The sequence below is a fragment of the [Flexibacter] sp. ATCC 35208 genome, from assembly GCF_001975825.1.
Lineage (GTDB): Bacteria > Bacteroidota > Bacteroidia > Chitinophagales > Chitinophagaceae > Chitinophaga.
In genome coordinates, this window is sequence record NZ_MTKN01000011.1 from 1 (window position 1) to 115343 (window position 115343).

The 115343-nt window shown below is 44.7% G+C and carries 85 protein-coding genes (1 of these 85 running past the window's edge); 51 read left to right on the forward strand and 34 right to left on the reverse strand.

Annotation, left to right across the window (positions count from 1 at the left end; all coding sequences use genetic code 11):
- Nucleotides 1–265 precede the first annotated feature (265 nt).
- Together BW716_RS36690 and BW716_RS08820 are read right to left on the reverse strand one after the other, a co-directional pair.
- Nucleotides 266–421: a hypothetical protein gene (locus BW716_RS36690; protein WP_179091052.1), complete on the reverse strand. Its 156-nt coding sequence runs from the start codon at nt 419–421 to the stop codon at nt 266–268.
- A gap of 364 nt (nt 422–785) precedes the next feature.
- The gene (locus tag BW716_RS08820; RefSeq protein ID WP_083722172.1) at nt 786–1319 is read right to left on the reverse strand and encodes a gamma carbonic anhydrase family protein; all 534 of its coding nucleotides are present in this window, start codon (nt 1317–1319) and stop codon (nt 786–788) included.
- A 111-nt stretch (nt 1320–1430) separates the two neighbouring features.
- On the opposite strand from BW716_RS08820, the gene BW716_RS08825 reads away from it, so the two are divergent.
- The 5 genes from BW716_RS08825 (at nt 1431) to BW716_RS08845 (ending at nt 5596) form a co-directional block, all read left to right on the forward strand.
- Nucleotides 1431–2615, forward strand: coding sequence for an aspartate aminotransferase family protein (locus BW716_RS08825; protein ID WP_083722173.1), 1185 nt, complete (start codon nt 1431–1433; stop codon nt 2613–2615).
- Nucleotides 2616–2812: 197 nt separating this feature from the next.
- A complete protein-coding gene (locus tag BW716_RS08830; RefSeq protein WP_083722174.1) occupies nt 2813–3457 on the forward strand; it encodes a hypothetical protein in 645 nt (214 codons plus the stop codon).
- Nucleotides 3458–3509: 52 nt separating this feature from the next.
- The gene (locus tag BW716_RS08835) at nt 3510–3815 is read left to right on the forward strand and encodes a transcriptional regulator (RefSeq protein ID WP_235643568.1); all 306 of its coding nucleotides are present in this window, start codon (nt 3510–3512) and stop codon (nt 3813–3815) included.
- Nucleotides 3816–3868: 53 nt separating this feature from the next.
- Nucleotides 3869–5227 (forward strand): cell envelope integrity protein CreD, encoded by a 1359-nt coding sequence (creD, locus tag BW716_RS08840; protein WP_083722175.1) that lies wholly within the window; start codon nt 3869–3871, stop codon nt 5225–5227.
- 15 nt (nt 5228–5242) lie between these two features.
- On the forward strand, nt 5243–5596 hold the full coding sequence (locus BW716_RS08845) for a diacylglycerol kinase family protein (protein WP_083722176.1): 354 nt from the start codon (nt 5243–5245) through the stop codon (nt 5594–5596).
- Nucleotides 5597–5681: 85 nt separating this feature from the next.
- On the opposite strand, the gene BW716_RS08850 is transcribed toward BW716_RS08845, so the two are convergent.
- Nucleotides 5682–9107 carry a hypothetical protein gene (locus tag BW716_RS08850; RefSeq protein WP_235643570.1) on the reverse strand — a complete coding sequence of 1142 codons (3426 nt, stop codon included), beginning with the start codon at nt 9105–9107 and terminating at the stop codon, nt 5682–5684.
- Between the two features lie 56 nt (nt 9108–9163).
- Here BW716_RS08850 and BW716_RS08855 point away from each other — a divergent pair, with 56 nt between their 5' ends.
- Entirely contained in the window at nt 9164–9799 is a 636-nt protein-coding gene (locus BW716_RS08855) for an MBL fold metallo-hydrolase (protein ID WP_083722177.1), read from the forward strand.
- Nucleotides 9800–9906: 107 nt separating this feature from the next.
- On the opposite strand, the gene BW716_RS08860 is transcribed toward BW716_RS08855, so the two are convergent.
- Nucleotides 9907–11427 carry a lipopolysaccharide biosynthesis protein gene (locus tag BW716_RS08860; RefSeq protein ID WP_083722178.1) on the reverse strand — a complete coding sequence of 507 codons (1521 nt, stop codon included), beginning with the start codon at nt 11425–11427 and terminating at the stop codon, nt 9907–9909.
- A 25-nt stretch (nt 11428–11452) separates the two neighbouring features.
- Entirely contained in the window at nt 11453–11851 is a 399-nt protein-coding gene (gene arfB / locus BW716_RS08865; RefSeq protein WP_083722179.1) for an alternative ribosome rescue aminoacyl-tRNA hydrolase ArfB, read from the reverse strand.
- Nucleotides 11852–12010: 159 nt separating this feature from the next.
- Here arfB and BW716_RS08870 point away from each other — a divergent pair, with 159 nt between their 5' ends.
- The 5 genes from BW716_RS08870 to BW716_RS08890 all read left to right on the forward strand — a co-directional run bounded on the left by BW716_RS08870 (nt 12011) and on the right by BW716_RS08890 (nt 16770).
- Nucleotides 12011–13282: a hypothetical protein gene (locus tag BW716_RS08870; protein WP_143708789.1), complete on the forward strand. Its 1272-nt coding sequence runs from the start codon at nt 12011–12013 to the stop codon at nt 13280–13282.
- 15 nt (nt 13283–13297) lie between these two features.
- Nucleotides 13298–13750: a D-aminoacyl-tRNA deacylase gene (gene dtd / locus BW716_RS08875; protein ID WP_083722181.1), complete on the forward strand. Its 453-nt coding sequence runs from the start codon at nt 13298–13300 to the stop codon at nt 13748–13750.
- A 249-nt stretch (nt 13751–13999) separates the two neighbouring features.
- Nucleotides 14000–14326: a nucleotide pyrophosphohydrolase gene (locus BW716_RS08880; protein WP_083722182.1), complete on the forward strand. Its 327-nt coding sequence runs from the start codon at nt 14000–14002 to the stop codon at nt 14324–14326.
- A gap of 25 nt (nt 14327–14351) precedes the next feature.
- The gene (locus tag BW716_RS08885) at nt 14352–15302 is read left to right on the forward strand and encodes a YihY/virulence factor BrkB family protein (protein WP_083722183.1); all 951 of its coding nucleotides are present in this window, start codon (nt 14352–14354) and stop codon (nt 15300–15302) included.
- A 37-nt stretch (nt 15303–15339) separates the two neighbouring features.
- On the forward strand, nt 15340–16770 hold the full coding sequence (locus tag BW716_RS08890) for a glycine--tRNA ligase (RefSeq protein ID WP_083722184.1): 1431 nt from the start codon (nt 15340–15342) through the stop codon (nt 16768–16770).
- A 109-nt stretch (nt 16771–16879) separates the two neighbouring features.
- Here BW716_RS08890 and BW716_RS08895 read toward each other — a convergent pair whose 3' ends face one another.
- Nucleotides 16880–17605 carry a ferredoxin--NADP reductase gene (locus BW716_RS08895; RefSeq protein WP_083722185.1) on the reverse strand — a complete coding sequence of 242 codons (726 nt, stop codon included), beginning with the start codon at nt 17603–17605 and terminating at the stop codon, nt 16880–16882.
- Nucleotides 17606–17708: 103 nt separating this feature from the next.
- Here BW716_RS08895 and mfd point away from each other — a divergent pair, with 103 nt between their 5' ends.
- Nucleotides 17709–21083 carry a transcription-repair coupling factor gene (gene mfd / locus BW716_RS08900; protein ID WP_083722186.1) on the forward strand — a complete coding sequence of 1125 codons (3375 nt, stop codon included), beginning with the start codon at nt 17709–17711 and terminating at the stop codon, nt 21081–21083.
- 100 nt (nt 21084–21183) lie between these two features.
- On the opposite strand, the gene BW716_RS08905 is transcribed toward mfd, so the two are convergent.
- Nucleotides 21184–23109: a PKD domain-containing protein gene (locus tag BW716_RS08905; protein WP_083722187.1), complete on the reverse strand. Its 1926-nt coding sequence runs from the start codon at nt 23107–23109 to the stop codon at nt 21184–21186.
- A 94-nt stretch (nt 23110–23203) separates the two neighbouring features.
- Here BW716_RS08905 and BW716_RS08910 point away from each other — a divergent pair, with 94 nt between their 5' ends.
- The gene (locus BW716_RS08910) at nt 23204–23905 is read left to right on the forward strand and encodes an SIMPL domain-containing protein (RefSeq protein ID WP_143708790.1); all 702 of its coding nucleotides are present in this window, start codon (nt 23204–23206) and stop codon (nt 23903–23905) included.
- 45 nt (nt 23906–23950) lie between these two features.
- Here the strand turns inward: BW716_RS08910 and BW716_RS08915 are convergent, their stop codons facing one another.
- The 5 genes from BW716_RS08915 to BW716_RS08935 all read right to left on the reverse strand — a co-directional run bounded on the left by BW716_RS08915 (nt 23951) and on the right by BW716_RS08935 (nt 33210).
- Nucleotides 23951–25345, reverse strand: coding sequence for a SusD/RagB family nutrient-binding outer membrane lipoprotein (locus tag BW716_RS08915; protein ID WP_083722189.1), 1395 nt, complete (start codon nt 25343–25345; stop codon nt 23951–23953).
- Nucleotides 25346–25355: 10 nt separating this feature from the next.
- The gene (locus BW716_RS08920; RefSeq protein ID WP_083722190.1) at nt 25356–28400 is read right to left on the reverse strand and encodes a SusC/RagA family TonB-linked outer membrane protein; all 3045 of its coding nucleotides are present in this window, start codon (nt 28398–28400) and stop codon (nt 25356–25358) included.
- A 243-nt stretch (nt 28401–28643) separates the two neighbouring features.
- Entirely contained in the window at nt 28644–29033 is a 390-nt protein-coding gene (locus tag BW716_RS08925) for a hypothetical protein (protein WP_220388731.1), read from the reverse strand.
- Nucleotides 29034–29400: 367 nt separating this feature from the next.
- A complete protein-coding gene (gene gyrB, locus BW716_RS08930) occupies nt 29401–31380 on the reverse strand; it encodes a DNA topoisomerase (ATP-hydrolyzing) subunit B (RefSeq protein WP_083722192.1) in 1980 nt (659 codons plus the stop codon).
- 150 nt (nt 31381–31530) lie between these two features.
- The gene (locus BW716_RS08935) at nt 31531–33210 is read right to left on the reverse strand and encodes a hypothetical protein (protein ID WP_143708791.1); all 1680 of its coding nucleotides are present in this window, start codon (nt 33208–33210) and stop codon (nt 31531–31533) included.
- Nucleotides 33211–33605: 395 nt separating this feature from the next.
- Here BW716_RS08935 and BW716_RS08940 point away from each other — a divergent pair, with 395 nt between their 5' ends.
- A complete protein-coding gene (locus tag BW716_RS08940) occupies nt 33606–34517 on the forward strand; it encodes an AraC family transcriptional regulator (RefSeq protein ID WP_143708792.1) in 912 nt (303 codons plus the stop codon).
- 508 nt (nt 34518–35025) lie between these two features.
- On the opposite strand, the gene BW716_RS08945 is transcribed toward BW716_RS08940, so the two are convergent.
- The gene (locus BW716_RS08945) at nt 35026–35490 is read right to left on the reverse strand and encodes a PepSY-like domain-containing protein (RefSeq protein ID WP_083722195.1); all 465 of its coding nucleotides are present in this window, start codon (nt 35488–35490) and stop codon (nt 35026–35028) included.
- Nucleotides 35491–35752: 262 nt separating this feature from the next.
- Between BW716_RS08945 and ileS the strand changes: the two genes are divergently transcribed.
- Both ileS and BW716_RS36075 read left to right on the forward strand, forming a co-directional pair.
- Nucleotides 35753–39103 carry an isoleucine--tRNA ligase gene (gene ileS, locus BW716_RS08950; protein ID WP_083722196.1) on the forward strand — a complete coding sequence of 1117 codons (3351 nt, stop codon included), beginning with the start codon at nt 35753–35755 and terminating at the stop codon, nt 39101–39103.
- Between the two features lie 4 nt (nt 39104–39107).
- Nucleotides 39108–40160: a TraR/DksA C4-type zinc finger protein gene (locus BW716_RS36075; protein WP_143708793.1), complete on the forward strand. Its 1053-nt coding sequence runs from the start codon at nt 39108–39110 to the stop codon at nt 40158–40160.
- Between the two features lie 96 nt (nt 40161–40256).
- Here BW716_RS36075 and BW716_RS08960 read toward each other — a convergent pair whose 3' ends face one another.
- A complete protein-coding gene (locus BW716_RS08960; protein WP_083722197.1) occupies nt 40257–42086 on the reverse strand; it encodes an ABC transporter ATP-binding protein in 1830 nt (609 codons plus the stop codon).
- 145 nt (nt 42087–42231) lie between these two features.
- Here BW716_RS08960 and rbfA point away from each other — a divergent pair, with 145 nt between their 5' ends.
- The gene (gene rbfA, locus BW716_RS08965; RefSeq protein ID WP_083722296.1) at nt 42232–42606 is read left to right on the forward strand and encodes a 30S ribosome-binding factor RbfA; all 375 of its coding nucleotides are present in this window, start codon (nt 42232–42234) and stop codon (nt 42604–42606) included.
- Between the two features lie 17 nt (nt 42607–42623).
- Nucleotides 42624–43850 (forward strand): FtsX-like permease family protein, encoded by a 1227-nt coding sequence (locus BW716_RS08970; RefSeq protein WP_083722198.1) that lies wholly within the window; start codon nt 42624–42626, stop codon nt 43848–43850.
- A gap of 143 nt (nt 43851–43993) precedes the next feature.
- Here the strand turns inward: BW716_RS08970 and BW716_RS08975 are convergent, their stop codons facing one another.
- Nucleotides 43994–44830, reverse strand: coding sequence for a transketolase (locus BW716_RS08975; RefSeq protein ID WP_083722199.1), 837 nt, complete (start codon nt 44828–44830; stop codon nt 43994–43996).
- Nucleotides 44831–45256: 426 nt separating this feature from the next.
- On the opposite strand from BW716_RS08975, the gene BW716_RS08980 reads away from it, so the two are divergent.
- Both BW716_RS08980 and frr read left to right on the forward strand, forming a co-directional pair.
- Nucleotides 45257–46180: an MraY family glycosyltransferase gene (locus tag BW716_RS08980; protein WP_255373862.1), complete on the forward strand. Its 924-nt coding sequence runs from the start codon at nt 45257–45259 to the stop codon at nt 46178–46180.
- A gap of 158 nt (nt 46181–46338) precedes the next feature.
- On the forward strand, nt 46339–46902 hold the full coding sequence (gene frr, locus BW716_RS08985) for a ribosome recycling factor (RefSeq protein WP_083722201.1): 564 nt from the start codon (nt 46339–46341) through the stop codon (nt 46900–46902).
- 119 nt (nt 46903–47021) lie between these two features.
- Here the strand turns inward: frr and BW716_RS08990 are convergent, their stop codons facing one another.
- Nucleotides 47022–47885, reverse strand: a complete 864-nt coding sequence (locus BW716_RS08990; RefSeq protein ID WP_143708794.1) for a DMT family transporter — start codon at nt 47883–47885, stop codon at nt 47022–47024.
- Between the two features lie 91 nt (nt 47886–47976).
- Here BW716_RS08990 and BW716_RS08995 point away from each other — a divergent pair, with 91 nt between their 5' ends.
- From BW716_RS08995 to BW716_RS09035, 9 genes are all read left to right on the forward strand, one after another.
- Nucleotides 47977–48723 (forward strand): PPK2 family polyphosphate kinase, encoded by a 747-nt coding sequence (locus BW716_RS08995; RefSeq protein ID WP_083722203.1) that lies wholly within the window; start codon nt 47977–47979, stop codon nt 48721–48723.
- 152 nt (nt 48724–48875) lie between these two features.
- The gene (mscL, locus tag BW716_RS09000; protein WP_083722204.1) at nt 48876–49316 is read left to right on the forward strand and encodes a large conductance mechanosensitive channel protein MscL; all 441 of its coding nucleotides are present in this window, start codon (nt 48876–48878) and stop codon (nt 49314–49316) included.
- 166 nt (nt 49317–49482) lie between these two features.
- Nucleotides 49483–50424 (forward strand): DUF3078 domain-containing protein, encoded by a 942-nt coding sequence (locus tag BW716_RS09005; protein WP_083722205.1) that lies wholly within the window; start codon nt 49483–49485, stop codon nt 50422–50424.
- A 70-nt stretch (nt 50425–50494) separates the two neighbouring features.
- Nucleotides 50495–51283: a ScpA family protein gene (locus BW716_RS09010; RefSeq protein WP_083722206.1), complete on the forward strand. Its 789-nt coding sequence runs from the start codon at nt 50495–50497 to the stop codon at nt 51281–51283.
- On the forward strand, nt 51280–52179 hold the full coding sequence (locus BW716_RS09015; protein ID WP_083722207.1) for a helix-turn-helix domain-containing protein: 900 nt from the start codon (nt 51280–51282) through the stop codon (nt 52177–52179). The genes BW716_RS09010 and BW716_RS09015 overlap by 4 nt, the downstream gene beginning before the upstream one ends.
- A 167-nt stretch (nt 52180–52346) precedes the next feature.
- On the forward strand, nt 52347–52874 hold the full coding sequence (locus BW716_RS09020) for a YceI family protein (RefSeq protein WP_083722208.1): 528 nt from the start codon (nt 52347–52349) through the stop codon (nt 52872–52874).
- Nucleotides 52875–53168: 294 nt separating this feature from the next.
- Nucleotides 53169–53579: an OsmC family protein gene (locus BW716_RS09025; RefSeq protein ID WP_083722209.1), complete on the forward strand. Its 411-nt coding sequence runs from the start codon at nt 53169–53171 to the stop codon at nt 53577–53579.
- Nucleotides 53580–53743: 164 nt separating this feature from the next.
- Complete coding sequence (locus BW716_RS09030; RefSeq protein WP_083722210.1) at nt 53744–54220, forward strand: Dps family protein; 477 nt, start codon at nt 53744–53746, stop codon at nt 54218–54220.
- A gap of 269 nt (nt 54221–54489) precedes the next feature.
- A complete protein-coding gene (locus tag BW716_RS09035; protein WP_083722211.1) occupies nt 54490–54864 on the forward strand; it encodes a hypothetical protein in 375 nt (124 codons plus the stop codon).
- 71 nt (nt 54865–54935) lie between these two features.
- On the opposite strand, the gene BW716_RS09040 is transcribed toward BW716_RS09035, so the two are convergent.
- Together BW716_RS09040 and dxs are read right to left on the reverse strand one after the other, a co-directional pair.
- On the reverse strand, nt 54936–55970 hold the full coding sequence (locus BW716_RS09040; protein WP_083722212.1) for a flavin reductase family protein: 1035 nt from the start codon (nt 55968–55970) through the stop codon (nt 54936–54938).
- 113 nt (nt 55971–56083) lie between these two features.
- A complete protein-coding gene (gene dxs, locus BW716_RS09045) occupies nt 56084–58042 on the reverse strand; it encodes a 1-deoxy-D-xylulose-5-phosphate synthase (RefSeq protein WP_235643574.1) in 1959 nt (652 codons plus the stop codon).
- A 463-nt stretch (nt 58043–58505) separates the two neighbouring features.
- Between dxs and BW716_RS09055 the strand changes: the two genes are divergently transcribed.
- Together BW716_RS09055 and BW716_RS09060 are read left to right on the forward strand one after the other, a co-directional pair.
- Entirely contained in the window at nt 58506–59543 is a 1038-nt protein-coding gene (locus tag BW716_RS09055) for a sensor histidine kinase (protein WP_083722215.1), read from the forward strand.
- Nucleotides 59544–59607: 64 nt separating this feature from the next.
- Nucleotides 59608–60336, forward strand: a complete 729-nt coding sequence (locus BW716_RS09060; protein ID WP_083722216.1) for a LytTR family DNA-binding domain-containing protein — start codon at nt 59608–59610, stop codon at nt 60334–60336.
- 141 nt (nt 60337–60477) lie between these two features.
- Here BW716_RS09060 and BW716_RS09065 read toward each other — a convergent pair whose 3' ends face one another.
- The gene (locus BW716_RS09065; protein ID WP_083722217.1) at nt 60478–61233 is read right to left on the reverse strand and encodes a geranylgeranylglyceryl/heptaprenylglyceryl phosphate synthase; all 756 of its coding nucleotides are present in this window, start codon (nt 61231–61233) and stop codon (nt 60478–60480) included.
- 1118 nt (nt 61234–62351) lie between these two features.
- Here BW716_RS09065 and BW716_RS09070 point away from each other — a divergent pair.
- Nucleotides 62352–62921, forward strand: coding sequence for a hypothetical protein (locus tag BW716_RS09070; RefSeq protein WP_143708795.1), 570 nt, complete (start codon nt 62352–62354; stop codon nt 62919–62921).
- A gap of 22 nt (nt 62922–62943) precedes the next feature.
- A complete protein-coding gene (locus BW716_RS09075) occupies nt 62944–63423 on the forward strand; it encodes a YcxB family protein (protein WP_179091053.1) in 480 nt (159 codons plus the stop codon).
- Between the two features lie 155 nt (nt 63424–63578).
- Here the strand turns inward: BW716_RS09075 and BW716_RS09080 are convergent, their stop codons facing one another.
- From BW716_RS09080 to prs, 4 genes are all read right to left on the reverse strand, one after another.
- A complete protein-coding gene (locus BW716_RS09080; protein WP_179091054.1) occupies nt 63579–64301 on the reverse strand; it encodes a DUF2490 domain-containing protein in 723 nt (240 codons plus the stop codon).
- A 108-nt stretch (nt 64302–64409) separates the two neighbouring features.
- A complete protein-coding gene (locus BW716_RS09085; protein WP_083722221.1) occupies nt 64410–65870 on the reverse strand; it encodes a SusD/RagB family nutrient-binding outer membrane lipoprotein in 1461 nt (486 codons plus the stop codon).
- A 13-nt stretch (nt 65871–65883) separates the two neighbouring features.
- The gene (locus BW716_RS09090) at nt 65884–69507 is read right to left on the reverse strand and encodes a SusC/RagA family TonB-linked outer membrane protein (RefSeq protein ID WP_083722222.1); all 3624 of its coding nucleotides are present in this window, start codon (nt 69505–69507) and stop codon (nt 65884–65886) included.
- 397 nt (nt 69508–69904) lie between these two features.
- The gene (prs, locus tag BW716_RS09095; protein WP_083722223.1) at nt 69905–70831 is read right to left on the reverse strand and encodes a ribose-phosphate diphosphokinase; all 927 of its coding nucleotides are present in this window, start codon (nt 70829–70831) and stop codon (nt 69905–69907) included.
- 136 nt (nt 70832–70967) lie between these two features.
- Here prs and BW716_RS09100 point away from each other — a divergent pair, with 136 nt between their 5' ends.
- The gene (locus BW716_RS09100) at nt 70968–71738 is read left to right on the forward strand and encodes a carboxypeptidase-like regulatory domain-containing protein (RefSeq protein WP_083722224.1); all 771 of its coding nucleotides are present in this window, start codon (nt 70968–70970) and stop codon (nt 71736–71738) included.
- A gap of 45 nt (nt 71739–71783) precedes the next feature.
- On the opposite strand, the gene BW716_RS09105 is transcribed toward BW716_RS09100, so the two are convergent.
- The 3 genes from BW716_RS09105 to BW716_RS09115 are packed head-to-tail and all read right to left on the reverse strand — an operon-like array spanning nt 71784 to nt 77280.
- Nucleotides 71784–73097, reverse strand: a complete 1314-nt coding sequence (locus BW716_RS09105; RefSeq protein ID WP_179091056.1) for a TolC family protein — start codon at nt 73095–73097, stop codon at nt 71784–71786.
- Nucleotide 73098: 1 nt separating this feature from the next.
- On the reverse strand, nt 73099–76182 hold the full coding sequence (locus BW716_RS09110) for an efflux RND transporter permease subunit (RefSeq protein WP_083722226.1): 3084 nt from the start codon (nt 76180–76182) through the stop codon (nt 73099–73101).
- Between the two features lie 12 nt (nt 76183–76194).
- Complete coding sequence (locus tag BW716_RS09115) at nt 76195–77280, reverse strand: efflux RND transporter periplasmic adaptor subunit (protein WP_083722227.1); 1086 nt, start codon at nt 77278–77280, stop codon at nt 76195–76197.
- Nucleotides 77281–77642: 362 nt separating this feature from the next.
- Here BW716_RS09115 and BW716_RS09120 point away from each other — a divergent pair, with 362 nt between their 5' ends.
- Genes BW716_RS09120 through rnc form a run of 3 tightly spaced genes read left to right on the forward strand, consistent with a single transcriptional unit; the run spans nt 77643 to nt 79884 of the window.
- A complete protein-coding gene (locus BW716_RS09120) occupies nt 77643–77879 on the forward strand; it encodes an acyl carrier protein (RefSeq protein WP_012788038.1) in 237 nt (78 codons plus the stop codon).
- A 24-nt stretch (nt 77880–77903) separates the two neighbouring features.
- Entirely contained in the window at nt 77904–79157 is a 1254-nt protein-coding gene (gene fabF / locus BW716_RS09125) for a beta-ketoacyl-ACP synthase II (RefSeq protein WP_083722228.1), read from the forward strand.
- Between the two features lie 4 nt (nt 79158–79161).
- A complete protein-coding gene (rnc, locus tag BW716_RS09130; protein WP_083722229.1) occupies nt 79162–79884 on the forward strand; it encodes a ribonuclease III in 723 nt (240 codons plus the stop codon).
- Between the two features lie 12 nt (nt 79885–79896).
- On the opposite strand, the gene BW716_RS09135 is transcribed toward rnc, so the two are convergent.
- On the reverse strand, nt 79897–80514 hold the full coding sequence (locus BW716_RS09135) for a GyrI-like domain-containing protein (protein ID WP_083722230.1): 618 nt from the start codon (nt 80512–80514) through the stop codon (nt 79897–79899).
- 113 nt (nt 80515–80627) lie between these two features.
- Nucleotides 80628–81602 carry a YafY family protein gene (locus BW716_RS09140; RefSeq protein WP_083722231.1) on the reverse strand — a complete coding sequence of 325 codons (975 nt, stop codon included), beginning with the start codon at nt 81600–81602 and terminating at the stop codon, nt 80628–80630.
- A gap of 592 nt (nt 81603–82194) precedes the next feature.
- Here BW716_RS09140 and BW716_RS09145 point away from each other — a divergent pair.
- The 8 genes from BW716_RS09145 to BW716_RS09185 all read left to right on the forward strand — a co-directional run bounded on the left by BW716_RS09145 (nt 82195) and on the right by BW716_RS09185 (nt 93097).
- Nucleotides 82195–82743 carry an RNA polymerase sigma factor gene (locus tag BW716_RS09145; protein WP_083722232.1) on the forward strand — a complete coding sequence of 183 codons (549 nt, stop codon included), beginning with the start codon at nt 82195–82197 and terminating at the stop codon, nt 82741–82743.
- Between the two features lie 75 nt (nt 82744–82818).
- The gene (locus BW716_RS09150) at nt 82819–83883 is read left to right on the forward strand and encodes a FecR family protein (protein WP_083722233.1); all 1065 of its coding nucleotides are present in this window, start codon (nt 82819–82821) and stop codon (nt 83881–83883) included.
- A 296-nt stretch (nt 83884–84179) separates the two neighbouring features.
- A complete protein-coding gene (locus BW716_RS09155; protein WP_083722234.1) occupies nt 84180–87578 on the forward strand; it encodes a TonB-dependent receptor in 3399 nt (1132 codons plus the stop codon).
- Nucleotides 87579–87598: 20 nt separating this feature from the next.
- Entirely contained in the window at nt 87599–89491 is a 1893-nt protein-coding gene (locus tag BW716_RS09160) for a RagB/SusD family nutrient uptake outer membrane protein (RefSeq protein ID WP_083722235.1), read from the forward strand.
- 10 nt (nt 89492–89501) lie between these two features.
- Complete coding sequence (locus BW716_RS09165) at nt 89502–90218, forward strand: DUF3823 domain-containing protein (RefSeq protein WP_220388732.1); 717 nt, start codon at nt 89502–89504, stop codon at nt 90216–90218.
- Between the two features lie 67 nt (nt 90219–90285).
- Entirely contained in the window at nt 90286–91308 is a 1023-nt protein-coding gene (locus tag BW716_RS09170; protein ID WP_083722237.1) for a family 43 glycosylhydrolase, read from the forward strand.
- A gap of 705 nt (nt 91309–92013) precedes the next feature.
- Nucleotides 92014–92211, forward strand: coding sequence for a hypothetical protein (locus BW716_RS09180; protein ID WP_083722239.1), 198 nt, complete (start codon nt 92014–92016; stop codon nt 92209–92211).
- Between the two features lie 19 nt (nt 92212–92230).
- Entirely contained in the window at nt 92231–93097 is an 867-nt protein-coding gene (locus BW716_RS09185) for a cupin-like domain-containing protein (RefSeq protein ID WP_083722240.1), read from the forward strand.
- Here the strand turns inward: BW716_RS09185 and BW716_RS09190 are convergent.
- Nucleotides 93084–93785, reverse strand: coding sequence for a response regulator transcription factor (locus tag BW716_RS09190; protein ID WP_083722241.1), 702 nt, complete (start codon nt 93783–93785; stop codon nt 93084–93086). The two genes, BW716_RS09185 and BW716_RS09190, sit on opposite strands and share 14 nt — an antisense overlap.
- 13 nt (nt 93786–93798) lie before the next feature.
- Nucleotides 93799–95298 carry a sensor histidine kinase KdpD gene (locus tag BW716_RS09195; protein ID WP_083722242.1) on the reverse strand — a complete coding sequence of 500 codons (1500 nt, stop codon included), beginning with the start codon at nt 95296–95298 and terminating at the stop codon, nt 93799–93801.
- Nucleotides 95299–95861: 563 nt separating this feature from the next.
- Between BW716_RS09195 and BW716_RS36695 the strand changes: the two genes are divergently transcribed.
- From BW716_RS36695 to BW716_RS09215, 5 genes are all read left to right on the forward strand, one after another.
- Nucleotides 95862–96029, forward strand: a complete 168-nt coding sequence (locus BW716_RS36695; RefSeq protein ID WP_179091057.1) for a hypothetical protein — start codon at nt 95862–95864, stop codon at nt 96027–96029.
- Nucleotides 96030–96111: 82 nt separating this feature from the next.
- Nucleotides 96112–96363 carry a hypothetical protein gene (locus tag BW716_RS09200; RefSeq protein WP_083722243.1) on the forward strand — a complete coding sequence of 84 codons (252 nt, stop codon included), beginning with the start codon at nt 96112–96114 and terminating at the stop codon, nt 96361–96363.
- Between the two features lie 284 nt (nt 96364–96647).
- Nucleotides 96648–98078, forward strand: coding sequence for an NAD(P)/FAD-dependent oxidoreductase (locus BW716_RS09205; RefSeq protein WP_083722244.1), 1431 nt, complete (start codon nt 96648–96650; stop codon nt 98076–98078).
- A gap of 143 nt (nt 98079–98221) precedes the next feature.
- Nucleotides 98222–100819, forward strand: a complete 2598-nt coding sequence (locus BW716_RS09210) for a T9SS type A sorting domain-containing protein (protein WP_083722245.1) — start codon at nt 98222–98224, stop codon at nt 100817–100819.
- 152 nt (nt 100820–100971) lie between these two features.
- On the forward strand, nt 100972–101826 hold the full coding sequence (locus tag BW716_RS09215) for a polysaccharide lyase (protein ID WP_083722246.1): 855 nt from the start codon (nt 100972–100974) through the stop codon (nt 101824–101826).
- A 78-nt stretch (nt 101827–101904) separates the two neighbouring features.
- Here the strand turns inward: BW716_RS09215 and BW716_RS09220 are convergent, their stop codons facing one another.
- From BW716_RS09220 to BW716_RS09235, 4 genes are all read right to left on the reverse strand, one after another.
- Nucleotides 101905–102651 (reverse strand): tetratricopeptide repeat protein, encoded by a 747-nt coding sequence (locus BW716_RS09220; protein ID WP_083722247.1) that lies wholly within the window; start codon nt 102649–102651, stop codon nt 101905–101907.
- A gap of 31 nt (nt 102652–102682) precedes the next feature.
- Nucleotides 102683–105478, reverse strand: a complete 2796-nt coding sequence (locus BW716_RS09225) for a PAS domain S-box protein (RefSeq protein WP_143708797.1) — start codon at nt 105476–105478, stop codon at nt 102683–102685.
- 31 nt (nt 105479–105509) lie between these two features.
- Nucleotides 105510–109496, reverse strand: a complete 3987-nt coding sequence (locus BW716_RS09230) for a DEAD/DEAH box helicase (RefSeq protein WP_083722249.1) — start codon at nt 109494–109496, stop codon at nt 105510–105512.
- Between the two features lie 96 nt (nt 109497–109592).
- Nucleotides 109593–110009 (reverse strand): response regulator, encoded by a 417-nt coding sequence (locus tag BW716_RS09235; RefSeq protein ID WP_083722250.1) that lies wholly within the window; start codon nt 110007–110009, stop codon nt 109593–109595.
- Nucleotides 110010–110174: 165 nt separating this feature from the next.
- Between BW716_RS09235 and BW716_RS09240 the strand changes: the two genes are divergently transcribed.
- Nucleotides 110175–115343, forward strand: partial view of a HAMP domain-containing protein gene (locus BW716_RS09240; RefSeq protein ID WP_179091058.1) — the 5' portion only. Its footprint extends 921 nt past the window's final position; 5169 of the gene's 6090 nt are visible here — the first part of the coding sequence; it begins with the start codon at nt 110175–110177; its stop codon lies off the right edge, out of view.

Consider the following 115343-nt stretch of genomic DNA (forward strand, 5'->3'; position numbering starts at 1 on the left):
AAGTGTAAACAACTTCAAAAGGTAAAAGCAATTGGTCCTATCCTTCAGAAAAAATAAAAACCTTTTACATGTTTTCCGAAGGAAATCCCTCAAACAGCATTCAACTAATGCTTGTTCTTCTTATGATGCTTTCCTTGCATCTCATCCAATATCTTCTCAGCCCCCCAGTTACTCCTCGGTTGCGGACATCCCGTCTTCCTTGTCCTACAGGAACTAAACCCCATCAGGGTAAGCACGAACATGCAAATAAAGAATGTACGGATCATTAGAATACCCTGTTAGACATTTGTTTGGAAGAATGCTTATTCTGCTTGATATTCCTATTAGAGTAGTAATTGCTGCTAGGACAGCCTTTTTGCTCTGATTGACAGCTGATAGCTAAAATGCTACCCAGCACCAGGAGTAATATTAATTTCTGCATAGGGTAAGGATATTAAATGCAAGATAATTAAAATATGTCATTAAAAGGTTATGCATTTACCTGCTTTGGGGCACAGATATTCTCAAACCATGAGGTTTTGCCTTAGACAAAACCTCATGGTTTGCTATTTGGCATAGCATTCATCAGCGACTGCTTATTTGCCTTCTACCGGCAGATCCTTGAACCAGCAGGAAACGATGCAATAACCATTTGCCTTCTACCGGCAGATCCTTGAACCAGCAGGAAACGATGCAATAACCTATTTCCCTTCTACCGGGAGATCCTTGAACCAGCAGGAAACGATGCAATAACCATTTCCCTTCTACCGGCAGATCCTTGAACTAACAGGAAACGATGCAATAACCTATTTCCCTTCTTCCGGCAAATCCTTGAACCAGCTGGAATACATGCCGTAATTATTCGCGATCCTGCTGATCTCTCCGCTAATCAATGACTCACTAATATTCTTAACCTTTTTAGCAGGTACTCCTGCATAAATAGCACCCGCTTCTACCTGTGTATTTTCCAGCACCACAGCACCTGCGGCGATAATGGTATTGCTGCCGATATGTACATTATCCATCACAATAGCACCCATCCCTATCAGTACATTATCTTCCACGGTACAGCCATGCACAATCGCATTATGACCAATGGATACGCTATTCCCAATGATAGTTTTTGTCTTTTCGTATGTAGCATGAATACAGGCACCATCCTGTACATTTACTTTATTACCTAAACGGATACTGTTTACATCTCCTCTGATCACAGCATTGAACCAAACGCTACAACCATCCCCCATAATCACATCACCTACGATTGTCGCATTTGGGGCTATAAAACAGTCCTTTCCCATTTCAGGCATTACTCCTTTTACCGGCAGAATGTATGGCATTTCCTTTTGTTTTGCTGGCAAATTACCACTTACAATTGATTAAACTCATGCTCCGGATCAGGTATACTATTAATACGCAGGGGCATATCATTTTCGTATTTTTGCAGGCAAATGAATAACAGGCAACTTTTTTTAAGACACGTAGCGCAATTGTCAGACGCGCCGTTGGGCATTGATATGGTGAAGGCATCAGGCATGTACATGTGGGATGTGGATGGGAAGAAATTATTGGACCTGATAGCGGGGATTAGTGTATGTAATGTAGGACATTGCCATCCGGCGGTGGTGGCGGCTATACAGGAGCAGGCCGCGACATATATGCACCTGCTGGTGTATGGGGAGCTGGTGCAGTCGCCACAGGTAGCATTTGCTACTTTGCTCACACAGCATTTACCATCTTCTTTAGATAGTGTATACTTTACGAATTCCGGTGCAGAAGCGGTGGAAGGCGCGATGAAGCTGGCAAAGCGATTCACAGGCAGAACGGAAATTATTGCATTTGAGAATAGTTACCATGGTTCCACGCAGGGAGCCATGAGTATAATGGGAGATGAAGAATGGCGGAATGCGTATCGTCCTTTATTACCAGATATCCAACACCTGAAATATAATACCTGGGAGGCGATAGATCGCATCACCGAAAAGACGGCCTGTGTGATTGCAGAAACAGTACAGGCCGAAGCTGGGGTGATCGTACCGCAGCAGGAATGGATGAAGGCCCTGCGGGAGAAATGTACACAAACAGGTACCCTGCTCGTATTAGATGAAATCCAGTGTGGGCTGGGTAGAAATGGCTCCCTCTGGGGCTTTGAGCAATTCGGTATTGTACCTGATATTCTCTTATTAGGGAAAGCTTTAGGTGGTGGTATGCCAATGGGGGCTTTTATTGCCAACAGAGAAATTATGTGGACCCTGACCAATAACCCTGTCTTAGGACACATGACCACCTTCGGTGGCCACCCGGTTATCTGTGCTGCTGGTATGGCGGGTTTCAAAGCATTGCTGGAAGAAAAACTCACAAACACCGTCAGGGCAAAAGAAGCCTTGTTTCATAAATATCTGCAACACCCTGCTATCAGAGCCATCCGCTCTCAGGGCCTGATGATGGCCGTTGAACTGGAAAGCTTTGCTGTGAATAAAAAGGTGATCGATGCCTGCATTGAGAAAGGTGTCATGACAGACTGGTTCTTATTTGCGCCGCAATGCCTCCGCATTGCCCCTCCCCTGATTATCACAGAAGACGAAATCAAATTCGCCTGCGATACTATAATTGCGGTATTGAATGCTGTTGCTTAAGAACTGGCTCGCACAAAAGCAGGGAATCAGGTTTGGCCGTCAGGCCAAACCTGATTCCCTGCGCTAACCCTGGGGAAAATCACTTCGCGATTTTCCCCAGGGTTAGCGCCTCATAACAGCCTTTTTTACCAAATACCAATAAAATAATTTTATAATTCCAACCTAAATCCTAACTTTGAATTCCAAAGTACTTTAGTATGACTGATCAGCAACATCTATCTACCTTAAGTGATATTAAACGTATCATGGACCGCAGCAGCCGCTTCATCTCCCTCAGTGGACTAAGTGGCGTATGCGCCGGCATCGCCGGCCTCCTGGGTGCTGCTATCGCCGATGTCTGGATCAGTGAATACTACAACCGCTGGAACACCTCTGGCATATTCGTAAGAGAAGATTTCAATTTATTAAAAATAAAACTCACCATCCTCGGCCTCATCGTCATGGGCATTGCATTGGCTGGCGGCATCTACTTTACCTGGCGCAAAGCCAATAAAGATGGCGCTTCCATCTTTGGCAAAACCTCCCGCAACGTTTTCTATAGTGGACTCATCCCCATGGTAGCCGGCGCTGCATTCATAGCCGGAATGGTCTATAATAATTTTGAAGTACTCGTGGCCCCCGCCTGCCTCCTCTTTTATGGACTGGCACTGGTCAACGCCAGCAAGTATACATTCAGAGATATCAAATACTTTGGGATCGCTCAAATCATACTGGGGATAATCAATGTTTTCTATTTGCGTCGTGGTCTGTATTTTTGGGCCCTCGGTTTCGGTGTATTTCACATCGTATACGGCGTGATGATGTGGTGGAAGTATGAACGCAATGCTGAATCAGAAGAGTAATCACTCTCTGACAGCAAGGCTATATTAATTGAACTTTTGAATCTGTTAAGCAGTGGCCATAAACAATCCCATAGGTAATCTGAATAAAATCTTCGACAGCAGGATCCGTCTTGGTGTCATGAGTATTCTTATAGTCAATGAGGAAGTCAGCTTCAACGATTTGAAACAAATGTTGGAACTCACCGACGGTAACCTGGCCTCACACCTGAATACACTGGAAGAAAACGGTTATCTCAAAGTGCACAAAGGCTTCATCGGCCGCAAAACAAATACAACTTATCAAATCACCAAAGCAGGCGAAAAAGCTTTCAAAGGCCACCTCGCTGCGCTTGAAAATATGATTCGCTCTATCGAGTAAATTTTTTTTATCCCTATACTTTGAAATTCAAAGCACTTTAAAAGAAAATAATCATGGAACATCAACATCTTGCAAATGCAGGACAGGAGAGCTATTCTCCTGCCCCAGGGGGAGATATTTTACCTGGAAAAACCTCCTTTATGAAAAGATACGCTTACGCTATCAAAGCCGTCATCATCGGCTTCCTTGTCCTCGTACTCCTCATTCCCACTGCTATGATCATGAACCTGATCAGGGAAAGAGAACAACGTAGTGACGAAGCAACGGCCGAAATCAGTAGTAAATGGGGCGAAGCCCAAACCCTCACCGGCCCTATTATCATCATTCCATATCTAGATACCCCTGGTCATCGCGCTTACGCCCTCTTCCTGCCCGATAAACTGAGCATCAATGGCGAACTGCTACCCGAAATGCGCCACCGTGGCATTTATGAAACCGTTGTATACAGTTCTCATCTTCAGGTGAGTGGCAACTTTGCGCCCCTTACCACAGACATTCCTGCAGATAAATTGCTGATCAATGAAGCTGTCATTGCTGTAGGCGTCAGTGATATGAGAGGTATCAGTAACCAACCAAATATGCAGCTCAATGGCAAAGACTACCTCTTCTCTCCAGGTGTAACCATCCAGAGTGTATTTAATAATGGGATGCAGGCAAGAATACCATTGACCAAAACTGATAGTGGCTGGACGGCAGGTAATTTTTCTATAAATCTTGATCTTCGTGGCTCCGGTCAGGTGCACTTCTCTCCTGTTGGTAAAACTACCCAGGTCAATATCACCTCCAACTGGGCCAATCCCCAGTTCGATGGTCAGTTCCTGCCTGTGAAATCCGTTGTCAAATCTACCGGCTTTACCGCCGCCTGGCAGGTATCTCACCTGAACCGCAACTTCCCCCAATCTCTGACCACAAAAGATGAGGTCAACCTCCGTAGCTATGATTTTGGTATCAAGCTGTTCCTGCCTGTCGATGGCTATCAACAATCTACCCGCGCGGTAAAATACGCTATCCTCATTATCGGCCTTTCATTCCTTGTTTTCTACTTTATTGAATTACTCCAGCGTCTGTATGTACATCCACTACAATATATCCTCATTGGGTTTGCGCTCGTGCTTTTCTATACCTTATTAATCGCCCTGGCAGAACAATTGAATTTCGGTATTGCCTACCTGATTGCAAGTGGTATGACCATTGTTCTTGTCACCGCATACACCGCAAGTATCTTTAACAATTTCCGTGTTGGTAGTGGCATTGGTGGAGTATTAGTTATATTGTATGGGGCCATTTATGTCATTCTCCGTGCCGAAGACTTGTCTTTACTGATGGGTAGCCTTGGATTATTCATTATACTTGCTATCGTAATGTTCTTTAGCCGTAAGATCAAATGGAAAGAGCTGAAGGGTAATGAATAAGATTACTTTAAAACTATGAGTTATCTCAAAAAACGACTGCGCAGTTTTGGATTTGCGATTGCTGGTATTATCGCGTTTGTTCGCTCTGAACCACACGCCCTGCTGCACTTCATTGCAACGATTATCGTTGTTGGTGCAGGCTTTTATTTCCGCATCACAAACATGCAGTGGATTGCCATCCTCATCATGATAGGAATCGTTTGGATCACCGAAATGATAAATACTGTGCTGGAAAAGGTAATGGATCACGTAGCACCCGACTATCATCCCCGCGTGAAATGGATAAAGGATGTAGCGGCAGGGGCCGTATTAATCGCAGCCATCATCGCCATCATAGTCGGTGCGCTTATCTTCATCCCCTACTTTTAAGCCGGCCGCTGGCCGGACCCGCCTAAAATAAAAACGCTTTTGCCGCAAGGCAAAAGCGTTTTTATTTGCAATATTATCAGGAAAATCAGAAGTCAACTCCCATACCAAAATACCAGATCGGACTTCCTCTAAAGAACGCAATCGCCGGCCATCCCGCATCAACTCTCAGGAAATACCCTGCAATGGTTGTTCTCGCACCAAATCCATATCCTCCTACAAACGGCCCAAGGAAACCTTCTTTCACCTTCACACTAATCGTTCCATCACTACCAGTATAATAAGTATAATTCGCATCCTTAAAGCTCAGCTTCTCATTCCATGCTGTACCAATATCAATAAACTGTGTCAGCTGGAAGTTCCTCAACAACGCTGAGTTAATCGGCCTTTGCAGGAATGTTGCAAACACTGGCAAGCGTAACTCAGAGTTAAACACCATCACGTTATTACCATTCTTTGCATTCTGCTTATATCCACGCAGCGGCGTAGCCAGCGTCTGATAAGCATAACTTGCATTTGTCGCTACCGGTGTATTTGTATTGATCTTAGGATTCAGCCAGTTGTCCGTACCACCTAAATAATACAACAGCTTCCTGGTACCCCATGACACATCCATAGAGAAACGGGTGGCCCAGATAAAGTTACGATAGATAGACTCATAGTGACGGGCATCGATCCCCATGTTGTAAGTAAATCTACCCTTGCCGGTGGCATCTGTTGTTCCAAACGCCTCATTGATATTACCCGCTATTTTCGCCCATGCTTCACCATAGATCTTATACCTCGTACCATGCCAGATGTTGATGGCAGGATTGATGGTATTATCATACACATATTCCAAACGGCTCAGTACATATTTATCCTGGTAATCAGGCCATTTCAATGAGTTCTGGTCAGAAGCTGCAATCACAAACTTATCTACACGGTAACCTACCTGCAGACGAATGCTGCGTGCTTCGTCAAACGGATATTTCACCTCTACCTGCCACAGGTTTGTCTTCATCTTGGCAGGATAATCAATCAGCACAGTTCCTGAACTATCTGTACCAGTACCTGTATATTTCGCCACCTTACGGTAGTAAGTGAATTTATAGTCAAAGCGTTTTTTCAGATAAGAAGCAGAGAGGAAGTACTCTGTACCATCCAGTGAAGATGGAATGCGGAAACCACCATTGATCTTGATATCTTCCATCAGGTCACTCACTCCTAAACGGATCATACCATTCAGCGGATCTGACAACTGGATCGGACCAGAAGGCTGCCCGGTAAACGGCTGATACCTGTTCACCAATACAGAGTTATCCAGTTGCAGGATGAGGTAGTCAGAAGCAAATTTCCACTTGTAAGGCAGCAGCTTCGCTTTCTTCAGCAATGGCTCAATAGGTATTTTGATCGGATTACCATTGCCAGACATATCTGCGGTTGCATTGTTGCCGGTAAGATTTCTATTGGTAGTATCCTGCGGCTCATTGCCAAACTCACTCTGGAAGAAGTCATTATGTTTTACTGTATCCTTCTTAGGCGCCTGTGGACTTTTGTAAGTAGGCAGTCCCAGCCGGATACTATCCTGGTGCATTACATACGCACGATAAGCCGTAGGGCGATCGCTCACATTACGCTTCTTTAGGGAAATGGTATCTACTTTCAGCTTCTGCAGGATCTTATAGCCATATTGCTGGATCACCTGGGAAACCTCGCTTTGATCGCCGGCGCCCCTTGTTTCCTTAATACCATAAGAATAGTTGCTGAGTGGGAAAGTATAAGTAGAGTCTTTCGTAATAGATACCGCCATCACACTATCTGGTGCATTGGCACCATATTCCTGCAGGGCAGAATCCAGTTCCAATGGATCCGGGTTATGCAGGATCTCATTACCTACAAAGAAGAGGGAGTCAACTCCGGCTCTTTCTGTCCTGAAGAAACCGGCATAACGGTTACGGATACCGTTAGCGTCGGATACAAAGGTAAAGTGTGTGGTATTATATTGAAGCGGGTTGCGTGCATCACCATATTTCATATTGGAAAGCTGGGTGATTTGTTTGTCCGCGCTCTTGTTCCAGTTGTCAACCAGGAAGATGTTGTAATGTCCTGCCGGCAGGGTGGTATCACCACCTTTGGCAGTAGGTGAAGGCCTGTTGGAAGAGAAGATGATACCGCTCTTACCTGGGAAGGCTACGAAAGACGGATCGAGGTCGTCATACACATCGTTAGTAATCTGTTCGATCGTATTCTTGTTGATGCTGTAAACGTAGATATCAGTATGACCATTTTTCACAGCGGAGAGCAACAGTGAGTTATCGAATTCGAAGAAGTACTTCATATCGATCACCCTGTCAAACTTATTCAGGTCATATTTCATTCTTGTTTTGGTGATCAGGTCATATACCATCAGTTTGGTCATGCCTTCTGATTCGTATACGATAGCGAGGCGGTTACCTTTCTGGTTCCATGCCAGCAGCGGGTAGTTAGGATCCATTTGGTTTGCCTGCATACGCACACCGTTCTTCAGCAGGGTGGTAGGATTGTCTTCACCCGTCTGCAACTGTACTTTGTAAAATCCTTTGGTATAAGATACAACAGCAAAGCTGGCATTCTTAGGATTGGCCTGGAAGCGGAAGTAATCGGTTTTACCCAGTTCTTTCACGGCAATGGTACGGCCTTTGGTCGATTGGCGACGGCGGCGGTTATCGTCCTGATAGCGCTTGGTGTTGTATACGAAGAAGTCTTTCAGGGCAGCTTTAGGCTTGGTGTTCAGCACCTGCTCAAAGCCTTTTTTCAGACCCCTGTTAATGCGGGAGATATACATGAGGTAAGGAACAGCGTCTTTACCATATTTACTTTCTACATAATACCAGAACGCATGGCCAGCTAGTAGAGGTTGTTCGTAGGCGAACTGGTAAAAGTTTTTATACTTGTTGGACTGTACAGCATCTTTGAGCTGATCGTCGAGGGTGGTGTTCCAGTTTTCAGCAGCATATGCAATGAATCCATCTGTGTACCACTTTGGAAAGTCGATCAGTACTGCATTGCCTGCGAACTCACCAATATCTTCTCCGAACAGGAGGTTTTCAAGCATCACACGGGCAATACCCTGGCGGATGAGGGAACGCAGGTGCTCATGGTTGCCATCAAAGTATACTATCAGCTTATTCCCCACCAGCTTGGTTACCCCACCGGTGTTTTGCCAGTCAACGCCAATGCCTATATTTGATTGCTTCATTTCCCCAAAGGAATTGTATACAACGATGTTCACTTTCTGACGGAAGGTGAACTCCATAAACTCTTCCAGCTGGGGTAACTCCTTTTCTGCAACCTGAGCGACGTATTTCCCCAACTCAAGACCGTTTTGGCTGAAATAAGTATTGAAATGGCTGGTTTGATAGTAACGCCATTTAAAGTTCTTATGCTGTATGCGGTTCTGTCCAAATTCCACGCTATTGGTCTGCGCCATGAGGAGAAACGGGCCAAGTAATAGGGTACCGGTAAATAATAACCTGGTAATAAGTCTGTTCATACAGAAAGTATTGATAATATTGCGTTCTTAATTAAAAGTAACAAAAATCGGTAACAATGCTTGAAATCAAACATTTCACCTTTAATCCGTTTCAGGAAAATACCTATTTGCTCTTAAACGAAAAAAAGGAATGTATAATTATAGACCCGGGCTGTTATTTTGAGTCGGAAAGAAAAGAATTACTAACATATATCGAAAAAGAGGGACTAAATGTTACCCGCTTGTTGAATACGCACTGTCATCTGGACCATATTTTTGGTAATAAACTGGTGGCTGATACGTATGGAGTGGGGCTTGAGATCCATCCGCTGGATGCAGTGGTGTTGGAGCGCTCACCGGAATTAGGGCAGATGTATGGGGTACCCTTTGAGGCTTCGCCGGCACCGGCCAGGTATTTTGAAGATGGGGAAAAGATACAGTTTGGAGATAATGAGCTGGAGGTGTTGTTGACACCAGGGCATTCTCCCGGAAGTGTATGTTTTTATTGCGCAAAGCAGGGGTTTGTGATTGGTGGGGATGTGCTGTTTTACCAGAGTGTAGGTCGTACTGACCTGCCTGGTGGTGATCATCAAACTTTAATTAACAGTATAGAGACGAAATTGTTCGTATTGCCGGATGAAGTAAGTGTTTGGCCCGGTCATGGAAAAGAGACGACGATAGGGTATGAGAAGAAGCATAATCCGTTCCTGTAATCTCCGGATTTTTTGGTGATTGGCTCAGCCAATCACCAAAAAATCCGGACCGCGTCCAGATGGGACAGAGCTTCGCTCTGTCCCATCTGGACGCAAAAATGCCAGAACTATAATTTCGCAATAAACCTCCCCACCACCGGCAACCTCCCAAACTCCTTCTTCTCCATTTTCAACAGGAACCACACATACGCCAAAAACAACACCGTCGCCACCAGCAAATTCCCCGGCTTTGCCGCATACACATCACCCGGAGACAAAATCGTCCTGTTTAGCAAATCAAACACATAATACACCAATACCGCACTTCCTATATAAGTGATAATCTTTGGCAAATGATAAGGAATAGGATAATGCTTCTGTCCCCATGAATAGCAAATCGCCATCTGTATAAAATAGCATACCATGGTAGCCAGCGCCGCACCGAAATAACCGAATATCGGAATCCACCACCAGTTAAAGAAGAACGTAGCCGCCGCTGTGATCAGGGTAATAACCGCCCCGCTCTTCGTCTTGTCTGTCAGCTTAAACCAAATAGTCAGGTTATAATAAATACCCAGGAACATATTTGCCAGCAACAACACCGGTACTATCTTCATACCTGGATAGTACACTGGTTTCCGCAGGAAGATCTTCCATATATTCAGATAAAGACTCACGAATAAGAACATAAAACACAACAGGATGACGAACAATTTCATAATCCTCGCGTACGTTCGCTGTGGATCTTTCCCCTCTGCCTGCTTAAAAAAGAAAGGCTCCGCCCCTAACTTGAAAGCTTGTATGAACATCGTGATCAGGATCGCCAGTTTATAGTTGGCGGCATAGATACCGATCAGCTGTTTCTTCACTTCCATATTATTCCCTGGCAGGAATTCCGGCAGGAACCAGGCCCTGTCAAACGTTTCGTTTACCATACCTGCCATCCCAAAGATGACCAGTGGCAATGAATAGTTGAGGATCTTCTTCCAAAGGGTGAAATCGAAGTTGGGCTTTATCTTCAGTAATTGTGGTAAAAATAATAATAAGGTCACCCCACTCCCCAGCATATTGCTCATGTAAATGAACCCTACCTGGTTGCTGGTATTCACTACATTAGGAGCAAACTTAGGCAGTACGACCAAAAAGAAGATATTGAACAGGATCGTGGTAATAATACCTGACAGGCGGATCATGGCATACCTGATAGGCCGGTTTTCCAATCGCAACTGGGCAAAAGGAATCGCCGTGAGCGCATCAAATGCCATAATTAATACCACCCATGTATAAAACCAGGGATGCCCTTTCAATCCCCCCAGTGAACCCATGTAAGAATTGATGACCGTTCCCCGCATCAGGAGCAGCAGTATAGTAAAACCAATAGTGGTAAAAATAAGGGAAAACATAGATGTACTCAGCACCTGCGTCTTGTTCTCCTGCTTGGCAAAGCGGAAGAAGGCCGTCTCCATCCCATACGTGAGAATAATATTCATGAAAGGGACATAGGCATATACAGTAGACATTTCCCCATATGCCGCCTGGGTCATTAATTCCAGGTAAAGGGGAGTCAGAAAGTAATTCAGCAACTTGCTAGCGATGTTACTAAAGCCGTAATAGATGGTCTGTCCTGCCAGTGATTTAATACTACTCAATGCCCTGTATTTTTACCAAAATTAACTATTCCAGCCCTTTCCGGCGAAGCTGTTTTTTGTCAGATTGTATTTTCTTCAGATTTAGCCGCTTTTCTTTGGCAGCTCTGGAAGGTTTGGTAGCGACGCGTTTTTTAGGTCTGATCATCGCTTTCTGTACCAGATCGTTCATTTTTTTGATCACCAGCTGCTTGTTGCCCAGCTGTGTCCGTTCCTCCTGCGATTTAACCTGAACCAGGCCTTCACTCGTCAATCGGTGGGCTAATTTTTCTAATACAAGGGCTTTCTGTTCGGGGGTTAACAATTGGGATGTTGCTACATCAAAGTACCCCTCTACCATAGTTTCTACCTTGTTCACATTTTGTCCGCCCTTACCTCCGCTGCGTGCAGTTCGGAAAGTAATCTCGGGCGTGAGATCGAGGTCCATTAAATTAACTTTTCTTTATAACTGTTTATTGTAATTTAATAAAGGTACAATTATTACAAGTATTCAATGACCGGGCAGGCAAATGCGCGTGTTTCGCTGTCGCGGAATGAACCGTTGTCTGCTCTGTATGCACTGATACATAAACCCAAACCCTTGACTATGACATTTTTCAACCCTGCTCAACTCCGCGTTCTGAAATCCGGCTGGATTATAGCCGTCATTGCATGGCTGCTGTTTTTTGTTCCACACGCACCGGGTTATATAGTCAACACACTCACGATTACAGGTCTGTTAAGCTGGGAATTTGTGGTGAGCCGCCGTTGGAAGGACTTTTTTATCATGGTATTGGTATCGGGCATTGCTTTTTCCCTGCAGCATATGCTCATGAACCATTTGCCGGATGGCAACCCTGCCGCCGCCGGGGCACTGGGTCACCTCAACCTGTTCGCGGCTTATATTGTCGCAATCACCACCCATTATCATCTAATGGGTATAGAAAATAAGTTCTCTGCGGGGCTGCTGGCTACCGCTATATTTTATTTACTGCCAAAGACGGGCAATCCTTTCAGCAGTAATTATCCTTTCACAGGAACTTTGAAAGAGGTGGTGTACCTGTCGTCTGCATTGGTCATACTGTACATGAAAGTGCTGTGTTATTATGTCATCCTGTTTCTGGTGGAAAACGGTTACCGTCTGCGTCATTTCATGGAGCGGCTTCCATCTAAGGTACAGGTATACAACAGGTGGGAATACCTCTTTATGTGGATGGTATTGTTCTTTGGTTATATGGGTTGTATTGGTGACCTGAGTACCCGTGTGCGTATGCTTTTTGAAGGACAACAGATGCCGGAAGAATCTACGCCCATGAGTATTCTCTTTATGATCTCGTCTATCTTCTTTTTATATGTTGGGGCTATTATGCTACGCAATGTGATTACCGGCAGATCCTTGACTATCGGGCATTACAGCCCGTGGGTGTTGTTGTTACATTTGTTGCCTGTAGCAAATATTGGTGCAGCCATTTATTGTTTTTTAGCACCTGAAAAAAGAGAAACGCATATGAAAAATGCAGCGAGCTACCTGCAGGCAAAGCGACGGTATGCACGTATTGCAATGATTGTATTGGGTATCGTCATCACAGGTTATAATATTTATACCATGCTCTTTGTACCTACAGGTCTGCGGCTGGTGGCGATCAGTATACTTGCATTTTTATATTTACTCAAAATAGGTGCTTACCTGAAACTCTCTGCTGGTAAGGCATTTGTGTACATCGTGATCGGATTGAATATATTGACGGTAGCATATGCTTTCAATGATTACTTTATATTTTATCTTGCACTGATATACCTGTATTATTATTTCTTAATTGAGACTTTCTATCCTGAACTGGAAGCAGAAGATATCATGGAGATTGCAGACAGGGAGTAACTAAACAATTATATTATGCGCGCAGTTATACAACGGGTAACCAGGGCCTCTGTGACCGTGGACGAGCAGACTACGGGTAGTATACAGACAGGCTTGCTGGTACTGTTAGGGATAGAAGATGCTGACAATGCAGAAGACATTACATGGTTAAGTAATAAACTCGTCAATCTGCGGGTATTTGGTGATGCGGAGGGCGTGATGAACCTGTCGGTAAAAGACGTAGATGGTGGTATACTATTAGTCAGTCAATTTACATTGTTCGCAGGGACAAAGAAAGGGAATCGTCCATCATATATCCGGGCGAGTAAGCCGGATATAGCCATACCATTGTATGAGCAGATGATACAGCAGTTGAGTCAGGATCTCGGCAAGCCGGTGGCTACTGGTATTTTCGGTGCTGATATGAAAGTAGATCTGCTGAACGATGGACCAGTTACAATATTGATCGATACAAAATCAAAGGAATAATAAATCAAAGGAATGTAAGGTAAGCCCAGCAGGCATTGGTTATCCTAAATGCCGGCCGCAGGCCCACCCGCCCGGAGAAATGAGGTTGTCATAAGTGACTCGATGGCGCTGAGAATTTCTTATACGAAAATTTTCTCCATCAGGTACCCGGGTAAATTTGGGTAAAAGTTATTTATGATATCCTCATTTTTTCGGCATTTAAACACAAAAGAAAATACAAAAACAAACCCAATAAGCAACTTCTAAAACATGACTATCAAAGAAGCGCAGGACCAGATCGACCACTGGATTAAAACAGTAGGCGTTCGTTATTTTAGTGAACTTACCAACATGGCTATCCTCACCGAAGAAGTCGGCGAAGTAGCCCGTATCATGGCCCGCAAATATGGTGACCAATCCTCTAAACCCTCCGACCTTCAAAAAGACCTCGCCGATGAGCTGGCCGACGTCATGTGGGTACTCCTCACCATCGCCAACCAAACCGGCATCGACATGACCGATGCACTCACAAAGAACTTCGAAAAGAAGAACATCCGCGATGCCACCAGGCACAAGGAAAATGAAAAATTACACTAGGCAGGTTTTTTGTTAAATCAACTATATGCAGAAACCCGGATTTTTTAAGAAATACTGGCAAATCCTGAAGCAAACCTTCAGTGATTTTATGGACGACAAGGTACTTAAACTCAGTGCCGCTTTATCTTACTACACGATCTTCTCCATCGCTCCCATGCTCATAGTGATCATCACACTATGCGAAGTATTCCTGGGCAAAGAGGCTATCGAAGGCAGCATCTACGGACAAATCAATTCATTTGTCGGCAACGACGCCGCCCTTCAGATCCAGCAGATGATCAAAAACGCCGCGCTTTCCGGTGATTCTACCTGGGCCACCGTAGTGGGTATCGTAACCCTTATCTTTGGCGCTACCGGTGTATTCGGCGAAATCCAGGATTCTATCAACTTTATCTGGCAGCTAAAAGCCAAACCTAAAAATGGTATACTCAAAATACTCATCAACCGCCTCCTCTCCTTCTCTATGGTGATCTCCTTAGGATTTATCCTCCTGGTATCCCTGGCGCTGAACGGTCTGATCGAGTTATTTAGTAAACAACTGGCCCGTTTACTCCCCGAAGTGACCATGGTATTGGTGTATGTGATCAACCTGTGCCTTACTTTTGGCGTCATTTCCCTGTTGTTCGCCATCATTTTCAAAGTGCTTCCAGACGCCAAAATAAAATGGAAACATGTCATCGTAGGGGCTATGACCACCTCCGTCCTCTTCATGGCAGGCAAATTTGGCATCGGCTTTTACCTCGGCGCCAGCAAGGTCGGCACTGCTTACGGTGCGGCCGGAAGCATAGTGATCATCCTGCTCTGGGTATACTACTCTGCTATCATCCTCTACTTTGGGGCTGAGTTTACACAGGTGTATGTACAATACCATGGGGAGCAGATCAGGCCCAATGAGTACGCAGTCTATGTAAAGGAGATACCTGTAGAGCTGGAAACCAATCTGGAAGCTGCCAAAAAAAAGCCCCCTACCCCATAAGAGCGGGCACAAAAAAGTTATATATATTTGCGCCATTATGGCAACAGATCAGAACAAATTCCAGGCGATTATTTCGCATTGTAAAGAATATGGCTTCGTTTTCCAGTCCAGTGAGATATATGACGGCTTAAGTGCGGTATACGACTACGGCCAGTATGGAGCCCAGTTAAAGAAGAATATCCGCGACTATTGGTGGAAAAGCATGACCCAGATGCATGAAAACATCGTGGGGATCGATGCGGCTATTTTTATGCATCCGACTACCTGGAAGGCGTCAGGGCACGTTGACGGCTTTAGTGATCCTATGATTGATAACAAGGATAGCAAAAAGCGCTACCGTGTAGACCACCTGATCGAAGCACATGCAGAAACACTGGATGCTGCTGATGGCGAAGCCCTGATCGCTAAAATGAATGCCCTTCTGGCTGCTGATGATCTGGCTGGCCTGAAATCACTGATTGAAGAATACAAAATCAAATGTGCTGTCAGCGGTACTGTTAACTGGACAGATGTACGTCAGTTCAACCTGATGTTCTCTACCCAGTTAGGTAGCGTAACCGACGAAGCAAGTGAAATATACCTCCGTCCTGAAACCGCACAGGGTATCTTCGTGAACTTCCTGAACGTGCAGAAAACGGGTCGTATGAAGATACCTTTCGGTATTGCACAGGTAGGTAAAGCTTTCCGTAACGAAATCGTAGCCCGTCAGTTCATCTTCCGTATGCGCGAATTTGAGCAGATGGAAATGCAGTTCTTCGTACGCCCTGGCACCCAGAAAGAGTGGTTCCAGTACTGGAAAGAGGAGCGTATGAAATGGCACCTGAGCCTGGGTGCAGATCCGGCCAAGTACAGGTTCCATGAACACGAAAAGCTGGCTTTCTATGCCGATGCTGCTGAAGATATTGAGTTTGAATTCCCGATTGGTTTCAAAGAGGTAGAGGGTATCCATAGCCGTACAGATCATGATCTGGGCAGACACCAGGAATTCAGCAGGAAGAAAATGCAGTATTTTGATACTGAAATCAATCAGAACTACGTACCATACGTAATCGAAACCTCTATTGGTCTGGACCGTATGTTCCTCCTCACTGTGTGTAATGCTTACGAAGAAGAAGACCTGTCCAAAGATGGTAAAGAAGATAGCCGCGTAGTACTGCGCTTCCCTGCTAAACTGGCACCAACGAAACTGGCAATCTTCCCACTCACTAAAAAAGACGGGTTACCAGAAATAGCAAAAGAACTGATGGATGCATGTAAACCGCATTTCTATTGCTTCTACGAAGAGAAAGATGCGATCGGTAAGCGTTACCGCCGTCAGGATGCGATCGGTACACCATTCTGTGTAACCATCGACCACCAGACCAAGGAAGACAACACCGTTACCATCCGCTACCGCGACTCCATGGAACAGGAAAGAATCCCGCTGGATAAAGTAAAAGAACTCGTTCTGAATAAAATCAACGAATAACAATATTGGCGGGAGTTTGTGATCCGGGCGTACGCCCGGATCACAAACTCCCGCTATGCGAAAAGGCAGGGACCGGAGGTCCCTGCCTTTTCGCTTTTTACTTTATTTTCTATCCATACAACTCCTGACGTATATCATGCCTATCATACCCCATCCCCAATATCTTTCCCTTCGCCTCATCAATCATATTCTTCCACCCACACAAAAAGAAATACGCCGGCTCCTTATTTAGCGCCAACAACTCCTCATAAATCAAATGCACATACCCCCTCTTCCCCGTCCACCCATCCTCACATCTTGACAACGTCGGTGAATACCTAAACCCCTCCAACTCCGCCTCCAACTGCCACAACTCTTTCGCATACAACAAATCACACTCTTTCCTACACCCATAAATCAAATGTATCATTTGATGCGGTATCTGATGCGTATGTATATGATGCGCCATCGCCCTAAACGGCGCCACCCCCGTTCCCGTACAAATCAAATACAACTGCCTGTCCAGCGTCTCCGGCAGCGTAAACACCCCCAGCGGCCCTTTCACAGGAAACTCACTCCCCACTTTCACCTCATTAAAAAGATAAGTCGTCCCCGCCCCTCCTTCCAGCGACACAATCACCAACTCAAACTCATTCGACCCATCCGGCGCCGACGCAATAGAATAACTCCTCCATCGCTTTTTTCTCTCTTCATGAATAGGTAAGTCCAGGGTTACAAATTGTCCGGGTTTAAAATCAAATCTTTCCAGCTCCCTTATCTGTATCCAGAACCGTCTCGTGTTGTGTGTCTCCTGCAGAATGCGGGTCACATAACCAGTATACCAGTGGTCCAGCATATTAAGTGGAATTTATTACTTAAATATCGCGAATTTTTCCTGAACCTGTGACCGTTTTCATCAGATCAAACAATGACCAATAATTCGTAACTTTGCTCCCCTCATGAATATTCAGGCTGTATTACAATTATACCAGCGCGACACCCGCCTGCAACAGCTGGTGAAAGGGATGCATTTGTCCCATCCTCAGTATTTTCAACTAACAGGATTAACCGGTAGCACCCCCACATTTATCGCGGCAGGCGCGTGGGAACTGGCGTCTTCAGTTAATCACCTGTTCATTTTAAATGATAAAGAGGAGGCTGCCTATTTTCAAAATGATCTGGAACAACTCAGTCAGGCCCTCGATATCTTCTACTTCCCGGATTCATTCAAAAAGGTAGGTCAGTTCAGCGATCTGAACAGCAGCCATAGCATGCTGCGTACCGAAGCCCTCATGAAGTTCTCCGGCGATAGCATCCACAAAAAGATCCTCGTCACCTACCCCGAAGCCCTATGGGAAAAGGTAGCCGCCTCCGTGGCCTTCAACACCAACATGGTCCAGTTGAAGGTCGGCGATGTGCTCAAGGTGGACGATCTGCTGGAAAAACTCGTCAGCTGGGGCTTCAGCTTCACTGACTTCGTATATGAACCGGGGCAGTACGCCCTCCGTGGGGGTATTCTCGACATCTACTCTTTTGGTAATGAAAAACCTTACCGCATAGAGTTGTTCGGAGAAGATATCGACTCTATCCGCATCTTCGATCCGGAAACCCAGCTCAGTGAGCGCAAACTCACCCAGGTAACCCTGATCGCCAATATGGATACCCATAACCTGGACCATCAGAAGACCTCCCTGCTGGAATTCCTGCCTGCCAATACCGTAGTCTGGATGAAAGACCCGGGGTATGTGCAGGAGGTAATTTTGCAGTTGGAAGAGAAGCTGGATGCTTTCTTACAATCCGGCCAACAGGTGAGGATTGATGAAGATGAGAAGATGGAACTGAAGGAGACGGATTTTGTAAAGGCTCATCTCCTCATGCAGCAGATCCTGCAAAGGCACTGCATCGTCTTTGGCACTAAATTATGGTGGGAAGAAACGAACCGTAACTTTACCCCACTGAACTTTGAAACACAGGAGCAGCCAGTCTTTAACCGTCAGTTTGAAATGCTGATTAAAGACCTGGAAACCCACAATAAAAATAAATACAACCTCTTCATCTTCGCCGAAAATGCCCGTCAGCTGGAAAGGTTGCGTAGCATATTCGAAGACCTGAAAGCGACCTTCACCTTCTTCCCGATACCGGTGCCGGTGAGCCATGGCTTCATTGATCATTCATTGAAACTCGTGTGCTATACAGATCACCAGATCTTCCAGCGTTACCACAAGTACAAGGTAAAGCAGGCGTACAACAAGAATAAGGCGCTTACCATGAAGACCCTGCGCGAATTGCAGTCGGGCGACTTCGTAACCCATATCGACCATGGTGTAGGTATGTACAGTGGCTTACAGAAGATAGAAGTTGGGGGCAAAATGCAGGAAGCCATTCGTATCATTTACAAGAACAATGACCTACTGTATGTGAACATCAACTCCCTGCACAAGATCAGTAAGTTCACCGGCAAGGAAGGCCAGGAACCCAAAGTCAATAAACTGGGTAGTGATGCATGGGATAAACTGAAAGAAAAAGCGAAAACACAGGTTAAGGATATCGCCAAAGACCTGATCAGGCTATATGCGGCACGCAAGGCCCAGCAAGGGTTCCAGCATGCACCGGATACATACCTGCAAACGGAGCTGGAGGCATCTTTCATCTATGAAGATACTCCTGACCAGAGCAAGGCGACTGCCGATGTAAAGAGAGATATGGAATCGCCTGCACCAATGGACAGACTGGTATGTGGCGACGTTGGTTTTGGAAAGACAGAAGTAGCAGTGCGTGCAGCATTCAAATCGATCGTAGATGGTAAGCAGGCAGCAATACTGGTACCTACTACCATCCTCGCTTTCCAGCACTTCAAAACATTTGCAGACCGACTGAAAGATTTTCCATGTACAGTAGATTATCTGAACCGCTTTAAATCTGCAAAAGAAAAGAAAGACACACTACAGCGACTCGCTGAAGGAAAGATAGATATCATAGTAGGTACGCATGCCTTACTGAGCAAGGATGTGAAGTTCAAAGACCTCGGTGTGCTGATCGTGGATGAAGAACAGAAATTTGGTGTGGCAGCAAAAGAAAAGCTGAAACACATCAAGTTGAATGTAGATACATTGACACTAACGGCTACGCCTATTCCGAGAACACTACAGTTCTCCCTGATGGGAGCGAGAGACCTTTCTGTCATCAATACGCCGCCGCCTAACAGGCAGCCGATTGAGACAGAGGTACATGTATTCGATCATGACATGATCCGCGATGCCATCTATTACGAAACAGAAAGAGGTGGACAGGTATACTTTGTATACAACCGTGTGAAAGGTTTGGGAGAGATCAGCAGTCTCATTAAAGGCTTATGCCCTGACTTGTCTGTCGCTACTGCACACGGACAGATGGAAGGTCATCAGCTGGAAGAAGTGATCCTTGATTTCATCGATCGTAAGTACGATGTACTGGTATGTACTAATATAGTAGAGAGTGGTGTGGATATTCCAAATGCAAATACCATCATCATCAACAATGCACATCACTTTGGATTAAGTGACCTGCACCAGTTGCGTGGTCGTGTAGGGCGTAGTAACAAGAAAGCATTCTGTTACCTGCTGGCACCACCCATGAGTACATTGCCTGCTGACAGCCGTAAGCGCTTGCAAACGCTGGAGCAGCATAGTGAACTGGGTAGTGGTTTCCAGATTGCGATGCGCGACCTTGATATACGTGGTGCCGGTAACCTCCTAGGTGGTGAGCAGAGTGGCTTCATGTCAGATATCGGATTTGATATGTACCAGAAGATCCTGGACGAAGCGATCCGCGAACTGAAGCAAAATGAATTCAAAGATCTCTTTAAAGAACAGCTGGAAGAGAAGAAGGATTATGTAAGCGATTGTACCATCGATACAGATCTTGAAATACTCATTCCTGATAGTTATGTAGAGAGCATACAGGAGCGCTTGAACCTGTATCAGGAACTGGATAATATCACGCTGGAAAGTAAGTTGGTCGCATTTGAGGAAGAGCTGAAAGATAGATTCGGTCCATTGCCTGAACCGGTATTGGAATTATTATGCCTGGTGCGTTGTCGGTGGATGGCGATTAAGTTAGGCTTTGAGAAGATGATGATGAAGAATGAGACATTACGTTGTTACTTTATCAACAACCCGGATTCGCCTTACTTCACATCGCCTACATTTGATCATATATTGAACTATGTACAGACGAGGGTGAACAATGCGAAACTGAAACAGTTAGGTACGAACTTTATGTTAGTGGCGACTAAAATTACTAATATGAATGATCTGTATAATTTCCTGAAAAATATGGAAGATGCAAGGTCATAAGTTATAAAATATTTAAGCCGTCCGCAGGACAGTCACACCAATCCCCCGGAGTTTTGCCGAAGGCAAAACTCCGGGGGATTGGTCTTTTATCTTATCAACGTTACAGTCCCTTTCCGGCTGAATTTATGCCCTGTATAATCCGTTCCCTGTATATCATGTATACATAAGTGCCAACAGGCGAATCCTGCCCCTTAAAAGTGCCATCCCATGCCCCTGTCAATTCACTCGTCCTGAACACCTCCTTGCCCCATCTATCCCACACACATAAAAAATCCAGTTGAGGTACACCCGGCGATATTGCCCTGAACCAATCATTCTGCCCATCATGATTCGGTGAAAAAGCACTTGGTACATAAAACTCCGGCCCCGTATAGGCCTTCACTGCCAAACTATCCACCTGTACACATCCCTCTGGTGAAGTTACCGTCAATACATATTTCACATCCTGAAACAACACTGCCACAGGATCTGCAATCATCACATTATTCAACCCTGTAGCAGGCGACCAGCTATAACTTAAATTATCTCCTGTTGCTATTGCATTCAACTGCAAAGGTTGCCCTTTCTCGATCAGCGTATCGCGTCCCGCATCCAATGCAATATCAACTATCTTCACAGGTAGCCAGAATGAATCAGACAAACAGCCATCCCTGCTCACAGCATATACACCCGCTGTATATACACCCCCTGTTTTATACACATAACTAATATCCTGCAGGGTGGATGTATCTCCATTTCCAAATGTCCAATGCCAGCCTGCTAATGCAATAGCAGGTGTAAGATTCGTACCCGAAAAATCAATGGCATCCCCTATACACGCATCACCCCCACTTGCACTAATCACAGGTGTATTATACACAGAAAGCATTTGTATCGTATCATCACTACAACCCTCTTTCGTCAACACAGATAAATGCACGGGATAGGTGCCGGGAGTAGTAAAATCAGCGACTATATTCTTCCCGCTATCTGTATGTCCATTCAACTCCCAATTCCATGCTGTCAATGTTCCCACTTCCAGTGTCGTTGCATCTTTGATCGTCATTATTCGTCCCAAACACAATGGATCGGTAGACATCCCTGCAATCGGATAAGTCCCGATCGTCACCTGCTGGTGCATGGTATCCGAAATGCATCCACTATTATCCTCAATCACCAATGTTACATCATATACACCCGGTTTTGCATAATGATGCTCTCCCGGTTGCGATACATTTGCCGTAGTGCCATCTCCAAAATCCCACAACCATCTTGTAATCGTACCAAAGGACTTGGATGAATCACTAAACAGGATCGGATCGCCTATACAGAACCGCTGATCATCCCTAAATGCTAACTCTGGTCTGAGTGCTGCGCAAAACTGTTGCACATTGTACGCTCCTCCCGTAGATCCTGCAAATCCCCAATATACCAAGGGGCTATTATTGAAAATTTCCTGCACAATATCTTTCTGCAATGATAGTCGCAATGCCCCATCCATACTCACTGTCATTTGCATGGCTACCGCATCCCACTTTACCCTGAATATATGCCAGTTACAATCTTCTATATTATCGTTCCCATCCAGCGCCGTCACCGGCCCAGCCAGGTTATTGACAGCATTATGATCCGTCACTCCATTCATCTGTATCGCCACATGATCGTAGTAAGGATCATGGTCAATTTCATTCTGCCAGGTATCAATAATAATCCCTAAAGAAGGACTGATACCCTGAAACCCGATACCCGACCCGGTAGCTCCCAGGTTCGTTCCTTTTGTCTGCAGGATAAAGCCAATGCCATCGGCGCCATCGCTGTCTTTACAACCCAGGTTTACATCAAAATAATAGTCAAAGGAATTGCGGAGGTCAATCTGGTTCTTATTCCACACGGTCCCGCTCGAGGTATTTACATCCTGAGTCAGTACATAACAGTTACAGGTACGTTGTGTAGCGCTACCATTTAGAATATAAGGAGTCTGAACCTGTGCATTGGCAAAAAGCGGCAGGCAAAACAGTACCATAATAAACCCCGTGGACGTTGACATAAAAAGTTGGAATTCTTAAATATAGTAAAAACTTTCCCCCCTTTTATGGAATTTGATATTTCCCCTGCATCATGAAAGAAAAAAACGGAATACTATGAAGAAGATATTATTAACACTGTTGGTTGTAGGAATGGTAATCACTGGATTTGCGCAGGATACGAATGATAAAAAAACGAAGAGTATTGCAGTAGACGGTACTGCCGAAATGGAGATCACTCCGGATATCATTTACCTGAACATTACTCTACAGGAATATCAGAAAGACAAGAATAACAAAGTTGACATTTCTACACTGGAACAGCAATTGACCAAAGCCGTTGAAAAAGCCGGCATCGCAGCGGAAAATCTGACCATTGCCAACATTTCGGGCGATCAGTGGTGGAGAAAGAAAAAGAAGGATGCAGATTTCTATGCCTCAAAAGAATTCAGACTGAAAGTAACTAGTCTCACAAAAGTGAACACCATTTTTGATGCAATAGATGATGCAGGTATTACCAATGTATATATCAGTGAAGCGACATCCAGCAAAATGGATGAATATCGTCAGCAGGTAAAAATAAAAGCATTGCAGGCTGCTAAAAATAAAGCAAATGTAATGCTGGAAGGGATCGGGGAAAAAATAGGCGGAGTTATGCAGGTAAATGAAAATAATGTCAATGTGGTTTTCCCTGTATATGCCAATGCGACTATGAACAGGGCGTTTAAATCAGAAGATTATGCTGTTGCTGATACGAATATTGACTACCGCACTATTAAAGTGACAGCTGATGTAAAAGCAGTTTTCGCTATTCAGTAAGCAATATAGCCAACCCCACTATGGGGTTGGCTCCTTTTAATTTTATTATTCTCCATCCCACCACACACGATCTGTTAGTTTCACTGAAGGCACATTTGCTCCATTTGTAGAGATCTCACTATTCGGATATAAAAACCTGCGAGGCAAACTAGTGATGTTGTCATTCGCAATCAGCGATATCACAGGGTACCCCGTCCTTCTCCAATCTACCCAGTTTTCAGTAGAGAAATTATTCGCAATATTCTTCTCTTCAATAATTAATTGCATGGCATTTGTTGCTGACAATGTTCCTCTGTTTGAAAGATAAGTTTGTGCAGCAGTACTACTTGTATCCACCCCTACCTTTACCATATTATCCACAATCGCTTTCCTGTAAATAGGCTGTGCTGCAGCGTATCCTGACACAATGTAAGTTGCTTCTGCTTTTATAAAATCAGCTTCTGCTGCATTCAACACATACCCATTAGAAGCAATGTCGCCATAGAAACTACCCGGTACAGAATAATAATCAATATTACCCGCACCACTTCCAATTACATTTCCTGCATATGCATCCGTAGCATTTGTTTTACTTACCAAAAATGGTAAACGTGGATCTGCCCTTGCTACCAGTGTGTCTACATAATGTGATGCTAACACCAGTGTTGTTGTACTAAAGAAATGCAGGTACCACGGACTGGAAGATGTACCACTACCCGAATATGGAAAATAACAATCGTCAGCATTGCTACTCATGCCACTTGCCAGCGCATCTAATGCCAGCGAAGCCTGTGCAGCCGCGGTATGGCCAGTCGCATTTGTGAGGTGCATATAATACCTTGCTTTCAATGTATACGCCATCTTTATCCACTTGCTCATATCACCACTATACATGTAATCATCTGTGCCTGGCGTAGAACCTTTGCCTTCATTCAATGCTGTAATTGCGCTATCCAACAGTAATTGAATCGTGTTGTAAATACTCTCCTGCGAATCAAATTTTGGGGTACTCAGGTCAGTGCCTTCAAATGATTCGGAATAAGGAATATCACCCCAGAAGTCAGTAGCGGTGCCTATTGTATACGCTGTCAATACTTTTGCAATACCTGCATACATGCTATTTCCATTCGTGATGGCCTGTATATTCAGTACATGCAGATTATTCAGTTCAATCGTATAAAATGAATCCCAGTAGTCATCGAAGGTCGATGTTGTAACCAGGTAGTTCGCTGTATTCGGCATGGGTTGATTAGGTACGCAATACTGCATCCATTGATTCACTAATACAGCAGCATTGCCATTCGCTACATACGTGGAGGCTCCTGCTTCTACAGGGCCGAGTAACAGGCTTTCTGACACTGATTCAGGCAGGTTGGGATTGTCGTTGACATCCAGAAACTTTTTGCATCCCGCCAGCAAAGAAGCTGTGAAGATAGATATGATGATGAATGATTTCTTCATGTTCGAAAATTTAGAAAGTAATTTTTATCGTAGCGTCGAATGAGCGGGAAGTCGGTGTAGTAAAGGAGTAGAGACCTAAGCTACTATTGCCGTTCCCCCATGAATTCGCTTCCGGATCAGGACCTGAGAAATTAGAAGCTTTGTGGATCCAGAGATTACGACCTGTCAGTATAAGACTCGCATTTCTGAAAGGCAGATGGCTCAATGCTTTCTGACCAAGTGAATAAGAGAAGCTTACGTTGCGCAGTTTGATATAAGATGCATCCTGTATCACTTGTTCCGTAATACCGCTCACCTGTTGCCAATATTGTTGCCCTGTTACAGATACCGTGTTCTGTTGGCCTGTTGCATCGCTGATACCTTTCACGACTCTGTCGGCGCGGTTTTCCGTTACTTTAGACACACCATAGAAGAGGTTGTATCCATCATCCGCATTTTGCAACTGACCCCCTTGTTTTGTATCGAAGAAGAAACTTAATCCGAATTGTTTATAGCGGAACTGATTGGTGATACTACCTAACCATTTCGCGGTGACATTACCCAGTATATTGCTGTTGTCATCAGAGTATGGTAACCCTGAACTATTGATACGCAATTGTCCATCATCAGTGCGTGCGAATTTGGTACCTTTCAGTACACCCCATGGCTGGCCTACGATGGCCCATGAACTACCCACACTCGTTTCGTCCAAACCTGCACCAATCTGGGTAACTTTGTTATTCATTTTCGTATAAGTCAGCGTTACATCCCAGCTAAAATCTTTTGTTCTGACAGGTGTTGCATTCACTAATACTTCCAATCCTTTTGTCTCCATCTTTGCAGAGTTGATGGTGGTAGTACTATAACCAGTGGAGTTTGGCAGCGCAATGCCTTCTACTAATCCGTCAGACATTTTACGATCAAACCAGGATGTTTCAAAGCCTAACCTGTTATCTAAGAATTTCATTTCCAGACCAAATTCCAATTCTTTCTGCAATTCATTTTTCAGATTCGGATTGCCTAATGCAGTGCTGAGCAGGAAGCCGTTCTGGCCATTATAAGGGAAGTTTAAATTGCTGCTTACATCACCGTAAATCACTGCCTGATAATAAGGTGTATTTGTGGCATAAGCGCCTACGTTATCATTACCTACTACAGCATAAGATGCCCTGAACTTACCGAAGTTGATCGTCTTTTTTAGTTTGTCAGATAATAATTCAGAGAAGATGAAAGCCGCTGCCGCAGAGCCATAAGGATAATACCTGTTAGATGATGATAATACAGAGCTACCATCATAACGACCTGTCAGATTCACGATCAGTGTTCTGTTGTAATCAATTTCACCCTGTGCATAGAAGCCTACTTTTCTTACCAGTGTAGATGATTCCCCATACGTTACAGACGATGCACTGGCCATGTTGTAATAGTTAGCTTTTGCCAGTCCTAAACCATAGGCAGACATAGCATCTTTGTATTTAGAATAGACGTTGTTACCCAGCAGTAAACTTGTATTCAGCTTAGGGTTCACCTCTTTTCTCAACTGCACCATGAAGTCGTGGTTGAACTGACGCAATGTTTGATTTTTAGACTGTACCAGACCCTGAGTGTAAGTCACATCGCCTACGTTGACATGATAGTGCAGCTGATCCTGGTACATATCTGCTCCCATTCTTTCAGTGACAGAAAGCCAGCTGGTAGGTGAATACACAAAGGTGGCTACTGGCAGATACCTGTTCACCACTGTGGTATTCAGTACATTGTCTAATACCCAATATGGATTGTTACGGCCGGAGCGATACATACGTTGTGTGCCATCCTCATTCAGGTAAGGTTTCAGATTGTAAGAAACGGGTGCGGCAAAGATGGTCCAGAGTGGATTCTCCAATCCCCATCCCTGTGGCATGATGTTGTTCTTGACAGAGCTGTATGTGAGCTGGAAGGAAGCAGAGAGATTATCAAGGATCTGTGTGGTGTATTTGGCAAACAGGTTATGCCTTGTATAATCAGTATTAGGAATGGTACCTTGTTGATTGAAGTAGGTGTATGATAAAAAATAACTTGAGCTGGCATTGCCGCCAGAAACAGAGACGGTATTATTGGTAGAAATTCCTGTTTTAAAGAACTCTTTGGCTGGATTATGAAAAGGTACTTTTGCTCCGTTCACACGCAGGGTATCCATACGTGCACCCCATGAATTTTTGTTTTGTGTGGCGGTCGTTTCCCCATCAGAATAAATGCCCTTTTCACCCAGTGAATACGTGGTCTGGCGATCAGGGAGATAAGATTGTTCGAAAGATAACCCGGAAGATAAGGTAACAGTTGGCTTACGGTTGTTGCTTCCTTTTTTGGTCGTGATGAGCAATACCCCGCGGGCACCTGCAGAACCATACATGGCAGTAGCGGCAGCGCCTTTCAGCAGGTTGATGCTTTCGATAACAGATGGGTCGATATCAGAGAGACGATTAGAGCCTGATCCACCGTCGTTAGGATTGTCTGTTTCATCGTTGTTGACAGGTACTCCATCCATCACGATTAAAGCCTGATTTTCGCCGTTTAAAGACGTAATACCGCGCACTACGATACGGGAGGAGGAACCGGGCATGCCAGATGAATTTGTGACCTGTACGCCTGCTACCTTGCCGGTAAGCGTATTCACGATATTCGGCTCTCTTGAACGCAGAATTTCATCGCTCTTCACTTCCTGTGAACTGAACGTAAGATTACGTTTTTCCTTCTTTACACCCAGTGCGGTCACTACGACTTCATTGAGGTCGCTGGCGCTTTCAGCCAGGGTGATCGTAAGTGAATGGCCGCTGCCTGTACCCACTTCTTTAGTGAGGAAGCCTACGGCTCTTACAATGAGTGTGGCATTGGGTGCGACTTCCAGCGAGAATACCCCGTTTTTGTCAGTGACAACTCCTTTGTTGGTCCCTTTAATGTTAACTGATACAAAGCTTAGCGGATGTGTGTTTTCATCGGTCACTGTCCCCTGTATCACCCTGCTTTGCGCAAAGGTAAGGGCACTAAATAGCAAGCCCGCCAGCAATGCTGACAGGTAATATGAAAATTTCTTCATACAACGGAGATTAGAAATTGGTTTTTAAGATGAAATAAAACTCCCTGTAGGCCATCTGCGCAAATGGCCTTTATTGTTTATTGTTCCTGATTAAAGAATTCATGATTTACTCCAAATGTAATCTGTGGGGCTTCGAGTCCTTTTATGGTAATTAACTATCTATGCTCAGATATTAACCAGAAATAAAAAGTCCCGCTTTAACAAGCGGGACACGATGGAAAAAGATTTCAAAAAAAACGATGATCAATAAATGTTGACTTTAAATATTCCGTCCGTTAATGGCTCTTCTTTCTCGCCATTGTCTAAAATGCCGGCAAATGTGCCTTCGGCATACTTACTATTTATGCTTGTAATTTTAATTGTCGCTGTAGTACTGAGATAAGATGCAACCTCTGCAGACAAAGAAGGCGACCATAATATGGTGGCGCCATTTGCCTCTGTATATGTGCCCACTGCAAGCGTGTCAGGAAATATAACTGTCACTGCAATGTGCTTGCTAAGGTTACTGGTCATACCTTCAATGGTCAGGACTTTCTTGCCAATGCCAGTTGTATCGGTCATATAACCACTCGCGGTGTTAGCTGAAAAAGCAGTGCTTTCGAACGCGAATGATAAGGATCCCGATGTCGACACTGCTTTTTCCTTTTGACATGCGCAAAAGGATAGCACCAGACACAGAAGTCCCAGGAGGGAGCTAGGTTTCATAGGATAGTTCAAATTCAATAGGTATAGAGATAAATAGGAGTGCAAAATACAGAGAAAAGAGATGAATTAAATAAAAGATTTATAAGTTTTTTAACAGGTATGTTCACAATAAGATCGAAGTGACTGTAAATGAGAGAGAAATAAATTGTCCACACCTTCCACAAAATGGTATAAAATTAACCTTTGGTAATAATTTTAGAGTTTAACTAGATAATTTTATGAATATGCCAGAATCATAATGACATAAAAAAGACTGGCCGGAACCAGTCTTTTTCGCGTATATATAAAATTTTAACTAGGCGTCGATCTTTGCATACTTCGCATGAGACTCGATGAACTCTCTACGTGGAGGTACTTCATCTCCCATCAGCATACTGAATACGCGATCCGCTTCGGCAGCACTTTCGATAGTTACCTGCTTCAGGGTACGGTGTTCAGGATTCATGGTAGTTTCCCACAGCTGCTCAGCGTTCATCTCACCCAAACCTTTATAACGCTGGATGGTCACGCTGTCTTCTTTACCATGTGCCAGTTGCTGGATCGCTGCTTTACGGTCTTCTTCCGTCCATGCATAGATCTGCTCTTTGCTCTTCTTCACCAGGTACAGAGGTGGCTGTGCGATGTACACATAGCCCTGTTCTACCATCGCCTTCATATAACGGAAGATGAATGTAAGGATCAGTGTCGCAATGTGACTACCATCCACATCGGCATCCGTCATGATGATCAGCTTGTGATAGCGGAGTTTAGACAGGTTCAGTGCTTTATCATCTTCTTCAGTACCGATGGTTACCCCAAGGGCGGTGAAGATATTCTTGATTTCCTCGTTTTCGTAGATCTTGTGCTCCATAGCTTTCTCTACGTTCAGGATCTTACCACGCAGTGGCAGGATAGCCTGGAAGCTACGGTTACGACCCTGTTTCGCCGTACCACCCGCGGAATCACCCTCGACCAGGTACAGTTCACATATTTTAGGATCATTCTCAGAGCAGTCAGCCAGTTTACCAGGCAAACCACTACCGCTCAATACACTCTTACGCTGTACCATCTGCCTTGCTTTACGCGCAGCTTCACGGGCCTGGGCGGCGAGTACCACCTTGTTGATGATGGTTTTTGCTTCACGTGGATGTTCTTCCAGGTAAGCATCCAGTACAGCAGCTACAGAACTGTCTACCACACCCATTACGTCGGAGTTACCCAACTTGGTTTTGGTCTGACCTTCGAACTGTGGCTCAGGTACTTTTACACTTACAATAGCGCTCAAACCTTCACGGAAGTCATCACCGGTTACCTCCACTTTGGTCTTTTCGAACATTTTGTTCTTATCGCCATAGCTTTTGAAAACACGGGTAATGGCGCGGCGGAAACCGGCTACGTGTGTACCACCTTCAATGGTGTTGATATTATTTACATAAGAGAAGATGTTCTCAGAGAAGGAATCATTGTAGATCACTGCTACTTCTACCGCTACATTGCTGGCAGCATCGACTGTTTCTACAAAGATAGGATCAGGCAACAGAGGGTTACGACGACCATTGCGATCCAGCATGGATACAAATTCGACAATACCGCCTTCGCTGTAGAAGACTTCATTTACAGAGTTGCCCTGGTCGTCTTTTTCACGATCGTCCGTAAGAACGATACGGATCTTCCTGTTCAGGTAAGCCAGCTCGCGCAGACGGCCAGCGAGGATCTCCCTGTTGTAGGTAGTATCCTTGAAGATTTCACTATCTGGTCTGAAGTGTACAGTTGTTCCTGTTTCGTCGGAGTCACCGATTTCACGTACTGCATATTGAGGTACACCGCGGGAGTACTCCTGTTCGAACAGTTTACCATCGCGTCTTACGGTTACATGCAGCAGGGAACTCAGTGCGTTTACGCAACTCACCCCCACACCGTGCAGACCACCGGATACTTTATATGTGTTTTTGTCAAATTTACCTCCTGCGTGCAGTACGGTCATTACCACTTCCAGCGCTGAACGGCCTTCTTTGGTATTCATCCCTGTCGGGATACCGCGACCATCATCCACTACCCTGATCGAGTTGTCCTCACAGATAGTGACATCTATATTCTTACAATAACCTGCCAGTGCCTCATCGATCGAGTTATCCACCACTTCATATACAAGGTGGTGAAGACCTTTTACGCCAATGTCACCAATGTACATCGCAGGGCGTTTACGCACCGCTTCCAGACCTTCCAGTACCTGAATGCTATCCGCATCATAGCCGCCCTGGGCTGGAGTAGTTACTTGCGCTATTTCTTCGCTCATATTTGGGTGAAAATGTAGTTTAGAGTTGAATTCTCGTGAATTGTGCAAAAATACGAAAAATGAGGCTTATTTCAATGTTTAATGTGCAAATAAAATGATGTACCGATGGGTTATTTTTTTTACCTCGGCTTTTTCACATTTCGATAACAGTTATATGGGTGAGTGTTCCCCAAGTACAGTTTCCTTGATTCCCGTAAAAAGGGTTTTCCATACCAGGTTAAAGAACGATTTATTTGGGTCCCTGGTATAGTTAGGGTGTGCAATTCTTGTTTGCCCCTTACCCGGGTTCTCATCCTTGATTACCATGAGGTTGGCAATAAAGCTGATCAGGCCCTTCTTTTTGAATTCATGGCTGCCTTCTTCTTTTTTCAGAATATTCACCTTCAGGTCTGAATAAAGGAACTTCACTTCTCCTTTTGCTCCCTTTTCATCGCCGTTCATGCTAAAGCTCAGGTCGTTGATCTTACATGATTTTACTTCTACCATGCCCAGAGGTTTCAATACCGGGTTTAGCTCTTTCCCATCCATATCTTTTATCTGCCCGGTTACGGAGAATCCGCCTCCCTTATTTTTCAGGCTAAACCCAAAATGGGCTTTCAGTTTACCACTTTTCATGAGTACGGCATCGAGGTCGATGGTGAGCATAGACTTGCGGGCAATGACTGAGTCTATATTGGTCACATTCCGGAATATACCGTGCACCTGTTTGAAGCTAAGTTTGCCGGCTTCCTGCGATTTCGGGTTTATTTCCGAGTAGAGAATGTCTGTTTTCTTGCCAATGATGGTATCTATATTAATAGGTACCGCTACTTTTAGCAGTATCTGATTGGGGAATTTACCCAGTTTGTTGCCGGGAGATGGAGGCAGATTCCGGTTATGGTAAATATCCAGGTTACCGCTGTTAATAACCACTTTTCCGGCCTGAACGATTTGATCTTCAAGCAATAAGCGAGGTTCCAGGTTGGTAATATCAATATCATTCAGCTGTACATCGAACCTGTCGCGCTGATAGACGGATTTGTTGTCGAATTGCTCCCTGTTATACCGTGGTTCTACCTGGAACTGCTTGATTTTGATACTTCTGTCTTCTGCACTGTAGTGTACATCTCTCACATTCATCCAATAAAGGCTGTCCGGGGTGCGATAATGGTAATTTTTCAGGTCTAAAATATAGTTACGGGCATACAGGTAGCGGGTAGGATCCTGCATGGCGACGGAGTCGATGAGGAAATCCCTGACCTGTATACTCAGTTCACTCACCTGGGTATAAATCAGGCTACTATCTTTTTTGATATAGGTATACTTCAGGTTGGTATTGTCGAGGAGCAGGTTCCCCAGGTGTATCGAGGAGATTTTTTTCGAAATGTTCTGATAGGCATTCCGGGGCTTGGTCGTATCGATATTCCGGGTATTGAGTTCCAGTATGATACTGGGATTATGCAGCGCTAAGGAGCTGGCGCTCAGTTGTTTTTTGTGGAAGTAGCGCCATACTTTGAAATATTTCAGGTTGATCTCGTCAGCGCTGAAAGTATACAGGAACCTGGGGGCTTTGTGCTGTTGCTGTAAGCGGGCATAGACAGCGGAGTCTCTGACCAGGCTTACTTTTTCAAGGCTCAGGCTACCAGTAATGAGGTTGAGGTGCAATTTACTGTACTGAAGGTTATACAGGCTGTCAGACATGTCGAGGACATAGCTCTTAAGCTGTATGCGTATCTGATTATCCCAGCGGTGGGCCAGGTACCATGCGGTAGCCATGACTAAAAGAATAAAGCTGGCCAGGATGATCAGGGCTTTTTTCAGCAATTGACGTATAAAGGATTTTCTTTCCATTAGGGATGAGTGAACGAATTTCATACCAGTACGCACCCGGAAGTAAAAGTAGTGTATGTTTTCTTATATAATACAAATGCGGTATAGGTTTAATCATAGGATAAACCTATACTTATCATAGGGGTAAACCGTCAATAACCCATAGATAACCCGCACATATCCCGCCTCTATATAGATGCGGGTTATTGGCGGGATATAGGCGGCTTATGGGCGGGTTATCTCCCTGAGAGTGTGATAGACGTACTATAGAGACGATGGGGTATCTGGAACCTTACACCAGGTTCCCTTTTGGAAACCACGTGTTTTGGTCACCTTACTGTCAAAACCGTTTCCATTAAAAATTGATTGACTATTTTTGTCAGGATTTTAACAATAGATAAGGAAATTTGAAAGAGTTGCAGGACATATTAACATTGGCTATCCGTCAGCCTGCTATGAGCGATCAGCTCGAGTTGGCAGTATCCGATAGCGTGGCAGTACCGGACTGTCTCGATTTCACATTGCAGCGGTTCACATATGACCGCCCTTTGCCAGTAGAAGATGTAGCGATGGTGGTATACCAACCGGCAAAAAGAGGGCAATCAGCTGCTGTGGAACTACGATATTGTGTAGCCGGGAATAAGTATTGTCAAAATCCAGGATGTACAGACCAGGTATGCGCACATAAAAAGGAGAACTGCAATTCCAAGCAGCCTTCTATCGATATGATCACTGTGCGTTTCCAGCCGTCGTTCATACAAACCCTGCAGAAGGGCTCTACGACAAGTACCTTGTTTGACATGCAGTCACGTAAGCCGTTTGTAAAGACATTGGCGCCAAGTACCAAATCAAAAGAGGTATTGGAGCAAATGGTGCATCATAATTATGAAGGGGCACTGAAGAATATCTTTTTGCAGAGCAAGGCATTGGAGTTGTTGTTATTCAGCTCTGACCAGTTTGTGCAGAACGATACAGACGACCGTTTTGGTTGTCGTTTCCTCACTCATATGGAAGATCGTGGAAAGATCGAGAAGGCAAAGGATATCTTGCTGGAACAGCTGGATGCGCCTATTACCATTCGTGATCTGGCCCGTAAGGTAGCGATGAACGAGTGTTACCTGAAGAAGGGATTCAAGGCGATGTATGGTACTACTATTTATGATTACTTCCAGAAGGAAAGAATGGAGAAGGCGAAAGGGCTGCTGTACGAAAAGGGAATGAGTGTGAGTGAAGTGGCGATTTTGATGGGGTATTCCTGTATTTCACATTTTTCCACTGCGTTTAAGAAGCATACGGGGTTGAAACCATGTGAATTGTTATTGCGCTAATAATCAGCTTATTATATCGAAAGCCTCCTGTTTTACAGGGGGCTTTTTTTTTCTAAAATGGGTTTTCATCCTTGTTGGTGAATTCCTTTTTTCATGAAGTTTTTTATTTGGATGAGGTTTTCCTTTTTCGATCATTAGTTTTCCCGAATTCGAAAAGGAACTATAGAAGATTGGTGCATCTTTGTATCACGATCGGCAGATATCTATCCTGATCATCCTTATAAGCTTCCTTATCAGATTTGACCATGGGGAAGGCTTACCGGGCAAAAGATTTGAGTAAAGCCATTATTTTGCACCTCAAACACCATATTTGACCTTTTGAAAGTGCGTTTTTTGTCAGGTAAGTCTTCTACCGTAATTACATAAAGCCGTCTCGTATTACACGAGACGGTTTTTGTTTTTAAACGGGTTGNNCAACCCGTTTAAAAACAAAAGAAAACCCCGCCCAAAAGAGCAGGGTCTGTCCTATTTATCCCTATACCTATGAAATACTAATTAGTGAAAGTAATTATTCTGCAATGGTACCAGCCTCATTAATCAACACTGCTTTTTCTGTACCGTTGTCCTGAATATTTACCTTATAATAAGAAGCAACATCTGACCTTTCTATTTTCCAACCATCTTTGATGGTGGCGGCCGGATACTTTGCTTTTACACTTGTAGCTACTGCACCTGGCAGATTAGCTTCTGTATAATTGCTGCGGGTTGCTATCCATTTACCATCTTTATCAAACTCTGCTGCTGTCTTCACTTCATCTTTGGTAAAGTTCGCTACCCAATTGCCTCCGTAGTTCTTACTCCATTTGGCGTCCGTTCCTGCAAAGGTCTGTTGAAAAGAATCTTTTACAACTGACGGAGCTGCCATTTCTGTTTTAGCAACTACTTTTTTTGTTTTTTTTGCTGATTTTTTTTGTGCAAAAGTTGTGCCGGAAGTTACAAATGCCACAAAAAATATTAAAACTAACTTTCTCATAATTGATCAGATATGGTTTATCAATTCTTTTTGGGTTAAGTTTTTCAACTTATATTCTTCCGACGTTAGTTACCAAAACAATGCCAAGATTCATGTCGAACCAATGCACTGTAAAAATACAAAAAATATCCAGCAATTAAAATCAAATGGTTTACTTCTTTGTTTTTAGTCCTGATTTCCTTATAAGAGCCGGCTAAAATCCGTAACTTTGCAGAATTTTAATCAACTTACTTATTAACGTCAAAGGGCGCATAATTGTTTTATGAGCAGCAAATATCAGGAATATAATCAGCTGAATTTACCGCAGATAGCGAAAGATGTATTGGCTCGTTGGGAACAGGAACAAGCTTTCGAGCAGAGTGTTTCCCTGCGGGAAGGCGCGACCCCCTTCGTTTTTTATGAAGGTCCGCCAAGTGCTAACGGCTTACCGGGTATTCACCACGTCATTAGCCGTACCCTCAAGGACCTTGTATGCCGATATAAAACTATGCGTGGGTTCCAGGTAAAGCGTAAAGGCGGTTGGGATACCCATGGCCTGCCTGTGGAATTGGGTGTGGAAAAAACGCTCGGCATTACTAAAGAAGATATTGGAAAGACTATTTCTGTTGAAGAATATAACAAGACCTGCCGTACCGAGGTATTAAAATATAAAGATAAATGGGATGACCTGACCCGTAAAATGGGGTATTGGGTAGATCTTCAGCAACCATATATTACTTTCGAAAATAACTATATCGAAAGCCTGTGGTGGTGTTTGCAGACCTTATACAAGAAAGGCTTGCTGTACAAGAGCGTGAGCATTCAGCCATATTCCCCTGCTGCTGGTACCGGTCTTAGCTCTCATGAACTAAACCAGCCAGGTACTTATAAAGATGTAAAGGATACTACAGTCGTAGCTACTTTCAAGGCAATCGAATCAGACAGGTCTGCTTTCCTGTTTGAAATAGCCCGCAAGGCAGATCCTGCTGCTGAAGTTTTCTTCATGGCATGGACCACTACCCCATGGACGTTGCCTTCCAACCTAGGTCTGACCGTTGGAGCAAATATCGAATATGCGCTGATCCGCACTTTCAACCCATATACCGGGTTGCCACAGTTTGTGGTAATGGCGACTGCCCTGACTGGTAAATATTTTAAGAAAGAAGGAGAAGATGGCGATTTTGCTGCGTATAAAGAAGGTGATAAAGTCATCCCATGGCAGACGCTGGCCGTTTTCAAAGGCAGCCAGCTGGAAGAAATTCGCTACGAACAACTGTTGCCTTATGTACAGCCTGAAGAAGGAGATCCTTTCCGTGTCATTATAGGTGATTTCGTAACGACTGAAGATGGTACTGGTATCGTACATACTGCTCCTGCTTTTGGTGCGGACGATAACAAGGTGGGTAAGAAATATGGAATCGGTATTCTCACACTGGTAGACCGTCAGGGTAAATTCCTGGATACTGTGGGTGAATTCGGTGGCCGCTATGTAAAGAATTACAAGAGCGATCCGGAATACAAGGATGTAGATGTAGACATCGCTGTAAAACTGAAAAAAGAGAACCGCGCTTTTAAAGTTGAGAAGTATGAACATACTTATCCTCATTGCTGGCGTACAGATAAGCCTGTATTATATTATCCGCTGGATGCATGGTTCATACGTACTACAGCGCTGAAAGACAGAATGGTAGAACTGAATAAGACGATCAACTGGAAACCGGCTTCTACTGGTACCGGTCGCTTTGGCAACTGGTTGGAGAATATGGTTGACTGGAATCTGAGCCGTAGCCGCTACTGGGGTACTCCACTGCCGGTTTGGCGTACAGAAGACAGTACGGAGGAAATCTGTATCGGTTCTGTGGCAGAATTGCGTGAAGAACTGTCAAAATCTCTGGCAGCTGGTGTGATGCAAGTGCCTGCGGATCAAAAATCTGAAGCTGCTTATATCGAGCACCTGACTTCTGACCTTCACAAGCCATTTGTTGATAACATTATATTGGTAAGTGCTTCTGGTCAGCCTATGCGCCGCGAACCAGATCTGATTGACGTATGGTTCGACAGTGGTGCAATGCCGTACGCACAATGGCATTTCCCATTTGAGAATAAAGAAACCTTTGAGCAAAACTTCCCGGCCGACTTCATCGCTGAAGGTGTGGACCAAACCCGTGGATGGTTTTATACCCTGCATGCGCTTGGTAGCATGCTCTTTGATAGCGTGGCTTACAAGACTGTGGTGAGTAACGGACTCGTCCTGGATAAGAATGGCAACAAAATGAGTAAAAGGCTCGGCAATGTGGTCAATCCTTTTGAAACTTTGGAGTCATTTGGGGCGGACGCGACCCGTTGGTACCTCATTACCAATGCTTCTCCATGGGATAGCATGAAATTTGATACTGATGGCATCCGTGAAGTACAACGTAAATTGTTCGGCACCCTGTACAATACTTATAATTTCTTTGCCATGTATGCGAACCTGGACAACTTCTCGTTCAAGGAAGCCTACATTCCGCTGGAACAGCGACCAGAAATTGACCGCTGGATCATTTCCCTGCTGAACACGCTGGTAAAAGACGTTACAGGATTTTTTGATGAATACGAGCCTACTCAGGCTGGAAGGGCAATACAGACCTTCGTAGATGAACATTTGAGTAACTGGTATGTACGTCTTTGTCGTCGTCGTTTCTGGAAGGGGGAATACGAACATGACAAGATCTCTGCTTATCAGACCCTCTTTGAATGTCTCGAAACGCTGTCCAAACTGATGGCACCGGTATCTCCGTTCTTTGCAGACTGGTTATTCAACAACCTGAATAAAGTAAGTAAACGTAGCGACAGGGTGTCTGTGCACCATGTGGACTTCCCAACAGTTGTAACAGCAGCGATCGACGCTGAACTGGAAGAAAGAATGCAGCTCGCCCAGGATATCAGTTCCCTGGTTTTGTCACTCCGTAAAAAGGTAAATATTAAAGTACGTCAGCCGTTACAGAAAATATTGATACCTGTTCAGGATGGACATCTGAAGGATCAGGTTGAAAAAGTGGCTCACCTCATAAAAAGTGAAGTCAATGTGAAAGGTATTGATTATCTTACGGAAACTGCCGGTTTCATCAAGAAAAAGATCAAGCCAAACTTCAAATCCCTGGGGAGCAAAATGGGGGCAAAAATGAAAGCAGTAGCAGCAGCTATTACAACTTTCACCGATGCAGATATAGCGGCATTAGAAAGGGATGGACAGTTTAATCTATTGATCGAAAATGAGCAAGTACTTATAGTATTATCTGACGTTGAGATCATTTCAGAAGATATTCCGGGATGGACTGTAGCGAATAAAGGGGCCTTAACGGTAGCCCTGGATATTACTATTACACCTGAGTTGCTCGATGAAGGTAATGCACGTGAACTGGTGAACCGTATTCAGAAAATCAGGAAAGACAATGATTTTGAACTGACTGACAGAATACAGGTAAAAATGGCGGTTGCAGAAAGCCTCAAATCAGCGATTATTAACTATAATGACTATATTTGCACGGAAATTTTGGCAGATAGTGTGGAATTAGTGCCGGAACTACAGGATGGAGTTGAAATTGAAGTTAATGATTTGACATTTAATGTATTAGTTAACAAAAAAAGCTAATCCCATGGCAACAGGCAAAAAAGTTGCTATCAATAAGACCCAGAAGGCAGCACCGGCTACAAAAGCTTCGGTAAAGCAGGCTACACCCGCTAAGAAAGCGGCCCACGTACCCACTGCAAAAAAAACAGCGGTACAGGCTGAAAAATCTAATGCGAAGACCTTAACGTCGAAAGCCTCCGCCAAACCCGCTAAAACGGTTGCTACTCAAAAGGCTGTTGCCACAAATAAAACAGTTACAAAAGCATCCCCTTCCAGCAAGTCTGTAGCGAAACCAGCACCTGCTGAAACTGCACCCGCAGCTAAGCAGCCCGTTAACAAAGCTATGGCTCCCGTTAAGCCGGCAGCTACGAAAGTGCCTGATACAAAGCAGAAAGTAGTTGCGCCAGTCGCACCTGCTGTAAAAGAAAAACTAATTTCCAAGCCAGAAGAAAAAGAAGTAATAATGCCAGTAAAGAATAATAAAGAAAAAGACGAGAAGGAAAAAGCGGTAGCGAAAGATGCCGGCAAAAAAACAGCTGAAAAAGCGCCTGCGAAAACAGATAAAGCTCCTGCGAAAGCTGAAAAGCCTGTTGAGCGCGTAGATAAAGGCGACAAAAAAGCCGGTTCCAAAGGTAATACCCTGGTTACCTACCAGCCAGAGTTCACGAAGTCCGTACTGGATCAACCTGAACAACCTTCCGGACCTATCTATCGTTACAGTGACGCTGACCTGCAGGAATTCAGAGACCTGATCTCGAAAAAGCTGGAAGCAGCTAAGAAAGAACTGGTTTATCTGCAAGGCCTGATCACCCGTAAGGATGAAGCAGGTACCGACGATACTGAAAACAAATACATGAGTATGGAAGATGGTTCCGGTTCTCAGGAAAGAGAGCAGCTGAACCAGATGGCCAGCCGCCAGATCCAGTTCATCGATCACCTGGAAAAAGCCATGATCCGTATCGAGAACAAAACTTATGGTATTTGCCGTATGACGGGTAAGCTGATCGATAAAGCAAGGCTGCGTGCGGTTCCTCACGCTACCCTTAGTATTGAAGCTAAATTGGCTAAGAGCAAGTAATTTTCTCTTCTATAAGATAAAAAGAAAGCCCGGATGTACCATCCGGGCTTTTGCTTTGCAATATTATCGCGGTAGCTGAAATGTAACTGCATTCAGCTATTTGAATTCCTGCATTTCTACGAGCTTCTTATAGATACCATTTACTGCAATCAGCTGGTCGTGTGTACCCTGCTCCTTAATTTCTCCCTGGTCCATCACCACAATGATATCCGCATGCTGGATGGTGGATAACCTGTGTGCGATCACGATAGTCGTACGGTTTTCCATCAGTTTGTCCAGTGCATCCTGTACCAGTTTTTCTGATTCTGTATCCAGTGCAGAGGTGGCCTCGTCCAGGATCAGGATAGGCGGGTTCTTGAAGATCGCTCTCGCGATAGTCAGACGCTGACGCTGGCCACCACTCAATTTCATACCCCTATCTCCTATCTCAGTTTCATACCCGTTATCCTGTTTTATGATGAACTCGTGGGCATTGGCGATCTTAGCCGCCTTGATCACTTCTTCCTTATCCGCATTTTCCTGTCCGAAGGCGATATTATTAAAGATAGTATCATTGAAGAGGATCGCTTCCTGCGATACCATACCCATAATAGCGCGCAGGTCGTGCATTTTTACATCACGAATATCCTGACCATCTACCATGATCTTACCACCCTGTACATCGTAAAAGCGTGGCAGCAGGTCAGCCATGGTGGTTTTACCAGCGCCGCTCTTACCTACCAATGCCACCATCTTACCTTTTGGAATGGTAAGGGTAACATTCTTTAGTACAGGTGTTTCATTATATCTGAAGGTGATATTGTCGTATACGATGGCATCCTTGAATCCCTCCAGCGACTTTGCATCTGGTTTATCCTTGATGGCATTGTCCAGGTCGATGATGCGCAGTACCCTTTCGCCGGCAGCCAGACCTTTAGGCATAGACGTGATAGCGGAACCGATGTTCTTGGCAGGTGCCAGGATCTGGAAATACAGGGCCAGGTAGCCAATGAACATTTCGGGTTGCAGGTTGCTCTTGTGATTCAGAATCAGGTAACCGCCATACATCATGATTACCACCACTACCATTACACCGAGAATTTCGGATACCGGAGAGGCCATTTCACGCTGGTTCTGGATAGCTTTTACCGTTTGGGCAAAAGCAATATTGTCCTTATCAAACTTATCACGAATGAACTTTTCACCATTGAAAGCCTTGATAATACGAATACCTGACAGGGTTTCTTCGGTGATATTCACGATTTTGCCCAGCAGGCTCTGACCTTTATTGGATTGCCTTTTCAGCTTTTTGGATACACTAGTGATGAGCCAACCGGATATTGGGAAGAACACCAGGGTAAATAATGTCATCTCTTTGGAAATCACGAAGAGTGCGATAAAGGTAGAGATGATCACCAGTGGATCTCTGAACAGTGTCTGCAAAGAGGTTACTACAGAGTTTTCTACTTCTACCACATCAGAGCTGATGGTAGAAAGCAGATCACCTTTACGTTCATCATGGAAGAAGCGGAGCGATTGTGTGCTGAACTGGTCAAACAGCTTTTCGCGCATTTTTCTTACCATGTTCACCCGCATACGGGTCAGTACTTTCTGGCTCAGGTAGCCAAAGAGGTTTTTGAGTATGATGGTAATGAACAGGACGATACAGATATATATCAATACCCCGAATTTACCACCCCCTGATGCCAGTTGCTGGTTGAGGAAATAATAAAATACGTCTTTTACATAACCGAAGCTCATGGAAAATTCCGGCAGTTGGGTCACCACCGCCTGGTGCCCCGTGTCGAACAATGCACTCATCAGGGGAATGAGGAGGCCAAAGTTCATTAATCCCAGTATAGAATAGAGGATAATATAAACAATGTATTCCGGAACATAGTGGTGATAGGGCCGGGATAAATCCAGCAACCTAAAAAATGTCTTCATCTTTACTTTATTTTATATCGTATCGCGCATGCGTGTTTCCTTATCTTTGCCAGAGAGTATAGAAACAGGGCTGCAAGTTACTACAATATTAAATAGTGATTTACCTCTGGACTACATAGCTCTCAATATTAACAATTCGTATAATATGCAGGAAAGCAAGAGACAGAAACAAATTGGACAACTGTTACAAAAAGAACTGAGTGATATATTCCAGCGTCATGGATTCAATGTAGTAGACGGAGGAATGATCTCCATCTCCGCAGTGCGCGTCACCCCGGATCTGCTGGAAGCAAGGGTATACCTGAGCATGTTCCAGATCAAGGATAACCACGAAATGATCAATAGAATCAAAGAACAGATGGGTGTGATCAAGAGAGACCTGGGCAATCGTGTAGGCAAACAGTTGCGCCGTATACCAGAGCTGACCCTGTTCCTCGATGACACGTTGGATTACGTGTTCAAAATGGAGGAACTGTTCAAGAAGATTAATGACGACGATGCCGGGAAGGAAAACAAATAGGAATTTCAGCTAAAAGTATGATCTGGCAGTTCGCATCCCGGTATTTCAGGGCCAAAAAGAGTACTAATGCCATCAATATTATTGCATGGGTGAGCGTATCGGCTATTGCAGTCGGTGTGGCTGCCCTGATTGTTATTCTTAGTGTATTCAATGGCTTTGAAGGGTTGGTCAAGTCATTATATTCTACCTTTTACCCTTCTGTAAAGGTGAGTCCGGCGTCAGGGAAATCTTTGCATCTTACACCTGCACAGCTTAAGCAGATAGCTGGGGTAAAAGGTGTGGCAAACATGGCAGAGGTGATCGAGGAAAAAGCGGTGTTGCGATACGGAGATGGAGATCAGACAATCGCTATCCTGAAAGGTGTAGATAGTAATTATAATAAGGTAGCGGCTGTGAATAAAAGCATGGTGCGTGGTCATTTTGATACCGGCGATGAGCTGGCTTACAGAGCCGTATTGGGTTTGGAGCTGGAAATGGCGCTGGGGGTAGATGTAGAAAAAAGCCTTGTACCGCTGACGGTTTACCTGCCCCGTCGCAATATCACGAGTGTAACTACACCTGAAGATGCACTGGGAAGTGGTATCCTCTACCCTTCCGGCTCCTTTGCAATTCAACAGGACTTCAACAGCAAGTATGTCATTACCCATATCGATTTTATGAGAGGGGTATTAGGCATGGGACCAGATGAAATGTCGGCATTGGAAGTAGGTGCTAAGTCCGGTGTGAATGATAATGATCTGAAGGCAAGGCTGAAGCAGCTATTGGGAGATGGCTACCTGATACAGACAAGATATGAACAGAACCAGGCGCTGTATGCGATTATGCAGACGGAGAAGTGGGCGGTATATGTGATCATGTCATTTATAATGGTGATCGCTGCTTTCAACATGATTGGTTCACTCTATATGCTGGTTATGGAAAAGCAGAAAGACATCACGATTCTGAAGGCTATGGGAGCCAGGAGTAGCCTCATTACCCGCATCTTCCTTATGGAGGGATTGATTATTGCGGGGATCGGTACCGGAATAGGTTTTACAATCAGTATTATCTTCTGTATACTACAGGATAAGTTTGGGTTGATCAAATTGCAGGGGCAATCATTTTTAGTACCTGCGTACCCGGTGAGTATGCATTTGAGTGATTTTGTACTGGTAAGTATTACGATAGTTGTAATTGGATTAGCTGCCAGCTGGTATCCGGCAAGGAGAGCGGGGCGGCAACATGTAGCGCTAAAGGCTACCTAAAATGCTTCAGGATTAAGCTTCGGCGCCAGCTAATAAAGGATTAAGCTACTGCTAACGCCGAAGCTTAATCCGGCCACAAAAAAAATGGGCAAATCACGAAGTGATCTGCCCATTTTTTTGAATTCTTTTCGCTTATTATTCTATTAATAATCTCCCAACGTCTCTGGCAACTGTCCCAACGCACTCTTCAACTGCTCATCATTCGGCGCAATACCATGCCACTCATGATGCCCTTCCATAAAATCAACCCCGGCACCCATAATTGTCTTCATCAAAATCACAATCGGCTTACCCTGTCCGGTCATACCTACTGCCTTTTCCAATGTAGCAACCACCTCATCCATATCATTTCCATTCATATGCAACACTGTCCATCCAAAAGCTGCAAACTTCGCTTCCAGGTCACCCAATCCTGCTACCGCCTCAACAGTACCATCAATCTGCTGTCCATTCCAATCCACAGTTGCGATCAGATTATCCACTTTATGATGAGGAGCAAACATAATTGCTTCCCAGTTCTGACCTTCTTCCAACTCACCATCACCATGCAGAGAGAATACAATACGGTCATCATTATTCAGTTTCTTAGTCAGCGCAGCACCAATCGCCACACTCAAACCCTGACCCAGAGAACCTGATGCCATACGTATACCAGGCAAACCTTCGTGAGTAGTAGGGTGACCCTGTACACGGGAATTCAACTGACGGAATGTAGCCAGTTCTGACACCTCAAAATAACCCGAACGGGCCAATGCACTGTAAAATACCGGCGAGATATGGCCATTTGATAAAAAGAACAGATCCTGATCACCTCCGTCCATTTCGAAAGGTTGTGGCTTGTGCTGCATCACCTTAAAATACAGGGCTGTGAAAAAATCAGCACAACCTAATGAACCGCCTGGATGGCCACTCTGGCAGCCATGCACCATGCGAACGATATCCCTTCTGATTTGTGTAGCTATATCTTTCAACTGTGGCATAATACTTGCAAATTTTTTGATCAGGCGAAAATAATAGAATTTAAATACAATTGCACATAATCTTGCCTATTTCCCCTCATTTTAACTTTATGATCCGGTAATCTGGATTTGTCATCCCTGTAATCGGGGATATTTTCAGATAAGGTGATACACATTTGATTGAAATTAATATCTTTGTACATAGACCAAGTCCCCTCCCAAATGGAGAATGTTTTAATAGCTACTGTCCTAAGTTTCGTTATTACCTACTTCGCTATTCCCGTGTTAATCCGGGTCGCAGAACTGAAGCATTTATATGACGAACCGGACGAAAGGAAATCTCACAAGTCACGGATTCCAACTTTAGGAGGAATTGCGTTTTTTTCAGGATTCATTGTTGCCACGTCGGTTTGCGTACCTGCGTTGGCTGATTCCCCATATCAATATATGGTGGCTGCGTTCTTCGTGATTTTTATGGTTGGAATGAAGGATGACATTGTAGGCCTTACCCCTTTAAAGAAACTCATAGGCCAGTTAATGGCTTCTTTTGCAGTAATTTATCTTAGTAATTTACAGATCAGCAGTATGTATGGTTTCATGGGTTTCAACGCCCTGCCTCCACACTTTAGCCTGCTGCTCACTTACTTTACATTCCTGGTGGTGATCAATGCCTTCAACCTGATTGATGGTGTAGATGGCCTCGCTGGTAGTGTAGGCATGCTGGTTTCTGGTGTGTTGGGTACATATTTCCTCTATACCGGACAACTGGTATATGCTGTATTAGGTTTTTCAATGGCAGGTGGCTTAGCTGCTTTCCTGATTTACAATATTTCTCCTGCCAGGATTTTCATGGGCGATACTGGTTCACTAATGGTGGGTCTGGTGAATGCCATCCTGACTATTAAGTTCATCGAAGTGGCGGGCAATCCTGCGGGCAAGCTGCCTGTAGAATCTGTGCCTGCGGTAGCGATTGCTATCCTGATCCTGCCACTGTTCGATACGTTGCGGGTATTTGCAGTGAGAATGCTACATGGCCGTTCTCCGTTTGCGGCGGACCGTAACCACCTGCATCACTACCTGCTGGCATTGAACCTCAACCACCGCCAGGTTACCCTGGTATGTGTAGGGGTAAATGCTGCTTACATAGCTTTTGCATTTTATTTCCAACATATTGGTACTGGCTGGTTACTGGGTAGTATGATTGGCTCCTCATTGATCCTCACTGGTGTACTTTATCAGGCTAAGAGGAGAAAAGAAAACATGCTGCACAAGGTTACCATTGCAACAGTCAATGATGCCAAAGCAGTGGTAGAGGTGATGCCGAAATCGGTAATCAGAGTTAATCCAAAAGGAATTTTACAGGATAAATAATCCTGGGATGTTTTACAGGTCTCACTTTCCCGTATGAAGGGGCCGGCAGTCTTACAATTGTCCACCCCGCTTCCCTTATATTCAATTTCTATCATATCCCGGCTTCAAAATCTCAGATAATTCTTGTAGGTTTGCACGCACTTAATTATTTGTTTGCTATGCAAGATGATCTAAACTTAATCATGGACGATGCCAGCGAATCCATGCAAAAGGCGATCGCTCACCTTGAGCTGGAGTTGTCCAGGATCAGAGCTGGAAAAGCAACTCCCGCTATTCTGGATGGGATTTCCGTAGATTACTATGGTTCTTCTACCCCGCTCTCCCAGGTTGCCAATATCAATGTGGCTGACGCGCGTACCCTGACTATTCAGCCTTGGGAAAAAAATATGCTTCAGCCGATTGAAAGGGCTATCATTGCTTCCAATATCGGTATTAACCCACAGAACGATGGTATCATCATTAGAATGTTCCTACCTCCTCTGACAGAAGAAAGAAGAAGGGAATTTGTAAAGAGAGCAGCTGGTGAAGGTGAACATGGTAAAGTGTCTATCAGAAATATCCGTCGTGATGCGATCGAAGCCATTAAGAAATTGCAGAAAGACGGCCTGAGCGAGGATACTGCAAAAGATGCAGAAGCCGAAGTACAGGCATTGACCAATAAATTTATCGAACTGGTTGATAAGCACTGTGCACAGAAAGAAAAAGAGATTATGGCGATCTAATTGGTTGTCAAGCTTATATTAAGAAAAGAGCGTGTATCAAAATTTTGATACACGCTCTTTTCTTTTGGATACCTTGATGGAGCCGGGGCTCATTTTATAGCGAATCAATCCCCTTTTAATTATTTTCTGTTTACAAGGTATACACCACCTAAGATGATCCCAAGACTTAATATCTGTAAGACCGTAATGTGCTCTCCGGCCAGAAAACCCCAGCCCAGCGCCACAATGGGCAATGCATATGTTACCATACTGGCGAACATAGCCCCTGTTCTGCTGATCAGGAAGTAAAACAGGACGGTCGCAATACCACTACCGAGTATGCCTAGTGTAGCTGCTGCACCGATTGAGGTCCATGGAACAGCGGGGCCATTCAGCAGTGCAAAAAAATGTGTGTACAGCAATACCGGCAAAGCTAAGATGGCACAGAATCCCAGGGAGATAGCACTCACCTGTACGGATGAATAATCCTTCAGGTGCCTGCGAACCAGGTTGATATTCGTACCATAGCATACAGTGGCTACAAGTATCCACAGGCCATAGTACCAATAACTCGTGCTGATTCCTTGAGAGGCAAATAACAATACGACCCCTATTAGCCCGGCACTGATACCCAGTAGCTGGCGCTTGATGATCGCATTATTAAACAGCAAAACCCCTGTCACTAAGGTCATAAGTGGGGTGAATCCGTTTAGGATCCCGGCCAGACCGCTGTCTACCTGCATTTCGGCAATACAGAAGAGGAAGGCAGGGATGAAATTGCCTAATAAACCTGACAGAAAAATCAGGGGTAGCTTTTTCACAGGCATCTGGTGGATAAAGCGGAAAAAGAAAGGCGATAATGAAATGCCTGCACATAGCATGCGGAGGCTGGCTACCTGCCAGGGCGATAACTGCTCCATACCCAGTTTCATGAGAATGAAGGAACTGCCCCAGGTGAGGGAAAGGAGGAGAAATATCCCCCAGTTGAGTGTTCGTTGGCTCACGTTTTTAGATTTTTAGAATGGCCAACCAAAGATCGCAAATTGAGAACACTTCGGTTTATATTTTGTTACACTAGGAAGAAATGCTACGCGAATGAGTAAGATAAAACTGGCAGATATCAGTACCATAGCTCCCAAAAAGCTGGATAAAGAAAAGGCCCAGGCCCTGACTGCCCAGATAAGAACTGAGCTGGATGAGTTACAGAACCTGCTCTATGCCGAACATAAACATGCTATCCTCATTATTTTGCAGGGAATGGATGCGAGTGGCAAAGATGGCGCTATCCGTTCCGTGATGAGTACGATGAATCCTGAAGGGGTAGATGTGAGGGCGTTTAAAGTGCCTACTGAGCAGGAACTGGATCATGATTTTCTATGGCGTGTACATCAGCATGCCCCATCTAAAGGTATGATTATGGTTTTCAATCGTTCTCATTATGAAGATGTATTAGTACAGAGAGTGCATAAATGGGTGAATGAAAAAACGATTGTAAAACGGATGGCTGCTATCAATGATTTTGAAAGATTACTGACGGATCATGGTAATACGACTATCCTGAAGTTCTATCTCCATGTATCGCCCGAAGAGCAGGCTACGCGTTTGGAAGAGCGGACTACGAATCCTAAAAAGATGTGGAAGTACAATAAAGGAGATCTGATAGAAGCGAAGTTCTGGAAGAAGTACAGGAAGGCATATGAAGATGTATTTGCACATTGTGATGAAGTACCGTGGATCATTGTGCCTGCTGATGATAACTGGTATAAAGAATACATAGTAGCAAAAACGTTAAGGGATACACTGCTGGCATTAAAAATGAAATATCCTGCATTGAAGGATTGATTTTTTTATTTACAAAGCTCAGCGCAGCTGTCAGGCAAAAATCTACCGGAAGCTTGCGTAGCAAGCTTCCGGTAGATTTTGAGATTGTCTTTAAAAGGGATTATATTATCTTGGCCCTGCAAATTTGTTCGTGTCACCAAAAAAGTTGTTATATGGGATTCTTTAAAGAGTTTAGAGATTTTGCTACCAAAGGAAACGTAATTGACCTCGCAGTCGGTGTGATCATCGGTGCTGCCTTCGGAAAGATTGTATCAGCACTGGTCGATAACATCTTCATGCCCATCCTGGGTATGCTGACTGGTAAAGTGGATTTCAAAGAAAAATACTGGCTACTGAATGAGAGTAAGGGCAGTAGTTTTGAATCGCTTGCCAAAGCAAAAGAAGCCGGTGCCCCGGTATTATCTTATGGTCTCTTTATCCAGTCTGTCATAGAATTTGTTATCATCGCTTTCTGTATCTTCCTGCTGGTAAAAGGGATCAATGCCCTGACCAGGAAGAAAGAAGAAGCGCCAGCTATACCAGCGGCACCACCAGAACCTACTCCACAGGAGAAGTTGCTGATGGAAATCAGAGACGAACTGAAAAAAAGATAATTACTCGTAAAAGTAAATAAACAAGGGGTTGCCATAGGTGACCCCTTGTAGCTTTTTATAGAGTTGATTATTTTTGCAGCTTAAGAACATTTTATTCAAGGCGGTTCGTAAGCTGCTGTACAGGTCTCACTGTCTGCTGACCCCCGCATTTAAACCACAAATTGTAATGAGAAGATCCTTTTTGACAGTCCTTGTACTGGTATGCACATTCGGTGTCCTGCATGCACAGGACGACTGGATGAAAACATCCCGCGAAGAAGCCAGCGGGAAAATTAAGAAAGACGCCAGTGACACTACTAACAAAGTTTGGAAAAAAGGAGGTATGTTCAACCTGAACGTAAACCAGGGATCTTTGACCAATTGGGCTGCGGGTGGTGATAAGTTCTCTTTTTCCGTTGCCTCTTCCCTGAGTGCGTTTGCCTTTTACAAAAAGGGGAAGCATAGCTGGGACAACGTACTTAACCTTGCATACGGTTATGTAAATACGACCAGCCTTGGTGGCCGTAAGAGCGATGACCTGCTTTCCATAACCTCCAAATATGGTTATGACATTGGTAAAAACTTTTACCTGTCAGGGTTGGTGGATCTTCGTAGTCAGTTTACTGATGGTTACCTGTATACGGATACTTCCAAGACTTTGTCATCCAGGTTCTTCGCACCTGCTTATTTAGTGCTTTCTCCGGGTATTGACTATAAGCCGACCGACCAGTTTTCGATCTTCTTCTCTCCTGTTACCGGCCGTTATGTATTTGTGATGGACGACTATCTGGCATCCCAGGGCTCATTTGGAGTAGATACCGGCAAGCATATCAAATCTGAATTTGGTGCTTACCTGACTATCAATACCGTACAGTCACTGGCCAAAGGGATTGTGTACAAGGGCAGATTAGATCTCTACTCCAATTATCGGAACAATCCGCAAAACGTGGATCTGTATATGACCAATTCGCTCAACCTGGCGGTGAATAAACATATCTCAGCAGTAATATCACTTGATATGATCTATGACGATGACGTGAAGTCCTTTGTGAATCCCAAAACAGGTGTATTGGGACCCCGGCTGCAGGTCAAAGAGGTCATAGGCGTTGGTTTTTCAGCGAAGTTTTAAGCGGGAATTTTTTCCTATTTTTGAATGATCCCTTCACCCGGAATTTGCCAGGCGAAGGGATCATAATATTATGGCCGAGAACTCATATAAGATAAAACTCCCCCAGTTCGAGGGACCTTTTGATCTGCTGCTCTTCTTTATTGAGCGGGACGAACTGGATATCTATAATATCCCTATCACCACTATCACCAACGACTTTCTGGATTATATTCACCACCTGGAATCCATCAACATTGAGTTGGCCAGCGAATTCATCCTGTTCGTATCTACCCTGATGCGTATCAAGGCCAAGATGCTGCTGCCCCGCAAAGAACTGGATGAGCAGGGGGTGGAAATAGACCCCCGCCAGGAGTTGATTGATAAAATCCTGGAATATAAGCGTTTCAAGCAGGCGGCTGCCGAGCTGGCCGAAAAGGAAGCAGACAGGATGCTGATGATCAAAAGAGGGAATATTGCAAAGGAGTTGTCTTCTATTGGTGAAATCACCAGCGAGGGCACTGAGATTCAGACCCTTACCCTCTTCAAGCTCACCCAGACTTTCGAAAAGGTGATGCAAAGGGTAAAGCAGCGTGACAACAAGCCACAGCACGTAGTATATAAATATGATTACACCATGGAGGGCTCCCGTCAGTACATGATCGAACTGGCGCAAAAGGAGAAAACACTGGCATTTGAAAAGATCTTTGATCATTGTCAGGATAGGGTGCACGCCATTTTCCTCTTCCTGGGTATGCTGGAACTGGTGCAGATGAAGTACATGACCATTATGGTGGGTGAAGGCAGAAACAATTTTATCATCGATTTTATAGAACCTGAAGACCGTGAACTGGAAGTAGCGGGAGCTTTTGATATGGAATGAGTGACAAAAAAGAACATATCGAGATCGTTTCGTTACCGGCTTATGCGCAGGCGGATAGCAATTTTGTTGCTTCCAGCCTCTGTGAGCTGAAAGAGAGTTTTTTTGCCACCAACGGTAAACCCCATCGTCATGACTTCTATACGATCTACTGGATCAAGCAGGGACATATTGAGCCTACCATTGATGCAATGACGTACGAAGTAAATAAGAATACACTTTATTTCCTGGCCCCCGGCCAGGTACATACCATGACCTTTAGCGAAAAGGTAGAAGGTTATATGATCGCTTTCCAGGACGCGTTTATGTGTCTGAAAGATCAGGCTGCTTCGCTAATGGGTATCAATTCCTCCCTCTTCTTCAACAATCAGTTCAGCACAGTGATCACGCTGCAGCCAGAGCAGGAAAGAGATTTTGAGATGCTGGTACAGCTCATGAAGAAGGAAGTGACGGACCAGGAGCCAGGTTTTGATACGGCTTTGCATGGATTGCTGCGCTATTTCCTGGTACTGGCCTCCCGTATAAAAGGGAGTAGTATGATCGCTACCCCGGATCAGCATGCTTCGCACAACAGCTCCTTATTTTTACAGTTTAAGAACCTCATCGAAGATAAATATACCACCCTGAAGAATGTATCTGACTATGCAGGTCTGATGCATGTGAAGCCCGTATTGCTCAATGAGATCAGCAAGCAGCAGTCAGGTATTACGGCAGGTGAGCATATTCGTAACCGGGTAATCCTGGAAGCGCAGCGTTATTTATATAATACTGATTTGTCAGCAAAAGAGATTGCATATAGGTTAGGTTTTGAAGATCCTCACTACTTTAGTCGCTTTTTTAAAAAATATACCGGTCAGACCCCTTCTGAATTCAAAGAGACTGGGAAACTTGCAATTTGATAATCAATTAGTTAGTTCGGCGGAGTAAAAAAGTCCACCACTTTCCTCTTTTTATCCATTCCGAATAGTTGTTGCAACGATTAATTTTACATCATCAAACAACGAACAAACAAGGCAATTAATCCTTCAGATATTTAAAACATTCAAAAAACTAAAACTCTTATTTTATGGCAATCTGGAAAATTGATCAATCTCACAGTGATGTAGAATTCAAGATTAAGCATCTGATGATCACTAATGTAACTGGTTATTTTACTCAATACGATGCTACTGTAGAAAGTGGCAGCGATGATTTCAGCGATGCTAAGATCTCTTTCGAAGCAGCAGTTGCTGGCATCACGACTAAGAATGAGCAACGTGACCAGCACCTGCAGGCAGAAGATTTCTTCCATGCAGCACAATTCCCTAAACTGACTTTCGTATCTACTGGTATTCAGAAAGTAGACGACGAGAACTATAAAGTAACTGGTGACCTGACTATGCGTGGTGTGACCAAACCAGTAGAACTGGCAGTAGAATTCAGCGGTATCGTTAAGGATCCATATGGACAGACTAAGGCAGGTTTTGAAGTAAAAGGTAAGATCGCAAGAAAAGAGTATGGTATTTCCTTCAATGGTCCTACCGACAACGGTGGTCTGTTGCTGGGTGAAGAAGTGAAACTGCTGGCGAGTGTGCAGTTGGTAAAACAAGCCTAATCAGGTATAGAGGAAGATTTCTGGCAATCAGGACTGGTATTAAGGAACATTAGATTGGAATTAGCATTACTACAAATCGAAGTGTGGAGTGAGTAGATGTGATGTTTGGAGCATTAACTTTTTTTGAAGGATAGATTGCCAGAAATAGTGAGTAGCCGCCCCGGCCGGGGCGGCTTTTTTATTCCCCGTATGTAGAGAAAAATCTACGTGGGTGCGGGATTGAGAACAGTAAAAGAAGTAGTAATTTAGAGATCCCTTTAAATACATTATTTAAACTACACAAAACACTGAATCATGAAGAGAAATGCTTCTGCTAACTGGCAAGGTACAGGAAAGGACGGGAAAGGAACAGTTACTACACAGTCTGCTGTACTGAGCAGCACCCCTTATTCTTATAAGAGCCGTTTCGAGGATGGAAATGGTACTAACCCTGAAGAACTGATTGCAGCTGCGCATGCGGGCTGTTTTACAATGAAATTGAGTTTCCTGATTTCAGGTGCGGGTTTTACGCCTGAGAACCTGGATACGAAGGCGACGGTGACTTTGGAGAATGGTGCGGTGACTGGTAGTCATCTTGAGTTGAAGGCGACGGTGCCGGGTTTGGATGCAGCGAAGTTTGCGGAGTTGGCTGAGGAGGCGAGGACGAATTGTCCGATTTCGAAGTTGTTGAATACGGAGATTACGCTGGATGCTAGTCTGGCTTAATGCTGTTTAAATTACTTGCGGATTCCTTTTCTTTCAGGTAAAGCCTGAAAGAAAAGGAATCCGCTACTGAATGATCCTGGCGGANNTCCGCCAGGATCATTCAGTATTAGGGCATAGGGTATTTGGGCATTTATTTTGTGTTTTAGCTTAAAAAACTACAACATATGAGTACCGCAGTAACCAATATCGGACTAGAGAAAAAAAACTCAAAAGAACTAGCAGAAAAACTCAATCACCTGCTAGCCGCCTACCAGGTTTTTTACATGAACGTACGCGGCTTTCACTGGAACATTCGCGGCGACAAATTCTTCACACTTCATATAAAATTTGAAGAACTATATACCGATTCATTAACCAAAATTGATGAAATCGCAGAACGTATATTAACCTTAGGGTTCACCCCTACTCACGCCTTCTCGGATTACATCGCCGACTCTCATATTCACGAAATAAAAAACGAAGGCAAGGACACCGCCTGTGTACAACACGTACTTTCCGGCCTCCAAACCATTATCGAAATAGAACGTGAAGTCTCTGCCCTCAGCGCTGAAGTAGGTGACGATGGTACCAATGATCTCATCACTACCTACATTCGCGAACAGGAAAAAATAATCTGGATGTATAACGCATACTTGCGCTAAAAAAAGATATCATCATTAAATGTTTAGACTGCTATTTAATGTAGAGATATTATAAAGTGAGTTGTAAAATTTAATTCGATTGCAGCTTGATTTCGATAGTGAAAGGGAAAGCACCCATATAGTTGGAAAAGGCAATTTGTTAAAAAGCAAATTGCCTTTTTCTATTGGTGAAAAGGTTTGTATCTTAGAAATGTGTTATAAACAGGACTTGTTTCCGCAAGAAAAAGCATGATTGATCAGCTATTTTTTTTCACAGCAAAATCAATACTATGGAAGTTTCAGCACAAACATCAGAGCTCGAACAGATTCAGGACTGGAAGGTAGAAGTGAATAGTGTCAGAGATACCATCCGGTCAATGCAAAATCGTCTTGAATTATTGTCCAGCAAGAAATCAGACGAAGATTCTCTGGCCCAGATTGAGCATTTTCAAAACCAATTCATTCGTCAGTTAGAGGTATCGGATGAGATGTTCCACGACTTAAAGCAGTGTGCAAAAAAGATCTCCAACAACGGTCAGCTCGCCGTACTACATGATGACCGTCCCGTGGATGACTGCGCCACAATGGAAGATCGCATGCAAACATTCAGAAAGCTATATATAGAATTGCAGGAAGAATTCAATGCATTCTCCGCTTTTTCATGACCTTGCCTGGTTAAAGGGAAACAGACTTTAATGATGAGGGGGCTTACTTACTGTATAGCTCGTGCAGGAAATCAGACTTCAATAATGACAGTCTCACTTACTGCATATCCTGTGCAGGTAAGCAGGTAGCCTTGTGCCATCTCTTTGTCAGTGAGCACTTCATTCAATGCCATCCATATTGTTCCCTGCGTACAACGGGCTGTGCAGGAGCCACAAACTCCCCCTTTGCAGCTATATGGCAAAGTAATGCCCTGAACCAAGGCCTCGGACAATATGTTCTTATTGCCCGGTATTTTAAGCTCATAGCTTTCACTGCCTTTTTTGATCAGTACTGTTTTGATAGTACTATCTGTTGGCGCACCGATACGCGCCAGCTTAGGTGCTGTGTTTACTATAAAGTTTTCTTTATGCAGCTGTTGCTCGTTATACCCCATGAAGGTGAGTGTGAGTAGCGCCATACGCATATATTCTGGTGGTCCGCACACAAAGAATTGTGCGAGTGAAGCAGCATATTTTAATTGCTCTTTTACCAGTGGTTCCAGCAGGCCATTGCTCAGTCTGCGCACAATGCCTTCGGCACTGAAGAGGTAAATGATGTGCAATTGTTCATTGTATTGCGACTGTAATGATTGTAATTGTTCATGAAAGATCGTCTGCTCTTGTGTAGGGCTGCTATAAACAAGTTTGATATGTGCATTTGTATGATGATGCAGCATGTATTTCAGCAGGGAAAAGAGTGGTGTAATGCCACTGCCGGCACCTAACAAAAATACATCGAAAGGGTTTTCAGGAACTTCCTCCAGCGTGAACCGGCCAGCGGGTTGCAGGGTGGTGATGATGTCTCCCACCTTCCAGTGATCAAGAATGTGGCGGGAGATCTCTCCATTCTCCCTGCGACGTATTGTGACAGCAAGGTCTTTGTCAATCCCCGGAGCAGAGCTGAAGGAGTAAGAACGACGATATTCTACACCATGCAATTCGATAAGAAAGGTCAGGAACTGCCCTGCCGCATAGGTGACTGGTTCTCCATTCACGGCCTGCAACCTGTAAGTGAAGGTATCGGCTGTTTCTTTTATGATAGCGATGATCTGAAGCTGTAAATACATATGTGCAAATAAAAGAAGTCCTTTAAAAAAAATAGCTTTCGCCCACTGGCAAAAGCTATTTTTTTTAAAGGATTTGAAATTATTTAAATGCTATTTCAATTCTTTTGATACGCTTACCCAGCGGTTACTGTTATCTTGTCTTTCAGCATTTCTCTTGCCGCCGCCGCAATACCTGCCGCATCAAAACCACACTCACGGTGCAGCTCTTCAGGCTTACCATGCTCAATGATCCTATCAGGGATACCCAGGCGTTTTACTTTCGCTGTATACCCATGATCTACCATGAATTCCAGTACCGCACTACCAAAACCACCACTGATTGCATGGTCTTCTACAGTGATCACTTTATCGAACTGGCTGAATATTTCATGCAGCATCTCTTCATCGAGTGGCTTTACAAAGCGCATGTCGTAATGAGCAGGTTGCAGATCATCTGCCAGCAGGTTTTTGCAGGCTTCAGTTACGAAGTTACCTACTGGACCCAGGGAGAGGATCGCTACATCTTTACCACTCCGCAGTTTGCGGCCGGTACCGACTTTAATTTCTTTGAAAGGCTGGCGCCACTCAGGCATCACACCCTGTCCTCTCGGATAGCGGATCACGAAAGGCAGTTGCTGTGTAGGCAACTGGGAAGTGTACATCAGGTTACGCAGTTCCTCTTCATTCATCGGTGAGCTGATCACCACATTGGGTACACAACGCATATAAGCAATGTCGTAAACACCATGGTGGGTAGGCCCATCTTCACCTACCAGGCCTGCGCGGTCCAGGCAAAATACTACCGGGAGTTTCTGAATAGCTACGTCATGTAATGCCTGATCGTATGCACGCTGGAAGAAGGAAGAGTAAATGGTACAGAACACACGCATACCCTGCGTAGCCAGACCGGCGGAGAGGGTAACGGCATGTTGCTCACAGATACCTACGTCAAAGGCGCGATCCGGCATCTTTTCCATCATGTATTTGAGGGAGGAGCCGGAAGGCATAGCAGGGGTTATACCCATAATGGTATTATTCTGCTCTGCGAGTTCTATGATGGTATGCCCAAACACATCCTGGTATTTAGGAGGTTGTGGCTTATCAGGTATTTTTTTGAAGATTTCGCCTGTGATTTTATCAAACAGGCCTGGTGCGTGCCAGGTAGTCTGGTCCTTTTCTGCCAGTGCATAACCTTTACCCTTGGTGGTAACGATATGGAGCAGTTTTGGGCCGGGAATATCTTTCAGGTCCTGCAGGGTATCCACCAGTTTGGTGATATTATGCCCATCGATGGGACCGAAGTAACGGAGTTTCAGGGATTCAAAGAGGTTGCTGGAGCCGGATACCACGCCTTTGATACCTGCTTCCAGTTTAGAAGCCATATCGCGGGTAAAGCGCTTGCCTACGGGGAGTTTGCCCAGCAGGTTCCAGATGTCGTCACGGAACTTGTTGTAGGTAGGCGAAGTGGTAATGTCTGTCAGGTATTCTTTGAGTGCGCCTACGTTCGGGTCAATGGACATGCAGTTATCGTTGAGGATAAAGAGCACGTTGGCATTGGCTACGCCTGCGTGGTTGAGGGCTTCGAAGGCCATACCAGCGGTCATAGCGCCATCACCGATCACAGCAATATGCTGGCGGTCGGTTTCTCCTTTGAACTTGGAAGCGATGGCCATACCCAGGGCTGCGGAAAGGGAAGTGGAGGAGTGACCTACGCCAAAGGTGTCGTAGGGGCTTTCATCTCTTTTTGGGAAACCACTGATACCGTGGTATTTTCGGTTGGTATAGAACACATCCCTTCTGCCGGTAAGGATTTTGTGTCCATATGCCTGATGACCTACATCCCATACCAGCTGATCATAGGGAGTATTGAATACATAGTGCAGGGCTACTGAAAGTTCTACAACGCCCAGGCTGGCCGCAAAGTGGCCACCATGCACGCTTACCACGTCAATAATGAATTGGCGGAGTTCTTCACTTACCTCATGCAGTTGTTCTTTACTAAGCTTCCGCAAATCAGCAGGGGTTTGGATGTTGCCCAGCAATGGGCCCGGCGTAATATTCATATCTGTTGGATGCAGGATTTTAATAAACAAAAGTACGATAAATAATGTGTGTATGCACTTAGCAATTCATTTGCCAATAATCAGCACATACAACCATTTGGCCTTGCAGAAATCCGTACATCTGCACCTGTTGCAGTATACCACTGGCTAATGGTATTTTTGAAATAGAAGATATCCGCTGATTTATCAGAAAAATTCCCCTGCTGCTTTGTGGGAAGGAATTTGGTATTTCAGGAGTGGGGGATAATTATCGGAAAATCCCTTGCTGCTTTGTGGGAAGGGAATGCGGTATTTCAGGAGTGGGTGGATAATTATCGGAAAATCCCCTGTTGCTTTGTGGGAAGGGAATGTGGTATTCAGGAGGAGGTTGGATTATTTTCAAAAAACTCCCCTGCTATCTTGCCGGAAGTAAATATGGTATATCAGGAGGGTGTTGGGCTACAGCCGCTGAGGTATTTTTGAAATGTAGCAGTTGTTTATTAATTTCAAATAGATGTTTAAACGAATATCAAAATATTGGTGGTGTCAGATAGCTGGATGGGCTGCTTATTTTGTTGTGAATATATTCTTCGCCTATTCTTACCAGGGAAGTATAGACAGGTCCTACACTATCAACCTGCTGCTCATTATATTTTTTGGTCTGGTGGCCACCCATTTACTCCGGAGTATTCTGCAGCGTATCAACTGGTTCCAATATAGTTTTGAGAGCCAGATGCTGTTATTTTTTGGATTGACAGTAGGTGCCGGGGTTATCATCTATGTGGGTAATATTGCCGTTGGCAATTTATTCCGGGATCTGGGCCAGCAGCGGGCATTTACAGATCTGAAAACAGTGAATTTTCTCTTACCGATCTTTTTGATCACGGCTATCTGGTGGCTCATTTATTTTGTGTGGCACTATATAGACCGGAGCAGAAATACCCAGGTAGATAAGTTGAAGCTGGAAAGTACGGTGAAGGAGCTGGAATTGAAAACCATCAAGTCACAGCTAAATCCACATTTTATCTTTAACGCGCTCAACAGTATCAGGGCATTGGTAGATGAAAACCCACAAAGGGCCAGAACGGCCATCACAGAGTTGTCGAACATACTCCGGAGCTCCATGCAGGTGGAAAAAGCGGAGACTGTGAGCCTGGAAAATGAGTTGAGTATTGTGAAAGATTACCTGGCATTGGAAACCATCCGGTTTGAAGAAAGATTGAAAGTGGAATATGATATCGATCCGGAAACCCTGGAATTGCCTATTCCCCCTATGATGTTGCAAACGCTGGTGGAAAATGCGATCAAACATGGGATTTCAAGGATTATCACAGGTGGAACGGTGCTGATTGCGTCTCATGTAAAAAATATGCAGCATGAGATAACGATTGAAAACACAGGACAACTGTCTGCCTCAGGTCCGGGATTTGGATTTGGAATACAGAGTACGAGACAAAGGTTGAGTATGCTGTTTGGCAGCAGGGCGTCTTTCAATATTTACAACAAGGATGGAGAGATGGTAGAGGTAAAGGTGGTAATGCCATTGGTATAACCCACTTTTTGAAAAAATTCTTAGATTTATACTAGCGCGCAGCGATCAAAACAAGCAACTGCTCATGAAAAAAGCTTTAATTATTGACGATGAAAGACTGGCCAGAAGTGAGCTCAAAAAGCTGCTGGCAGACCATCCGGAGATTGTGGTGGTAGGAGAAGCGGTGAATGCAAAAGATGGTCTGGAAAAGATCGAAACCCTGCATCCGGACCTCCTGTTCCTGGATATCCAGATGCCTGACAAAACTGGTTTTGACTTACTGGCTGAGCTGGAGAAAGCTCCCCAGGTTATTTTCACCACAGCATACGACGAACACGCGCTGAAAGCATTTGAGTATAACGCCCTGGATTACCTGCTGAAGCCGGTAGAACCCAAAAGGCTGGCCGATGCCATACAGAAACTGCATCAGCAGGAAGAAAAGGAAAGACAGGCCGAAGTAGGCGCGATCAGAACTATTCTATCAGAAAACGACCAGGTATTTGTAAAAGACGGAGATCGTTGCTGGTTTGTGAAGTTGCAGGAAATCCGTCTCTTTGAGAGTGTGGGCAACTATGCACGGGTGTACTTTGAAACTAATAAGCCATTGATCCTGAAATCATTAAATGCGCTGGAAGAGCGTCTGGACGAAAGGACATTTTTCCGTGCAAACCGTAAGCACATTGTGAATCTGCGGATGATAGAAAAGATAGATACTTACTTCAACGGCGGGTTATTGCTGGAAATGCGTGGGGGTGAAAAGATAGAGGTGAGCAGAAGGCAGGCCGTGAAATTCAAGGAGATGATGAGTCTCTAAATAAAACAATCATGAAAATGGAAATTCTCCAACGGGCATGAAAGCCATTTTCAGAAAAGACAGCACAGGTTTAAAACTTAGAAATACAACAAAAAGTCCCCTCAGGAGAGGGGACTTTAGTTTTTTTAGTTGCAGGAACTATTATCTTAAAACAGGTGCTGCATGTACAGCATCTGCAATTTCCTTGATTAAAGAAGCATCTTTTTCAATAGCGTTTCCGACTACGATGATGTCGGCGCCAGCTTTACAGTTCAGATAGGCTTTTTCAGCATCCCGGATACCACCGCCCACAATGATTGGGGCACTCACCTGGCTTGCCACACGGGCAATCATACTTTCAGTAATAGGTTTACGGGCTCCGCTACCAGCGTCCATATAGACTACTTTGAGGCCGAGCATTTCGCCGGCGATGGCGGTACACATGGCAATGTCGTCTTTGTCTGCGGGAATCGGAGTAGTGTTACTGATGTAGGATACGGTTGTAGGTGCACCTCCATCTACGACCATGTAACCAGTGGAAATCACTTCCAGTCCGCTCTTCTTCACGGCGGGTGCCGATATAACGTGCTGACCAATGAGTAATTCCGGATTACGGCCTGAGATTAAGGATAAATATAACAGCGCATCTGCATAGCGGGAAACCTGGGAAGGGCTGCCGGGAAACAAAACTACTGGTATATCACAGTTGGCTTTCAACTGTTGTACACACTCGTCTAGATGAGAGGTAATCACAAGGCTACCCCCAAGAAAGATATAGTCGACCTTCGCTGCTGTACATTTAGCGGCCAGGTCGGCTGCTCCTGCTGGAGTTACCTTATCCGGATCAATCAGAACTGCAAAGGATTTGAGTCCTTTTGCTTTCCTGTCGATGAAAGAATTGTATATTTTATTGTGCATCAAAATAGCATTGTTCCGGTTGTCGCAAAAATATAAATTTTTTGGTAATAAGTCACAGTCTTAGATAAATATGCATGGAAGCTATTTTCTATTCAAAATAACGTGATTTTGACCTCTCTCCAATTTTACAGTCTGCAATCTTTGGGCCATTCACTTAAGTGTAACGGATTAACCAGCTAAAAAGTTATTTTTTATCATATAAAATAAATATATATTTTTTTGAGCAGTAAATACAAGCAAATTACGAAAAACTTAAGTGAGTTAACAGTATAGCTATGCCAGTTTATGCTGAAACCCAATAGCAGAGGACCTTTGCGCCGAATTTACAAATGCAGATTTCCTACGCTCAGGGAGTGCCTGAAAACCACCTACTGGCTTCATTTTCAGGACTTAGCGTACAGGGCCTTTGTTAATGATTTGTTATTGTGCCCGGAAAATTTTAAAGAAAAATAACATGCCCTTACATTTGTATTCAAATAGGGTTTTCATAGGATAGTAACAAATTGAGGGCGCCTTTCCAGGTGCCCTTACTATTTTTTCTGAGGTCTGTTTTTACCTATTTTAAGATCTTTTACCGCATAACTTTCCTGGTAGCTTCTGATCGTTCAAAAGCACAATTTATACTCTCAACATAGGTTTTTTCTCTATTAGTTCGCTCTACACATTATCTCTCTGGTGATTATCTGGTGATTTGTATTAATCGCAGATGTAAGTGAGGACTCCCTCTAAGTTGGCATTTCACATATATTCGTAAAAAGTCTCATTTTGGATTTACCATAAATTCATTATTTTTTTATACGTTTTATTAAGATTGATCTAATAAATTGAAGTATTTCAAATATTTATGTGGATTATACCATTACTGTATATATTTATTATATTTGTTATTGTATTAATTTTATTATGGTTACTGTCCTATGAAAAACCAATTGATTCCTACAGGCGTGAATCTTCATGCAATGTAAAATGACTCTCGAAAGCAATGGTTTATCCATTGCTTTTGTTTTTTGGCCGGGAATTTTGACCTGTTGAAAGATGAAAGAAGCAAACTCAGGCAAAAACAGTTTCCATTTTTTGACCGGGATTTTGTATTTTTAGACTTACAAATATTTTACACTATGAAAAAGCTGCTGTTCCTGCTGTTGGTCGGATGTGCCACAGTATCATCAGCAAGCGCCATTAGCGGAAAGAGGAAGCTGGATAAGACCTGGAACGAGGAGAAAAAGAAAGATAAGGAAGGTGAAAAGGGGGATAAGGAAAAATGTAAATCTGCTAACTGCGATAATTCTGATAAAGCGACTACCGTAACAAAAACTACTGCACGTGCTGCCCGCGTTGAGGAGTACGTATGGATGTTACCGAAGGATCAGGATGGTGATAAGATGTATGAGGAGGATTTGAAGAAAGGGATAGTGGATTTGTATAAATGGTACCTGCAGAATGGTTCCCGTATGAATACGAGCGACTTGAAAGCAGTGGCCGAAGAACCTGCGTTTCCATTTAAAGTGGATGCGAAAACATTACAACAGTATTTTCAGTTTATTAAGAATAATTTCCCTGGGCTGAGCGAAGATGATCTGACAGATGGTACACCTAAGAAAGCACCTGTGGCCAGTCATAAAAAATATGCGCCAGTTAGTACCAGGGATGAAATGGAAAGCCAGATTTCCATTCCAGTTGTTAAATAACAAAAATGTCTGCCTTGCCATAATGCATTTGGAGTTTAGTTACAATAAGGAGGAAGTATTGCATGCATTGCGCTATCATTTCCTGCAGCGAGGAGAAATCAAAGTTTTCAAAAACACGCTTTTTATACTGCTGGTGTTTACTCTTTGTGGGTATGCATATCAGCTGGTGACTGTTGGTGCCCTGGTAGGGATTCTCGGTATGTCGGTGGTGATTGGATTGGTGTTTTGGTATATGCTGCCGGTGTCGATTTATAATAATGCGGCGACATTTCAGGATGATATCCGGTTGAATTATTCAGAGGAAGGGATTGTGATTACGACGAGGAATAGTGATGTGGAGAAGGAGTTGTCGTGGCATGTGTTTACACAGGTGGTGAAGGCGAAGAATTTTTTCTTTTTGTATAAGGGGAAGAAGGATTTCTTTTTGGTGCCGACGAGTGCGTTTAAGACGGAGTTGGAGCAGCGGGAGTTTGAGCGGTTGGCGAAGAATAAGATTAGTTAAATTGAATAAATAGACTAACTAAGAGGTATAAATTAGTTGCAAAAAAAAATCGGGCAGTCCTTTGGACTGCCCGATTTTTTTTGCGGAGGGATTGTTTTAGACAAGCGCTTCCGCGCCTGTCTAAAACAATCGCGTATTCTAAAACAATCGCGGGTTTATAGGGCGAAATTGTGGAATACAGCTAAGTGTAGAATATGGGTCATCGATTTATTGCCAGTTGCTGGTTGTACAAAGTGATTCATGTAGCCGGCTTCGAGTTTGAGGTTGGGTTTTAAGGCGTAGCCTTGCGCTATTAAGAAACGATTCTGATCTACGAATTTATCATTGATCTTACTGTTGAATACATTCATGAAGAATTCGTTTTGCAGGGCGAAATAAAAAGGAGTCACTTTTTCTTCCTTCCTGATCGGGAACTGTGTACGATTGAAATAGCGCAGGCGATGCCCATATTTCCAATATTGCACATCTTTTGAAGCCGCTGTCTTAGCCCCTACCCAACGCTCTTCAAATCGCACGCGATGCGTCATATTGAAAGTGCGTGTGTTGTTTTTGTAAATGAATTGTTGGTAAATGCGGTGTTCAGGAAAGTATTGATCCGCCCCATCGCTGTAGGTGGTAATAAATGAATACCCCAGCAGATAGCTTGCATTCTTCCCAGGCGTATACTGTAACCCTGCCCTGTTCAGGATCTGCCCCTTTCGACTGATCCCATCCCTTATCCTCGCCTGAAAATCGTATGCAATCGCCCATTTCTGGTTTATCTGTGCAGTACCGAAGTACGTATACCAGTGGCTATACCCCTGGGTAAGTTCCTGTGCGGAAAGCTGTAGACCGCCCATAAGCAGGCATAGTGCCAGCAGGCAAATTTTTGTGCGCATATAATGATTCACATAATAGGTTGAACAGTAAAAATAATTAAATACGGGCATAAAAAAAGCCGGCCAGCATGATAGCTGGCCGGCAGGGTTTTATAAGTGATAGTTGTGTTAGTAACTAATCCACCAGTTCTTGGTGCCTTTGTTGTCTCCACCAATTGCACTACCCGCAGCCGTGTAGTTGGTACTGTTGGAGTTGGACTCTACTATCGGATAAGTGAGCCGGTAAGGGACCAGCGTTACATTTTGATCCAGTGAGCCGGAAACCGGTGCAATAAATAAATCTGATCCATCAGGTTTTGTAAAATTCAGGCGGATCCTTTCAAACCATGCCTGGAAACCCTGTGGATATAATGACAGCCATTTCTGCGTACCGATTACATTCTTCCACTCACCACCTGTGTAGGGTAATGTTGCCAGGTACTCATCCACTCCGTCAGTTACGCCCCAGTACTCCATAGAAGCGCGTATACCGGCTTCATAATAGCTGGCTGCATCACCATTCACTGCATATCCTCTTGCCGCTGCTTCTGCCAGTGTAAAGGCAACTTCTGAATAAGTCATCAGAATGGCCTTCATGTCTGCCGAATAGATCTTAGTGCCAGGATAAGAAGCTGATGTAGGACGATTTGCATCTGTGGTGCTCATCCCATAAGGCATACCGTAGATGGTGTCAATTGTCAGACCATCTACTGGTCTTGCATAGATGTCCAATCTTGGATCATTGATACTTCTCATATAATCAACCAGTGTGGTAGATACATAGAAGTCAATAATTGGTCTGTTGGTTTCATCCATCGGATACCTGTTGGGATCAGCACCCAGGTATGCAAATTCTGCATTGTCACTGTTACTTGTCATTGCTCCCTGATAGTTAGCTTCTATCAGACTCTGTGCTTTTGCGTTATCACGATCTGCCATACGGATAGCCAGACGCAGCATCAGCGAATGGCCTAATGTCTGCCATTTGGCGACATCGCCACCGAAGATAACGTCTGCATCATCGAAGTTAGGTTGTGATGCATCCAGCGCATTGATATTTGCTGTCAGCGTATCTGAGAGCTGTGAGTAAATGGTTTTGGCATCGTCATAGACTGGTGTGATATATTCAGTCACATTCAATGCCTGTGTATATGGTACATTCACATAAGTATCTGTCAGCATCTGCATGATCCATACTTTCAGAATACCTGCTATGGCATTCTGATTCTGTGCCGCAGGATTATTGCCCTTGGCAGTATTCAGTGTACGGATCAGATCAAGGTTGTGTAAGGCTGCATACAGCGTGGTCCATAGTGTATTGTTGTTGGATTCATCGAGTGAATACTGGCTGTCTGCCACTCTTGTATTGCCAGACCAGAACTGTGCATAGTGCATACCAATATAGCCATTCTGTAATGTGCTATACAATACATCCATCACACTTTTCTCTGCGCCAGTCAGCAGATATGGAGGTTCTGTCGTTGTTGATTTAGTTGGATCGTAATTGATGCTGTCCAGCTTTTTACATCCGGTCATGATCAGTCCCACGAAAGCAAACAGGAAACAATATTTTATGATACGGTTAAGCATTTTGGTTCACTTTTTAGAATGAAACATTGAGGTTAACACCAAACGAGCGGATAGATGGTAATGCACCACCCTCTATACCCACAATGTTGGAATTAGAGTTGAGAATATTGGACGGATCTACGTTTGGCGCATTGCTATGCATCAACCATAGGTTACGGCCGTATAAAGAGAGTCTTGCACTCTGTGCGTGGAAACGTTTGTACCATGATTCAGGAATATTATATCCCAGTTTCACTTCACGCAGGTATACATAACTTGCATCGTACAGGTTCGCTTTACTCAATGTTTTGTTTTCATTGTTTACGAAGTATGTATTCGCATCCAGCACTACATCGTTTGGAGTACCGTCTGCCTTTACTCCCTCTGCGATAATACCTGTTTCACGTACATTGTTTGCAGCAGTTACATCCAGCAGACCAGAGATCTTACCATACATATTCGTATAAGAGAAGAAGTTGCCACCATGCTGGAAGTCGATCAGCGCTGACAGATAAATACCTTTGTAAGAGAAGGTATTATTGATACCACCTGTATAATCAGGATAGGCATACCCGATAGGTTTGATATCAGAGATCAGGTAATTACCATCATCCCCTACGATACGTTGTCCTTTATCATTGTACACATAGTCAGTACCCATCAGTGTACCCAGTGGCTGGCCTACCAGGCCTACTACTGATACTCTTGTAGTACGACGGTCAGTACCGATCGTTAACTGTGTCAGTGAAGTGCCATACTGAGCGATATCCATATTCAACACCTTGTTCCTGTTGCGTGCAATATTCGCTACGATATCCCAACGGAAACCGTTCTTCAAACGGATGGGGTTCAGTGATAAGGAAGCTTCAATACCTTTGTTCTGTACACTACCACCATTTGCATAAGTAGTGGTATAACCAGTAGCCGGAGAAACTGTGAGCTGCATGATCTGGTCTTTGGTAGTTCGCTGATAGTAAGTGAAATCCACACCTACCCTTTCATCGAGGAACTTAAGGGCGATACCTGTTTCATACTCTTGTGTACGCTCAGGTTTCAGGTTCATATTGTATTTAGTAGTAGTCGCCTGTGTGATTGGATGGCTGCCATAACCAGCTATAAACTGATAGGTATCACGGATATTATATGGACCGGTATCGTTACCTACAGCAGAAGCACTTGCACGCAATTTACCGAAGGACAGCCACTTCCAGCTCTTCAGCAGATCGGAGAATACAAAGGATGCTGATGCAGATGGATACACATACGGATTGTTTTCATTCAGCAGCGCAGAGCTCCAATCTGCACGACCTGTCAGATCTAAGAAGAGGAAGTTCTTGTAAGAGAATGATGCGGAAGCGAATCCTGAGTTGATTTGTTTCTCATAATATTCATCGTACGGCGTCGCAGTCGTTACAGAATTGTTCAGGTTGTACACCAGTGGCAGAATCAAACCACCATTAGTAGCACCACCAGTTATTGTCCATTTGCGATGCATGATGTTGCCACCTACCAGACCGTTCAGTTTGAAATTTCCACCGAGGTCGAACTTCATATTTGCAGTTAACTGGTAGTTCATTTCTCTCGCAGTTGGTAAACGTTTGATATAGCCACCTACGAAATAATCTTTCGCAGTACGTTCTTCCTGCAGTGCATTGTAGTTGTCCATGAACACACGTCCACTGATAGTTAACCATTTGTTCGCTTCATAATCGAGCCCTGCATTACCAAAGATGCGGTTGCGGCTATCAGTTTCATAATCCATATAGCGGTTCCAGTATGGACCATTGCTGGAAGCAGGAGCAGGATTATCCCATGATGTACGGTTCCAGGTGATCTGTGAACCATCTTCATATTTATATCTCTTTTCCATATCCAGGTTTAGCTGACGCTGTCCATACATGGTGAATTGCAGGGTTGGGTTAGGTCCTGTGAAACCTGTACCCGGTCTGCCTTTCGCAGCGAATGCAGTATAGTTTACAGATGCTACGGCTTTCAGTCCTTTTGCAATTTCATATCCACCATTGAACGATACGTTGTTCCTGTTCATACTTGCATTTGGCAGTACGAATAGCTGGTTCATATTGCCATAAGAAAGACGGAAATAACCTTTGTCGTTATTACCGGCCATAGCAATATTGTTGGTGATAGTATACCCCGTTCTGTAGAAATCCTTCACATTGTTAGGTTGTGCTACCCATGGAGTAGTCTGACCGAAGTAAGGATTACCTTTATCTTTATCGAAGGAATAGTATGGGCGGACGAGCTGTCCTTCCAGTTTTGGACCCCATGATTCATCTGCTTTGTAGATCGGCATCAGGTCATATCTTCCTAAACCATCACCATCGTCATATGTAGCACTGGCCTCACTTGTGAAAGCATCAGGATGTTCGTTGTAGTAAAGTTTATCAAACTTTCCACCACTACCGCCACCATACTGATTCTGGTAATGAGGTAATATAGATACCTGATCTGCCTGTGCATTGAGGCTATATGTTACCCCAATACCACCTCCTGTATCAGGACGTTTTTTGGTAGTGATGAGCATCACACCATTTGCACCACGACTGCCATATAATGCAGTAGCGGCGGCACCTTTCAGCACAGAGATGTTATCGATATCATCTGGATTGATGTCTTGCAAAGAGGAGCCATAGTCATAACCACCACCACCATTTAATTGTCCTGCCTGGTTGCTGTTGATATTGACGAATGGTGTTCCATCTACTACGATGAAGGCGTTGTTATCACCTAATATAGACTTCACACCACGGATTGTGATCTTGTTGGAACCGCCCATGGAGCCTGTATTAGATGAGATTTGCAGACCTGGTACTTTACCTTGCAGTGCATTGACAAAGTTCACTTCTTTTGCTTCCTGCACAGCGCTACCACCTACATTTTCGATTGCATAGCCGACTGCTCTTGTATTACGCTGAATACCGAGTGCGGTAACAACTACTTCCTGCAATTGTTTCTTACCGGTAGAGGCTGTCGTGAGTGTCACTGGCAGTGAATCCTTGTTGGTAAGGGGGATTGACTGATCACCGAAGGTAGGTGCTGATATTTTGATGGTATCTTTCAGAGAAGCCTTGATAGAAAAAGTACCATCTACATTGGCAGCGACACCTTGTTTTGTGGACAGGTTTACAACCTGCGCACCCGGGATAGGTTGGCCTCCCGGCTGTTTTACCACGCCACTTAATGTGAACTGACCGATCTCTTTTTTCAGTGTATTACTATCTGAAGGAAGGATCAGTGCAGAGGTGTCCGCAGATTTTGTCTTTGTGCTATCACTGTCTGCAGTAGCGGGTTTGGTGGTATCTTTACGGGTACTGTCACTCGCCTGATTATTCGGTGTAATCACAGCAGCAGCGGGTTTGGTAGTATCCGCTTTACGCTGATTATTATTGTTTGGCGTGATGATCACAGGGGTGGCCGTTGCTGGCTTACTCTTATCTGTGGCAGGTTTGCTGGCAGAAGGTGTGATCACTACAGGCGAAGCGGATGGCTTCACAGTAGTATCTTTTTTTTGCTGAACTGCTTTTACTGCAGTATGCGTCAGGAATGGCCGGTTAACGTTTGCGCTCGCTTTATTGGGTCCTAAACTACAGTAGAAAGCAAAGCACAGCCATAACCAGGTAAGTACATGGCTTCTCATTGTTATATTGGAAGATTTGGTTTAAAATTTTTTTACAACAGGTTTCCGTTATCCTGTCTACAATACCTGATTCTTTTACTCAATTATAATACAATCGAAAGCGCCGGTACAATGAACCAGCTCAGGATTATTTCTTAGAGTTGACTGTAAAATGCCGTAATAAGTGGCGTTTACAGTGTTGGTCTATAGGTGTGAGAATGCAACATCCGCATATAGTAATTCCATGCCTCTCACTTGCAGTGAAGCACCCCTTCAAACAAATCAAAATTCTTTTATGGTCTCTGTGTTTGTTGCGCAGCACTACTCTACAGCTCATCCTTTTTCCAGGACGCTGTATATCAAACACCTTGCCAACGGCAGGTGTAGGAATTGTGCAGTAGTACTCACATGAGAATGATTACCCGTGTTGTTGGAAGTAGTCTACAATAATCTTATCTACTGATTTTACAATAAGCAAATCATCTTTTATGTGCAATGCATTGGGGTGTGTATCTGCACAAATCACTTTCTTAATGATGCCGCTTTTCTTGATCTTATCAAATCCTCCACCGGCAAAGATCCCATGGGTTGTAATTACTGAAATGGATTTTGCACCTGCATCAAGGTAAGATTGTGCTGCATGTATGAGTGAGCCGCCTGTGCGAATCATATCGTCATAGATGATCACATTTTTATTTTCTACTTCAGCACTGATAGCGGTAATTTGTGTGGTGTCGCCAGAGAGACGTTTTTTAAATACGAATGCAGCTTCCACATGCAGATCATTTGCGAGTGATTCTACCCACTTGGCTCTACCTGCATCGGTGCTGGCGAGTACAAATGGTTCACCTCCTCCTAATTCCATTGCAGCTTCTTTGACCAGGTCTTTGCCATACAGGTGTACGGGTCTTACCCCACTCTCAAAGTAGTAAGTGATACCATCTACATGGAGGTCCATGAGCAATACTTTGTTGCCACTATTAGTAGCGGGCAGGGCAGAAAAAAGTAATGCCCGGGTTTTGGCTTTTACGATTTCCCCGGATTTAACGGCTCTTTCCATGGTGGAGTAGCCAAAGAAGGGGATCACGAGGTTCAGTGAATGGGCATCTTCCTGGATACAGCCATGGGCGATATCGAAGAGTTCCAGGGTTTCTTTATCATCAATAGTACCTCCCAGCACTATGACCTCCTTGTCGTGTACCTGGCTCCGGATACGGTGATAATGCTCCCCGTCCGGAAAGTCACGGATTTCCAGTTTACCTTCCTCCCAGTGGGGAGCCAGCGCCATAATACGGTCTTTGAGGTACTGATAGCGCTGTGTTGCAAAAATGATCTTCTGAGGCATAGTGTTTGGAATATATGAGGGTTAAAATTAATTATTTATAAATAAATGGTATGTTTTACAGCCATTAACCCCGATTTTTGAACATTAATCTATATTTTTAACGTTTCATTTGCGAGGGGAAATTTATTTTTGAGCGATGCCTAGACGAATTAAAACGCTTCCCGCTTGGCTTGGAGCACTATTTTTTAGCCTGTTTTTCTGTCTGCAGCACGCAAGTGCGCAGGTCAGAGTGTCGGGTCTAATCACTGACATTGACAATAGACAGGGTATTCCAAATGTTAGCATTATCAACAAAAAGACACGAACAGGTGCTTTGGGAAGTGAGAGTGGACGTTTTGAAATTGATGCGATGCCGGGAGATACCCTGGAGTTTTCCATGTTGACGTATGAAAAGAAATTTGTAGCAGTACCTTCTTCTTCCATGTTCATTAATGTTTATATGACTAAGAGGATCCTCGATATTCAGCGGGTAGATGTGCGGGGAAGGAACTATGTGAAGGATTCGGCGGCTACGAGGCAGGAATATGCAAAGTATTTTGGGTATAAGAAGCCAGGGGCGATGGATGTGTTGAAGACATTGCCGTCACACCCGATCACGGCGTTGACGTACCTGGTGCCTAGTAAGACGAGGAAGCGGAATGAACACTTTAAGGAGCAGTTGGTGTATTGGGAGAAGGAAAAGTATATAGATAACAGGTATAGTCCGGAGTTGGTGGAGAGGATGACGCATTTGAACGGGACTGAGTTGGATAGTTTTATGATGAGGTATAGGCCGGGGTACCAGTTTATGCAGGATGCGACGGAGTATGATTTGATGGTGTATATAAAGAATAGTTATGCACAGTATCAGAAGGATAAGGCGACGGGGAATTTGCCGCCGGTGAAGAAGGAGGAGGAGCAGGAATAAAGAAATTTTAAATAAGAAAAGGGGCAACCGAAGGTGCCCCTTTCCTTATTTAATCAAATCACCATTGAGGCGGAGTAATTCTGTTTCTGCGAGTTTGATATTGTATCGTGCATTGATTAACCTATTATAAGCATCTTCCAAACTTTGTTGCGCCTCTTTCACTTCAATTGTTGTGGATACCCCTTGTTTGAACCGTTCTAAAGCGACCATCGCATTCTCCCTCGCCAACCCTAAATTCTCTTCCTCTAAGTCTACCGCTGTCTTGTAGTATTCATAATCCTTGAATGCATTGCTTAGCGCCATATTTACCTTTGTGCGGGTATTTTCCAGCGAGAGCTGCTGATAGCTTACATTCAGCTGCGCATTCTTTACCTGACGATGTACATTCAAACCATTGAAGATGGGAATCGTGGCAGAGAAACCATAGTTCAATACCCCATTCTGATTGAAGATAGGACTGAATGAGTTGGTCGCTGCATTCGAATTTACCTTTGTAAAATTGTAACCGGAGTTGAAGCTGATAACAGGAAAATAATCACCTTTACTTTCTTTCAGCGCCAGCTCGGAAACCTGCAGGTTTTGTTTTGCCACCATCAGACTGGTGTTGCGTTGTAGCATCTCATCTCTCAGTTTTCCATAGGCAAGATCGGTGTTTAACGGAATGCTATCCTGTACTTCGTACTGTGTATTTCCACCTTCTATCACCATGTACTGATTCAATATCACTTTGCCCTGATCGATCACCGTCTGCTGCCGCAGGTAAGACGCTTTCAATGCATTGTAATCTACTTTTGATTGCAACCAATCGGTCTTGGGTCCTAACCCCGTCTGAAATTTTGCATCAGACAATTTCACTCTTTCATCTGCAATAGACAATTGTTCTGAGAGGTTATGTAGTTGTTGTTTGCCCTGCACCACTGCATAGTAACTTGCTATTACATTGGCTACAGTCGTCATCAACTGATCTTTTAGGGTGGCATCTCCCAGGTCACGTATGGCCTCCAGTTTTTGCCGGGTAGCAAACATTTTCAACCCGTCAAAGAGTGTCCATGACAAGGTCACATTGCCTGTTAAGTTATTACTATGAATCCCACTGGTATCCCGCTTGGAGCCATTTACAAACTCCTGTTTGGTACGGGTGGTATTCCACACCTTTGAAGCGGTTCCATTCACCCTCGGTGCAAACGCCCAGTTTGCATAGGCATAATCGTTAGCTGCAATGGCGGCATCATTCTTTGCCAGCCGTATATCATAGTTGTTTTTTAATGCCAGATCTATTGCCTGCTCCACCGTCAGCACCTGCTGTGCAGATAGATGGAAGACGGGTAGCAACAGGCAGAATATGAGGATACGTTTCATGTCAATCATTTACTGGTTCTGTTACTGGTTTTCTTCTGCTCAGGAATATGTACATCGCCGGAATCACAAATAGGGTCAGTACCAATGAGAAGACGATACCACCTACGATTACAATACCCAAAGGAATACGACTCGTGGCCGCTGCACCCAGTGACATAGCAATTGGTAATGCACCCAATGCCATCGCAAGGCTCGTCATCAGAATAGGACGCAAACGCATGGTCGCCGCTATTATTGCAGCCGTTGCTTTTTCCAGTCCTTCATCCCGTTTGTGATTCGCAAACTCTACGATCAGGATACCATTCTTCGTCACCAATCCGATCAACATAATTACCCCGATCTGTGAGAAGATATTCCATGTCTGACCAAAGACCCACAGTGAGAACAACGCTCCTGCAAATGCCAGTGGCACTGTGAGCATAATGATAAACGGATCGACCCAGCTCTCAAACTGTGCTGCCAACACCAGGTAGATCAATACCAACGCCAGCACTAATGCAAACATGGTATTGGAACCACTTTCTGCATAGTCTCTGGAAGATCCTGACAATGCTGCATTGTAAGAATCGTCGATCACGCCTTTCTTTTGCAGGTCATTATAAATCCGGTACATAGCATCGATACCATCCCCAATTGTCTTACCCGGTGCCAGCCCCGCAGAAATAGTAGCAGATTTATAACGATTGAAGTGATAAATAATCGGCGGACTTGTTTCTTCAGAAATCGTTACTACGTTATCCAGCTGAATAGCCTCTCCCCTGCTATTGCGTACATAGAAGTTCTGCAGGTCAGTAGGTTTATCGCGATTGCCACGGAATACCTGACCCATTACCTGGTACTGCTTACCGTTGCGGATAAAGTAACCATAGCGCACATTACTCAAAGCAAGTTGCAGGGTTTGTGAAATGTCATCCACAGATACACCCAGTTCACTCGCCTTGGCACGATTGATCAGAATACGCAATTCAGGTTTATTGAACTTCAGGTCCACATCCACACCTGAGAAGGTCGGATCACTGTTCGCCTCATCGAGGAAGAGCGGCAATACCCTTGTTAAACTATCGAAGTTGATATGCTGCAATACAAAAGATACAGGCAAACCACTACGACGACCTACCTGAATGGTTTGCTGTTCAATGGCGAACACCTTTCCTTCGGAGAACCTGAACATATTCCGGTTCACCATGTTCACAATTTCCTTTTGAGAACGGGTTCGCTCAGTTGGTTCAGTGAGCACCACATTCGCAAAGCCACTGTTCACCGCACCACCGCCACTAAAGCCGGGTGCAGTCACAGTCAGTACGATATTTTTTTCAGGAATGGAATCGATCATAAACTGGGTTAACCCATCCATGTACCGTTCCATATAGTCGTAAGAAGTACCTTCCGGAGCTGAGATAGAAAGACGGAACTGGCTACGGTCTTCAATCGGCGCCAGCTCTGACTGCAGGTTGCGGAATATGACGTAAATCATGGCCACACACCCTAAAATAATCAGGATAGCTATCCAGCGCACTTTCATGAATTTCTCCAGGGCGCTCTGGTAACTATCTTCCATCCAGGTAAAGAACGGTTCCGTTTTGGTATAAAACCAGGAGTGGGTATGCTTTTTACGACCCAGCTTCACATTCAATACGGGTGTCAACGTGAGGGATACAAATGCAGAGATGAGTACTGCTCCTGCTACCACAATCCCAAACTCCCTGAACAGGCGGCCTACGAACCCCTGCAGGAATACAATCGGCAGGAATACGAATGCCAGCGTGATACTGGTTGCGATAACGGCAAAGAATATTTCTTCAGAACCTTCCTTCGCTGCCTGCATACGTGGCATGCCTGCTTCAATCTTTTTATAGATATTTTCCGTGACCACGATCCCATCATCCACCACCAATCCTGTAGCGAGTACGATTGCCAGCAGTGTCAATATATTAATGGTGAAGCCACACATATACATAATAAAGAATGCTGCAATGAGGGATACCGGGATATCCACCAATGGACGGAAGGCCATGAGCCAATCGCGGAAGAAGAGGTAGATGATGAGGATCACCAGCACCAGTGCCACGACAAGGGTTTCTTCCACTTCTTCGATAGACTTGCGGATAAAGCGGGTGTTATCGATAGCGATATTCGTGCTCAGATCCGGTGGCAGGTCTTTTTTCAGCTGTTCATATCTTTTATAGAATTCATCGGTGATGGCTACATAGTTAGAACCCGGTTGTGGGGTAAGGGCCAGGGCGATCATGGGCACACCTGATTCTTTCAGAATCGTTTCTTCATTTTCAGGACCTAATACTGCCTGACCAATATCCCTGAAATGAATGACGCTGCTATTGACATTTTTAATAATCAGGTTATTAAAATCTTCTTCCGTATTCAAACGGCCAAAAGTGCGTACTGTCAGTTCAGTGGCATTACCGGCAATTTTACCGGAGGGAAGTTCTACGTTTTCTCTGGCCAGCGCAGCCTGTACATCGGAAGGTGTGAGGCTATAAGCAGAGAGGCGGGCAGGATCCATCCAGAGACGCATGGCATATTTCTTTTCGCCAAGTATACGGATAGAGCTAACGCCGGGAATGGTCTGGAGTCTTTCCAGCAGCACGTTGTTCGCATATTCCGTGATCTCCAGCTGATTGCGGGTATTGCTCTGCAATGTCATGGAGAGGATATAGTCGGAATTCGCATCTTCTTTGGATACCACAGGAGGAGCATCGATATCGGGAGGCAGGTTACGGAGTGCCTGTGATACTTTATCACGCACGTCGTTGGTAGCCGCTTCGAGGTCTATACCCAGTTCAAATTCAACTGTGATATTGGAAGTTCCCTGGCTACTGCTGGACGATATATTTTTGATACCGGCTATCCCGTTGATAGATTTCTCGAGGGGCTCGGTGATCTGTGTTTCAATAATATCTGAATTGGCGCCTGCATAGGAGGTGCGTACGTTTACAATGGGAGGATCTATGGCAGGGAAGTCTCTTACCCCCAGAAAGTTGAAGCCTACGATGCCAAAGATGACAATGATAATGTTCATCACGATGGCAAACACGGGACGTTTGAGCGATAGAGAGGGAAGGCTCATGGTCTAGTTTATTTAATTGATCTTGTTATACTTCAGTACCATACCGGGTTTGAGTTGCAACATACCGCTGGTGATCACGGTATCGCCTTTGCTAAGACCGCTGATAATCTGTACGTTGTCAGCATCGCGGAGATCTGTTTCCACGACTACAAATTTTGCTTTGCCCTGGTCAGCGACGATCACTTTCTTATCGCGGGTACCTGGAATGATGGCCTGCGAAGGGATCATGAGGGCATCGGGCATATTGCGGAGAGCGATCTGTACGTTTGCAAAAGCACCGGGCAGTAACTGACCGGGGTTTGGAACGATGGCTCTTAATTTGATAGTACGTGTAGTGAGGTCGATTTTAGGATCAATTGCGTAAATCTGTCCTTTATAAGAATGGGTGTCGCCGGCAACTTTGAAATCAACAGCATCGCCTTGTTTGATAGCGTTGCGGTATTTTTCAGGTACGGTGAAATCCACCTTGAGGGGATCGATTTGCTGGAGGGTGGTGATAACAGTGGTATTGTTGACGATGGCTCCCAGGGAAATATTACGGAGTCCAAGCCGGCCATTGAAGGGAGCTCTGAGTTCCGTTTTTTGAAGCAGCGTACGGGTATAGTCCATATCTGCTCCGTAGGCGCTGACCTGGTTGCGGGTAACGTCTACATCCTGGCGGCTGATACCATTGATTTTCAGTAGGTTTTCCTGTCTTTCGAGGGTAGTTTTGGCCAGTTGTTGCTGCAATTGCAGTTTAGCCAGCTGTGCTTTAAGATCTTCGTCATAGATTTTGACGAGGAGGGTGCCTTTGGCTACCTGGGTGCCTTCTTTGAAGAAGAGGCCAGTGACTTTGCCGGTAATTTCGGGTTGGATCTGGACTTCTTCGTTGCTTTGGAGGGTCCCGCTCGCATTAATAACTTCATTAAGGGAGGAGGTATGTACAATAAAAGCGTCTACCAGCAAGGGTTTGTTCCCTTTGCTACCACGTACAGTTTCTTTGTTGGGTGCTGCATCTTCTTTTTTAGGAGCAGCAAACCTGGTATAGATAATACCGATAATAACTACAGCCAGGATCAGGTAAACGACTGTTTTCAGGAACTTTTTGTTACCAGTCATTTGTTCGCATATTTATGTTGTAGGGGATATCGCCCGGGCAAATTTAATAAAAGCCCCTGCTGATAGGGAGGTTCATGTGTTAATTAAAGTTAATCGACCTTTAACCGTATATAGGAGGCATAAAAGGAGGTTGAATGGCAAATGTGGGCATTATTATATGTGTACATTGAAGCATATACGGTGTGGTAAGGGGGTATTTTCCAGGGATGGGGAGAATTCGGAATATCTGTCTAATCCTTTGTGGGGATGGATTTAGTATCTATAACACTAAAGTAAATTGGGTAAAATTCGGCTCTGTTCTTGTCAATTCAATAAAAATTATATTTTTGCACTCAAGTTTTAAACCAAAAACACTTAAAATTATGTCAGACATTGCATCAAGAGTTAAAAAGATCATTATTGACAAATTGGGCGTTGACGAAGCTGAGGTAACTCCTGAAGCCTCCTTCACCAACGACCTGGGCGCTGACTCTTTGGATACGGTAGAACTGATCATGGAATTCGAAAAAGAATTCAACATCTCCATTCCTGACGAACAAGCTGAAACTATTACTACTGTTGGCCAGGCAGTTGCTTACCTGGAAGAACATGTAAAATAATCCTACTTAATCAGATTTGTTTTAATGCAACCAAGACGAGTAGTCGTTACAGGTTTAGGCGCACTTACACCGCTCGGCAATTCCGTATCCGAATACTGGAAGGGATTGACGGACGGTGTATCCGGTGCCGGGCCTATTACACAATTTGATGCTTCCAAGTTCAAAACCCGTTTTGCTTGCGAACTGAAGAACTTTGATGCGACCAATTACCTGGACAAGAAGGAAGCCCGTAAAATGGATCCCTTCACACAGACGGCTGTTATAGCCGCTGACCAGGCTGTGCAAGATGCCGGGATTGACCGTAATTCTGTCGATATGGACAGGGTTGGGGTTATCTGGGGATCTGGTATTGGCGGTATGATCAATTTTTGTCAGGAAATGAAAGATTTCGGTCAGGGCGACGGAACTCCCCGTTTTAGTCCTTTCCTGATAGCCCGGTTAATTATCGACATTGCTGCAGGGCACATTTCCATTCGCCACGGTTTTAGAGGACCTAATTTCTCTGTGGTGTCTGCCTGTGCTTCAGCTACCAATGCCATTATAGAGGCGATGCAGTACATCAGGTACGGCAGAGCGGATGTAATGATCACCGGAGGATCTGAAAACGTTATAAACGATGCCTGTGTAGGTGGTTTTAACGCTATGAAGGCCCTATCTGAACGGAATGATGACCCATCCACTGCCTCCAGACCCTTTGACCTGAACCGTGATGGGTTCGTAATGGGCGAAGGTGCAGGAGCACTGGTGCTAGAATCCTATGAACATGCGATTGCTAGAGGTGCCAAAATTTATGCTGAACTGGCAGGAGGTGGCGCAACAGCAGATGCCTATCATATCACAGCACCCCATCCAGAAGGATTAGGCGCTATGAACGTCATGCGAATGGCGCTGTTAGACGCTGGACTGCAACCCAATGCAATTGACTACATTAACGTACACGGTACTTCTACTCCTTTGGGAGATGTTGCCGAAGTAAAAGCGATCCAACAGGTATTTGGTGAAGATGCATATCGAATGAATATCAGCTCTACCAAGTCTATGACCGGTCACTTATTAGGCGCTGCCGGTGCAATTGAGTCGATTGCGGCTATCATGTCTGTCATACATGGTATTATTCCTCCTACCATTAATCATTTTACGGATGATCCTGAACTGGACTCCAAATTAAATTTTACCTTTAACGTCGCACAACATAGAGAAGTAAACGCTGCATTAAGCAATACCTTCGGTTTTGGAGGGCATAATGCATCCGTGATTTTCAAAAAATTTGTTGCTTGATTGTGTGAAATTACTGCCAGGATTTTTATATCGATTTGTATCCGGTAAGAGAAGTCTTTACAAGGATCTGTATAACCTGCTGGGCTTTGCCCCAGGCAATTTCTCATTGTATGAAGTGGCGCTGAGCCACCGCTCAAGCAAGGAGAAGTTTCTGGAGAGCAATGAGCGGCTGGAATACCTGGGGGATGCCATTCTTGGTGCCATTGTTGGCGATTACCTCTTCAAGAAGTATCCTTATAAGACAGAAGGCTATCTCACCGAAATGCGGTCCAAGATTGTGAACCGCCAGCAGCTTAATGATATTGCTATCAAGATGGGATTGCGAAAGCTCACCATTTATGATAAGTACAATAGCTTTCTGAAGATTTCCCAGATCTTCGGTAATACGCTTGAGGCCCTGGTCGGCGCTGTATACCTTGACAAAGGGTATAACCGTACCAAACAGTTTGTGCACCAACGCATTATTATGCCTTACATCGATCTGGAAATGCTTGAAAGTGTGGAAATGAACCACAAAAACAAGCTGTACGGATGGGCGAATAAGCATGGCAAAGTACTGGAGTTCGACCTGCTGGAAGAACAAATGGACAATGGCCGCCGCATCTTTACTGTAGGTGCAGTAGTAGATGGGGAGCTCATTTGCAGCGGTAAGGCGTTCAATAAGAAAGATGCCAGCCAGATTGCGGCACAGCAGGCGATAGAGTTGCTGGGGCTGGGGGAAAAGTAACCCGTTTCTCTGTTATTTTACCGGTTGTCTTAAAATTGTTTTCAGTTTTTCCGGCGCAGTTTTGCGTGGGTCACTGAGGTATATCTCATGGTGGCGGCCATTCCAGGTCAGCCCTTTTTCTTTCATAAAGTCGTGTAGTAACTGTAAGGATACCGGTTCGGTAGCGTAGGGACCTGTGTGCAGGATCTGTATGCTTTGGCCTTCGGCCAGGGTTTGGAGGTATACCTGGTTGAAGTATTGAATGGGTTTCTTTTGATAAGCCCTTTTCAGGATGTTTTTGACATCATTCTTGTTGATGAAGTCAGGCATGCGGATGAGGAGCTGCCAGTGCCATTGGTCACGGGGTATCTGCATAACTTCATTGAAATCTTTATAGTTTTCCACATCGTTTACCCACCAGAGGCCTTCGAGTTTACAGACTACGAAGTCTAGCTCCATCTTCTTATAATGCATTTTGATGCCGTAAGCACCTGTGTACAGGGCTTGTGTACATGCGGCGAAATGCTCGCCGTTTGGGTCGCCCTGGCCTTCGATGGAGAGGTAATGACCGGGGGGGACGAAGAGGAGGGCCGGTTTGGAGGTGGCGGTGTAGAGTTCTTTATAGGTTTTTGTGAGGTCGAGTTTGGACATATGCATTAGCGTTGATAATGCAAAGGAAGATATGGGGAGTGACAGCGTTATGTCAGTAGCGTTCAAAAAGTTGGGATTGCTTCGTAATCCCAACTTTTTGAACGTCGGATCGTTTATCGGATCGCGGAGCGATCCGATAAATATTGTTCGGATATTTCGATGGCAAGTAAGCGCATATGTTCCTTTAATTCCTCCGGACCTATAATCTCCACTTCTTTTCCCATCGTTAACACCCATTTCCCAAACCAATCCAGATGAGAAGTCAGGAACACCATCTCTACACACTCTCCTATTGTCTGCTCCTCCATCAACCCATAATAAAACCGCTGATTCCCCAGCTTTCTCGCCATACCCGCACTAAACCGCAGCTTCACTACATGAGGATAAGCAGCAGGCTCCGCATATTTTTCCATGTATTCCTTTAAAGAAATGTGCCGATCCCTGTCATAAGAAACATCTGTAACAGCCAGGTTTCGGATGCGATCCATCCTGAAATTGCGATAAGCATGGCGTAGTCTGCACCAGGCAATGAGGTACCAGTACCCCATCATATATATAATACCAATGGGTTCTATCTCTCTATGTGTCAGTGTTTCGCTGTGCAGGGCAAAGTAATCCAGTTTGAGCATAAGGTGCTTGCCCAGTGCATGTTGAATATCTGAGAGGAAGCGGTTTGGAAACTCACTATCTTCCGGAGCCCTGCGGGCAACGACCGCAATATTCTGTTCCAACGATTCCAGGAAATCTTTCTCACTGGTCCGCAGCACAGCCCTGATCTTCTGCATGGCATTGCCAAATTGTTTTTTATTGGAATGATCACTTAACTGGGCCATCAGCTTCTCTCCTGTCAGCAACGCAGCTGCCTCTTCCCTGTTAAACATCACCGGTGGCAGGTGATATCCTTCTACCAGATAATAACCTGTACCAGCCTCCGCACCCACAGGTACGCCTGCTTCCTGCAGGGCCCTGACATCGCGATATACAGTCCTGAGGCTGATTTGAAAGCGTTCTGCTATCTCAGCAGCCTTCACTATTTTCTTGCCCTGTAGTTGAATAAGTATGGCGGAAAGCCGGTCAATCCTGTTCATAGCAGGTAATTTAGAAATAAATTGAAAAAAAAATCGAAACCCGTTAAACTTCGGATATTAATCACCGTCTTATATACAGAAAATATTTGAGAGCAAAACTTTAGAGAAACGATTTGAAGTATAGAAAGTGAGAAAAAGTCTAAGCCTCTGAAAAATATTTAAAATTTTGATGCTACAGTACAGAATATAGGTTAAATGGTAAGTCCCTGGAATTTTTTCCGGGGACCTTTTTTTTATAGAGATTGCTGCGGCCTGGACTAATTTATTCACCTATTTGATCATGTAAGTATCATTCTAATTCTACCGTTATCACCTCCCCATATTATTTAGAATCATTAACTTATGATTAACAGATTTGCAAAAGATTCATTCTAATTTTGTTTCAAGCAAAATTCAAATGAGTTTTTTTAATGGTTAATTTGGGGAGGGCCTGATATTTATCAGGCCCCGTTTTTTTTGGTATAACTCATCCCGGGATAAGCAATGATTCGTAAATGATTTTTATAGTTCGTAGTTTAGTCCCCGCAGCCAGTGAGAATGGACTGGTGAACCATACTATTACTTCAGGTGATACTTTTTTAAATCAGGTAAATTGGGGTCTGGAAATAGCTATCAGTCATTCATAGCGGAAGAGGTACTGTGGAATGCCTTTAGACAGGACGACGAACAGGCCTTTAGTGAGATGTACAGGCGTTTTTCTGCTGTATTGTATAACTACGGCTACCACCTTGCGGGAGATGCTGCACAGGTGCAGGATGCCATGCAGGATCTTTTTGCCGATCTCTGGCGTACAAGGCATAATCTCTCAGCGACTACTTCTGTCAAATACTATCTTTTCAGGTCTTTGCGGAGGCGTTTGCACCGGTTATCGGATGCAAAGGCAGCCCTGGCCCTTGATTGGTCATTGCAGGAGGAGTCTTCGGCAGAGGATTTGCGCATTATGAGCGAAGAGGATCTGTTGCAACAGCTTCGTTTGCAAAAAGCCATGCGACAATTGCCAGTCAGGCAACAGGAGGCTATCCGCCTCCGGTTTTATGATAATTTTAGCTGGGAAGAGATTTCCGGGATTATGGGCGTCAATGAGCAATCTGTTCGTAATCTGGTACAGCGTGCGGTAGTCAAATTGAGAGAGCTGCTGTAGCCCCCAAAAAGTTTTTTTAAAAAAACTTTAACATAAGTGAGTTAAAAACCCCCTTCCCCGTCTTTATATCTATACATGGATTACTCAAACTTCGATACCGCCGATTTTGTAACCGACGACAGTTTCGTCGCCTGGGTGAAATATGGCGAAAACGCAGCCCATTGGGAATCCATCGCCCGAAATTTTCCTGATCAGCGAGCCGCTATATTGCAGGCCCGTGCCATTATTCTGGCAGCGTCACAGCTTCCTGCATTTGGTTTGAAGGAAAATGTCGATGCCGCTATCTGGCAAAATATCCGCGAAAGCATGGATACGCCACAACAACCAGTGCGGAGACTCCGCCCCTTGTATATGGCTGCCGCTGCTGTGCTCATCGCCCTGGTAGCTACCACCGTTATGTGGTATACCCTGCACAAGCCGGATCACAGTACTTACCATGAACTGGTGGCAAAAGCTGAAACAGCTAAAAACACTTTTGTTGAGCGTATCAACAAAGGCAGGAAACCCGAAACTGTCAGCCTTCCCGATGGTAGTTCTGTGGTGTTGCAACCCCGCGCCCGGATCAGTTATTCCACCTGTCTCACTGGCAAATGCCACCGTCAGGTATACCTCTCCGGTGCCGCGTTCTTTGAAGTAAAAAGAAACATTGAACCTTTTGTAGTATATGCCAACGAAATGGTAATCAACGTCCTTGGTACCTCATTTATGGTCAGAGCCTATGATGAAGATACCCTGGTAAGTGTAGCAGTAAAAACCGGAAAAATTGCTATTTCAATACAACCAAAAGCGAACGATGCCCGGGCAAATTTATCTGCCAATCAGCAGGCGATACTGAAACGCTCCACTCATGCGTTAGATGTATTGCCAATGTCTGTAGCAGTATCTGCCCAGCCAACTATAACTGAGCTGTACTCGTTTGTATTCGCAGATGCCCCTGCAGATAGTGTGCTGACCCTGTTGGAAAAAGCCTATGGTGTTCATATCAACTATGATAAAAACCTGATGGCTGGCTGTAGACTCACTGCCTCCCTGGATGACGAACCACTAAAGGAAAAATTAAAGCTTATTTGTCAGGCTCTGGAAGCAAACTGTACGATCGAAGGAAATGAGATTACAATTACAACCAAAGGATGTCATTAATAGTGTTCACGTACGCGTAGCTAATAAGGAATGTAGAGAGTTCCCCCGTTGACACACTATTCCACGAAATACGTTATTGAGAACAAACAAAAATTTACACTGATACTTATGCTTTACATCACGTAATGAAAAAGCCAGCGGTATGGCCGTACCACTGGCTGAAAGAATACTCTTGCGGCACCGCCTTATACCCGCTCCACTGGGATAAGACACCCTTTCTATTTCCCATTACAAACAGGAACACAATTCAAGTTATGAAAAAAAGACTACGAATCCATGATTTAATCTTTATGGTCATGCGTACATGCTTTTACCAGCTGCTAATTGCCACGTTATGCACCGGTCTCACATTTGCAAAGTCTACTGAGGCCCAGGAAATTCTCACCAAACCTGTATCTATCGACGCCCGTCAGCAATCTGTTGATCAGGTGCTGTCTAAAATAGAAAAACTGGCTGATGTGAAATTCCTCTATTCTTCCACGCTGATAAGCGCTTCCCGCAAAGTCAGTCTGGAAGCAAAACAGGAGCCACTGGGTAAAGTACTCGACAAGTTACTCGCTCCGTTACAACTCTCCTATCAGGTCGATGGCCGGCAAATTGTGCTCAATCGATTACGCAAGGCAGAGGAGATCACTTATTCCGCTGATGCTGCTGTACGCATCCAGGGTAAAGTGGTAGACGAAAAAGGAACACCACTCCCCGGCGTAAACGTAAAACTCAAAAATAGTACAGCCGGTGCTGTTACTGATGCCGGTGGTAATTTCGCTTTCAATGCACCGGATCTATCCGGTACCCTCATCTTCTCTTATGTAGGGTATACTTCCAAAGAAGTTGAGATCAATGGGCTGAGCGTTATCAACGTAACACTGGAACCTTCTGCTACTTCACTAAGTGATGTGGTGATCGTAGGTTATGGTACACAAAAGAAAGAATCACTCACCGGTGCGATCGCCGCTATATCTGCTAAAGATATGGGCGATGTACACGCTGGTTCTACAGTAAGTACCGTACTGGCAGGTAAACTGCCGGGTGTAACCTTCCGCATGTCCGATTCACGTCCGGGTGCGAGTGCATCTATTCAAATCCGTAACATGGGCGATCCATTGTATGTAATTGACGGTATCCAACAGGATGCAGGTCAGTTCAACAACATCGCACCGAACGATATTGAAACTATCACCGTTCTGAAAGACGCTTCTGCTGCTATCTATGGTATGCGTGCTGCGAATGGTGTAGTGGTGGTTACTACCAAGAGAGGTAAACTGAACAGCCGCAACACCATCAATCTGGCTGCATATACTGGCTGGCAGAACTGGACCCGCTTCCCTAAAGGCGTAAATGCCTATGAGTGGATGGCTGGTAAAGCTGATGCTGAAATGAACCAGTATGGTTCTACTACCATCACCAAAGAAGAACTGGAAAAATGGAAAGCAGGTACTGAACAAGGCTACAAGAGCTTTGACTGGTACAAGTTTATTGTGAAAGACAATGCTCCGCTTACAAACCTGAACCTGAACTTCAGTGGTGGTTCTGACAGGATCAACTACTATGTATCTGCCACTCACCTGAAACAATATTCTGTACTGGGCAGAGAATTCACATTCGAACGTACCAACATTCAGAGTAATATCGAGGCCAAAGTTTCTGACAACTTCAAAATCGGTGCTCAGATCAATGGTCGTGTTGAAACCCGCGACCAACCAGGTGTACCAGGTACAGATGACTACTGGGAAGCTCGTTTCGCTATTCTGCGTAACACGCCTATCGAACGGCCTTATGCAAACGATAACCCAAATTACCCAAACAACATCGGTCACAATACCGAAAACTGGGCATTACAGAATAAGAAGTTGTCCGGCTACTGGCACGAAGACTGGCGCGTATTACAGACTAACCTGACTGCGGAATACAAATTTCCCATCGATGGTCTGAGCGTAAGAGGTCTGTTCTCTTATTACTATGCAAACAGAATTATGAATGGTCACGAGTATACTTACAATGTATATACTTATGATCCGAATACTGATACTTACAATGTATCTGGCGGTAGTTCTAACCCATGGAGAGAAAGAGATAACCACACCAACCTGTCTCCTACCATTCAGTTGCAACTGAACTATGCACATTCATTTGGCAAGCATAATGTAGGGGGTACCGTAGTAGCAGAAAGAATCAAGAGAAGGGAAATCGACAACTGGCTGCATGCCGTGCCGACTACCAACGATCTGCCACTGATTTACTTCAGTACAATGGATACGTATAATGATAGTGACTTTACTACTGCCCGTCTGGGTTATATTGGCCGGTTCACTTATAACTACGACAGCCGTTATTACCTGGAAGTATCTGCAAGAAGAGATGCCTCCTGGAAGTTCGCACCTAACAAACGTTGGGGTACTTTCCCTGCTATGCAGGCTGGCTGGCGTATCAGCGAAGAGCAATTCTTCCAGCACCTCGTAGGTGGCAAGAAAACCCTGAGCGAACTGAAACTGAGAGGTTCTTATGGTAAACTGGGTGATGATGATATTCCTTTGTCTGCATATGACTATCTCTCCGGTTATAACTATAACTCTTCTACTGTCATCCTGGATGGTAAATCAGTGATCGGTTCCTCTTACAAAGGTGTTCCTATCGATAATATCTCCTGGTATGTAAGCAGAACATTGGACATCGGTGCTGACTATGGTTTATGGGACAACCGGATCAGCGGTGCGGTTGATTATTTCAAGAGAAAAAGAACGGGTCTGCTGGGTACCAAATATGATATCCTCATACCAAGTGAACTGGGTTATACACTGCCTTTAGAAAATGTGAAGAGCGATCTGGTATCCGGTGCGGAGTTTTCTATTAATTACCATGGCGAGATAAAGAAAGTACGTTTCACTGTAGGTGCTAACTTCTCTTATGCACGTTCAAAGAACCTGGATAGCTACAAACCAGTATTCCTGAACTCCATTGATCACTATCGTAACTCTGCTGAAAACAGGTACGCCAATACATTCTGGGGATATAACGTAATCGGACAATTCCAGTCACAGGACGAGATCAACAACTATAAAGTAAACGTTGACGGGGCGGGTAACAAAACATTATTACCAGGTGACCTGATTTACAAAGACTGGAATGGCGATGGGGTGATTAACGATCTGGATGTACGTCCTATTGGATGGGGTACAGGTAAAAACCCAATCATGAATGGTGGTTTCAACTTCACGGTAGCATATAGCAACTTTGATTTCAGAGCCGACTTCTCAGCAGGTACCGGTTACTCCTTCAACCGTAATTATGAAATGCGTATTCCTTACACCAACCAGGGTAACCTGCTGGCTGAGTTCTATAACGATCGCTGGCACAGGGAAGATGCTTATGATGTAAACAGCAAATGGATCCCTGGTAAATATCCTGCTCTGCGTTTCAACAATGGAGGTCATAGCAACTACAATAAGAACTCTGACTTCTGGCTGACTAACGTTCATTACATCAGGGCACGCACACTGGAACTGGGTTACACCATTCCTAAGAACATCCTTGCCAAGGCCAGGATTGAACGTTTCCGTGCTTACATCAACGCTTACAACCTGTTCTCTATCGACAATCTGCGTAAGACAGGTATAGACGCTGAAGTCTCTGATGATAACGGTCTGACCTATCCACAAAGCAAGTATGTGAATATTGGTTTTGACCTTTCTTTTTGATCCTTTAATACAGCAATTAGATGAGAAAATATCTGTTAATCATATCAGCAGCCCTTGTGTTTGTGTTTGGTTGTAAAAAGGATGCTGACTTCCTGCAAACTGACCCTTCCAATATTCTGACAGACGAAACCGTGTGGAAAAGTGAAAGTCTGGTATTGTCAGTATTGGCTGATCTCTATAACCGTTATGTAGATCAACAAACTATAACCAACTGGGCTGAGTATACGAATTTTGACGAAGCATTCCCTTCTCAGGCCAGTGAATACTGGCGTGTACAGCAGATCGACTATCCTTATGACTGGTGGAATCTGTGGGATTATGGCCAGATGCGTGACCTGAATCTCTTTATTCAGAAGTGTACTGCAGCTACTGCCTTAAGTGAAGATGCACGTACCCGTTTTTTAGGTGAAGCCCGTTTCCTGCGTGCTGCACTGTATTTTGAAGAAGTAAAACGTATGGGTGGTGTTCCTTTGATCACCGAGCCTATGACTTACGACTTTAGTGGTGATCCTACCTATCTGCAACATGCAAGAGCAAAAGAATCTGAAATATATGATTTCGTGATTGCAGAAATGGATACCATCAAAACGATGTTACCTGATGATCCTGCCACACAATCAAGAGCTACCAAAGGTGTAGCATTGGCAATGCAGGCCAGAGCAGCTTTGTATGCCGCTTCTATTGCAAAATATGGCGCAGGTACACCATCTGTAGCCACTGCCGGGGCCGAAGTAGGTATACCTGCTGATAAGGCAGCGGGCTACTATCAGAAAGCACTGGCGGCCGCACAGGAGATTATTAATGGTGGTAAGTATTCCCTTTATCAGAAGAAAGCGGAAGATCTGCAGGACAACTTCGCAGCCACTTTTTATGATAAGTCAAACAACCCGGAAGTCATCTTCGCACAGGATTTCAAATTGAAAAGCGGAAAGGTACAGGGATGGACTATCGCTAACCAGCCATGGTCTTCAGCTGAAGAGCAACAGGGTGGTCGTGTTAATCCTTCCCTTAACCTCGCTGAGCAGTTTGAAAAACTGGATAACACATATGCACCGTTTGCGACTAACTCAGGCAGCGACTATATCTACTACGAGAATCCGGGTGACATTTTCGCTGGCAGAGATGCAAGATTAGGGGGTACTATTATGCTGCCTGGTTCTAAATTCAAAGGCAAGGACCTGGATATCTGGGCTGGTATCATGTATTGGAATAATGGTGCTTACAGCATCATCAGCGGTGATACTTATGGTGAAATCGGTAACATTCCCGGTGGCCCTACAGGCGTGCAGATAGTAGGTACCGATGGTCCTATCGATGGTAAAGAATATTCTGCACAGACAGGTTTCCTGGTACGTAAGTTCATGGATCCTGCAGTAGGTTCCGGACAGCTGGGTACACAAAGTGAGGTTTGGTGGGTACGCTACCGTTATGCAGAAGTGTTGCTGAATGCAGCAGAAGCGGCTTTCGAACTGAATCAGCCTGCTGTAGCAGCTGGTTATATGAACACTGTGCGTGCAAGAGCAGGACTGACGACACCACTGACTGCTGCTGACATCACCTTTGACAGGATCGTACATGAAAGGAAAGTAGAACTGGCATTTGAAGGTCACGAAATGTTTGATAACAAACGCTGGCGCCTGGCCCATAAAGTCTGGAATGGTGAAAGCATCAGTGCAAGCGAAGTGGTATCCAACATTGGTAAAGCTGATAAAATAAATACCCAGATTTATGGTCTCTGGCCTTACAAGATTTATAATCCAGGTAGTGCAAATGATGGTAAATATGTGTTCAAAGTGGTGAAATCTGCTAACGTAACTGCCGCACACCGCTTCAACCTGGGTAATTATTACTCTTCTATCTCAGCAGACATTCTGAGTAATAATCCTAAGCTGGTAAAGAATCCTAATCAGTAAAATGAAAATTATGTTTCGTAGAAAATATATCACCGGTCTATTGATTGCCATGACTGCATTTGCATGCAAGAAGGATAATTATGATGAACCAAAGACTACCTTCAAGGGTAGTATCACTTACCAGGGAGAAGCCATTAATGTTGCTTCGCTGGCTGTATATTTTGAACTATGGGAACCAGGTTGGGGTAAGAGCGGCGCGATTGCGGTGCAGATTCAGGAAGATGGTTCTTTCTCTTCCCTCTTGTTTAACGGTAATTATAAACTGATTATCCCTGCTGGTCAGGGGCCATTCAGATCAGTGACGAATAACGCTACTAATAGCGACACTATTCCGCTGAACCTGACTGGCAGCACGACCATGAATATTGAGGTAATGCCTTATTACATGATCCGTAACCAGCAGATTGCAAAAAGTGGTACGACAGCAGCAGCTACTTTTAAACTGGAACAGATTATCACGGATGCGAATGCCAGAAGCATTGAAAACGTGTATCTTTATCTGAACCAGACGACCATCGTAGATCAAAGCAATTATAAAGTGCGGACTGCGCTGGCTGGTAGCAGTATTACTGATCTGAATAACGTAGCCATGTCTGTAGACATACCAGCTTCTATGTCATCAGTAGGTACCACGGGCGCTCAGAATTATGCATATGCAAGGATTGGGGTGAAGATTGCCGGTGTGGAAGATCTGCTTTATTCTACTATAGTTAAAATTGACCTTTAATATTTGTCATCAATGGACCGCTGAGTGCAATGAAAATTTGCATTCAGCGGTTTTTTAATTTTTGTATATGAAATCTATTATCCGGCTTTGTATCCTGCTCTGTGTCTTTGCCTGCAATGCACAGCAGAAAACCACCTTTCACAACCCCCTCCTGTCTTCCGGGCCAGATCCCTGGGTAACGTACAAAGATGGGTATTACTACTACATGCATACCGTAGGCAATCACCTGGAGCTCTGGAAAACGGCTAATATGGCAAGACTGGAAGATGCCCCTCACAAAAGCATCTGGACACCGCCTGCTACCGGACCTTATTCAAAAGACATCTGGGCGCCGGAAATCCACTTCCTGCAGGGCAAATGGTATATCTATTTTTGTGCGGATGGGGGCGACAACCAAAATCACCGCATTTATGTGCTGGAAAACAGTTCTCCCGATCCTATGGCAGGTACCTGGGAAATGAAAGGGAAGGTGGCCGATCCTTCCGATAAGTGGGCCATTGATGCGTCTGTATTTGAGCACGAACAAAAGTTGTATATGATCTGGTCTGGTTGGGAAGGGGATAACAATGGAGAGCAGGACATCTATATCGCAGAAATGAAGGATCCTCTCACGATCACGGGCCCACGGGTGCGACTCTCCCGCCCTGTCTATGACTGGGAGAAATTTGGTGACCTGAATGATCCGAACCTGCCACACGTCAATGTAAATGAGGGGCCGGAGATCCTGAAGCATGGTAATAAGCTGTTCCTGTTTTACAGTGCATCTGCCTGTTGGACAGATTATTATGCATTAGGTATGCTGGTAACGGATGGGAACAGTAACCTCCTGGATACCGCCAGCTGGAAGAAGCATGCAACGCCAATGTTCCTGCAATCACCTGAAACCGGAGTGTATGCACCGGGGCACAATTCCTTTTTTACAACTCCTGACGGCAAGCAAAACTGGATCTTGTATCATGCCAATGATCATGCAGGAGATGGGTGCGGAAACAGGCGTTCCCCCCGTATGCAATCCTTCACCTGGGACAAGGATGGGATGCCTGTTTTGGGCAAACCAGTGTCTGTAAAGACAGAATTACGAGTGCCTTAATTATTAATTTAATATGTTTCGCAATGATACATAAATGCAGGCTCATTGGGCGTTGTTAACATTTGTTAATGACAGGAAAGTGTGATGCAAAATTCATGATACTGCTGTATCTTTTCCTACGAAATCGGTTAAGTTTAAGGGCGCACCGCAAAACAGCACTAAACAGCACTATCAACATTTTATTCCACAAACATATGCCGTCAATAGTATTGCATTATGTTATCATTGCGAGCATTACAATTGTTTTTGTATTAGTAAACAAAATCTATGGCCACAAAGGCAAGGTGAGCAAAGAGAGACATCAGACAACAGTGTACCACTACAGCAGCAGAAAAGCGACGCATTGATAACCCTCATTTAAAAACACAAAAGAATTACTGCGAAAGGGAGTTTTCGCAATCGTGGTTTCCTGTACCATATTGAAGATCCTTCCCTTTCTTTTTAGTCTACAAAATTTATGGACTATTTTTTGGAAATTAGGTTAGCTCCCGTTAAATTTGTTCTTACCACCACCTGATACAGTCCACCACTGTTCAAGCAAATTCAGTTTTATTATTCACCCTGGAAATAATTGATCCTTTACCGGACATGGTATTGCTATGCATATACTACCTGGTCAGGGTCCAAAAATCAACCTTCTGTTCTCTGTTGTTAGGTCTGTAGGGATGTGTCAGCAGCCTTGCAGACCTTTTAAATCGAAAAGTCATGAAACTGAACTTATGCAGACAGTATGCGGCCTCATTTGCATCCCTGGGTGTCATCGCGGTGATTACCGCATTTACCATATCGGTGAGTGTAGAACAACATCAGTTAAATAACCAGCAGGATGCCCCTGCCATTAAGGTAGTGGTAGCCAATGCTGATTCCTTATCAAAGATCGTCTGTATCGATACCAGGCACTAAATAAAAGACAAGTACACATATGCATCTGAAACCTGTAAACATAGTCAGCGGCTATAGCCGGGAACAATTCACTTCCGAATTTGTAACACCCGGCATACCAGCGTTGATTAAGGACTTTATTTTACCGGAGAGCCAGGAAATATTGACAAAATGGAACTATGATTATTTTAAGAAAGAAGCCGGTGATACATTGGTTGCAGTGCATGAAAAAGAGAATGCGCACCTGGACAAGGCCACCAGTCAGGCTGGGAATACAATGAAGTTTGGGGATTACCTCGATCTGATAGCCGCCGCACCTACTGAAAGCCGGTTATTTCTTTTCAACCTGCTGCGCGAAAGACCGGATATCCGGAAGGAGCTGCAGGTACGAAAGCTGGCAGACAATCTGCTGACCTGGTTGCCGTTCCTGTTCTTTGGTGGTGAGGGATCATCTGTGCGATACCATTACGATATCGATATGTCGCATGTATTTCTCACACAATTGCATGGTGTAAAACGGGTATGGCTTTTCCCGAACGATCAGGCAAACCTGTTATATCGTTTACCCTGGAACTTTCATGGACTGGCGGACCTGCGGCAGCCTGATTATGAAAAATATCCAGGTTTGCGCCTGTTAGACGGATATGAGTGTAAGCTGGGTGTGGGAGATACGATCTTTATTCCTTCAGGGTACTGGCATTATATACAGTATGAAACGGCAGGATATTCTGTGGCTTACAGGGCACTGCCGGTATCGCTAACCAAACGGGCCATCGGTGTGAGGAACATCTTTATTACCCGCCGTTTTGACGATGCGATGCGCAAGCTGCTGGGCAAAAGGTGGTTTGAATATAAAACGCAAACAGCCTATAACCGAGCTAACAGGGCGATCGCTATTTCACATTAAATACGAAACCAATACCATATACATTCTTGATACTGATATTAATATTATGTTGGAAATACTTTCTAAAACGTGAAATGAATACGTCGAGGCTACGGCCTACAAAGTAGTCGTTGGAGCCCCATACTTTAGTGAGGATCTCTTCCCGCTTCAATACACGGTTTACATTGTTAAAGAACAATACCAGCAAATCGCACTCTCTTGGAGTGAGAATGATCTCTTCTCCCTGCTCCGTCACCAGCTTCAGTGAATCTACAAAGAGGTGGGTCGTCCCTATATTGATCACACTCTGTTGAGCTGGTTCTGCGCTCACAACAGGTTGCTTTCTCTTGATGATGTTACGGATGCGCAGTACCAGTTCATCTACATCAAAGGGTTTGACGACATAATCATCTGCACCTATCTTCAATCCGCTCAGCCGGTCATTCTTGTCCCCTCTTGCCGTTAGGAAAAGGAAGGGGACATGATTGTTGAGCCTAATGATCTGTTCCGCCAGTTCGAATCCATTCAATCCGGGGAGGTTTACATCTATGAGGAGAATGTGATAGGCATTGGGCGATTTCTCAAACAGGTCCAGGGCGGTCCGGCCATTTTGTTGCCAGTCCACATCAAAATCCATTAATTCCAGGTATTGTTTTACAACGTTTCCGAGGTCTGCTTCATCCTCTACTAACAGAATTTTGTGTTTCATCCCCTTACAATTTTCACTTAGGTATAATGATTACAAATGTACTTCCCATGCCAGGCTCGCTGTCCACTTTTACTGTCCATTGGTGAGCATCTATGCATTGCTTTACATAATGCAGGCCAAGTCCCAAACCCTTGGCATTTTGCGTCAGATCTTTCTGATTTCGGTAGAACTTGTCAAAGATATAACGGATTGTTTCTTTATCCATACCAATTCCATTATCACTGATCGAGATCTGTATATCAGTTTCTGTTTCCATGGTGGAGACCTGTATATGTTTTACCACCTGCAGGTTATATTTCACTGCGTTATCGAGGAGATTGAGCAGCAGGGTGGTAAAATGAAAACTGTCTGCATCGACTATAATTGTTTCCGGGCCAGGGATAAAAGACAGTTGAAGGTTGTCTGAAGGGAACTTGATACTAAAGTCGGTGAGTATCTCACTGATCAGCACATTCAAGTCTTCAGGGCCTTTCTGTACGTATAAATTATCGATGGTAGCAATGTCCAGCACCTGGCCGATCAGTAGCTTCAATCGTTGCGATTGCCGCTCTATGATGTCGGAGAGGGAGCGGATAGCGGTTTTATTTTCCAGCACCCGTTCGTTCTGAATGTTCTTATTGGCCACCATGATGGCGGAGAGTGGTGTATGGAACTCATGGGTGATATTGTTGATGAAATCTGTTTTTACATCGGCAATATGCTTCTGTTTGATCCAGTTGCGGAGTGTGATGAAGAACAGGATGATGATAGCCAATACCGAGAGCAGGCTCATGGTGAGGATGCCCTGCATTTGCTTGAACACTACCTGCCGGCGGTTGTATGGATCGGCGTAGAGTGAAAAACTAATGGCGTAAGTATACGGTTTTGGATCAGATACAAAGAGACCAATGATCTGACTTTGCTCATCGGGGTTAGCCAGGTCGCCGAATATTTTAATCCCTTTGGGTGTCTGAATAGCATCGTCTATGAGCGGGTATTTTTTTCGTTTGTCATAGATGTTTACGTATTTCAGATCAGCGAACTGCAGGTCAATGCGAGATACAACAAGCAAGTACCTGAGTGAATCGTGAATGCCTTCTTTGAGTTTGATATCTCTCAGCAGTTCATCTGCATTTTGTTTGTTGATGAGAGTATTGAAAACATTCCGGAGCATTATCTGGGATGTGCGATTGAAGCGGGCGGTATCACCAGCTTTGTAAAGTTTTTCGAGTTCGTGGTATTGCGGTGTTAACAGGCCATCAATAATATCTTTTCCACCTGGAAAGACGTGGTCGTTGATGATAGCTTTTGTATAACGTTCATTGATACGTCCTTTCTTTTCATAGTAGAATCTTCTGTTTAGCAGATCATAGGTATTGTATACTAACATGATCTGGACTATTGCCAATACAATGAAACAGATGACTGAAGAAGTGATGTAAACCTTAACCGGATGCCTCATGTAATAATTCCTGAAAGACAAATATATTCTTTCAATCGCCAGTTTAAACCCCAACCGCGTTTTTCTGTTCATATTTAAATATCGGGAATTTAAATTTCATTTACAATTCGTTTGAAATTCATTGACAACTTTTAATGAAAGGTATCGGTAATTTAGCGATACATAGTTTAAACGTTATTGATAGAGGCGGTGTCCTCTCCTTTGTGCTAAAATTTACCACGATACAAGTATTCTGAAGTTTAGATTGCATGCTGCAAGCCAGGCCGAGAACCAGGTCTCAACAGGTTTTTCATTCTTATTAGCCCCCTGGTATGCATGTAGTTTTTGTTATCCCCCGACCTTCTGTGTGTTGCCTCTGGCAATACACAGAAGGTCGGATTCAAACCTGGCAGATTTTGCCTCCGGCAAAATCTGCCAGGTTTTGGGGTACTTAATTTAAGTAAGGAGACCATTGGAATACTTTGTAGACATAAGTCCTAACCCACCCACCCCTGACGGAGTCAGGAAGCTTCATTTGTTATATTATGATTGTCAACTAGTTAATATTATTTGACCCTGTCCTTCGCAAGCTGGCAAACCTTTTGATTTACCTTAAGTGTTCTTCTATTACTCACCCATTAAAATGCGAAGTCGACATGGCAAAAAAACAAAATGAAGGAACAAAGCATGAAAGTGGAAAGAAAGTGAAGCACCCCAGTCAGGCTGAAGCCATTGGCCTGACCACCAACAAGGAAAAAACCAGGGGACCCCATCCTACCGGCGTGGCGAAAAAAGCGGGACATCGTGTGGCCAATCATGGTTAGCTTTCTTATATCTGATCTTACAGCATTTGTACCCCACTGTTGCGACCTATTGTCGCAATATCACAACTAATTTTTGTTTGTTATGGTAAAGAATACAATTACAGTATATATAGAGGGTCGGTCCTATCAAATTGTGATCAGTGTAAATGAAGCACGTCATGAAACCACCTATGAAGTAATCACAAGTGGTAACATTCTGAAAGATTTTATGCCGGATAATATGGATTGGCAGGAAGACAGTATGGCAATGCCGGCAGATAGGATCAGAATGGTGGAGAGTGAGCAGATCGCGCGAATTATCTGGACTGATATCCTTGATATGATGGAACGATAAAGTGCCCCAGGTAATAGAATAAAATGAGGTCGTATCTTAAGTAAGATACGGCCTCATTTTATTCGGATACCTAATGGAGATAGATAGTCCTTTAAGCACTTCTGAGGAGTTTATTTATTTTTGATACACTCTCATTATTTTTATTAAAATAATGGACGTTGGAAATGCTGCGTTATTTATTGAGGCCGTATAGTAGTGATGCATTTACGTAATTTTGGATAAGGTAGATAAAAGGTATACATTGTCTGAAAGCACCATCGAAGCGGGGCAATATTAATAACAATATGAACAAACAGGCATATGATGCAATCGTAGTAGGTGCAGGCCCCAACGGCCTGGCGGCAGCTATCACCCTGCAACAACAGGGTATACAGGTATTGCTGCTGGAAGGTCGTGATACCATTGGGGGCGGTCTCCGTTCCAAAGAACTCACCTTGCCTGGTTTTGTACATGACGTATGCTCTGCCATTCATCCTTTAGCAGCAGGATCTCCGTTTTTTCGGACCCTTCCACTGGCAGATTATGGACTGAAATTCCTGCAACCTGAAGTGGCCGCTGCACACCCATTTGACGATGGTACCGCAGCTGTATTAAATCGCTCACTGGATGAGACAGCAAAAGGACTCGGTATAGACGAACATAAATATCATCAACTCATGGACCCGGTAGTGAGGGATTGGCCAGCATTGGCACCTGCGTTACTGGGTCCATTGGCGTTTCCAAAGCATCCCGGTGCTATGGCGCGTTTTGGGCTGAAAGCGTTATTGCCAGCCAAAACCCTAGCGAACAGATTTCAGGGAAAGGCGGCCAGAGGCTTATTTGCCGGAATGGCGGCACATGCTATTCAGCCATTGACCAACCTCACGACAGCGGCTATAGGAATGGTCTTATTGGCCAATGGTCACCTGCAGGGATGGCCTGCACCACAAGGTGGCTCACAAGCCATCGCCGATGCACTGGCAGCTTACTTCGAATCTATTGGCGGCGAGATACAGACAAATACTTATGTACGCTCATTAAATGACCTGCCTCCTGCCCGCACTATATTGTTGGATGTAACACCCAAACAATTACTGGAAATAGCTGGCGACAAAATAAAAGGACTATACAAATACCAATTGCAACGCTACCGCTACGGTATGGGCGTATTCAAAATAGACTGGGCATTGGATGGTCCGATCCCTTTTGTCAATGAACATTGCCGCAAAGCTGGTACCCTGCATCTGGGCAATACACTGGAAGAGATCACTGCCAATGAACAACTCACTTCAAAAGGACATCATCCTGACAACCCTTTTGTACTGCTGGCACAGCAAAGCATCTTCGACCCAACCCGTGCTCCTGAAGGCAAACATACTGCCTGGGCCTATTGCCATGTTCCCCATGGTTCTATAGTAGACATGACTGCGCAGATCGAAAATCAGGTAGAGCGTTTTGCCCCCGGTTTCCGTGATCGCATCATTGGCAGGCATACCATGAACACCCGGCAAATGGAAGACTACAATCCTAACTACATTGGTGGCGATATCAACGGTGGAATATTAGATATTACACAACTATATACAAGACCTGCTATCAGACTCTCTCCCTATAGCACCCCTGCAAAAGGTATTTATGTTTGTTCCTCTGCAACCCCTCCCGGTGGCGGCGTTCACGGCATGTGTGGCTACCACGCTGCAAAGAAATCCCTGAAAGACATCTTTAATATCTATTAACAATCCATTTGAAATCCATTGACAGGTTTGTAACCGACCTGTGCTTATTTTTATATAGAATCGTGTTGACCTGACACTGCAGACCAAAATCAAAAGACACATTTTTAGAGCGCACTTTATTAACTAAACGCATAACGCCCTTTATGATGACCCGTAATTTTACAAAGCTATCTTTGTTCGCTGTATGCCTATGCAGTAGTCTTGGCGCCCTTGCCCAGACAGACCTTACCGCAAATGCTGGTACCGTCACTGTTCAGTATAACAACGATGACAACGCAAAGGAAAACTATCAGAGCATCACTGACAATGATGTAAACACCAAGTACTATACTGCCCACACAGACATCTGGATACAGTATCAGTCGGCCTATTCAGCCATTTTGAGCCAATACTCCGTTTCTTCTGCCAATGATGCATCGACAAGAGATCCTAAGGATTGGGTGCTCTTAGGTTCCAATGACGGCAGTAACTGGGTAACACTGGATAGTCAGACTGCACAAACATTTGCAGCCCGCTATCAGACTAACACTTATACGGTATCCGGTACTGCTGCTTACCTTTATTTTCGCTTGCACATCACTGCCAGCAATGGCGCTGGCGCCATTCAGTTTTCAGAATGGAGACTGTCCGGATCAGCTGCAGGACCTGCTGCACCCACTCAACTCACCGCCAGCATTTCAGGATACAATGCATACCTGAGCTGGTCGGATAATTCTACGAATGAAACAGGCTTTATCATTTCCAGTTCTATTGATGGGGTTACTTTCAATACGCTGGATACTGTAGCGGCAAATGTGCATCACTATGCCGATAGCGGTCTGAGTGTAGGTACGGCTTACATTTACCATGTGAGAGCTATCAACACAGTCGGTGTATCTGCTATCGCAAAATCAGGTGTAGTAAGAACTGCTGCTGCACCTTATGCCATTGATCTGACTGATTATGTAAATGGCAAAGTTTCAGACCAGTTCAATACCACTGGTGGAGAAGGTATTGCAAAAACTGTTGACAACAGCATCTATACCAAATACCTCGCATACAATCCAACTACCTGGGTTATATATCATCTGGCTAATCCCGGTGTTGCTACACAGTATGCCATTACCTCCGGTAATGATGCGGATGGCAGAGACCCTAAAAACTGGGTGTTTGAAGGTTCTAACGACAGTACCACGTGGGTAACACTGCATAGTGAAACAAATCAGGTATTCACAGGCAGACAAAAAAAGAGAACCTTTGTATTCTCCAACACGACTGCTTATACATACTACCGTTTAAACATTACTGCGAATAATGGCGATGATTTGATTCAGTTCTCAGAATTGGAAATCTATGGTACTGGTAGTGGTTCTCTCCCTACAGGTGCACCTGCGGCGCCTTCGGACTTAGTCACCACAAGCGTTTCCGGCAACCAGATTATTCTGGACTGGTCTGATAATGCAACGACTGAAACCAGTTATCGCTTAGAGCGGTCTGCTGATAGCAGCAACTGGGATTTTTCAAAAGTATTAAATCCAAACTCTACTCATTTCTATTCACTGGAATTGTCTCCGTTCACTACTTACTATTATCGGGTGAGAGCAGAAAACAGCGCTGGCAATTCTGCATGGGTATATGCGAGTGATACCACTTTGACAAATGCGCCACCTGCTACCTGGAAGGAGCATTGGTTTGAGCACAGAGAGCTATTATCATTGGTGTATAGCAATAGCAGCATCAATATGTACTATGATAGTGCTGTACCACGCACGGTGACCTGGATGAATGATGATATGACAAAGGTGTGGGATTATGTAAAATCAAATTACGGCACCTTTAGTGATCCGAAATTAAACATGGTATATCATAGTGTGAGTGGGTTCTCCGGTGGTCATCCGGCTACTGTATTTGATAGTTCACACGATTATCGCAACGTCGCTGATCTGGGTGGTGACTGGACCACGAGAAGTGATTGGAACCTTGGTGCATCTATACATGAGGTTGGGCATATCGTAGAAGGTGGTAGCAAGGGTGTCATGAATTCACCTGCATTTGCAATATGGCATGATAGTAAATGGATGGAGATTTTCATTTATGATGTGGAAAAGAGATTGGGTTGGAATGATGATGCACAGGGCACTTACAACGATGTAATTGGTGGTGTGGAGAACTATCCTAAGCCAGGTACGCATTGGTTCAGAGACTGGTTCTATCCTATTTATTCCCGTTCTGATTCCAGTGCTGCACTGAACAGATATTTTACATTATTGTCTGAATATTTCCCTCAGCATAATGGAGAGTATACCCGTGATCTGAATCTTGGTGAGTTTGTGCATTTTTGGAGTGGTGCTGTGAAATATAGTCTGAAGAAACAGGCAGATACTGCATTTAAGTGGGATGATGAACTGGAAATGCAGTTTAAGCAGGCACAGATCGATTTTCCATTTACTTATCCTGACGAACCGGTAGTACCTGATACAACTACCATTGATACAGTAAAAGTGCCTACCTGCCATGTATGGCCAAATCCAGCTTCAGGGTATGTGAATGTATCCCTGCCGGGTAAGGTAGCGAAGTATGTAGTATCATTATATGGTATTAATGGTGTAAAGCATATTTCGCGCATAGCGCAGGGGAATAGTATTAGTCTGAATGTGAGTGGATTGCCGGGAGGCCTATATATAGTTACAGTGGCAGATGAGCGGCAGCGGGTAGTATCAAGACAAAAAATAATTGTAAGTAACGGACGTTCTTCCAAATAGCCGCTCGTTATTTAAGCCGGCCGCACGGCTCTACAATCCAAAAGCGTTTGCCTTCGGCAAGCGCTTTTTTTTATAATATGAATGGTACTTCCGTCCTTTCTACACGACATCCCTCCTGAAAAACCATTTATTCCCTCTTTAAACCAAATTACATGACATCAAAACTCGGCGTATTTGCTTTCTACGCCCTCATCTTATGCTGCGCTTGCAGTAAGGAGGCAGCTTCACCTCCACTCCTCGCATCTGCCTCAGCCCTACAAACGACTGCTGTCGGTTCAGCAATAAACAGCAGCTGGTCAGTAAACTGGAACAACTATGCCGATGGTACTTACGCCAGCTCCTCAGCAGCCTCCGACTTCGGCAACATCACCGGCTGGGTCGATAGCCGTTGCTGGATCTCCAACGGTAACTGCCGCATTAAACTCCTGGCCAATGCGCTCTCCGGCGCCGGCGGCGTTATCGGCAATGTCGACATTTCGGACGGCTCTGCCTATGAAGTAGACTATGACATTCGTTTTCATAGTCAGTTCGAATGGTCCAGAGGTGGTAAGCTGGGCTTCGGTTTTTCTATCGGCGATGGCAATACCGGCGGTGACCCGGGATGGGATGGCAATGGTGGCAGTGCACGCCTCATGTGGTATCAAACCGATGCCGGCCGCGTGTTCTTCCAACCCTATCTCTACTTCAAAGACCAATCAGGCACCTATGGAGAAACTTTCGGTAAATCGTACCCTTCTTCAGGCAGCCTCAATAAAGGACAATGGTATCATGTACACCTGTATGTAAAAAGCAATACCGGTAGTAACACAGATGGTCACGTTCAATACGTGATCGACAATACGATCGTATTAGACAAAGATATCCGCTGGACAACCAATGACAGCAAACGCCTGATCAAAGGATTGACCTTCCACACCTTCAGGGGTGGTAGTGAAGACTATTGGGAAGCTTCAGCAGATGGATACATCTACTATGATAATCTTGTAGTGCACAAGATCAGCAGTTGACAAGCAGTTCGATAAGTATAGTCACAGACACTCCTGGCAAAGCAGTATCGCATTACTGTGGCGCCGGGAGTTGTTGGTTTATAGACCTGCCATTTCCCGCTTGGCGAGTCGTAACCACTGAGCATTCATCCTGCGTACATATCTTGGATGCAGGTGAAACTCATCTTTAATAGTCTGAAACTGTTGCAACGCTTCTTTGTTCCTGTTTTGATTTTTGAGAAATAGGCCATAGTGATACATGGCATCGATAGAGTGATGTACACGAATCACTTTCTTATACACCTCTTCAGCAGGTGGTAGCATACCTGTGGCTTCCAGCGCCCGTGCATACATCAGTTCATCTTCCTGTTTGATCAGGTTCGCATTTGTCTGTGCAAATGCTTTTTCCATGTAGACAATACTGTCCGCAAAGCGCTGATCAAAGAAATAAAAGCGTCCCAGCTGTTGTAAAATGCCTAAATCTTTAGGAAAGCTTTTCCGGCATTCTTCTGCCAGTGAAATGGCTTTGTCATATTGTTGCTGGTCAGCGTAGGCGGCTGCCAGTCCCATTTTGTTAGCAACGGTATCAGATATCCTGAGACGGTGTTCCCACTCTCTGATAGCGGCTTTTGGGAAAAATACCCGTTGTAGGTTAGGTAAGAACTCTCCCCTGTTGATTTCTGGTAATATTTCACGGACAAAGTAGATGATACATCCGATCATTGGTAAGAGGATCAGGAGATAGATATAGTCCCTTTTGCCTGTTTTAAGACAATGGATAATACAAACAATCTGTAAAATAATAATCAGGTAATAGGAGTCGTTCCAGAAGCCAAAAATGTTCATGGTGTAAAAATAAAAAAATTGATTTATCCAGTTATTGCTTTCCTGGCAGAATGATGTGAAAGATCGTCCCTTCATCTGGGGCTGACAGCACATACATATGTCCGCCATGGTTCCCCACTATTCTTCTGCACAACGACAATCCGATACCTGATCCGGGATATTGGTTCCTGTTATGCAGGCGTTTAAATACTTCAAAGATCTGCTCTGAATATTTATTATCAAAGCCTATCCCGTTATCTCTGAATGAAATATCGTAATACTGTCTGCCCTGCTCCGGCATACGCAGGTAATTAGCCACTTCTGCCAGTGAAATAACGCGGGCCTGTATTTCTACCACCGGTGTTGCACCTTCCTGTGTAAATTTCAACGCATTACTCATCAGGTTGTAAAATAACTGATTCATTTGCAATGGCACGCCCTGTATCACAGGCAATTTACCAATATTAATCCGGGCTTTCTTTTCTTCAATGATCAATTCAAAATCCTTGCTCACCATCAGTAGCAGCTCTGTCAGATCTACATCCCGCATCATATTCCCCGTTTCCAGCAGGCGGGAAAATTCCAGCAGGTCTTTGATTAACATAGACATACGTTCGGACGACTGATTGATTTTGTCTACCAGGCGTTTATGTTCAATATTCAGGTCATCTTTGTTCGATAACAGGTCTGCATAGATCCGGATTTTGCGCAAAGGCTCCTGCAGGTCATGACTCGCTACATACGCATATTGTTCCAGCTCCTGGTTAGAACGCACCAGGTGCAAATTTGCCTCCTGCAATTCTTCGTTCATCGCCGCCAGTTCTTCATTGGAAGCAGCCAGTTCTTCTGTACGCTCTAGTACTTCAGATTCCAGGAAACTCTGATTTTCCAGGATCTTATTTTTGGCTAGTACCTGTTGGGTTACATCTGTGGCCATATTCATAATAGCATACACTTCCCCCTGCGGATTAAGCAATGGCTTGAAGGTAATATTCAGGTACAGAAGTGTTGCGCGGCCATTGATCACAAGATCGATCGGCATTTCACGACCATGATATACCTCTCCTGAATTGAAGATATGATCCATGATATTGAGGAAAGAGTGTCCGTGAATCTCTGGTATTGCCCTGGTTAGTGGAAGGCCAATGATGGCGCTACCCCTGTCCCATAAATTGAGCATTGCCTCATTGGCTACTTCGATGATCAGTTCTCTGCCTACATAAAGGGCGGTCGGTACAGGTGCTTCTTCCACCAGTGAGCGGAACCTGTTTTCACTTTCAAGAAGGGCTTTTTGTGTTTCCAGTTCTGTACGCAGGTCTCTGGCTACACCTGCTACCGCAATCGGTTTTCCGCTCATAGGGCTATCCAGCCTGAAAGCGTTCGTCATGAATGGCAGTGGTTCTCCTGTTTCCTGATGTTGGTAGGTTTGTCTACCCGTCCATTTACCTTCTCTGAGCAGTTCGGGAATGATTGAGTCCTTTACCTGATTGAAAAAGGTTGGCTCAAAAAAGTCTTTCATAGAGTGAGTAATGGCTGAAGCTTTGTTGGGTAAGCCCAGCAACCGGACGCCTGCCTCGTTGATGTAGGTGACATTGCCTTCGAGGTTGCTGACCATGATCAGGTCATTACTGTTTTCTACCAATGACAGGAGTTGTTGCTGTTCTTTGCGTACGGCTACTTCATTGCCTATATCAAAAGCGATAGCGAGGATGTGTGTGGAATTGGCTTCTTCCATTGCCACGGTAGCAATGTTCACCTGTACCCAGCGTACACTGCCATCCTGGTGATAGTATTGTTTGATCTGGTTGTAAAATTCCTGTTCGCCATTGACAAGGCTGGCGAATAACTTGTCGCTTTCCCCTCTGTAGTCTGCCTGCACAATACTTCTGTAGTGCATACCTGACAGCTCTGGCTGTGCATATCCCAGTAATCCTGCAAAGGCTTTATTCACCTCCTGTATGACCCCGTTTTTATCAAGGAAGGCCATGCTGATACTTGAATTATTAAATGCCAGGAGGAAACGTTGTTCTACTTCTTTGAGCAGACGGGTATGTTCCCTGGATTCTGTCACATCCAGACCGATGCCTGAAAAAGATACAGGCCTGCCCGTGAGGTCATAGTAATATTTACCCCTGATTTTGACCCAGTGTACAGTGCCGTCTTTCCATATGAACCGGCATTCGTAGCTGAGTATACCAGTGTCCATGGCTTCTTCATAAGCGGCCTCTCTTATCTTGCGGTCTTCGGGGTGTACATAAGGGAGAAAAATATCTCTGAATTGAGTGCCTCCCATCCGTTCGCCCATGATCATGTGTGCGAGCGAGGGGGAATAGGTGATGGTATCACTGGCGAAATCGATGGTGAATGATCCGGCACCGGAACTTTCCATAGCGATAGTGGAGAGTCTTTCTGCTACTTCGGCTTTTTCATTGGCGGCGACTTCACTGGTGATGTCCATCGCCATGCCGGAGAGGCGTGCAGCTGTATCTTCAGGGGTGAAGTATACCTGCCCTTTTACCTGTATCCAGCGCAGCGAGCGATTATCTACATCGGCAGTTCTGAATCGCAGGTTGATGCTGTTGTCAACTTGCTTTTGTATGAGTTTCTTAGCGGACTCACGCACCTGTTGCCTGTCTGCCGGATGTAGGCTGCCTAACAACATTTCATAGGTAATATTTGTCACCGGCGGTAAGCCGAATAGCTCTTTACATGTGGTGTCCAGTATTACTTTATTCTGAAGAATATCAATATCCCAAATACCGATACCTACGGCATGAAGGGTGGCTTTTATCTGTTGTATCTCCTGACCAACGGGAGCGGTCTGATCAGATGGGGGATTCTCATGCATAATCTGTGATTCAAATACAATATAGCTCAAATTATTTCACGATGAGAGCAATCAGTTCTTCGGTGGAAAGCTTACCTGAAATATCGCTGCCTGCCAGCAATTGATCTGCCAGATCACGTTTATTCCGATGCAGGGAAATGATCTTTTCTTCAATTGTATCCTGCATCACAAGTCGGTAGATGGTCACAGGTTTTGTCTGCCCCATTCTGTAAGCACGATCTGAAGCTTGCTCTTCTATCGCCGGGTTCCACCATGGGTCCAGGTGAATGACATAATCTGCTGCGGTGAGGTTGAGTCCCAGCCCACCAGCTTTGAGACTAATGAGGAAGAGATCTGTGGTGCCACTCTGAAATTGTTTCACCCGTTCTTCCCTGTCAGGAATAGACGTTGCTCCATCCAGATAAAGGTAGGAAATCCCTTTGTCATCCAGTGCTCGTTTTACCAGTTCCAGGTGGCGTACAAACTGACTAAATACCAACGCCCTGTGTTTATTGGAAATGAGTTCTTCCACAATTTCGAGACAGGTGGCCAGTTTGGAAGAAGGGATGTTCACTTCCGTATGCAACATCTGTGGGTGGCAGGCTGCCATACGAAGTTTGCCTATTTCGGTCAGCGTATTCAGGTGTTGCTTGCTGTCGCTGACCCTATACTTACGGATGTTTTCAATAGCCTTGAGACGGATCGCTTCATAAAAAGCCCTTTCATCGGAAGATAAAGGGATAAGTTTGACGATCTCCGTTTTTTCCGGCAATTCATCCAGCACAGCGCCTTTTGTTCTGCGCAACATGTAAGGAGCGATCAGTTTTTTCAGGTGAACCTTGACGGTGCTATCTGGATTATATACAACTGGTGTAGTGAATTGTCTGGTAAAATGCTTGAGTGTACCCAACAGCCCTGGATTGATGAAATGGAAAAGACTCCATATCTCATTCAGGTTATTCTGGATAGGGGTACCCGTGAGTATTAACCGGAAATGTACTTGTAGTGCCATGGCAGCTTTTGCTGTTCTGGTCTGGTAGTTTTTGATGGCATGTGCTTCGTCCAGGATCACGGTATCCCACTCAATAGCAGTGAGTAGTGCTCTCTCTGAGAGCAACAACCCATAGGTGATGATGACCACAGAGAAACCTCCTGCAGCAGCTAACAACTCTTTTCTGTCTCCTCCTGCATGCAGCACGACCACTCTTAAAGAGGGGGCAAAACGATTGATCTCATTGATCCAGTTAGGTAATACAGAGGCCGGGCATACCAATAAAGCAGGGCCTTCTGCTCCTCTGTGGAGCAATAAGGTGATAGCCTGAATGGTTTTCCCCAAACCCATATCATCTGCCAGACAAGCGCCGGCACCCAGATTCGCTAATCGTACCATCCAGCGGAAACCATCTTCCTGATAAGGACGCAGGGTTGCCTGCAAAGCTTCCGGAATAGCAGGCGTAACTGATATGATTTCTTTCCATCGCTGCTTTTGTGCTTTGAAAGCGGCATCCGTTTCCACGCTACCCGCATCTTCCAGCATCTCATCCAGCATATGGGCAGCCATAGGCTGGATTTTCACAGACTCGTGGTCAGCGGTGGCAAAGCTGTTGATTTCCTGTAACTGTCGGTAGAGCTTTTTGGTGAGTGCCAGATAACTGCCATTCCTTAGTGGAATGAAACGGCTTCTATGTTGTACGGTATTATCCAGCAATTCTTTCAGCGACAGTACCATGTCTTCATCCACCTTCAGTTCTCCCTGACATTCGAGCCACTTACGGTTCGATTTTACTGTCAGTGTCATTCTACGGGTAGTGACAACCTTGCGGATGCGCAGTTTTTCACCTTCCGGCCATTCTGAAATAGCCAGTTCAGGGTTTTCGTGAATCACTTCAAGTAGTTGCAGGCAATCTCTGGGATCGGAGAAGATAATGTGATCATCTTCTATTTCCTGTGCCACTGCCTGTTGGATAAGTTCCAGTAAACGGGCATAGTTCGCTTTCTCCTCTTCCAGATCGCGGGTAGCCTGACAGCGTTCCCCATTCATCACACCTATAATGTGGGCTGCACCTTCTCCCGGTTTGCAATAGGGAGGGTCTGCACCAAAAGGTTTTACAAAGAAGGATGCCTTCAGTGCATCGGCAGTAGGTTGTAACTGAACTGTGATGCGGGTATCGCCTTTACGTTGCTGAATATTGAGGGAAGTACCTTCCAGATTGGCGTGTACGGTAATGTGTGCGCCTATTTGCTGTAAGGCAGTGAGCAATTGTTCTTTGCCATCGGCAGGTACGACGGGAATCTGTTGAATAGTTTGTAAGAGGGTACGTTGTTTAGGCGTCAACCTGAATACTTTCAGTCTTGTTTCAGATTCTCTGATGAAGATGATCTCTTTTGATAAATCGGTGGTGGGGAGGTTACTATCAAAAGTAAATCCCTTACCTGTTTTATTGACCAGCAGCTCTGGCTCTCCTTTTACGATATCTAACGAGATATCGGGATCATGGGCCATGAAGAGGTAAGGATGCCCGGCCATTTCCGGCCACACCCTGTCTTCAAACACATAATCGTCCGAGCCGTAAGTATAGAAACTTTGTTTGATCAGGCAGTCTCCTATTCGTACATCCTGTGGCGTCATACCGGGTATCACCCCTTCCCTGAACCTTTTCATGTCCACAGGTCGGCCTCTGCTCCACCCGGAGGTATCGTTAAAGGATTGGAGAATGACCTGGATCTCTTTGGTAGTGGGTTCTACAAGATAAGCAATACGTGTTGTCTGCTGTGGTTTTTCCGCTTGCTGTGCTTCCGGTATAGAGAGTAATTTCAACAGCCTTTCCCACTCCGCAGTTCTTTTCAGCTGGGAGAGCAATGGTTTTTTGCCGATGACGGATGCCGCTTCGAGGTAGGCATCTTCTTTCTTACGAAAGCCCTCATCTTTAAACAGGTAGAGGTATTCGTAAGTAAGGAACCGGTAGTGATTTTGAATGCCTTTATACAGTAATTGTGTGCTGAGATCTTTGTAGGTCTTCAGCAATTTACTGGCAGGCAGGTAGATCTGTAGGCAGATCAATGCCAGGTAACTGATCAGGTTTCCATGATTGCCCTGTAATAGGATCAGCAGCATGTTTTCTGCTTTTTCTTTTCTGCCCTGATGGAAATGGAGTAAACTGATAGCAGGGGTAATGTCTGCTCTCAGCTTCTTCTCGTAGAAGGTCACGATTTTCGTGATCAGGGGAAATGATCGTGAATCAGGGAGTAAGATCAGGTTGAAGACGTATATAAAGGATAGTACCGGCGATAGCGGTACCATGTGTTTACGATCGGTTTTAGGTTGCTGTTTGATGCCTTGCTCAAATAAAAGAAACGCAGCATCCGGTTGTTGGTCATAGAGCGCAATCACTGCTTGTGAAAACGGATCGTCAGAAGGTTTCATAGCACCTTCCAACACATTCCAGTTAATAATCGGCGGGGCTGATGCCAGTATTGAAACCGGCGACAAATTTCGCAGTTGCAGATTGATGGCCGCCTGATAAATGACCTGAACACTATCAGTTTCAAACAGCTGCAATAAAGGCTTGTATTCCGGAAAGTACAGTAGATAGCAGAGATAAGGCAAATATTCATTGATCTCTCCGCTGATGCGCATCACCGGTGCTCTTAATAACGACTTCTCTCCTGTGAAGAATGCGATCAACAGTTGCTGTAGTTCCTGAATCCTCGCGTTGCTGCTATAAAACGAGTAGGGTTTTACCTGCTGAATTAATTGCAGGTATTGTGGCTGCCTTACTTTTTCCGGGAATAAAAAAAAGCTCATGGCCGGATCGAGTGAATAGTTGCCGGTCACATGTTTGACCACTATACCCGCTGCTATGAGCTCTTCCAATATGTCAGCAATTACATCCTGTGGTATATCAAGTAACTTCAGCACGGCATCTGAGAGCATGTATTTATCTACCGGGTAGATGTAAACGGCTAGTATGTCTATTACCAGTTGTGTTTCCTCGTTCCGTGAGTGATAAATATCCAGATAATGCGCGCTATCAACCATTGGTACAAATGTAGCAAAAGGCTACCATTCCCTGTGCGATGACATAACTGTTGTGGAATGTTTTGGGGTAAATAATTTTGGAGTTATCATTCTATCTTATGCTTCTTTCACAAATGACAACATATATTTTGCGATAGTTAAAAAAGATGCCAGGTCACTGGGTTTGGTGATATAATCCACCACTCCCAGTTCAATACTACGTGCTTTAAATACCGGACTACTTGAAGTACTCCATATGATCTTAGGAATTCCCAGATACCTCGACTGGTCATTTAGCTCCTCTACAATTTCAACCCCCGTTAGTTCCGGAATATTATAATCCAGGATCATTAACACAGGAAGCTCCTTGTCCTCTATACTTTCCAGATATTTAATGAATTTTCTGCCGTTAGGGATACACACCAGCTGCCAGGTAGGATCTATTTCACTAAATGCATTTTCTAATAATTCCTGATCATCAATATCATCTTCTGCTAACAGAATAAGCCGCTTCGAATGGCCTGAAAATTGCATCTTTTAGTAATGTTTAACGTTTCTGTAACGCTAAATTACCATTTCAAAGCATACAATGTATGATTACCTGGAACAAACCTTCTTTTGTTTTTAAATCATTGATTGGGCGCGCATTAAAGATAATTTTTTAGCATATATAAGTATAAAGTCGCTAATACCTTCAGCATGAACACCCGGAAGAAGAATTCTGCCGCCACTCCCTTGCCTGCCACAAATGTGGAAATTGCTCCACAGTCTTCCCCAATGTCCAACCATGCGACCGATAGTGTCGTAGACGAACTGGATATGCGCCAGTTGTTACAGGTCCTTTCTGAAGTTAAGAATGGTAATTTCACTGTCCGGATGCCGGCAGATAATATTGGTTTAAGCGGTAAAATTTGTGATACCGTCAACGATATTATTGCCCTCAACGAAACATTGGTGGAAGAACTCATGCTGGCCCGGAATACGATCGGGAAAATGGGGAAACTGAATCACAGGGTACAAATGCCCCGCACTGCCAAAGGGTCGTGGAATATGGCAGAAGTATCTATCAATAACCTGATCTCTGATCTGGTACATCCTACCATCGAAATTGCCCATGTAATCAGCTCCGTGGCAAAAGGTAATCTCTCTCAGGAAATGCCCTTACAAATTGAGGATCACGTACTGCAGGGGGAATTTGCCCGTATCGCCACTGAGGTAAATGGCATGGTGAAACAATTGAACCTCTTCACTCTCGAGGTAACGCGCGTAGCACGTGAGGTAGGTTCTGAAGGTAAACTGGGTGGTCAGGCGAAGGTAAAAGACGTAGCCGGTGTATGGAAAGACCTCACCGACTCTGTAAACCAGATGGCAGGTAACCTCACTGACCAGGTGCGAAATATCGCTGAAGTAACCACCGCTGTGGCGAAAGGTGACCTCTCTAAAAAAATCACTGTAGACGTACAAGGAGAAATTCTTGAACTGAAAGATACCATCAACACTATGGTGGACCAGCTGAACTCCTTCTCCTCCGAGGTGACCCGTGTGGCGCGTGAGGTAGGTACAGATGGTAAACTGGGTGGTCAGGCAGAAGTAAAAGGGGTAGCCGGTACATGGAAAGACCTCACTGACTCTGTAAACCAAATGGCTTCGAACCTGACAGGTCAGGTGCGAAACATTGCGGAAGTGACCACCGCTGTGGCGAGAGGTGACCTCTCCCGCAAAATTACCGTGGATGTAAAAGGAGAGATCCTTGAGTTGAAAAACACGATCAATACGATGGTGGACCAGCTGAACTCCTTCTCTGCCGAGGTAACGCGTGTGGCGCGTGAAGTAGGTTCTGAAGGTAAACTGGGTGGTCTGGCCACTGTGAAAGGCGTAGGTGGTGTATGGAAAGACCTGACCGAATCGGTAAACCAGATGGGTTCTAACCTGACAGCTCAGGTGCGAAATATTGCTGAAGTAACGACCGCCGTGGCGAAAGGTGACCTTTCCCGCAAGATTACGGTGGATGTAAAAGGAGAGATCCTTGAGTTGAAAAACACCATCAATACGATGGTGGATCAGCTGAACTCCTTCGCCTCTGAGGTAACGCGTGTGGCGCTGGAAGTAGGTACGGAAGGTAAACTGGGTGGTCAGGCAAAAGTACAGGGTGTGGGCGGTACATGGAAAGACCTTACCGACTCTGTAAACCAGATGGCTTCTAACCTGACCGGTCAGGTACGTAACATTGCCGAAGTAACGACTGCCGTGGCAAACGGTGACCTTTCCAAAAAGATCACGGTGGATGTGGCAGGAGAAATACTGGAACTGAAGAAGACCATCAACACGATGGTGGATCAGCTGAACTCCTTCGCCTCCGAGGTAACGCGTGTGGCGCTGGAAGTAGGTACGGAAGGTAAACTGGGTGGTCAGGCAAAAGTACAGGGTGTGGGTGGTACATGGAAAGACCTGACCGAATCAGTAAACCAGATGGGTTCTAACCTGACAGCACAGGTGCGAAACATCGCCGAAGTAACGACTGCCGTGGCAAAAGGAGACCTCTCCCGCAAAATCACGGTGGATGTAAAAGGAGAAATTCTTGAACTGAAAAATACCATCAACACGATGGTGGACCAGCTGAACGCCTTTGGTAGTGAGGTATTCAGGGTGGCGCGCGAAGTAGGTTCTGAAGGTAAACTGGGTGGTCAGGCAGACGTACCAGGTGTAGAAGGTTTGTGGAAAGATCTGACCGACTCTGTAAATATCATGGCCTCTAACCTGACCTCTCAGGTACGTAACATCGCGGAAGTAACGACTGCGGTGGCGAATGGAGACCTTTCCCGCAAAATTGAAGTAGATGTAAAAGGAGAGATCCTTGAACTGAAAAATACCATCAACACCATGGTGGAACAGCTGCGCGCCTTTGCCTCTGAGGTAACGCGTGTGGCACGTGAGGTAGGTACTGAAGGTAAACTGGGTGGTCAGGCAAATGTACCAGGTGTAGGTGGTACCTGGAAAGATCTGACCGATTCTGTGAACCAGATGGCGGGTAACCTTACGGCACAGGTACGTAACATCGCCGATGTGGCTATTGCCGTGGCAAATGGTGATATGAGCCGCAAAATCACGGTGGATGTACGCGGAGAAATTCTCCAGCTGAAAGAAACCCTCAATACGATGGTGGACCAGCTTCGTGCTTTTGCCTCTGAGGTAACGCGTGTGGCACGTGAGGTAGGTACTGATGGTAAACTGGGTGGTCAGGCATTCGTACCGGGTGTAGCTGGTACCTGGAAAGATCTGACCGATTCTGTAAACCAGATGACGGGTAACCTTACCTCGCAGGTGCGTAACATCGCCGAAGTAACGAAAGCCGTGGCTTCTGGTGACCTTACCAAAAAAGTAACGATCGATGTAAAAGGAGAGATCCTTGATCTGAAAAATACCATCAATACGATGGTGGACCAGCTGAACTCCTTCTCTGTAGAGGTAACGCGTGTGGCGCGTGAAGTGGGTACGGAAGGTAAACTGGGTGGTCAGGCAGAAGTACAGGGTGTGGGTGGTACCTGGAAGGATCTCACCGACTCTGTAAACATGATGGCCTCTAACCTTACCAACCAGGTACGAGGTATTGCCAAAGTAGTAACCGCCGTAGCAACGGGTAACCTGAAGCAAAAACTCTCCATCGTGTCGCGGGGTGAGGTAGCACAACTGACGGACACCATCAATGAAATGATCGATACCCTCGCTCTCTTTGCCGACCAGGTAACTACGGTTGCCCGCGAAGTAGGTGTGGAAGGGCGTTTGGGCGGTCAGGCAAGTGTGCCGGGTGCATCTGGTATCTGGAAAAACCTGACGGAAAACGTGAACCAGCTGGCAGAAAACCTCACTACGCAGGTACGTGCAATTTCTGCCGTAGCCTCTGCGGTAACGAAAGGCGACCTGACCCAGATGATCCGCGTAGAAGCGAAAGGCGAGGTGGAAGAACTGAAAGATACCATCAACCAGATGATCGCCAACCTGAAACAAACTACGCTCCGTAACCAGGAGCAGGACTGGCTGAAATCGAACCTTGCTCAGTTCACACAGATGCTGCAAGGTCAGAAAGATCTCAATACCGTGACCCGCCGCATTCTCTCAGAACTCGCGCGGGTGGTACGTGCACAGAAAGGGATGTTCTACATACTGGAACAGGAAGAGAACCTGGAAAATCCAAAACTCAAACTGTTCGCTTCCTACGCATATGGCGAAGAAGAAAGCATCAGCCGCGAATTCTCACTGGGACAAGGTTTGGTAGGGCAGGTAGCCCTCGACAAAGAACGAATCTTACTCACAAACGTACCTTCTAATTATATCAAGATCAGCTCTGGCCTTGGTGAAGCTGCGCCAATGAACCTGATCGTACTGCCGGTGCTCTTTGAAACAGAGATCAAGGCGGTGATAGAACTGGCCAGCTTCGATGCCTTTGGTGAAACACACCTTGACTTCCTCAGTCAGCTCACAGAATCTATTGGTATCGTATTGAACACCATCGAAGCCAACTCCCGTACAGAAGACCTGCTGGCTCAATCCCAGTCACTGGCAGATGAGTTGAGACGTACCAATGAAGAGCTGCAGGATAAAGCCCACCTGCTGGTAAAACAAAAGGACGAAGTGGAAGACAAGAACAAAGAGGTGGAAGAAGCCCGTCGCTCGCTGGAAGAAAAAGCAGAGCAGCTACAGCTGACTTCCAAATACAAATCAGAATTCCTGGCCAATATGTCGCATGAGCTGCGTACACCGCTAAACTCACTGCTCATTCTGGCCCAGCAATTATACGAAAACCATGATGGTAACCTGAATGAAAAACAGGTGCGCTACGCCAAGACCATTCATAGTTGTGGGGATGACCTGATCCAACTGATCAACGATATCCTCGATCTGTCTAAGATCGAATCCGGTTATATCTCTACCGACTTTATCAAAGTTCGCTTCAATGAGGTGATTGGATTTGTGGAAACGACCTTCAAGCATATCTCTGAAAGCAAGAATCTGCGTTTCAGAATAGAGATGGATGATCAGTTGCCACAAACACTGGAAACCGACGTACAGCGTCTGAACCAGATCCTGAAGAACCTGCTCTCCAATGCATTTAAGTTTACAGAAAAAGGTGAAGTCCGCCTCCGTATTTACGAAGCGCGCCACAACTGGAAACAACAAAATGACAGCCTGGAAAGTGCGACTAAAGTGGTGGCATTTGAAATCAGGGATACAGGTATCGGTATTTCCAAAGACAAACAAAATATCATCTTCGAAGCCTTCCAGCAGGCAGAGGGGTCTACCAGCCGTAAATATGGCGGTACCGGTCTGGGATTGAGTATCAGCCGTGGTCTGGCAGACCTGTTGGGTGGTTCAATTGAATTGATGAGTGAAGCTGGTAAGGGTAGCACCTTCACCCTCTTCCTGCCACTTGACTATAATCCATCCGTGATCAGAAAAGAGAAGCAAAGTAGTCTGACGGTGGGTGAATACACCTTGCCGCAGCCATATGAACCACCGATGATACCAAGTCGTACGGTGAGCGAAACCAAAGACCTGGAGGGTCTGAATGAGATTATCAATGAGATAGGCGACGACAGAACGCATATTATGGACACCGACAAGGTAGTACTGATCGTGGAAGATGATGTACGCTTTGCGAAGATCATGCAGGAAAAGGCGCATGAGATGGGGCTAAAAGTAGTGGTGGCCACCAGTTTTGGCGAAGTGTTCGACCTCACAAACAAGTTCAATCCAATCGCTGTGACACTGGATGTGAAGTTGCCGGATGCCAGCGGATGGAGGGTGCTTGACCTGTTTAAAAACGACATTAACCTGCGGCATATTCCTATCCACCTGATATCTGGTGAAGAA

Coding starts and splice junctions, on each gene's coding strand:
- BW716_RS36690 (WP_179091052.1), bottom strand. CDS start 421: ATGCAGAAATTAATATTACTCCTGGTGCTGGGTAGCATTTTAGCTATC.
- BW716_RS08820 (WP_083722172.1), bottom strand. CDS start 1,319: ATGCCATACATTCTGCCGGTAAAAGGAGTAATGCCTGAAATGGGAAAG.
- BW716_RS08825 (WP_083722173.1), top strand. CDS start 1,431: ATGAATAACAGGCAACTTTTTTTAAGACACGTAGCGCAATTGTCAGAC.
- BW716_RS08830 (WP_083722174.1), top strand. CDS start 2,813: ATGACTGATCAGCAACATCTATCTACCTTAAGTGATATTAAACGTATC.
- creD (WP_083722175.1), top strand. CDS start 3,869: ATGGAACATCAACATCTTGCAAATGCAGGACAGGAGAGCTATTCTCCT.
- BW716_RS08845 (WP_083722176.1), top strand. CDS start 5,243: ATGAGTTATCTCAAAAAACGACTGCGCAGTTTTGGATTTGCGATTGCT.
- BW716_RS08850 (WP_235643570.1), bottom strand. CDS start 9,107: ATGAACAGACTTATTACCAGGTTATTATTTACCGGTACCCTATTACTT.
- BW716_RS08855 (WP_083722177.1), top strand. CDS start 9,164: ATGCTTGAAATCAAACATTTCACCTTTAATCCGTTTCAGGAAAATACC.
- arfB (WP_083722179.1), bottom strand. CDS start 11,851: ATGGACCTCGATCTCACGCCCGAGATTACTTTCCGAACTGCACGCAGC.
- BW716_RS08870 (WP_143708789.1), top strand. CDS start 12,011: ATGACATTTTTCAACCCTGCTCAACTCCGCGTTCTGAAATCCGGCTGG.
- dtd (WP_083722181.1), top strand. CDS start 13,298: ATGCGCGCAGTTATACAACGGGTAACCAGGGCCTCTGTGACCGTGGAC.
- BW716_RS08880 (WP_083722182.1), top strand. CDS start 14,000: ATGACTATCAAAGAAGCGCAGGACCAGATCGACCACTGGATTAAAACA.
- BW716_RS08885 (WP_083722183.1), top strand. CDS start 14,352: ATGCAGAAACCCGGATTTTTTAAGAAATACTGGCAAATCCTGAAGCAA.
- BW716_RS08890 (WP_083722184.1), top strand. CDS start 15,340: ATGGCAACAGATCAGAACAAATTCCAGGCGATTATTTCGCATTGTAAA.
- BW716_RS08895 (WP_083722185.1), bottom strand. CDS start 17,605: ATGCTGGACCACTGGTATACTGGTTATGTGACCCGCATTCTGCAGGAG.
- mfd (WP_083722186.1), top strand. CDS start 17,709: ATGAATATTCAGGCTGTATTACAATTATACCAGCGCGACACCCGCCTG.
- BW716_RS08905 (WP_083722187.1), bottom strand. CDS start 23,109: ATGTCAACGTCCACGGGGTTTATTATGGTACTGTTTTGCCTGCCGCTT.
- BW716_RS08910 (WP_143708790.1), top strand. CDS start 23,204: ATGAAGAAGATATTATTAACACTGTTGGTTGTAGGAATGGTAATCACT.
- BW716_RS08915 (WP_083722189.1), bottom strand. CDS start 25,345: ATGAAGAAATCATTCATCATCATATCTATCTTCACAGCTTCTTTGCTG.
- BW716_RS08920 (WP_083722190.1), bottom strand. CDS start 28,400: ATGAAGAAATTTTCATATTACCTGTCAGCATTGCTGGCGGGCTTGCTA.
- gyrB (WP_083722192.1), bottom strand. CDS start 31,380: ATGAGCGAAGAAATAGCGCAAGTAACTACTCCAGCCCAGGGCGGCTAT.
- BW716_RS08935 (WP_143708791.1), bottom strand. CDS start 33,210: ATGGAAAGAAAATCCTTTATACGTCAATTGCTGAAAAAAGCCCTGATC.
- BW716_RS08945 (WP_083722195.1), bottom strand. CDS start 35,490: ATGAGAAAGTTAGTTTTAATATTTTTTGTGGCATTTGTAACTTCCGGC.
- ileS (WP_083722196.1), top strand. CDS start 35,753: ATGAGCAGCAAATATCAGGAATATAATCAGCTGAATTTACCGCAGATA.
- BW716_RS36075 (WP_143708793.1), top strand. CDS start 39,108: ATGGCAACAGGCAAAAAAGTTGCTATCAATAAGACCCAGAAGGCAGCA.
- BW716_RS08960 (WP_083722197.1), bottom strand. CDS start 42,086: ATGAAGACATTTTTTAGGTTGCTGGATTTATCCCGGCCCTATCACCAC.
- rbfA (WP_083722296.1), top strand. CDS start 42,232: ATGCAGGAAAGCAAGAGACAGAAACAAATTGGACAACTGTTACAAAAA.
- BW716_RS08970 (WP_083722198.1), top strand. CDS start 42,624: ATGATCTGGCAGTTCGCATCCCGGTATTTCAGGGCCAAAAAGAGTACT.
- BW716_RS08975 (WP_083722199.1), bottom strand. CDS start 44,830: ATGCCACAGTTGAAAGATATAGCTACACAAATCAGAAGGGATATCGTT.
- BW716_RS08980 (WP_255373862.1), top strand. CDS start 45,257: ATGGTGGCTGCGTTCTTCGTGATTTTTATGGTTGGAATGAAGGATGAC.
- frr (WP_083722201.1), top strand. CDS start 46,339: ATGCAAGATGATCTAAACTTAATCATGGACGATGCCAGCGAATCCATG.
- BW716_RS08995 (WP_083722203.1), top strand. CDS start 47,977: ATGAGTAAGATAAAACTGGCAGATATCAGTACCATAGCTCCCAAAAAG.
- mscL (WP_083722204.1), top strand. CDS start 48,876: ATGGGATTCTTTAAAGAGTTTAGAGATTTTGCTACCAAAGGAAACGTA.
- BW716_RS09005 (WP_083722205.1), top strand. CDS start 49,483: ATGAGAAGATCCTTTTTGACAGTCCTTGTACTGGTATGCACATTCGGT.
- BW716_RS09010 (WP_083722206.1), top strand. CDS start 50,495: ATGGCCGAGAACTCATATAAGATAAAACTCCCCCAGTTCGAGGGACCT.
- BW716_RS09015 (WP_083722207.1), top strand. CDS start 51,280: ATGAGTGACAAAAAAGAACATATCGAGATCGTTTCGTTACCGGCTTAT.
- BW716_RS09020 (WP_083722208.1), top strand. CDS start 52,347: ATGGCAATCTGGAAAATTGATCAATCTCACAGTGATGTAGAATTCAAG.
- BW716_RS09025 (WP_083722209.1), top strand. CDS start 53,169: ATGAAGAGAAATGCTTCTGCTAACTGGCAAGGTACAGGAAAGGACGGG.
- BW716_RS09030 (WP_083722210.1), top strand. CDS start 53,744: ATGAGTACCGCAGTAACCAATATCGGACTAGAGAAAAAAAACTCAAAA.
- BW716_RS09035 (WP_083722211.1), top strand. CDS start 54,490: ATGGAAGTTTCAGCACAAACATCAGAGCTCGAACAGATTCAGGACTGG.
- BW716_RS09040 (WP_083722212.1), bottom strand. CDS start 55,970: ATGTATTTACAGCTTCAGATCATCGCTATCATAAAAGAAACAGCCGAT.
- BW716_RS09055 (WP_083722215.1), top strand. CDS start 58,506: ATGTTTAAACGAATATCAAAATATTGGTGGTGTCAGATAGCTGGATGG.
- BW716_RS09060 (WP_083722216.1), top strand. CDS start 59,608: ATGAAAAAAGCTTTAATTATTGACGATGAAAGACTGGCCAGAAGTGAG.
- BW716_RS09065 (WP_083722217.1), bottom strand. CDS start 61,233: ATGCACAATAAAATATACAATTCTTTCATCGACAGGAAAGCAAAAGGA.
- BW716_RS09070 (WP_143708795.1), top strand. CDS start 62,352: ATGAAAAAGCTGCTGTTCCTGCTGTTGGTCGGATGTGCCACAGTATCA.
- BW716_RS09075 (WP_179091053.1), top strand. CDS start 62,944: ATGCATTTGGAGTTTAGTTACAATAAGGAGGAAGTATTGCATGCATTG.
- BW716_RS09080 (WP_179091054.1), bottom strand. CDS start 64,301: ATGCGCACAAAAATTTGCCTGCTGGCACTATGCCTGCTTATGGGCGGT.
- BW716_RS09085 (WP_083722221.1), bottom strand. CDS start 65,870: ATGCTTAACCGTATCATAAAATATTGTTTCCTGTTTGCTTTCGTGGGA.
- BW716_RS09090 (WP_083722222.1), bottom strand. CDS start 69,507: ATGAGAAGCCATGTACTTACCTGGTTATGGCTGTGCTTTGCTTTCTAC.
- prs (WP_083722223.1), bottom strand. CDS start 70,831: ATGCCTCAGAAGATCATTTTTGCAACACAGCGCTATCAGTACCTCAAA.
- BW716_RS09100 (WP_083722224.1), top strand. CDS start 70,968: ATGCCTAGACGAATTAAAACGCTTCCCGCTTGGCTTGGAGCACTATTT.
- BW716_RS09105 (WP_179091056.1), bottom strand. CDS start 73,097: ATGAAACGTATCCTCATATTCTGCCTGTTGCTACCCGTCTTCCATCTA.
- BW716_RS09110 (WP_083722226.1), bottom strand. CDS start 76,182: ATGAGCCTTCCCTCTCTATCGCTCAAACGTCCCGTGTTTGCCATCGTG.
- BW716_RS09115 (WP_083722227.1), bottom strand. CDS start 77,280: ATGACTGGTAACAAAAAGTTCCTGAAAACAGTCGTTTACCTGATCCTG.
- BW716_RS09120 (WP_012788038.1), top strand. CDS start 77,643: ATGTCAGACATTGCATCAAGAGTTAAAAAGATCATTATTGACAAATTG.
- fabF (WP_083722228.1), top strand. CDS start 77,904: ATGCAACCAAGACGAGTAGTCGTTACAGGTTTAGGCGCACTTACACCG.
- BW716_RS09135 (WP_083722230.1), bottom strand. CDS start 80,514: ATGTCCAAACTCGACCTCACAAAAACCTATAAAGAACTCTACACCGCC.
- BW716_RS09140 (WP_083722231.1), bottom strand. CDS start 81,602: ATGAACAGGATTGACCGGCTTTCCGCCATACTTATTCAACTACAGGGC.
- BW716_RS09150 (WP_083722233.1), top strand. CDS start 82,819: ATGGATTACTCAAACTTCGATACCGCCGATTTTGTAACCGACGACAGT.
- BW716_RS09155 (WP_083722234.1), top strand. CDS start 84,180: ATGCGTACATGCTTTTACCAGCTGCTAATTGCCACGTTATGCACCGGT.
- BW716_RS09160 (WP_083722235.1), top strand. CDS start 87,599: ATGAGAAAATATCTGTTAATCATATCAGCAGCCCTTGTGTTTGTGTTT.
- BW716_RS09165 (WP_220388732.1), top strand. CDS start 89,502: ATGTTTCGTAGAAAATATATCACCGGTCTATTGATTGCCATGACTGCA.
- BW716_RS09170 (WP_083722237.1), top strand. CDS start 90,286: ATGAAATCTATTATCCGGCTTTGTATCCTGCTCTGTGTCTTTGCCTGC.
- BW716_RS09180 (WP_083722239.1), top strand. CDS start 92,014: ATGAAACTGAACTTATGCAGACAGTATGCGGCCTCATTTGCATCCCTG.
- BW716_RS09185 (WP_083722240.1), top strand. CDS start 92,231: ATGCATCTGAAACCTGTAAACATAGTCAGCGGCTATAGCCGGGAACAA.
- BW716_RS09190 (WP_083722241.1), bottom strand. CDS start 93,785: ATGAAACACAAAATTCTGTTAGTAGAGGATGAAGCAGACCTCGGAAAC.
- BW716_RS09195 (WP_083722242.1), bottom strand. CDS start 95,298: ATGAACAGAAAAACGCGGTTGGGGTTTAAACTGGCGATTGAAAGAATA.
- BW716_RS36695 (WP_179091057.1), top strand. CDS start 95,862: ATGGCAAAAAAACAAAATGAAGGAACAAAGCATGAAAGTGGAAAGAAA.
- BW716_RS09200 (WP_083722243.1), top strand. CDS start 96,112: ATGGTAAAGAATACAATTACAGTATATATAGAGGGTCGGTCCTATCAA.
- BW716_RS09205 (WP_083722244.1), top strand. CDS start 96,648: ATGAACAAACAGGCATATGATGCAATCGTAGTAGGTGCAGGCCCCAAC.
- BW716_RS09210 (WP_083722245.1), top strand. CDS start 98,222: ATGATGACCCGTAATTTTACAAAGCTATCTTTGTTCGCTGTATGCCTA.
- BW716_RS09215 (WP_083722246.1), top strand. CDS start 100,972: ATGACATCAAAACTCGGCGTATTTGCTTTCTACGCCCTCATCTTATGC.
- BW716_RS09220 (WP_083722247.1), bottom strand. CDS start 102,651: ATGAACATTTTTGGCTTCTGGAACGACTCCTATTACCTGATTATTATT.
- BW716_RS09225 (WP_143708797.1), bottom strand. CDS start 105,478: ATGCATGAGAATCCCCCATCTGATCAGACCGCTCCCGTTGGTCAGGAG.
- BW716_RS09230 (WP_083722249.1), bottom strand. CDS start 109,496: ATGGTTGATAGCGCGCATTATCTGGATATTTATCACTCACGGAACGAG.
- BW716_RS09235 (WP_083722250.1), bottom strand. CDS start 110,009: ATGCAATTTTCAGGCCATTCGAAGCGGCTTATTCTGTTAGCAGAAGAT.